At 42.2% G+C, this 115343-nt stretch carries 110 protein-coding genes and 1 tRNA gene (1 of these 111 running past the window's edge); 51 read left to right on the top strand and 60 right to left on the bottom strand.

Annotated features, from left to right (window positions below; all coding sequences use genetic code 11):
• A protein-coding gene (locus tag LEP1GSC192_RS19090; RefSeq protein WP_020771666.1) for a tetratricopeptide repeat protein crosses the window boundary here: on the bottom strand, positions 1 to 1515 show its 5' portion. It extends 501 nt beyond the left edge of the window; 1515 of the gene's 2016 nt are visible here — the first part of the coding sequence; its start codon is at positions 1513 to 1515; the stop codon falls past the left edge of the window.
• Between the two features lie 115 nt (positions 1516 to 1630).
• Between LEP1GSC192_RS19090 and LEP1GSC192_RS19085 the strand changes: the two genes are divergently transcribed.
• Both LEP1GSC192_RS19085 and LEP1GSC192_RS19080 read left to right on the top strand, forming a co-directional pair.
• Positions 1631 to 3079: a hypothetical protein gene (locus LEP1GSC192_RS19085; protein WP_020771609.1), complete on the top strand. Its 1449-nt coding sequence runs from the start codon at positions 1631 to 1633 to the stop codon at positions 3077 to 3079.
• Positions 3066 to 4178 (top strand): cysteine desulfurase family protein, encoded by a 1113-nt coding sequence (locus LEP1GSC192_RS19080; RefSeq protein WP_020771610.1) that lies wholly within the window; start codon positions 3066 to 3068, stop codon positions 4176 to 4178. The genes LEP1GSC192_RS19085 and LEP1GSC192_RS19080 overlap by 14 nt, the downstream gene beginning before the upstream one ends.
• A 157-nt stretch (positions 4179 to 4335) precedes the next feature.
• On the opposite strand, the gene LEP1GSC192_RS19075 is transcribed toward LEP1GSC192_RS19080, so the two are convergent.
• On the bottom strand, positions 4336 to 5484 hold the full coding sequence (locus LEP1GSC192_RS19075; protein WP_020771619.1) for a deoxyguanosinetriphosphate triphosphohydrolase: 1149 nt from the start codon (positions 5482 to 5484) through the stop codon (positions 4336 to 4338).
• 122 nt (positions 5485 to 5606) lie between these two features.
• Here LEP1GSC192_RS19075 and LEP1GSC192_RS19070 point away from each other — a divergent pair, with 122 nt between their 5' ends.
• The 3 genes from LEP1GSC192_RS19070 to LEP1GSC192_RS19060 are packed head-to-tail and all read left to right on the top strand — an operon-like array spanning position 5607 to position 7351.
• Entirely contained in the window at positions 5607 to 6236 is a 630-nt protein-coding gene (locus LEP1GSC192_RS19070) for a DedA family protein (RefSeq protein WP_020771566.1), read from the top strand.
• 47 nt (positions 6237 to 6283) lie between these two features.
• Positions 6284 to 6835, top strand: a complete 552-nt coding sequence (locus LEP1GSC192_RS19065) for an HNH endonuclease (protein ID WP_020771602.1) — start codon at positions 6284 to 6286, stop codon at positions 6833 to 6835.
• A complete protein-coding gene (locus tag LEP1GSC192_RS19060; RefSeq protein ID WP_020771574.1) occupies positions 6836 to 7351 on the top strand; it encodes a hypothetical protein in 516 nt (171 codons plus the stop codon). It begins immediately after the preceding gene.
• Here the strand turns inward: LEP1GSC192_RS19060 and LEP1GSC192_RS19055 are convergent.
• From LEP1GSC192_RS19055 to fliS, 3 genes are read right to left on the bottom strand one after another with little or no spacing between them, the layout of a single operon-like run.
• The gene (locus tag LEP1GSC192_RS19055) at positions 7348 to 7830 is read right to left on the bottom strand and encodes a molecular chaperone DnaJ (protein WP_020771640.1); all 483 of its coding nucleotides are present in this window, start codon (positions 7828 to 7830) and stop codon (positions 7348 to 7350) included. The genes LEP1GSC192_RS19060 and LEP1GSC192_RS19055 overlap by 4 nt on opposite strands.
• Positions 7809 to 8243 (bottom strand): hypothetical protein, encoded by a 435-nt coding sequence (locus LEP1GSC192_RS19050; RefSeq protein WP_020771638.1) that lies wholly within the window; start codon positions 8241 to 8243, stop codon positions 7809 to 7811. Before LEP1GSC192_RS19050 ends, LEP1GSC192_RS19055 begins: the two co-directional genes overlap by 22 nt.
• 6 nt (positions 8244 to 8249) lie before the next feature.
• A complete protein-coding gene (fliS, locus tag LEP1GSC192_RS19045) occupies positions 8250 to 8702 on the bottom strand; it encodes a flagellar export chaperone FliS (RefSeq protein WP_036091165.1) in 453 nt (150 codons plus the stop codon).
• An 86-nt stretch (positions 8703 to 8788) separates the two neighbouring features.
• Here fliS and purN point away from each other — a divergent pair, with 86 nt between their 5' ends.
• The 5 genes from purN (at position 8789) to fsa (ending at position 13051) form a co-directional block, all read left to right on the top strand.
• Positions 8789 to 9415, top strand: coding sequence for a phosphoribosylglycinamide formyltransferase (gene purN / locus LEP1GSC192_RS19040; protein ID WP_036091162.1), 627 nt, complete (start codon positions 8789 to 8791; stop codon positions 9413 to 9415).
• Between the two features lies 1 nt (position 9416).
• Positions 9417 to 10958, top strand: coding sequence for a bifunctional phosphoribosylaminoimidazolecarboxamide formyltransferase/IMP cyclohydrolase (purH, locus tag LEP1GSC192_RS19035; protein WP_020771547.1), 1542 nt, complete (start codon positions 9417 to 9419; stop codon positions 10956 to 10958).
• A gap of 1 nt (position 10959) precedes the next feature.
• Positions 10960 to 11592: a hypothetical protein gene (locus LEP1GSC192_RS19030; protein WP_020771565.1), complete on the top strand. Its 633-nt coding sequence runs from the start codon at positions 10960 to 10962 to the stop codon at positions 11590 to 11592.
• 34 nt (positions 11593 to 11626) lie between these two features.
• Positions 11627 to 12337 carry a hypothetical protein gene (locus tag LEP1GSC192_RS19025; protein WP_020771639.1) on the top strand — a complete coding sequence of 237 codons (711 nt, stop codon included), beginning with the start codon at positions 11627 to 11629 and terminating at the stop codon, positions 12335 to 12337.
• A 69-nt stretch (positions 12338 to 12406) separates the two neighbouring features.
• Positions 12407 to 13051 carry a fructose-6-phosphate aldolase gene (gene fsa / locus LEP1GSC192_RS19020; protein WP_020771669.1) on the top strand — a complete coding sequence of 215 codons (645 nt, stop codon included), beginning with the start codon at positions 12407 to 12409 and terminating at the stop codon, positions 13049 to 13051.
• Positions 13052 to 13156: 105 nt separating this feature from the next.
• Here the strand turns inward: fsa and LEP1GSC192_RS19015 are convergent, their stop codons facing one another.
• The 3 genes from LEP1GSC192_RS19015 to LEP1GSC192_RS19005 are packed head-to-tail and all read right to left on the bottom strand — an operon-like array spanning position 13157 to position 16361.
• Entirely contained in the window at positions 13157 to 14191 is a 1035-nt protein-coding gene (locus LEP1GSC192_RS19015) for a DUF1574 domain-containing protein (protein ID WP_020771542.1), read from the bottom strand.
• A gap of 8 nt (positions 14192 to 14199) precedes the next feature.
• Positions 14200 to 15609 carry an MBOAT family protein gene (locus tag LEP1GSC192_RS19010; protein ID WP_020771653.1) on the bottom strand — a complete coding sequence of 470 codons (1410 nt, stop codon included), beginning with the start codon at positions 15607 to 15609 and terminating at the stop codon, positions 14200 to 14202.
• A complete protein-coding gene (locus LEP1GSC192_RS19005) occupies positions 15606 to 16361 on the bottom strand; it encodes a pseudouridine synthase (RefSeq protein WP_020771603.1) in 756 nt (251 codons plus the stop codon). Before LEP1GSC192_RS19005 ends, LEP1GSC192_RS19010 begins: the two co-directional genes overlap by 4 nt.
• Before the next feature lie 104 nt (positions 16362 to 16465).
• Here LEP1GSC192_RS19005 and lipA point away from each other — a divergent pair, with 104 nt between their 5' ends.
• Positions 16466 to 17371: a lipoyl synthase gene (gene lipA / locus LEP1GSC192_RS19000; RefSeq protein WP_020771618.1), complete on the top strand. Its 906-nt coding sequence runs from the start codon at positions 16466 to 16468 to the stop codon at positions 17369 to 17371.
• Positions 17356 to 17691 carry a hypothetical protein gene (locus LEP1GSC192_RS18995; protein ID WP_020771671.1) on the top strand — a complete coding sequence of 112 codons (336 nt, stop codon included), beginning with the start codon at positions 17356 to 17358 and terminating at the stop codon, positions 17689 to 17691. Before lipA ends, LEP1GSC192_RS18995 begins: the two co-directional genes overlap by 16 nt.
• 218 nt (positions 17692 to 17909) lie before the next feature.
• On the opposite strand, the gene LEP1GSC192_RS18990 is transcribed toward LEP1GSC192_RS18995, so the two are convergent.
• A complete protein-coding gene (locus tag LEP1GSC192_RS18990; protein WP_020771585.1) occupies positions 17910 to 19091 on the bottom strand; it encodes a lipoprotein LipL45 in 1182 nt (393 codons plus the stop codon).
• A gap of 99 nt (positions 19092 to 19190) precedes the next feature.
• Complete coding sequence (locus LEP1GSC192_RS18985; protein ID WP_020771644.1) at positions 19191 to 20393, bottom strand: sorbosone dehydrogenase family protein; 1203 nt, start codon at positions 20391 to 20393, stop codon at positions 19191 to 19193.
• Between the two features lie 98 nt (positions 20394 to 20491).
• On the opposite strand from LEP1GSC192_RS18985, the gene LEP1GSC192_RS18980 reads away from it, so the two are divergent.
• Positions 20492 to 21823, top strand: a complete 1332-nt coding sequence (locus tag LEP1GSC192_RS18980) for a radical SAM protein (protein ID WP_020771659.1) — start codon at positions 20492 to 20494, stop codon at positions 21821 to 21823.
• On the opposite strand, the gene LEP1GSC192_RS18975 is transcribed toward LEP1GSC192_RS18980, so the two are convergent.
• From LEP1GSC192_RS18975 to LEP1GSC192_RS18965, 3 genes are read right to left on the bottom strand one after another with little or no spacing between them, the layout of a single operon-like run.
• Entirely contained in the window at positions 21820 to 22512 is a 693-nt protein-coding gene (locus LEP1GSC192_RS18975) for a TIGR00266 family protein (RefSeq protein WP_020771577.1), read from the bottom strand. The genes LEP1GSC192_RS18980 and LEP1GSC192_RS18975 overlap by 4 nt on opposite strands.
• A 3-nt stretch (positions 22513 to 22515) precedes the next feature.
• On the bottom strand, positions 22516 to 23187 hold the full coding sequence (locus LEP1GSC192_RS18970; protein WP_020771588.1) for a TIGR00266 family protein: 672 nt from the start codon (positions 23185 to 23187) through the stop codon (positions 22516 to 22518).
• A gap of 18 nt (positions 23188 to 23205) precedes the next feature.
• The gene (locus tag LEP1GSC192_RS18965) at positions 23206 to 23871 is read right to left on the bottom strand and encodes a TIGR00266 family protein (protein WP_036091155.1); all 666 of its coding nucleotides are present in this window, start codon (positions 23869 to 23871) and stop codon (positions 23206 to 23208) included.
• A gap of 96 nt (positions 23872 to 23967) precedes the next feature.
• On the opposite strand from LEP1GSC192_RS18965, the gene LEP1GSC192_RS18960 reads away from it, so the two are divergent.
• From LEP1GSC192_RS18960 to ptsP, 3 genes are all read left to right on the top strand, one after another.
• The gene (locus tag LEP1GSC192_RS18960; protein ID WP_020771674.1) at positions 23968 to 24627 is read left to right on the top strand and encodes an SDR family oxidoreductase; all 660 of its coding nucleotides are present in this window, start codon (positions 23968 to 23970) and stop codon (positions 24625 to 24627) included.
• A 261-nt stretch (positions 24628 to 24888) separates the two neighbouring features.
• The gene (lpxC, locus tag LEP1GSC192_RS18955) at positions 24889 to 25794 is read left to right on the top strand and encodes a UDP-3-O-acyl-N-acetylglucosamine deacetylase (protein WP_020771657.1); all 906 of its coding nucleotides are present in this window, start codon (positions 24889 to 24891) and stop codon (positions 25792 to 25794) included.
• Between the two features lie 104 nt (positions 25795 to 25898).
• Positions 25899 to 27641: a phosphoenolpyruvate--protein phosphotransferase gene (ptsP, locus tag LEP1GSC192_RS18950; protein ID WP_036091152.1), complete on the top strand. Its 1743-nt coding sequence runs from the start codon at positions 25899 to 25901 to the stop codon at positions 27639 to 27641.
• Positions 27642 to 27797: 156 nt separating this feature from the next.
• On the opposite strand, the gene LEP1GSC192_RS18945 is transcribed toward ptsP, so the two are convergent.
• From LEP1GSC192_RS18945 to LEP1GSC192_RS18935, 3 genes are all read right to left on the bottom strand, one after another.
• The gene (locus tag LEP1GSC192_RS18945; RefSeq protein WP_020771538.1) at positions 27798 to 28469 is read right to left on the bottom strand and encodes a hypothetical protein; all 672 of its coding nucleotides are present in this window, start codon (positions 28467 to 28469) and stop codon (positions 27798 to 27800) included.
• 108 nt (positions 28470 to 28577) lie between these two features.
• Complete coding sequence (locus LEP1GSC192_RS18940; protein ID WP_020771642.1) at positions 28578 to 30617, bottom strand: long-chain fatty acid--CoA ligase; 2040 nt, start codon at positions 30615 to 30617, stop codon at positions 28578 to 28580.
• A gap of 167 nt (positions 30618 to 30784) precedes the next feature.
• A complete protein-coding gene (locus LEP1GSC192_RS18935) occupies positions 30785 to 31291 on the bottom strand; it encodes a TlpA disulfide reductase family protein (RefSeq protein WP_020771581.1) in 507 nt (168 codons plus the stop codon).
• Between the two features lie 102 nt (positions 31292 to 31393).
• Between LEP1GSC192_RS18935 and LEP1GSC192_RS18930 the strand changes: the two genes are divergently transcribed.
• Positions 31394 to 31813 carry a hypothetical protein gene (locus LEP1GSC192_RS18930; protein WP_020771604.1) on the top strand — a complete coding sequence of 140 codons (420 nt, stop codon included), beginning with the start codon at positions 31394 to 31396 and terminating at the stop codon, positions 31811 to 31813.
• Here the strand turns inward: LEP1GSC192_RS18930 and LEP1GSC192_RS18925 are convergent.
• The 8 genes from LEP1GSC192_RS18925 to recN form a co-directional block, all read right to left on the bottom strand.
• Entirely contained in the window at positions 31790 to 32926 is a 1137-nt protein-coding gene (locus LEP1GSC192_RS18925) for a glycosyltransferase family 1 protein (protein ID WP_020771549.1), read from the bottom strand. The genes LEP1GSC192_RS18930 and LEP1GSC192_RS18925 overlap by 24 nt on opposite strands.
• A gap of 29 nt (positions 32927 to 32955) precedes the next feature.
• Positions 32956 to 33807, bottom strand: a complete 852-nt coding sequence (locus LEP1GSC192_RS18920; protein ID WP_020771590.1) for a 3'(2'),5'-bisphosphate nucleotidase CysQ — start codon at positions 33805 to 33807, stop codon at positions 32956 to 32958.
• Between the two features lie 9 nt (positions 33808 to 33816).
• Positions 33817 to 34257 (bottom strand): hypothetical protein, encoded by a 441-nt coding sequence (locus LEP1GSC192_RS18915; protein WP_020771622.1) that lies wholly within the window; start codon positions 34255 to 34257, stop codon positions 33817 to 33819.
• A 59-nt stretch (positions 34258 to 34316) separates the two neighbouring features.
• Positions 34317 to 36527: an ATP-dependent helicase gene (locus LEP1GSC192_RS18910; RefSeq protein ID WP_020771637.1), complete on the bottom strand. Its 2211-nt coding sequence runs from the start codon at positions 36525 to 36527 to the stop codon at positions 34317 to 34319.
• An 11-nt stretch (positions 36528 to 36538) separates the two neighbouring features.
• Positions 36539 to 39436: an outer membrane protein assembly factor gene (locus LEP1GSC192_RS18905; RefSeq protein ID WP_020771665.1), complete on the bottom strand. Its 2898-nt coding sequence runs from the start codon at positions 39434 to 39436 to the stop codon at positions 36539 to 36541.
• 90 nt (positions 39437 to 39526) lie between these two features.
• Positions 39527 to 39994 (bottom strand): biopolymer transporter ExbD, encoded by a 468-nt coding sequence (locus LEP1GSC192_RS18900; protein ID WP_020771597.1) that lies wholly within the window; start codon positions 39992 to 39994, stop codon positions 39527 to 39529.
• A gap of 1 nt (position 39995) precedes the next feature.
• Positions 39996 to 40601, bottom strand: a complete 606-nt coding sequence (locus LEP1GSC192_RS18895) for a MotA/TolQ/ExbB proton channel family protein (RefSeq protein WP_036091203.1) — start codon at positions 40599 to 40601, stop codon at positions 39996 to 39998.
• 134 nt (positions 40602 to 40735) lie between these two features.
• On the bottom strand, positions 40736 to 42442 hold the full coding sequence (recN, locus tag LEP1GSC192_RS18890) for a DNA repair protein RecN (protein ID WP_020771660.1): 1707 nt from the start codon (positions 42440 to 42442) through the stop codon (positions 40736 to 40738).
• Positions 42443 to 43033: 591 nt separating this feature from the next.
• On the opposite strand from recN, the gene LEP1GSC192_RS18885 reads away from it, so the two are divergent.
• The 3 genes from LEP1GSC192_RS18885 to LEP1GSC192_RS18875 all read left to right on the top strand — a co-directional run bounded on the left by LEP1GSC192_RS18885 (position 43034) and on the right by LEP1GSC192_RS18875 (position 45249).
• On the top strand, positions 43034 to 43738 hold the full coding sequence (locus LEP1GSC192_RS18885; protein WP_020771582.1) for a hypothetical protein: 705 nt from the start codon (positions 43034 to 43036) through the stop codon (positions 43736 to 43738).
• A complete protein-coding gene (locus LEP1GSC192_RS18880; protein WP_020771649.1) occupies positions 43722 to 44492 on the top strand; it encodes an SDR family NAD(P)-dependent oxidoreductase in 771 nt (256 codons plus the stop codon). Before LEP1GSC192_RS18885 ends, LEP1GSC192_RS18880 begins: the two co-directional genes overlap by 17 nt.
• A 454-nt stretch (positions 44493 to 44946) precedes the next feature.
• The gene (locus LEP1GSC192_RS18875) at positions 44947 to 45249 is read left to right on the top strand and encodes a helix-turn-helix transcriptional regulator (protein ID WP_020771579.1); all 303 of its coding nucleotides are present in this window, start codon (positions 44947 to 44949) and stop codon (positions 45247 to 45249) included.
• Positions 45250 to 45282: 33 nt separating this feature from the next.
• On the opposite strand, the gene rfaD is transcribed toward LEP1GSC192_RS18875, so the two are convergent.
• From rfaD to LEP1GSC192_RS18855, 4 genes are all read right to left on the bottom strand, one after another.
• Complete coding sequence (gene rfaD, locus LEP1GSC192_RS18870) at positions 45283 to 46251, bottom strand: ADP-glyceromanno-heptose 6-epimerase (RefSeq protein ID WP_198289343.1); 969 nt, start codon at positions 46249 to 46251, stop codon at positions 45283 to 45285.
• A gap of 66 nt (positions 46252 to 46317) precedes the next feature.
• A complete protein-coding gene (locus LEP1GSC192_RS18865) occupies positions 46318 to 48075 on the bottom strand; it encodes a UbiD family decarboxylase (RefSeq protein WP_020771655.1) in 1758 nt (585 codons plus the stop codon).
• A gap of 10 nt (positions 48076 to 48085) precedes the next feature.
• The gene (locus tag LEP1GSC192_RS18860; RefSeq protein ID WP_020771612.1) at positions 48086 to 49228 is read right to left on the bottom strand and encodes an A/G-specific adenine glycosylase; all 1143 of its coding nucleotides are present in this window, start codon (positions 49226 to 49228) and stop codon (positions 48086 to 48088) included.
• A gap of 219 nt (positions 49229 to 49447) precedes the next feature.
• The gene (locus tag LEP1GSC192_RS18855) at positions 49448 to 50200 is read right to left on the bottom strand and encodes an SDR family NAD(P)-dependent oxidoreductase (protein WP_020771575.1); all 753 of its coding nucleotides are present in this window, start codon (positions 50198 to 50200) and stop codon (positions 49448 to 49450) included.
• A 156-nt stretch (positions 50201 to 50356) separates the two neighbouring features.
• On the opposite strand from LEP1GSC192_RS18855, the gene LEP1GSC192_RS18850 reads away from it, so the two are divergent.
• Both LEP1GSC192_RS18850 and LEP1GSC192_RS18845 read left to right on the top strand, forming a co-directional pair.
• Complete coding sequence (locus LEP1GSC192_RS18850) at positions 50357 to 51247, top strand: AraC family transcriptional regulator (protein ID WP_036091147.1); 891 nt, start codon at positions 50357 to 50359, stop codon at positions 51245 to 51247.
• Between the two features lie 50 nt (positions 51248 to 51297).
• A complete protein-coding gene (locus tag LEP1GSC192_RS18845; RefSeq protein ID WP_020771658.1) occupies positions 51298 to 51993 on the top strand; it encodes a Pr6Pr family membrane protein in 696 nt (231 codons plus the stop codon).
• Here LEP1GSC192_RS18845 and queG read toward each other — a convergent pair.
• Positions 51952 to 52896 carry a tRNA epoxyqueuosine(34) reductase QueG gene (gene queG / locus LEP1GSC192_RS18840; protein ID WP_020771564.1) on the bottom strand — a complete coding sequence of 315 codons (945 nt, stop codon included), beginning with the start codon at positions 52894 to 52896 and terminating at the stop codon, positions 51952 to 51954. The genes LEP1GSC192_RS18845 and queG overlap by 42 nt on opposite strands.
• 16 nt (positions 52897 to 52912) lie before the next feature.
• Here queG and LEP1GSC192_RS18835 point away from each other — a divergent pair, with 16 nt between their 5' ends.
• A complete protein-coding gene (locus LEP1GSC192_RS18835) occupies positions 52913 to 53275 on the top strand; it encodes a hypothetical protein (protein WP_020771568.1) in 363 nt (120 codons plus the stop codon).
• Between the two features lie 2 nt (positions 53276 to 53277).
• Here the strand turns inward: LEP1GSC192_RS18835 and LEP1GSC192_RS18830 are convergent, their stop codons facing one another.
• The 4 genes from LEP1GSC192_RS18830 to LEP1GSC192_RS18815 form a co-directional block, all read right to left on the bottom strand.
• Positions 53278 to 54201, bottom strand: a complete 924-nt coding sequence (locus LEP1GSC192_RS18830; protein ID WP_020771617.1) for a DUF350 domain-containing protein — start codon at positions 54199 to 54201, stop codon at positions 53278 to 53280.
• Between the two features lie 13 nt (positions 54202 to 54214).
• The gene (gene map / locus LEP1GSC192_RS18825; protein ID WP_036091144.1) at positions 54215 to 54970 is read right to left on the bottom strand and encodes a type I methionyl aminopeptidase; all 756 of its coding nucleotides are present in this window, start codon (positions 54968 to 54970) and stop codon (positions 54215 to 54217) included.
• 7 nt (positions 54971 to 54977) lie between these two features.
• Entirely contained in the window at positions 54978 to 55211 is a 234-nt protein-coding gene (locus LEP1GSC192_RS18820) for a hypothetical protein (RefSeq protein ID WP_010515511.1), read from the bottom strand.
• Between the two features lie 236 nt (positions 55212 to 55447).
• Complete coding sequence (locus LEP1GSC192_RS18815) at positions 55448 to 59029, bottom strand: hypothetical protein (protein WP_036091142.1); 3582 nt, start codon at positions 59027 to 59029, stop codon at positions 55448 to 55450.
• A 59-nt stretch (positions 59030 to 59088) separates the two neighbouring features.
• On the opposite strand from LEP1GSC192_RS18815, the gene LEP1GSC192_RS18810 reads away from it, so the two are divergent.
• The 7 genes from LEP1GSC192_RS18810 (at position 59089) to lmtA (ending at position 65485) form a co-directional block, all read left to right on the top strand.
• Positions 59089 to 59874: a class I SAM-dependent methyltransferase gene (locus LEP1GSC192_RS18810; RefSeq protein WP_052005260.1), complete on the top strand. Its 786-nt coding sequence runs from the start codon at positions 59089 to 59091 to the stop codon at positions 59872 to 59874.
• A 95-nt stretch (positions 59875 to 59969) separates the two neighbouring features.
• Positions 59970 to 60272: an STAS domain-containing protein gene (locus tag LEP1GSC192_RS18805; RefSeq protein WP_020771596.1), complete on the top strand. Its 303-nt coding sequence runs from the start codon at positions 59970 to 59972 to the stop codon at positions 60270 to 60272.
• Positions 60273 to 60325: 53 nt separating this feature from the next.
• Positions 60326 to 61237: an ABC transporter ATP-binding protein gene (locus tag LEP1GSC192_RS18800; RefSeq protein WP_020771552.1), complete on the top strand. Its 912-nt coding sequence runs from the start codon at positions 60326 to 60328 to the stop codon at positions 61235 to 61237.
• A gap of 3 nt (positions 61238 to 61240) precedes the next feature.
• Positions 61241 to 61987, top strand: coding sequence for an ABC transporter permease subunit (locus tag LEP1GSC192_RS18795; protein ID WP_020771570.1), 747 nt, complete (start codon positions 61241 to 61243; stop codon positions 61985 to 61987).
• Positions 61984 to 63648: a GldG family protein gene (locus tag LEP1GSC192_RS18790; RefSeq protein ID WP_020771600.1), complete on the top strand. Its 1665-nt coding sequence runs from the start codon at positions 61984 to 61986 to the stop codon at positions 63646 to 63648. The genes LEP1GSC192_RS18795 and LEP1GSC192_RS18790 overlap by 4 nt, the downstream gene beginning before the upstream one ends.
• Complete coding sequence (locus LEP1GSC192_RS18785; protein WP_020771667.1) at positions 63648 to 64649, top strand: DUF4340 domain-containing protein; 1002 nt, start codon at positions 63648 to 63650, stop codon at positions 64647 to 64649. Before LEP1GSC192_RS18790 ends, LEP1GSC192_RS18785 begins: the two co-directional genes overlap by 1 nt.
• A gap of 77 nt (positions 64650 to 64726) precedes the next feature.
• Complete coding sequence (gene lmtA, locus LEP1GSC192_RS18780) at positions 64727 to 65485, top strand: lipid A Kdo2 1-phosphate O-methyltransferase (RefSeq protein WP_020771629.1); 759 nt, start codon at positions 64727 to 64729, stop codon at positions 65483 to 65485.
• Between the two features lie 20 nt (positions 65486 to 65505).
• Here lmtA and LEP1GSC192_RS18775 read toward each other — a convergent pair whose 3' ends face one another.
• A complete protein-coding gene (locus LEP1GSC192_RS18775) occupies positions 65506 to 66225 on the bottom strand; it encodes a hypothetical protein (RefSeq protein WP_020771572.1) in 720 nt (239 codons plus the stop codon).
• Between the two features lie 104 nt (positions 66226 to 66329).
• On the opposite strand from LEP1GSC192_RS18775, the gene LEP1GSC192_RS18770 reads away from it, so the two are divergent.
• On the top strand, positions 66330 to 67547 hold the full coding sequence (locus tag LEP1GSC192_RS18770) for a hypothetical protein (protein ID WP_036091138.1): 1218 nt from the start codon (positions 66330 to 66332) through the stop codon (positions 67545 to 67547).
• A complete protein-coding gene (locus LEP1GSC192_RS18765) occupies positions 67547 to 68011 on the top strand; it encodes a chemotaxis protein CheX (protein ID WP_020771594.1) in 465 nt (154 codons plus the stop codon). The genes LEP1GSC192_RS18770 and LEP1GSC192_RS18765 overlap by 1 nt, the downstream gene beginning before the upstream one ends.
• Here LEP1GSC192_RS18765 and LEP1GSC192_RS18760 read toward each other — a convergent pair.
• Both LEP1GSC192_RS18760 and LEP1GSC192_RS18755 read right to left on the bottom strand, forming a co-directional pair.
• The gene (locus tag LEP1GSC192_RS18760; RefSeq protein WP_020771652.1) at positions 68008 to 68985 is read right to left on the bottom strand and encodes a tetratricopeptide repeat protein; all 978 of its coding nucleotides are present in this window, start codon (positions 68983 to 68985) and stop codon (positions 68008 to 68010) included. The genes LEP1GSC192_RS18765 and LEP1GSC192_RS18760 overlap by 4 nt on opposite strands.
• A gap of 1 nt (position 68986) precedes the next feature.
• Positions 68987 to 69592, bottom strand: coding sequence for a hypothetical protein (locus LEP1GSC192_RS18755; protein WP_020771663.1), 606 nt, complete (start codon positions 69590 to 69592; stop codon positions 68987 to 68989).
• A 209-nt stretch (positions 69593 to 69801) separates the two neighbouring features.
• On the opposite strand from LEP1GSC192_RS18755, the gene LEP1GSC192_RS18750 reads away from it, so the two are divergent.
• Complete coding sequence (locus LEP1GSC192_RS18750) at positions 69802 to 71520, top strand: DUF342 domain-containing protein (protein ID WP_020771553.1); 1719 nt, start codon at positions 69802 to 69804, stop codon at positions 71518 to 71520.
• Between the two features lie 61 nt (positions 71521 to 71581).
• Here the strand turns inward: LEP1GSC192_RS18750 and LEP1GSC192_RS18745 are convergent, their stop codons facing one another.
• The 3 genes from LEP1GSC192_RS18745 to xerD all read right to left on the bottom strand — a co-directional run bounded on the left by LEP1GSC192_RS18745 (position 71582) and on the right by xerD (position 73387).
• A complete protein-coding gene (locus LEP1GSC192_RS18745) occupies positions 71582 to 71968 on the bottom strand; it encodes a hypothetical protein (RefSeq protein ID WP_020771607.1) in 387 nt (128 codons plus the stop codon).
• A gap of 79 nt (positions 71969 to 72047) precedes the next feature.
• On the bottom strand, positions 72048 to 72473 hold the full coding sequence (locus LEP1GSC192_RS18740) for an ATP-binding protein (protein WP_020771543.1): 426 nt from the start codon (positions 72471 to 72473) through the stop codon (positions 72048 to 72050).
• A gap of 17 nt (positions 72474 to 72490) precedes the next feature.
• Entirely contained in the window at positions 72491 to 73387 is an 897-nt protein-coding gene (xerD, locus tag LEP1GSC192_RS18735) for a site-specific tyrosine recombinase XerD (protein WP_036091195.1), read from the bottom strand.
• Positions 73388 to 73560: 173 nt separating this feature from the next.
• Here xerD and LEP1GSC192_RS18730 point away from each other — a divergent pair, with 173 nt between their 5' ends.
• Positions 73561 to 74109: a type IV pilus biogenesis/stability protein PilW gene (locus LEP1GSC192_RS18730; RefSeq protein WP_020771627.1), complete on the top strand. Its 549-nt coding sequence runs from the start codon at positions 73561 to 73563 to the stop codon at positions 74107 to 74109.
• Positions 74106 to 75176, top strand: coding sequence for an SGNH/GDSL hydrolase family protein (locus LEP1GSC192_RS18725; RefSeq protein ID WP_020771670.1), 1071 nt, complete (start codon positions 74106 to 74108; stop codon positions 75174 to 75176). Before LEP1GSC192_RS18730 ends, LEP1GSC192_RS18725 begins: the two co-directional genes overlap by 4 nt.
• A 104-nt stretch (positions 75177 to 75280) precedes the next feature.
• Here the strand turns inward: LEP1GSC192_RS18725 and LEP1GSC192_RS18720 are convergent, their stop codons facing one another.
• Together LEP1GSC192_RS18720 and LEP1GSC192_RS18715 are read right to left on the bottom strand one after the other, a co-directional pair.
• Complete coding sequence (locus LEP1GSC192_RS18720) at positions 75281 to 76711, bottom strand: MBOAT family protein (protein WP_020771625.1); 1431 nt, start codon at positions 76709 to 76711, stop codon at positions 75281 to 75283.
• A complete protein-coding gene (locus LEP1GSC192_RS18715) occupies positions 76701 to 78023 on the bottom strand; it encodes a hypothetical protein (RefSeq protein ID WP_020771626.1) in 1323 nt (440 codons plus the stop codon). Before LEP1GSC192_RS18715 ends, LEP1GSC192_RS18720 begins: the two co-directional genes overlap by 11 nt.
• Before the next feature lie 170 nt (positions 78024 to 78193).
• On the opposite strand from LEP1GSC192_RS18715, the gene trxB reads away from it, so the two are divergent.
• On the top strand, positions 78194 to 79141 hold the full coding sequence (gene trxB / locus LEP1GSC192_RS18710; protein WP_020771672.1) for a thioredoxin-disulfide reductase: 948 nt from the start codon (positions 78194 to 78196) through the stop codon (positions 79139 to 79141).
• A gap of 17 nt (positions 79142 to 79158) precedes the next feature.
• Here the strand turns inward: trxB and LEP1GSC192_RS18705 are convergent, their stop codons facing one another.
• Together LEP1GSC192_RS18705 and LEP1GSC192_RS18700 are read right to left on the bottom strand one after the other, a co-directional pair.
• Positions 79159 to 79881, bottom strand: a complete 723-nt coding sequence (locus tag LEP1GSC192_RS18705) for a hypothetical protein (RefSeq protein ID WP_020771620.1) — start codon at positions 79879 to 79881, stop codon at positions 79159 to 79161.
• Positions 79882 to 79911: 30 nt separating this feature from the next.
• Positions 79912 to 80790: a carbohydrate-binding protein gene (locus tag LEP1GSC192_RS18700; RefSeq protein ID WP_036091134.1), complete on the bottom strand. Its 879-nt coding sequence runs from the start codon at positions 80788 to 80790 to the stop codon at positions 79912 to 79914.
• Between the two features lie 122 nt (positions 80791 to 80912).
• Here LEP1GSC192_RS18700 and LEP1GSC192_RS18695 point away from each other — a divergent pair, with 122 nt between their 5' ends.
• Entirely contained in the window at positions 80913 to 84647 is a 3735-nt protein-coding gene (locus LEP1GSC192_RS18695) for a tetratricopeptide repeat protein (protein WP_020771546.1), read from the top strand.
• Positions 84648 to 84772: 125 nt separating this feature from the next.
• Here the strand turns inward: LEP1GSC192_RS18695 and LEP1GSC192_RS18690 are convergent, their stop codons facing one another.
• The 6 genes from LEP1GSC192_RS18690 to guaB all read right to left on the bottom strand — a co-directional run bounded on the left by LEP1GSC192_RS18690 (position 84773) and on the right by guaB (position 90099).
• Entirely contained in the window at positions 84773 to 85603 is an 831-nt protein-coding gene (locus LEP1GSC192_RS18690) for a WecB/TagA/CpsF family glycosyltransferase (RefSeq protein ID WP_020771613.1), read from the bottom strand.
• A 128-nt stretch (positions 85604 to 85731) separates the two neighbouring features.
• Positions 85732 to 86400, bottom strand: coding sequence for a thiamine phosphate synthase (locus tag LEP1GSC192_RS18685; RefSeq protein ID WP_020771559.1), 669 nt, complete (start codon positions 86398 to 86400; stop codon positions 85732 to 85734).
• 7 nt (positions 86401 to 86407) lie between these two features.
• Positions 86408 to 86608, bottom strand: a complete 201-nt coding sequence (gene thiS / locus LEP1GSC192_RS18680; RefSeq protein ID WP_020771611.1) for a sulfur carrier protein ThiS — start codon at positions 86606 to 86608, stop codon at positions 86408 to 86410.
• Positions 86609 to 87049: 441 nt separating this feature from the next.
• Positions 87050 to 87748 (bottom strand): RsmE family RNA methyltransferase, encoded by a 699-nt coding sequence (locus tag LEP1GSC192_RS18670; protein WP_020771591.1) that lies wholly within the window; start codon positions 87746 to 87748, stop codon positions 87050 to 87052.
• Positions 87748 to 88491 carry an outer membrane lipoprotein-sorting protein gene (locus LEP1GSC192_RS18665; protein WP_052005259.1) on the bottom strand — a complete coding sequence of 248 codons (744 nt, stop codon included), beginning with the start codon at positions 88489 to 88491 and terminating at the stop codon, positions 87748 to 87750. Before LEP1GSC192_RS18665 ends, LEP1GSC192_RS18670 begins: the two co-directional genes overlap by 1 nt.
• An 81-nt stretch (positions 88492 to 88572) precedes the next feature.
• Positions 88573 to 90099, bottom strand: a complete 1527-nt coding sequence (gene guaB / locus LEP1GSC192_RS18660) for an IMP dehydrogenase (protein ID WP_020771544.1) — start codon at positions 90097 to 90099, stop codon at positions 88573 to 88575.
• An 88-nt stretch (positions 90100 to 90187) separates the two neighbouring features.
• On the opposite strand from guaB, the gene LEP1GSC192_RS18655 reads away from it, so the two are divergent.
• A complete protein-coding gene (locus LEP1GSC192_RS18655; protein ID WP_020771616.1) occupies positions 90188 to 91348 on the top strand; it encodes a DUF1577 domain-containing protein in 1161 nt (386 codons plus the stop codon).
• Between the two features lie 51 nt (positions 91349 to 91399).
• Here LEP1GSC192_RS18655 and LEP1GSC192_RS18650 read toward each other — a convergent pair whose 3' ends face one another.
• Together LEP1GSC192_RS18650 and LEP1GSC192_RS18645 are read right to left on the bottom strand one after the other, a co-directional pair.
• Positions 91400 to 92683: an EAL domain-containing protein gene (locus LEP1GSC192_RS18650; RefSeq protein ID WP_036091127.1), complete on the bottom strand. Its 1284-nt coding sequence runs from the start codon at positions 92681 to 92683 to the stop codon at positions 91400 to 91402.
• A gap of 95 nt (positions 92684 to 92778) precedes the next feature.
• Positions 92779 to 94425, bottom strand: coding sequence for a hypothetical protein (locus tag LEP1GSC192_RS18645; RefSeq protein WP_232421138.1), 1647 nt, complete (start codon positions 94423 to 94425; stop codon positions 92779 to 92781).
• A 120-nt stretch (positions 94426 to 94545) separates the two neighbouring features.
• Between LEP1GSC192_RS18645 and LEP1GSC192_RS18640 the strand changes: the two genes are divergently transcribed.
• A complete protein-coding gene (locus tag LEP1GSC192_RS18640; protein WP_036091124.1) occupies positions 94546 to 96075 on the top strand; it encodes a hypothetical protein in 1530 nt (509 codons plus the stop codon).
• Positions 96076 to 96289: 214 nt separating this feature from the next.
• Here LEP1GSC192_RS18640 and LEP1GSC192_RS18635 read toward each other — a convergent pair whose 3' ends face one another.
• The 3 genes from LEP1GSC192_RS18635 to LEP1GSC192_RS18625 form a co-directional block, all read right to left on the bottom strand.
• Positions 96290 to 97783 (bottom strand): FAD-binding oxidoreductase, encoded by a 1494-nt coding sequence (locus LEP1GSC192_RS18635; protein ID WP_020771589.1) that lies wholly within the window; start codon positions 97781 to 97783, stop codon positions 96290 to 96292.
• Positions 97784 to 97800: 17 nt separating this feature from the next.
• Complete coding sequence (locus LEP1GSC192_RS18630; RefSeq protein ID WP_020771673.1) at positions 97801 to 98529, bottom strand: SDR family oxidoreductase; 729 nt, start codon at positions 98527 to 98529, stop codon at positions 97801 to 97803.
• A gap of 302 nt (positions 98530 to 98831) precedes the next feature.
• Positions 98832 to 99623, bottom strand: coding sequence for an arginyltransferase (locus tag LEP1GSC192_RS18625; protein ID WP_020771632.1), 792 nt, complete (start codon positions 99621 to 99623; stop codon positions 98832 to 98834).
• A gap of 56 nt (positions 99624 to 99679) precedes the next feature.
• Between LEP1GSC192_RS18625 and LEP1GSC192_RS18620 the strand changes: the two genes are divergently transcribed.
• The 5 genes from LEP1GSC192_RS18620 to LEP1GSC192_RS18600 all read left to right on the top strand — a co-directional run bounded on the left by LEP1GSC192_RS18620 (position 99680) and on the right by LEP1GSC192_RS18600 (position 104138).
• A complete protein-coding gene (locus LEP1GSC192_RS18620; protein ID WP_020771656.1) occupies positions 99680 to 99991 on the top strand; it encodes a hypothetical protein in 312 nt (103 codons plus the stop codon).
• A 4-nt stretch (positions 99992 to 99995) separates the two neighbouring features.
• Positions 99996 to 100391, top strand: coding sequence for a ribonuclease HI family protein (locus LEP1GSC192_RS18615; RefSeq protein WP_020771592.1), 396 nt, complete (start codon positions 99996 to 99998; stop codon positions 100389 to 100391).
• 215 nt (positions 100392 to 100606) lie between these two features.
• Positions 100607 to 100951 carry a hypothetical protein gene (locus LEP1GSC192_RS18610; RefSeq protein WP_020771624.1) on the top strand — a complete coding sequence of 115 codons (345 nt, stop codon included), beginning with the start codon at positions 100607 to 100609 and terminating at the stop codon, positions 100949 to 100951.
• Positions 100948 to 102243 (top strand): tRNA nucleotidyltransferase/poly(A) polymerase, encoded by a 1296-nt coding sequence (locus LEP1GSC192_RS18605; RefSeq protein ID WP_020771662.1) that lies wholly within the window; start codon positions 100948 to 100950, stop codon positions 102241 to 102243. Before LEP1GSC192_RS18610 ends, LEP1GSC192_RS18605 begins: the two co-directional genes overlap by 4 nt.
• A 299-nt stretch (positions 102244 to 102542) precedes the next feature.
• The gene (locus LEP1GSC192_RS18600; protein ID WP_232421133.1) at positions 102543 to 104138 is read left to right on the top strand and encodes an outer membrane beta-barrel protein; all 1596 of its coding nucleotides are present in this window, start codon (positions 102543 to 102545) and stop codon (positions 104136 to 104138) included.
• A gap of 115 nt (positions 104139 to 104253) precedes the next feature.
• On the opposite strand, the gene LEP1GSC192_RS18595 is transcribed toward LEP1GSC192_RS18600, so the two are convergent.
• The 6 genes from LEP1GSC192_RS18595 to LEP1GSC192_RS18575 form a co-directional block, all read right to left on the bottom strand.
• Positions 104254 to 104610, bottom strand: coding sequence for a hypothetical protein (locus tag LEP1GSC192_RS18595; protein ID WP_036091120.1), 357 nt, complete (start codon positions 104608 to 104610; stop codon positions 104254 to 104256).
• Positions 104611 to 104917: 307 nt separating this feature from the next.
• Positions 104918 to 105061: a hypothetical protein gene (locus tag LEP1GSC192_RS20000; RefSeq protein WP_020771630.1), complete on the bottom strand. Its 144-nt coding sequence runs from the start codon at positions 105059 to 105061 to the stop codon at positions 104918 to 104920.
• Positions 105062 to 105263: 202 nt separating this feature from the next.
• Complete coding sequence (locus tag LEP1GSC192_RS18590; protein WP_020771587.1) at positions 105264 to 105665, bottom strand: hypothetical protein; 402 nt, start codon at positions 105663 to 105665, stop codon at positions 105264 to 105266.
• A 208-nt stretch (positions 105666 to 105873) separates the two neighbouring features.
• Positions 105874 to 108591 (bottom strand): preprotein translocase subunit SecA, encoded by a 2718-nt coding sequence (gene secA / locus LEP1GSC192_RS18585; RefSeq protein ID WP_020771558.1) that lies wholly within the window; start codon positions 108589 to 108591, stop codon positions 105874 to 105876.
• A 66-nt stretch (positions 108592 to 108657) separates the two neighbouring features.
• Complete coding sequence (locus LEP1GSC192_RS18580) at positions 108658 to 109353, bottom strand: type 1 glutamine amidotransferase (RefSeq protein WP_020771556.1); 696 nt, start codon at positions 109351 to 109353, stop codon at positions 108658 to 108660.
• Positions 109350 to 109979 (bottom strand): redoxin domain-containing protein, encoded by a 630-nt coding sequence (locus LEP1GSC192_RS18575; protein WP_020771631.1) that lies wholly within the window; start codon positions 109977 to 109979, stop codon positions 109350 to 109352. The genes LEP1GSC192_RS18580 and LEP1GSC192_RS18575 overlap by 4 nt, the downstream gene beginning before the upstream one ends.
• Positions 109980 to 110065: 86 nt before the next feature.
• On the opposite strand from LEP1GSC192_RS18575, the gene LEP1GSC192_RS18570 reads away from it, so the two are divergent.
• From LEP1GSC192_RS18570 to LEP1GSC192_RS18540, 7 genes are all read left to right on the top strand, one after another.
• A complete protein-coding gene (locus LEP1GSC192_RS18570; RefSeq protein ID WP_036091116.1) occupies positions 110066 to 110599 on the top strand; it encodes a hypothetical protein in 534 nt (177 codons plus the stop codon).
• 42 nt (positions 110600 to 110641) lie between these two features.
• Complete coding sequence (locus LEP1GSC192_RS18565) at positions 110642 to 111973, top strand: 6-hydroxymethylpterin diphosphokinase MptE-like protein (RefSeq protein WP_020771633.1); 1332 nt, start codon at positions 110642 to 110644, stop codon at positions 111971 to 111973.
• A 108-nt stretch (positions 111974 to 112081) separates the two neighbouring features.
• Positions 112082 to 112573 (top strand): response regulator, encoded by a 492-nt coding sequence (locus LEP1GSC192_RS18560; RefSeq protein WP_036091112.1) that lies wholly within the window; start codon positions 112082 to 112084, stop codon positions 112571 to 112573.
• Entirely contained in the window at positions 112506 to 113897 is a 1392-nt protein-coding gene (locus LEP1GSC192_RS18555; protein ID WP_198289342.1) for a HEAT repeat domain-containing protein, read from the top strand. Before LEP1GSC192_RS18560 ends, LEP1GSC192_RS18555 begins: the two co-directional genes overlap by 68 nt.
• 1 nt (position 113898) lies before the next feature.
• Positions 113899 to 114390 (top strand): hypothetical protein, encoded by a 492-nt coding sequence (locus LEP1GSC192_RS18550; RefSeq protein WP_020771664.1) that lies wholly within the window; start codon positions 113899 to 113901, stop codon positions 114388 to 114390.
• Positions 114387 to 114887 (top strand): hypothetical protein, encoded by a 501-nt coding sequence (locus LEP1GSC192_RS18545; RefSeq protein ID WP_020771605.1) that lies wholly within the window; start codon positions 114387 to 114389, stop codon positions 114885 to 114887. The genes LEP1GSC192_RS18550 and LEP1GSC192_RS18545 overlap by 4 nt, the downstream gene beginning before the upstream one ends.
• A gap of 44 nt (positions 114888 to 114931) precedes the next feature.
• Positions 114932 to 115005: transfer RNA gene (locus tag LEP1GSC192_RS18540), tRNA-Ile, on the top strand.
• Positions 115006 to 115343: the final 338 nt, after the last annotated feature.

Here is a 115343-nt window from a genome sequence, read left to right as displayed (position 1 = left end):
TTCCAATCGGATCGCTTGTTCGAACGCCCCCCGACTCTCCTCCAATTTATCGGATTGGAATAGTACGATCCCTAAAAGATAGTACGCATAATGATTGTTCGGATCATTTTTGAGAATATTCTGTATGATCTCTTCCGATTCCTGGACCTTTCCGGGAGGATTTCCTCTTAGCAAAAACGCCAAATGTAATTCGTATTTTTTAGAATCCTCCGGTGAGGGAGTATATTGGATCGCTTTACGAACCGAAATGATGGATCTAAATACGGAACCGGATTGTTCGTATACGCCCGCTAAAAAGTCGTATTGTTCCGCAAGAATGCGAGGATCTAGTTTTTCTTCTTCCGTGATCTTGATCGATTCAAGGAGTAAAGTTTCCGCAAGGGTGGTCAATTGGGATTGGAGCGCAATGGAGGCGACTTCTACCAATTCTTTAATATATTCCTTTTTATTAATATTTGGATCTCTTTTTTGGATCTCCAAAACCCCGAGGCGTATGGATAATCGTTTGGGAAATTTTTCTTTTAAAGGAAAGAGAATACGTCTAGCATCCGAATATTTGGAATTTAGTACCGAATAAAGCCCGAAAAGGACCCCGTCCTTATTCAACTTTCCTTTCTTTTTTAGATCCTCGAAATAACCCGCCGCCATGGATCTACTTTCTATAAAGTACATTTCCCCCAACATCAGCTCCACGGAAGAATTTCCTTGGATCTCCTGCAGAATTCTTTGCAGTTGTTTTTTTGCTTGAGAAAACTTGCCTAGCTGGTCCAAAATTTTCGCGAGTAAAAATCGGATTTCCCAGTTTTCAGGTTTCATCTCCAAATAACCGGAAATATAAAAGAGTGCCTTCGTATTTTGGCCTAAAGCGAAATACGTCTTTCCTAGAGATAAATAAACGAATTCGGGATATTTAGGATTGGAATCTTTTTGTTTGATCAGATCTCTGAGAGAACTCAAATACAAAACGGATTTTGCATCATTCTTCAAAGCAAGCTCGGCAGAACTCAATAAATAATAGAAATCAGGATCTTCCGAAAACTTACTCAGATGAGTTTCTAAATAGGTCGCAGCCTTTTCATATTCTCCGCTATTTAAAAGAATGGTACCTTTCAAAATATAGGATTCTCTAAAATATGGGTCTGACTTTTCCGCCAAGTCCAGTTCGGAAACCGCGTCCTTCCACTGTCCTAAATAATAATGCGCCAACGCCTTATTCCAACGAAACACCGCGGAAACAGGAGATCCTACGGATTCGGAACAACGGATATAATCCTGGAAATTTCGGACAGCTTCTATGATCTCTTCTGTTCTTTCTCTTCCTTCCGAATTCCTGGCCTTATTCAAACTCTCTAATCCGAGAGAATAATAATAGGCCGGCCACACGGCTCTTGCCCTTCCGGAAGAATCGGTGTCCCTACATACGAAAACGGTGTTTGTATTACGGGGAGAAGAAAGTAAGGCACCTGCATCCAGAAGGGATACCAGAAGGATCGGAATAATGCTTGCGTGTTTCATAATCCCCGGACTTGTATAGGGTTTGGAATCGAAAAAAGCGAAATCTTCACTCTCTCTACTCTCAAGCGAGGGACTCTATTCGTCTAACGAATTTTCCGGAACTTAAGGAAAGAAATTGTTCAGCATTCTTAAAGAAAAGAAAAAGTTATTCTTAACACTTTTGTTGATTTGGACCCTGGCAGCGATCTATATCTATCCCAGGAGATTTCAAATTTTACGTTCCTTCGCACTTTGGTTGGAACCTACCGTCCTAAATCCTTCCCTTTCCGCAAAATTGCAGTCCAAGGGAGACGATCTATTATCTGAAAAAATTGAATATAGACAAATTGAACATTATCTCCGAACGGACCAACTGTCCAAAGCCTGCGTACGTGCCTATAGAATAGGGAAAGAAGGTACAGGAGATATATTCAGGATCCCAAGTTGGATGGAAGCAAAAAACCAAGGCTGGACCATAGAAAGACTTGCAGATCCTAGTGAGAGCAAATTTTCCACGGGAGAAAAACCTGTGGATCCGTACGATTATTGGCAAAAATTCTACAAAATCCCTCTGGAAGCATTAGACTATTATAAAAGAGCCTTAAATTATAATCCTTTCGATGGTTATAATTCTCCGTCTGCCCAAGCTTCTCTTGAAAAAAACAAACCAGAAATTGCAGGCAAAAGTCTTTTGGAGAAGATCCGAATTTCCTCTTTTGCGTCTTGTCGTCCGGAAGAAGCGATACTTGCACATTTCCAAGCCATCCAAAGGATAGAAGAACTCGTATTCGAAAAATTGAAAGAGGCTAAACCGGTTTCCATTCCTTGGTGGAAACGAATCCTGAATTTTTTCAGTTTCAGTTGTAATAAGGAAGAAGAAGAGAATATAACGGAGGATCTTCCGAAAGAGATCCGTATCTGGAAAAAGATCGGCGAGTCCCAATCGGACCCGATCGTATTTTCCTCCGATTATCCGGATACGACTACATTAACCGCGAATAAATACAAAACTCTATTATTAAGAACATTGGAATTGCTTAGACTTAGAACGGACGAATCCCATCCTTCTCTTTCTCCGGAAGAATCCGTTTCCTTATTTACGAGAGTATTATATTTCTCCTGTTCCAAAAGAAATATACCGGCGGAAGCAAAGTATTGGGGAGTAAGTGCGATCGCAGCGATCCCTTGCGAGCCAACCGATACGGAAGGAGCCAAAGTATTTTATTCCAACTTGAACAGAAATGCTCAGCTATTCTATAGATTGGGCGATAGGGATTCCAATTATAGAAAAAAAGCGAAAGATATGTTCGAGTCGGTATATCGCTCTTCTGCGACGGATTTAGGCGTAAGATTCCAGGCAAAACTTATGAGAGTCCGATGCCTATTGCATGAATCCGATTTCGATACCGCCTTAAAGGAATTGGATGCCTTGGATACCGAAGTTTATACGGTGGATCCGAACTACAGGAACGATAAATCCGGTTACGAAGAACTGATCGAAGATAAAAAGAAACTATTGCAGTACACTCTTCGTCGAAAAGGAAGATACGAAGAAGCAGACGATATTTTCGATGAAAAGAATTAAATACTTCGATTATAATGCGACCCATCCTCCTATTCCAGGTTTATTAACTAAAGTCTTACAGGAATACGAAGAAGACTTTTTCAACCCTTCCGGGCCTACCCGATTTTCCTTAGCCAGACAGGGCAAGATCGAGGAAGCGAGAAAAGTTTTAGCAAAACTCACTGGAAAAGATCCGAAAGGATTCGTATTCGTATCTTCCGGAACGGAAGCGGATTATTCCCTCGTATACTTTGCGAAACAATTTATCAAAACTACCGCCTATCTTTCTCCTTTCGAACATGCCGCCCTGTATTCTTCTTTTCGAAGTTTAGGAATTCCTTATAAAGTATTAAGCGCCGATAAATCCGGACTTGTTTCCCTTTCCGAATTAGAATCTTATCTGAAGGATGAGCCGGGTCCCGTATTTGTACTTCATGCGGGTAATGAAACAGGCGTAATCCAACCGATCGAGGAACTTGCGGAAGTTTCCGCTAAATTTGGAATGCCCTTTTATTCCGATCTTATCCAATCCTTCTCTAAAATCCCAGTACCGTTTTCCGTTTTAAACGGATTTACATTCTCCGGTCATAAAATCGGCGGAGGACTCGGATCTTCCGTTTTATGGTTCGATCCGAAACACCTACCGGAAGGAGGAGTATTCCAAGGAGGGAATCAGGAGAATGGACATAGGGCCGGCACGGAAAATTCTCCTTCTATTCTAGCTCTGGCAGAAGCGGCCCAGATCCAATTCGCAGAAATGGAGAATAAGAATAAAAGACTGGAATATTACAGAAATAAGATAGAGTCCAAACTCAAAAGTATGGGAGCCGAAATTGTAGCTGAGAATTCCCCCAGGCTTTTTTCCACAACGTTTGCCCTACTTCCTCTGGACGATCTGGACTTCTTTATGATGGGAATGGAAGAGAAAGGATTCGCACTTTCCACCGGATCTTCCTGCAAGTCCAGGTCCAGAGAAGCGGCGCCTTCTTTATTGGCAATGGGATATTCGGAGGAAGAAGCTTTGAGAGCGATCCGTATCTCCACCGGTCTATACACAACGGAAGAAGAAGTCGATTCTCTTCTTATCGCTCTGGAAGAAACGATCCTTTCTATTCGATAAGAAAGTAATCTAAATTACATTAAAATAACCTGGAGTGAACTTTTTGCCTGAGAGCGAAGCCAGGATGGCGAAGCGACCCGGAGGTTTGCACAGGATGTGCAAGCGAAGGGGAAGGCAAAGAGTTTACTCCAGGAATTATAACAGTTTTTAGGAACGCTCACTTCCTTAGACTAGATGCCATTTCTTCCGCGTATCTATCCGTCATTCCGGCTACATAGTCGCATACACATCTTTCCAGGCCTTCTTTCTCGATCCTTCTTTTGTACGTTTCCGGAATGGAATCGGGCTGCTTTCTAAAATGAAAGAATAATGTTTCTATAATATCTCTTCCTCGATCGCTTGTAACTATAACGGAAGGATGTCTATAAAGTGTTTTGTATAGAAAAGATTTTAATTCCCGGACCTTCTCTCCATAAGAAGGTTCGTACGTTGCGATCCTTTTTCCTTCTTGGTAGGCAGTATTCAGATCGGAACGATCCTGGATTTTCCAATCGGAGATCCTAGATTCAACGGTTCTGATCATATTAGAAACCATACTATTGGTCAATTCTCGGATCACAGTTCGAACGAATACTTTTCCATCCAGTTTCGGGAATTTACCTTTTACCATATTGGAGGTTTCCGCCCAAAGAGAAAGTGAGTTTAGATCTTCCGCTTTCAAATAGCCCATTTCCAAACCGTCATCTATATCATGACTTGTGTATGCGATCTCGTCCGCGACATCCGCACATTGGGCTTCTAAACTTGGGCCCTCATCCTTTCTTTCCTTTCCTAAATTGGAACCGCCGTATTCCGCTCCATGTTTCATCATACCTTTTAATGTTTCTTTGGAAAGATTTAAACCCGGAAATTCCGGATAACGTGTTTCCAATATGGTGACGATACGAACGGATTGTTTATTATGTTCGAATCCGCCGAATTCTCCCATTAGATCGGAAAGCATATCCTGTCCTGCGTGTCCGAAAGGTGTATGTCCCAGATCGTGAGCGAGTGCTATCGTTTCCGCAAGTAAAGAGTTGAGTCCTAATGCGGAAGCGATCGTTCTGGATACTCCGGCGACTTCCAAAGTATGAGTGAGACGATTACGATAATTTTCCCCTACCGAATAAACGAAAACTTGGGTCTTATATTGTAGTCTTTTGAATGCACTAGAGTGAACGACTCGATCCCTATCTCTTTGAAACGGGATACGGTATGGGTGTTCTTCTTCTTTGTATTCTCTTCCACCGGTTTCGTCGTGTAAAACTGCATAACCCGCTAATAGAGAATTTTCGGCTTGGATGATTTGGTTTCTGTCTTTTTGCACCTGAAACCAATTTGGAACGTAAAAAGACTTAAAAGCAAGCCAAACAAATCTAGTTTTTCGATTCCCATTTGCCCTGGAAAAGTTTCACTGGTGGAATCTACTCGGAATAGATAGAAGCATTCATGGATCTAGTCAATATCCCGGATTTAGTAAATTTTTTTTCCCGCTTTGGGAATGAGTTCGCTTACTTAGCAGTTTTCTCCACTCTGATTCTCTGTGGTTTCGGTCTTCCGGTTCCTGAGGATATCTCCCTGGTTTCCGGTGGAGTTTTAGCAGGTTTAGGATATGCGAACGAACATGTAATGTTCGGTGTTGGAATGGCAGGAGTTCTCGTAGGAGACGGTTCCGTTTTTTTACTCGGAAGGATTTTCGGCGAGAAAGTATTACGAATTCCTTTCATCGCAAAATTTTTGACCCCGGAACGATTTTCCAAAGTACAAGAAAAATTTTCGAAATATGGGAACTGGGTCGTATTCATGGCGAGATTTATGCCCGGTCTTAGGATGCCGATCTATCTAACGGCAGGGACTTCTGATCGTATCTCCTTCTTTAGATTTTTATTTTTGGATATGTTTGCCGCTGCGATTTCCGTCCCGATCTGGGTATATCTTGGACATTACGGCGCAAAAAATTTAGATCAGCTCAAATCTTGGGTCCACCAGGGGCAAATTACCGTTTTTGCTTTATTAGGGATTCTTGTGTTAGTCTTGGTTCTATATTTCACGATCAAAAAGAAACGGTCCGAGAATTAATACTTTTACTCGACATAATTTTATGAATCTATACTGTTTGGTTAGATATGGATGTTCTAACCCAACCTGTGTTGGTGCTGAACGCGACCTATGTCCCGGTTGCGATCCGAACGGTCAAAGACGCCGTTATTCTTCTCATCCTTAAAAAAGCGGAACTCATCAAAGACGAAAAAAGCCACTTTATCAGATCCGAAAAACTGAAACTTTCCACTCCTCGGATCATTCTGCTCACAGACTATTATAAGGTCCCGAAACGTAAGCATAAACTCTCTAGAGAAAACATATTTGTCCGAGACGATCACGAATGTGTGTATTGCCGACGCAAACTTCCTTCTTCTAAACTCACCCTGGATCATGTGATCCCAAAAAGTCGATGGGAAGAGATTCCCAGGGAAAAAAAACCGAAAGACTATCATACTTGGGAAAACCTGGTCACGGCATGTAGGGATTGCAATAGCAAAAAAGGAAACAAACTTCTGCAGGAACTCAAGTGGGATGTACCGGAAAATCGATCGACAAACAAGAGACGTTTTCCACAATTTTCAGTATCCACCCAATTGGTCGAAAAGTTCGGCTGGGCGGACTATATACGCATCTAAATGAATCTTTTTTTATCAGGAAGAATGTTTCGATTCTTTCCTTTCTTACTTCCAATTCTATTCTTATTTTCTTGTTATAATTATTCCTCGAATCGGATCGTAACCACACCGCCTACTTTGGTTGGGATTACTTTGATCGGTACAGGAGTATACGAACTCAGGTTAAGGGCAGGAAACCCGGAAGCTTTTTTTAGCGGATATACTTTGTATTCGGGAAATACTGCGGACGCATCCAGGAATCCTTCCGATTTTTCCTCCGGAAAAGAATGTGAACTTCCCTTGAATATGCTTCCAAATCAGCCAAGAGAATATTCCATAGAAGTAAATCCGACGGATGGGCCTCTTGCGGTCCCAGGCCCTGGAGAAAACACGAACCGCGTTTGTAAGATTATCGCTACACTGAATTCAGGCGATTACGTAACTCTAAGATCTTCCGTGATCTCCTTGGACTTGAACAGTGGCACAAAGGACATTTACGTATTCTCCATGCCTTCGAATACATTACAGGTTCCTTAATCTTTAAACCAGACGTTTATTTTTTTAAGAGTAGTTTCCGTATCTTCTTTCCAGATACTTTTGGGATATTTTTCCAAAAACTTTCCTAATTCTTTTTTAGCCTCTTCCAATTCTTCTCTTAAACGTAGAAGTGCAGGATTGTCTTCTTTTTTTAAGTATACCGGATTACCGTCGGTGAACTGGAAATATTTTTCGATCGCATTTGCGGCCTTTTGTTTGGCTAGTTTATAAAATTGGAATCCTTCCGGATCTTCTTTAGAATTTTCTAAAATTACAGACGATTCGTTCCCGAGAGAAGCAAGAAGAACGTCCCTAAGTTGGACCAACTCCTTAAACAGAAGATCCGTCTCATATTCTCCGGAATCCGGATGATATTTCCGAGAGAGTTCACGGAACCTGCTCCGGACTAAATTTGCGTCGAATTTTTTGGGGAGTCCGTAAAAGTCCAGGGCACGGCTCAGCAGGTCCCCGTCTTCCAATCCAATTTCCTATGAGCTAGGAATTTTTTAAGTTGGATCTTGGATTGTACCAAGTTCAACTCTTTACGATATTCCCGCAGAATAATCTCCATCTTTTCCCCTACTTGGGAATTCAAATCCCTGGACTCTTCCAATTTTTGGAAAATCGTATCGGAGAGTCGAATAATTTCCAGGGTCTGAGGGGAAGATTCTTCTAATTGTTCGATCTTGCGGTCCAGTCGTTTCATCTTTTCGACCAGATCGGAATTTTGCAGCTCGAGTTTCGCCGCACCTTCTCCATCCTCAAAATCTAAAATTTGCAATTGGCGTTTTTGAAGTTCTATCAGTTTGTTCAAAAAGGAGATTTTCTCCCCATAGAGTGAGGAAAGTTTTTCTTCCATGGAGTTTAGACTTTTAGAGACCTTGCCCGCCATTTGTGTTTAACCTTGGAGGGAAAGACCGGTTCCTCTTGAACCGGCGGTTGGCAATGGGACCACGGAAGAAGCTTTTTCCTTCTTTTCAATTTCTTCCCAAGCAAGTTTTAGATCTTCCAGATATTTGATGATTTCGGAAAGGATCTCACTGTCCTTCTTCATATTCGCTTCGAGTAAGCGCTTTTTAATATAAACATAGATCCCAAGCAGATTGTTTGCAACCTCTCCCCCATTTTCCATGTTCAGGGCGAGCATCAGCTCGGTCACGATCTCTTGGGCTTTCAGGATATGATTGTTCACCACGTCGTACTTGCGGGGTGTATTATTCTCGATGGCAACGTTTAGGAAGCGGATCGCTCCTTCATATAACATCACGATAAGCCGGCCCTGACTCACAGTAGAAATTTCATTGGATTTATACTGTTCGACGGAGGCCGTCGATTTTCTAGCAAGTGACATGTGTCTCTCCTGAAATACTTTTCGACAAAATTCCGGACCGCCTTAACGTGGACTGGTAATTCTTAGCGTATTGGATGCGAAAATTCTTGGCAAGTCTGATTCCCAAACCGAGAAAAAAGCTTGTCTTTTTGGCTTCTGGGCGGGGAAGCAACCTGGAAGCTGTCCTTCAGGCAATCCAAAAGGGCAAAATCCCCGCAAATCCCGCATTTTTAGTCACAGATAACCCTGAGGCGCCTTCTATCCAGATTGCCGCCCGCCAAAATATTCCAGCCAAGATCCTGGATTGGAAGTCTTATCCCAAAAAAGAAGAGTATCATCGCGAACTGTTGGAGTTCCTACAAGAGAGCTCTCCGGATCTGATCGTGGCCTGCGGTTATATGAGAATTTTAAAGCCGGAAATTATCCGAGCCTTTCCAAACAGGATCATCAATATTCATCCTTCTCTTCTTCCCTCCTTTCCGGGTCTACATGCTCAGAATCAGGCATTCGAGTATGGAGTGAAGATTGCGGGCTGCACGGCCCATTTTGTGGACGAAGGTGTGGATTCCGGTCCTATCATTTTGCAAGGAGTTGTTAAAATCGAGGAAGGAATGACCGAAAGAGAATTGACTCTTGCCATTCTCAAAGAGGAACATAAAATCCTGCCACTCGCGGTTCAACACTTCTGCGAAGATCGGCTCTCCATCAAAGACAGGAAGGTCTCAATCCTCTAGCATGATCAAAATCACTCGCGCCCTCATTTCAGTTAGCGACAAAACAGGACTTATCGGATTTGCCAAGTACCTGGAATCCAAAGGAGTGGAAATCATTTCCACAGGCGGAACCCTAAAAACACTCACCGAAAACGGAATCAAAGCCATTGCAATAGACGATTATACAGGGTTTCCGGAAATTTTAGACGGAAGAGTAAAAACTCTCCACCCAAAAGTCCACGGCGGACTATTGGGAGTGATCTCCAAACCCGAACACAAACAGAAGATGGAGGAATTAAAAATTCCAAAGATCGATCTGGTGGTTGTGAACTTATATCCGTTCGTGCAGACCGTTTCGAAACCGGGAGTTCATCTGGACGAAGCAATAGAGAATATTGATATCGGCGGACCTTCTATGATCCGCTCCGCGAGTAAAAACTACAGACATACTGTAGTAGTAACGGATCCGAACGATTATAAAACAGTGGAAGAATCCATGAAGGTCAATGACGGCTCCGTGGATGCTGACACTTCCTTCCTTCTTATGAGAAAAGCATTTTCTCATACTGCGATGTACGATACTGCGATCTCTTCTTGGTTCAATAAGCTTGCAGGGGAGAAGTTCCCGGATATCTTAAATCTTTCCTTTACCAAAAAACAAAAACTAAGATACGGAGAAAATCCACACCAGGGCGCCGCTTTCTACGAACCTTTATTTACCAAGAGCGAATTTTCTCCTCTCCAAGGAAAAGAATTATCTTTTAATAATATGTTGGATTTTGATGCGGCATTCCATATTTCCGCACTTCTTCCGGATAATACGGTTTGTATCATCAAACATTTGAATCCTTGCGGGATCGCTTATGCGGACGATACTCTAGAAGCATTCCGTCTAGCAAAAAGAACGGATCCTATTTCCGCTTTCGGCGGGATCATAGGGATCAAGGGAACTGTAACCGGAGAATTGGCGGTTCTCATAGGCGAAACTTTTGTCGAAGGTGTGATCGCTCAAAAGTTCGAACCTGCCGCTCTGGACTATTTCTCTAAAAAACCGAACGTTCGTCTGATCGAGATCCAAAATTTCCAAGAAGCATTGGACGAAATGGATCTAAGACCGATCCATCACGGGATTCTTCTACAAGACAGAGACTATGCGACCATCACCGAAAAAGATCTAAAGATCGTTTCTAAAAAACAACCTACGGAAGAAGATATCCGAGGTCTGATGTTCGCTTGGTCTACCGTTAAATTTATCAAATCCAATGCGATTGTTTATACGGAAGAGAACGCTACGCTCGGGATCGGTGCCGGACAGATGTCCAGAGTGGATTCGGTCCAACTCGGTGCGACTAAGGCTCTAAATGTAGGACTTTCCGTTGTGGGTTCTTATGTGGCGAGCGATGCCTTCTTCCCTTTCAGAGATGGGATAGATGCAATCGCAAAAGTAGGAGCGAAAGCAATCATCCAACCCGGAGGTTCTATCCGGGACGAAGAAGTGATCAAGGCGGCTGACGAGCACGGATTGATCATGGTGTTTACCGGCATGAGGCATTTTAGGCATTAAGATGGAATTTTTTCTCTACCTGATCTATTTAGTGATCACGTTAGTGGTCGTTTCTCTGGGAGATTATTATTTTCGACTCATCTATTTAAGCGGAAAGGATACTTTCGAAAAACAGGAACTTACGGATTGGGCGAGAATTATTCCTTCAAAGATCGTTTCCATTTTTGAATCTGCGGGGAGTCTGCAATATGGACTTCTCGCATTCGGACTCTCCGCTTTTTTCGCGTATGTCTGGACTTTAACCGGAGGGCTAATCGGTTCTCCTCATTATACGGATTCCTTTGGAAATTATTTCTTTCTTTCCTGTATCATGCCCGTGCTTATGCTGGCCTTCTACTCATTTATCTCTTCCGAAATTTTAAGAGCGGCTAGGATCTCTCGGAATAGCGGAACCTTTCTCGCAAGGCTACTTAACCAGGAGGTTCCTTTACTTACCGGGATATTTATCTCAGTAATCGCCTCAAATCTGGCAGTTTACGGCCTTTATCATGAAATTTCCTTTTTATTCGTTCTTCCGAACGTTTTGATCCTTCTCGTTCTTCTTATCTTGAGATGGAACGGAAAGGTGAAATTCGGGGGAATTCGAGTGGACAGAGAGGAAGAAGAGGCAGAGGATTTAGGGGAAGATTCCTAATTCTTGTTCGGTCTTCTGCCGATACTTAAAGAGTATGAAAGGGCAATCCATCTTCCTGTTCTTATTCTCCCTACTCCTTCCTTGGAGTTCTATATTTTCTCAGTTTCCGGGAGATAATTCCAGAAATAACGGCTCCAAACCTACCTTAGACGGATTTGCCGAAGTCTCTTGGGAAGCCTCGTACTCCCAAGTCAGAGACAAATTTTTATCCTTAGCTTCTAATCCTCAGAGTGACGAAAAAATAGAAGTAGTCCATGAAGATAAGGAGAAGTCCCTACTTGTAAGAAGGAACGGGATTTTCTATTTATATCGCTTTTATTCCACTCCTAAATTAGTATTGGATTCCCGTCCTAAAGATAAGAACCAACCTCGTCCGGAAAAGGAAACTTCTCCGGAAGAAGACGAACATCTGGAGCCGGGTAAATTATTCTCCGTTGGGGTTTCCTTCCGTTATCTTCCAGGCAAAGACGTTCAGTCCAAACTGGAAAATAAATATGGAAAACCCAAAAAAGAGACCCTGGATGATAAGAAGATCGGGGGAGCTGTGGTTTGGGAATTGACCGACGAAAGACAGGCTCCTCCCGCAGGCGGATTCATTGTCCAATGGAAGGAAGCTTATAAAAAACAACCGTTTACTAGAAGAGTGGATTATTTCAGCTCCAAGGTAAAGTCTCAGATCGAGAAAGAATACAAAGAGTTCTTCAACGCAGAAGAAATCAAAACTTTAAGAGATCTAATCCCGTAAGAAATCCTTGACCGAAGGCGCTTAAGGCCGCCACTATCCAGAGAGATCCAAAATCTTTCGGAGTAATACGTGGAATTATATTTAGATACAGCCAATGTGGACGAGATCAAGGAGATCGCGTCCTACGGTCTTTTAGACGGAGTTACTACAAACCCTTCCCTAATCGCAAAATCCGGTCGCAATTTTAAAGAGGTGATCAAGGAGATCTGCGCGATCGTACCAGGTCCCGTAAGCGCGGAAGTACTCGCTACAAAACACGAAGACATGCTGAAAGAAGCGGACGAACTGGTAAAGATCGCTCCGAACGTTGTCATCAAAGTCCCTTTGATCCCGGAAGGATTAAAAACCGTGGTAAAACTGACTGAAAAAGGAATTCCGACAAACGTAACTCTTTGTTTTTCCGCGCCTCAGGCACTTCTTGCAGCAAAAGCGGGTGCTACTTATATTTCACCTTTTATAGGCCGTGTGGATGACACATCTTGGGACGGAATGGAACTGATCTCCGAGATCAGAGAGATCTACGATAATTACGGTTATGAAACTAAGATTCTAGCTGCTTCTATCAGAGGACCTATACATTTGAAAGAATCAGCTCTTCGTGGCGCGGATTGTGCGACTATGCCGATTTCCGCTTACCAGCAGTTATTCAAACACCCACTCACCGATATCGGTTTGGAAAAATTCTTAGAAGACGCTAAGAAGTTAAAGTGGTGATCTAAAGATCCTTATAGTTTTTCGCACAGAGAGCACGGAGTACGCAGAGTTGAAATAACCTAGATCAACTCAGTGATCTCTGTGACCTCCGTGCGAACCACTCCTTTAAGGTAGCTTCTTCTTCCCTGTAAAATCGTTCATTAAAATTTCAGATTGTTCTGAAATACAAAATACACTCTGGTGAGAACCGTCGTAATACAGATCGCAGGAACTGAGAGTATTCATATCGGCGGCTGAAGCACCGTATTTGAATGCCAGTTCACGGATGCGTGGCCACCAGGATTTTTCAAGACCTAGTTCGTAATACCCTTCTCTATAACCGGGATATACTTTGGGCCAGATCAAATAGGTCTTGATCCCTTCTTCTTTCGCCAGTTTTAAGAATTCTTCCACAAAGAAAAATTCGGTCTCGCCTAGAGTGAAGCCCGAAAGATAAATACTTTTTAAACGGAGTGCGTCCTTTTCCAATTTTTTAGGATTATTGCTCGCACTTGCATACGCGAGTTGTTCTCCGTTTCCCAGTTCTAAAATCAGATTTTCGTGGTTTTGGTCCGCTCTGTACTGTTTTAATTTTCCACCGGACAATCGGGACCAAAAAAGTTTAAAACCGGGTTTGATCTTTCGAATGCTAAAGATTTTTTCCTTCCAAATTTCCAATTTGTCGGAAAAGGAAAACTTTTCCCAATAGATATTCTTAAATTCTTCGTCTGCGCCCAATCTTAAAAAAGGTTCGCAGAACAAACCCTTCGAATCATCGAACGCCTCCGGGCTAACTACGTAAAAAACGGCCTTGGGTTTGATCCCAGCTCCTAGTATTTTACGGAACCAATAAAAACCATACGCAGGAACCGCTTGTGGTCCTGAAAAATTATACACGGTCCAATCATTTGCAAAAGAAGGAGGAAGTGTTTTAATGGAATACGGATAGGCCCTAGAATCCCCAAACGCCAAAAGAAGATTTTTGTTTTTAAGAGAACTATCTTTCTGGAGTTTTTCGAACAAATGCCTTCTTTGTGCATAATAGACAGGATTCCCTTCTTGGTAAAAAGACGTTTGGAAGAAGTCTAAAAGAAACATTTTATCCGCAAAGAATAAAACGACCAGAAAGAGTACAGGGAGATAGATATACTTCTTTTTCATACTATTTCTCAAAATTGTCCGTAAAAGAAATCCGCATTTCCGCTAGGTAATGCAAGTAAGACCAAGATCCATACGATGGGGAGAAGTACAACTTTCCATTTGAAACGAACCTTAAATTTTTCAGGCCATTCTTCCGCTGAATGAAATAGGATCGCGACCAAAAGTGCAAAAATACAAGGTTCCATATTCGGAAAAGATACCCCGTTCGCCCAAACGAATATTCTTTGGACCGCCGCAACTGCCGATCCGAAATCAGGCGTGAAGAATAAAACCCAAGAAATACTGTAAATATTCAGAACGAATAAATACGTAATAATCCTTTTCACGTACGGTATCTCAGGCAGGATTTTTACATTCCAATCATTCAATACTCTTTCTATGGAAAGATACAATCCGGTTAGAACTCCCCAAAGAAGGTAATTCAAATTGGCTCCGTGCCAAAGTCCACCAAGTCCGAAAGCAACTAGATAATTAAAACAGGTGCGTAACGTACCGCTTCTGGAACCGCCAAGCGGAATGTATAAATAGTCTCGGATCCAAAAGGAGAAGGTTAAATGCCATCTTCTCCAAAAATCCCCGAATCCGTTAAAGAAGAATGGCGCCCTGAAGTTTTGAGGTAGAGTGAATCCTAAAAGTTTTCCCATTCCTCTGGCAAGATCCGTCAATCCCGAAAAATCCAAATATAGATAGATCGCAAAGAAATATACGGTACTTAAAAGTGCCGCTCCCGAAAAAGCGGAGGTCTCCGCAAATACTTGGAAGATAGATCCGGACATTAAGACGGAAACGATCGACTTTTTGAAAAGTCCGATCACCACGAGCCAAAGGCCGTCCACCATATCCTCTTTTTCCATTTTTGGAGAATCGAACTGAGTCGCTACATCGTTAAATCTTAATATAGGTCCGGCGATCATTACGGGAAAAAGGAAAATATAAGAAGTCAGTTTCCAATATCCGATCTTTTCCGTGATCACTCCTTTCTTCTTATCCACTAAAAGGGAAATGAATTGAAATGTGTAATAACTGATGGTTAAAGGAAGGATTACTTCGAATCCGACCCAGTCCAAGGATTTAGAAAGAATTCCATCCAAGCTGATCTTGTTTTGAAATTCCGGAATTCCTAAAAATATTCCAACCAGATCCGCGAAAAAATAGAAATATTTAAAAAACGCTAAATTAAGAACATTAAAACCTATGGAAACCGGCAAAAACCATTTTTTCGCCAGGAAAAATCGTATGAACATCCAGTTGATGCTCACGACGATGATCAGATGAAATAAAAACTTCCAAGAGGAGACCGCGTAAAAGAAGGCGGAACTTAATATAAGAAAATATTTCTTTAAAGCGTCCGGAAGATTCCAATACACCAGAAATACTAGGCAGAAAAAAAATAAAAATTCTAAACTGGTAAAATTCATGGTCTCCAAACTTTGGGATCCAGCAAGATAAACTTACCTTCTCCGATTTTCAATTTTTCCAATGAAAGTTTTCCGATCCGAATTCTCTGTAGATCGATTACTCTTCCGCCGAGAATCGAGAACATTCGACGGATCTGGCGCTTTCTTCCCTGTTTTAAGATCACTCTGAACTTGGAAGATGCTTCTCCTTTTGTTAAGGATAGAACCTTCTCCGCTTTTAAAAATTCTCCCTCGTCCATAAATCCCTTAGTGAATCTATCCTTCACTTCTTTAGGATCTAATTCTTCTTCTAAAATCACTTCGTATTCTTTTTCGGAACCTTCGGAGGGATGAGTGATCTCTTGGACCAAATTTCCTTGGTCGGATAAAAGAAGAAGTCCCCGAGAGTCCAGGTCCAATCTTCCTGCGATAAAAAGTTTACCGTACTTTTTAGGAAGTAATTCGAAAACAGTATTGGAATGAAAACGATCGCTATGGGAACAAAGAAAACCTTTCGGTTTGTTTAAAGCGAGGAACACTGCAGCTGTAGGAGGAACTAATTTTTTATTTCCCAGCTGAACTATATCAGAATCTACCCGGATCTTGGTGCTTAGATTTTTTTCGACGACTCCGTTGACTTTCACTTTGCCGGAGAGGATCAATTCTTCCACCTTTCTGCGAGAACCTAGGCCACAATCTGCCAAGAATCGGTTGATCCGGATCTCTTTGGAGGATTCTTTCCCCGTTTTTTCTTTCGCGCTTTTTTCGCCCAAACTTGCCCCCGGCCTCGACCGATCCCTCCAGATTCGGACACCCGCCGATTTCCGGCTACCCAAAACACTTGACTCTTTGGAGACTCAGACGGAGGCTTTTAAGGGTGAATCCTCTCAAAAAGAAGCCCAGATCCAACGCGTACCAACCCGCACCAGAAAAACCGGATTGGTTAAAAGTAAGGCTTCCTTTCCGCGAAAAGGAGAACCCGGTCGACTTTGTCCGTGGTTCCGTAGAGGGAGGAAAACTCAATACAGTCTGTGAAAGCGCTTCTTGTCCCAACCTGAATCATTGTTGGTCCAGAAAAACCGCCACTTACATGCTTGCCGGAGATATCTGCACAAGACGTTGCTCCTATTGCGATGTGGCCTTCGGAAAGCCGCTCGCATTAGATCCGGAAGAACCCTTACGAGTGGCAGAATCCGCAAAGGCTTTAGGCCTCAAACATATAGTTATCACTTCCGTAAACAGGGATGATTTGCCGGACGGTGGAGCAGCTCATTACAAAAAAACAATAGAGTTGATCCGGGAAAGATTGCCGGAATGTAAAATTGAAATTTTAGTCCCGGACTTCAAAATGAGGGAAGAAAATTTAGAGATCGTTTATTCTTCCAGACCTGATATATTCAATCATAACCTAGAAACTGTGGAGCGATTATTTCCCACTGTGGCTCCCGCCAAAAAATACGAAAGGTCTTTGGACGTTCTCCATCACGCATCAGAAAGAGGATTTTTAACGAAAAGTGGATTGATACTAGGACTTGGAGAAACATTAGAAGAAGTCCATCAGACCCTGAAAGATCTCAGATCCGTGGGAGTACAAATGGTGACCTTAGGACAATATTTGCAGCCGACTCCAACACATCTTCCGGTTAGCGAGTACATTCGTCCGGAAGTGTTCAAAGATCTGAAAGAATTCGGAAAAGCTTTGGGATTTCGAACCGTATTCTCAGGGCCTTTGGTCAGAAGTTCTTATCACGCGGACGAGCAAGTGCCGTGGTTCGAAAACTAAAAAGATTCAAAGATAAATTTCCGGATATTCCGGAATCTTCGGAGATGAAAAAGATCATCTTCCATTCTATACTTTCTTATCTTTCCAAACAAAACGGCCATGTTTCCAAAATGGAGATCAAAGACATCCTATTCGATTCCATTAGTTTGATCCCGGGTTTCCGAGTAGAATGGGGAGAGATCCAAAAATTCGGCAGAAGTAAACTGTTAGTGAATTATAAAGATAAGGTTTTAGTTTTAGATCTAGAAGAAATTTCGAATATGATCCTAAAACTCTGGGATCATTACTTAGATACACATCCACATCATAAAGCAAAATAGTTTCGCACGGAGACCACAGAGGATTTCGCACGCAAAGGTACGTACGAAGACACCAGTTCATTTTTATTTTAGTCCCTTAGCGTTCTTTACGACTTAGCGTGAGACCAAACTCTGTGTTCTCCGTGAGCTCTGTGCGAAATAAACCGCTGCCTCTAAATAGAAAAACCCGAGCTGTCTTTCGACAACCCGGGGTTTTTCCACCTATTTAAGCCTGTGGATTAGTTTTCGGATTTAGTTTGGAAGTCGTAGATAACTTCTTTTACGTCATCCTGGTTGATCTTCTTAATACCGTCTTCGGTATGGACGATCATTGTACTACCTTGCTGGTCTACGATCGCTCCGATGATGGTAGTTTTACCGTCAGCCAGTACGATTTTTTCCAGTTTTTCGTAGTAGTTTACTAAGTCTTTATTCGTTTTCAGGTTTTTAGGAGCAGAAACAAGAACGTTCTTGAATCGTTTCAGCTCGTCAGCCTGACGCTTAGCTAAGTCTTCTTCGATTTTCTTTCTCTCAGCTTCGTTAGCTGCGTTAGTAGCTTCGTCTACTTTTCCGGACTTAGGATCGATATTTAGTTTCACTAATTTATCGGTAGTGTCTTTATCCAGAGTAACGATAGTTCTGATCTCTTCTTCTTCGGTTTTGGAAACTCCAGCACCGGTCAGTTTGGTAACCGCTTTCGGAATATCTTTTTCCAAAGTAGCGTCTAGCTTAGTAAGTTCTTTCTCACCGAATTTTTTATCAGGAGCTTTTACTATGGAAGACTCGTCTTTTTCTAAAATAACTTCTGCTTTGTCCAAGGAAGCTTTGATCTTTTGAAGTTCTGCATTTGCAGAGATCTCTTCAGCAGTTGCACCTTCCAGAGCACGAACTCTTGGAGATACTGCAACGGATCCTTCCAATACTTTTACGACGGATCTGTCGTTTTTAGTACGATCCACAACGAAAGAAGTTCCTCTAACTCCCGCGATTGCGGTCGGAGTTACTACGGAGAACTGATCGTCTTTGCTTGCTTTATTTACTTTAGCGAAAACTTTTCCGGAAACTAAGGACAATCTAGTGTCAGTGTTTCCTTGGGTATTCAAAGCGAGAGCGGAGAATTCCATGCTGGACTTTTCAGCCAAACGAATGGCGGAACCGTCGGAGAATTGGATATCGACTTTCGCTTTTGCCTTAGTTTCAATCTTGTCCCCTTCTTTCAGGACTGTTCCAAGACTAGCTTTGTCTTCAGTTAAATCAGCGTGTTGGATTTTTGCTTCCCCTACGCTAAATACTACGATTGCCGATGGTTGGCTCTGTTTTGCGTTCGCGGAATCCGCGTTCTCCGCAGGCTTTTTACAAGCTCCGGATGTCAACAGACCGACCAGTAGGACGGCTGATGCAACGGAAATGACTTTATTCATACCCCTATCCTTCTTTGATCGAGATTAATCTGAACCGCGGTGGAGGCAGTCCGATCTATATTGGGTTAACACCTATGGATCTGGGATTTTCAATTTATTTCAATTTTTTTTTCCAATTTGGAAGATATTTCCTGAACTAAAATCGCCAAAATACAGCTCACCCGTGGAATCTTGCCCAAATGTGCTGATTAGGAAGTGAGTATCCCCTAATACAGTTAGTTTCCTTTTACCTTCCACTTCAGTGGGGAATCCAAGGATCTTTCCGGAAACAAAGTCAGCGAAAATGTACCATCCATAGTATTTGGAAAGATTTTTCCCTCTGTACACATATCCGCCGGTGATGGAGCGACCCAGTTTATGATCATACTCCAGAATAGGATCGGTCAATCCCTGCTTTTCGCAATTTTCTTTGGGTAAAAAACAGTGAAATCCTTCCATTATATTCCAGCCGTAATTTTTACCTTTTAGAACCAGATCTACTTCTTCCCAATCATCCTGTCCCACATCTGCCAGATAGAGATCTCCTGTCTTAGTATCGAAGGAAAACTTCCATGGATTTCTAAATCCATACGCCCAGATCTCAGGGAGAAAGCCGGGCGAGTTTTTGAAGGGATTGTCTTCCGGGATCTTATAGGGAGGAGCATTTGATTCCAGGTTCGGAGTAATCCGGATCAGTGTTCCTAGGTAAGTAGAAGTATTTTGTCCGTGTTTATATGGGTCTCCTCCGGCACCTCCATCCCCAAAGCCGATGTACAATTTTCCATCCGGACCAAAACTTAACTGACCGGCATTATGATTCGAATAAGGCTGATCCACTCTGAGTAAGATCCTTTTACGATCCTGCCAACGGATGACCTTAGAATCATCATAACGAAATTCTAAGATGAATGTCTGGTCCTTGCCTGCTTCTTTGGAAACTGCATTGATATAAAAGAGTTTATTTTCCGAAAACTTAGGGTGAAATGCGAGACCGAGCAAACCTTCTTCCGATCTTGTCTCTACGTTTCCCGTAAAATCCGCGATAAGTTTGGATTCCTTGCTTGTGAAATTCCAGAGATGGATTTTTCCCTTCTTCTCTAATACTAGCATCTCTCCAGGAAGACTTGGATGAAATTGTATATCGGTGATCTCCTTAAAGCAGGAAGCCACTTGGGTCCAGCCAAAAACGTATGCTGACTTCTTCTCCTCTTGCTTCGGTTTTTGTTTTTTAGTTTTGGAGAGAAGCCGGGTATCCTCTCCTGTAAAAAGGAAGAGTCCCAGAAATAGAGAGAATAGTAAGAACCTATTGCGAAATCGTCTCATTCTGACAGAAAAAAATACAGTTTGAAAGCTCTCAGTCAAGGATGAAAAAGCCAAAAACTAGATGCCAAAACTTACCCACAAACCAGTTTGGAGCTAAGATGAGCACGAGTACCCTTCGCCCCGAATCTTCGATAGCCTTATTGGAGGAGATGGAAAGAAAATATAAACAGATCCCGTTCGAAGCAATTCTGAAGCAGGACATTCTAAGACAGGGCATCCATTTTCTTCCGGAATCTTTCCAAGTGGGTGAAGATTATAAAACCAAGGATTATTTCATCTTCTCCTTCGACCATATTCCACTTGCGGATATGAAAGAAGGTACCGACTCCAAGGCTCCCGAGGAAATCAAGATCACAGGCGGATATTTTAATTTATTACCCACTATAGTATCTACTCGTAATAACCCGAACTCACCTTATAAAGTAAAACGTATCCCTGCCGGAGAAAAAGACGAAGGCAGACCTGGTCTCTATCTTAACGAAACATTTTTAGGAAAACTAGAATATCCACCTAAGCCTGCTTGGTACAGACACAAAACCAAATCAGGAAAAATCCCGGGAGAGATCGCACCCGTTATCGAATGGGGATATCTCATCTACCTAACCGTTTTCCGTAATTGCCAGTATTTCGGTAAGGACGAAGAATGTGCATACTGCGATATCAATCATAACTACAGACAACAGAAGAATGCGGGTAGACCATATACAGGCGTTAAAGATATCGAAGATATTTTAGAAGTACTTTCTTGGATCGATGCGGAAGACGAGATCGCAAAAGTGTACACGATCACCGGCGGTTCCGTAATCACTTCTCTCAAAAAGAAAAACGAAATCGATTTTTATTTAGAATACGCGCAAGCAATCGAGCAAAAATTCCCTGGACGATGGATGGGTAAGATCGTTTCCCAAGCTTGGGAGAATGAGGATTGCAAAAAGTTCAAAGACGCAGGCATCCAAGTCTATCATCCCAACTACGAAGTCTGGGAACCCGAACTATTCAGAAAAATCTGTCCGGGAAAAGAAGCCTATATCGGTAGAGATACTTGGATCAGAAGGATCGTCGACTCTGCGGAAATTTTCGGACCTTCTTATGTGATCCCGAACTTCGTGGGTGGAGTAGAACTTTCTCAGCCTTGGGGATTTGCAACGGTCGCAGAAGCGATCAAATCTACGGGAGAAGGTTTGGACTTCTTCATGTCAAAAGGGATCATGCCTAGATTTACAGCTTGGTGTCCGGAACCTTATACAACTCTTGGGACACAAGCCGGTCCTCCATTGGAATATTTTTGCGAGTTATTAACCGTATGGAAGTCTACATTCGAAAAATATAATCTTCCTACGCCTCCCGGGTATGGAGAACCCGGACCAGGAAAGGCGGTATTCTCCGTTTCCGCCTTTATGGATGTGATCGGTTATTCAGGAAGGGCTTAGTCCCCTCCTCCAACGCTTGAAGACCTTTGGACCCTTCTCCAAGTATTTGCCCAAGAAGCAAAAGAGTTTTGATTCCTAGTTTGGAGATACAGTTTTCCCTTACCGGAAAATTTTGCGACCAGCCCTTCACCGGATAAGAAGAGAGATTTTAATCCTCCTACCTTATCGATATGATATTCTAGACTAGGTTCGAATGCTACGATATGACCTGTGTCCACGATGTACATTCCATCCACATCTACTTCATGTATCGCTCCAAAGCTTGAGAAAAAAAGGTCCCCAGTTCCGGAAACTTTCAGGAAGAATAAACCTTCTCCCGCAAAAAATCCTTTGAAACCTCCCCATTTGCTGTCGATCACAAGTTCCGTGCCGCCTGCAACATAGGCTCCTCTACTCAAGATCAATTCTTCGTTTTTAAGAGCTCTATGTTCCAAATCTCCTTGGGTCGCGGAGGTCAAGAATAACTCGCCATTTCCACCCTCGGCAGTAAACGTATTTTGGAAGAAGGACTCGCCGCTAAACAAGGCTCTTTTAGCGGATGCGAATATTCCACCCTGGGCTTTGGTCTCCATTTTTACCTGAGCGGACATGGCAACCATAGCTCCTGATTCTGCACGGATGGATTCTCCGGAATTTAGATCAATTTTTAATATGGGAAAATCAGGTTTTGCTAATATTTCAAATTTCATAGTTTATTCCTTTCTAGGTGGTAATTCGGATCTGAACCAAGCGCCGAGTGTCGGCACATTTCTGGATTGGAGCCAGAGCCTTCCTCTTCCTTTAAATTTAGCGACTAAACCTTCTCCACCTAAAAAGAAGGACTTCCAACCTCCGAACTTAGTGATCTCGTATTGTAAACCTTCTTCGAAGGCTACGATATGGCCTGTATCTACTATAAATTCACCTTCGACGTCCAATACTTCGATCCCGCCGTAACTGGAGATGAGAACCGGACCGCTTCCGGAAAGTTTTAAGAAGAATAAAGACTCTCCGCTGAAAAAACCTTTTAGACCTTGAAATTTAGTATCTATATCTATCTCGGGTTTTGCCGCGAGAAAGGAACTGGACTGGATAAAAACCGTTCCGTTCAAATCCAGTTTTTCAATATCGCCGGGAAGTGTGGGAGCGAGTAAAACCTCTCCAGGTTGGGATGCGGAGAAGGTATTCATCCAGAAAGATTCACCTCCTAAGAAGGCCGCTTTCAAAGATTTAAATAATCCTCCTTGTTGCGCCTTACTTGTTTGCATTTGGATATGAGAACTCATACTCATAAGAGCTCCCGCTTCCGCCTTGATGGATTCTCCGGAGCTTAAGTTTACTTTCGCTACGGAATAAGATGGTTTGTATAAAACTTGGATATTCATTTTAATTCCTAATGTTTGTTAAACGGGAAGAAGTTTGGTAAGCCAGCTGATAAATCCGGAAGGCACTCTAGATTGGATCCAAAGAGTTCCGTTGCCCGAGAAATTCGCGACTAAACCTTCGCCGCCTAGGAGTGTGGATTTCCAATTCCCTCCCGCCTTTCCTACTTTGAATTGTAGGGAATTTTCGAATGCGACTATATGACCAGTATCAACCGTATAATTTCCTTCTACTCTGATTGGAACAATGGCTCCATAAGAACTTAAGAAAACTTTTCCGGTTCCGGAAATTTCCAATAAGAACAGACCTTCTCCACCGAATAAGGAACGGAGTCCGCCGAATTTGGAAACGACTTGGATACCAGGATCGGAAGCCAGATAAGATCCGGACTGGACAAAGATACTTTTTCCGACGAGGTCCAGATCTATGATATCGCCGGGAAGTTCAGGTGCGAGTCCGATCTCCCCTCCCGTTTCAGGAGCAGTGTAGGTATTGAAGAAGAATGATTCTCCACCGAAAATTTTTCTGGAAAGTGCGGAAAGAAATCCGCTCCCCATTTTGGTCTCCACGCCCATTCGGGAACTCATGTACACCATGGCTCCGGCTTCCGATTTAATCGATTGACCGGGGCCTAATCTAAGTTTCAATAAGGAGAAGGAAGGTTTATGAGAGATCTGGAATTGCATACGCGGGAAAGTTTGGAAAATATTTTCCAAAACGTCAATCGATTCCCGGTTTCAAGTATTTCTTTCTAGACTTCTTCTTTTCCAAATACATTCAGAATGAAACAAGTTTTAATCACAGGAGCCAATCGAGGGATCGGTTTGGAGCTTGCTAATTTATATTCCGAGAAAGGTTATACGGTTTATGCGGCTTGCCGAAAAAGTTCGGAAACCTTACGTAGGCTGGGAGTGAAAATTTTCGAGGGACTGGACCTGACCCAAAGTCAAAGTTTCGAAACTTTATCCAATTTTTTAACCGGGATCAAACTGGACATACTGATCAATAACGCAGGGATCCTGATCCCGGATAATTTAGAAAGTGTCGATTTTACCGAAGTAGAGACCCAAATTCTCGTAAATGCAGTCGGGCCAATACGATTGAGTCGGCTTCTTCTTCCTAAACTCGGCCCACACTCCAAAGTTATATTTATCACGAGCAGAATGGGCTCAATTGCGGACAATACTTCCGGAGCCTATTACGGATACAGAATGTCCAAAGCCGCCTTGAATGCTGGAGCTGTTAGTCTCGCTCGGGATCTTGCACCTAAAAAGATCTCCGTAGGTATATTTCACCCTGGAATGGTAGCTACGGAAATGACCGGCAGACAAGGAATTCCACCAAAGGATGCGGCCCAGGGACTCTTCCATCAAATCGAAAAACTGTCCCCAGAACGATCCGGAAGATTCTTTCATCAAAACGGGGAAGAGTTACCATGGTAAATGGATTCTGTCTCCCTAAAACAACACTGTTGTAAAAAAGAGACAGAAGTACAGAAATTTCTTTCAAATTATGTCTAGTTATCTCTGTACCGAGCTATAATGCCCGTCTAAAATCATCTTTTTGCACTGCACCTGGCATGGATATTGCTTTCATAGTCCTAAAGGGTTAATTTTGATTTGGATCTTGCAAACGTCCAATAGAGTGAAGCCCGGTGCAAAGCGAATGGATTCCGGATACGAAAGTTTCCGGGGTAGGAAATGATGAATTTCACAGAACATAGAAAAACTCTTAAAGAAACAGTTAGAATTAAGGGGATCGGATTACATTCCGGCAAGGAAGTAAATCTGATCGGGCACCCTGCTCCTGCAGGGACGGGCATAGTTTTTGAATATAGAAAGGGAGAAGATAAGGCATCCATCCCTGTAGAACTAAGTAATGTGGTAGATACCAGTAATGCTACCACTTTGGGAGACGGGCTGCATCGTATCCAAACCGTAGAGCACCTGATGGCAGCGGTATTCTCCGTAGGAATTACGGATATGATCCTAGAAATCGACTCCGTAGAAGTTCCGATCATGGACGGATCTTCCCTTCCATTCCTAGAAGCATTCGAAAGCACAGGTTATACCGAATTCGAAGAAAGAATAGAACCTATTTATGTAAAAAATCCTATGTGGGTGGTAGATGGGGACAAATACCTGGTCATTCTACCAAGCGAAACCTGGAAAGTGACCTACACAATCGACTTCCCCCATCCGCTCTTAAAAGGCCAGAATATCACAATCGATCTGGACCGTGACATTCTCAAAAACGAAATTTTACCTGCCAGAACCTTCGGGTTCCTAAAAGACGTAGAAGCTCTCCAAGCGAGAGGACTTGCTATGGGAGGATCCTTAGATAACGCGATCGTCCTCACCCAAGACGGATATTTAAACGAATCCCTTCGTTACGAAAACGAATGTGTCCGACATAAAATTTTGGACCTGGTAGGAGATCTTTCCATCGCAGGCAGACCGATTATCGGACATTATCTAGCTTCCAAGGCGGGACATGCATTGGACGTTTCCATGGCTAAATTAGTCATGAGTTCAGTAACAGGAAACGAACTGGGTAAATACAAAAGCCGTCGGATCCCACTTTTCAACAGAAAAGCTGCGATGGTCTAAATATTCCGGATTTCCCGCCTCTAATCCGGGCGGGACCACATCGGTTTATAAAAGACTTGTCGATTCACTAAACTACTGTATTTCTACCAGCGGATATTCATTCAATGAATGGCGGTGGGAAGAGAACTACATACATGGGGATAGTCGCTTTTCCCGGCAGATTTTACGGTCGATGCGTAAAAGTCGGGACGAAGAGAAGACATCTCGCCCACGGAGCCTATATCCATGAGAGCCAAAAACAAGAAGAGCTGAAAAAACTTTCTAATGCTCTCGATTCTTCCAAAATAGAATTAAAATCGATCATTTCCGGACTCAAAACAAGAGAACAAGATAAAGAACTAAAAGAAATTTTAGAGACTCAGGTCACGATCACGGAAGATCCGAGCTTACAAGATTCATTCAGAAATCGTATTAAGGAATATAACGAAAACGCATTTTTAGCGGTCCAGAATACGATCAACGAACTCACCGACAAGTTCACTCGTATGGATAATCCGTTCTTCAGAGAAAGATCGGACCATTTTCAGGACATCTCCAACCGTATTTTAGAAAACCTTTTAGACAAAAAAGAAGAAGTCTCCTTCTTAGCCGACCAATCCGAGGACGTGATCTTGGTCGCTAGACAATTGACTCCTTCTCAGATGATACTCATGGACAAGAGTAGGATCAGAGGAATTGCCACCGATTTGGGAGGAAAAACCGGTCATATGGCAATCCTTGCCCGAAATTATGGTATCCCAACAATCGTAGGCTTAAAGGAATTTTATAGAAATATTAACGATTTTGAATATGTTTTTTTGGATGCTGACACAGGCCAGATCGTAAGAAACCCAACCATCGAAGAAGTAAAATATTACGGAGCTTCTTCTCCTTTAAGTTTTGAGACAAAGGTAATAAAACCGAAAAAGGCGGTTACAAAAGACGGAGTCAAGATACGGTTAAAATGTAATTTAGAATCGGATACCGACTGTGAAATTGCAAGGAAAGCGGATGTGGACGGTGTGGGGCTTTTCCGCTCGGAGTCGTTATTCTTAAAATACCAGGACAAAAACGTTTCCGGAGAAGAACAATTTTTAGCCTATAAAAGGATCGCGGAAGGAATGGATCCGAACCCGGTTTACATACGGACTTTCGATATAGGCGCGGATAAATTTTCCACGGGAGAATTCGAAGAGAATCCATTCTTAGGAAATAGAGGGATTCGATACAGCCTTCAAAATCCAGATTGGTTCAAGGAACAATTGATCGCAATACTTAGAGCTTCTGCTTATGGAAATTTAAGCATCATGCTTCCTATGGTTACCAATCTGGGAGAGATCAAAAAAACAAAAGAAATATTAGAAGAATGTAAAAAAGAACTTACTGCTAGCAAGGAAAAGTTCAATAAAAAGATCAAACTTGGAGTGATGGTGGAAACTCCTTCCGCTGTATCTTCTATGGATGTACTTGCAAGAGAAGTGGATTTTTTCTCCGTCGGAACAAACGATCTATTGCAGTATCTGATGGCTGTGGATCGAAATAACGTGAATGTTTCCTCCTTATATAATCCATTCCATATTTCATTTTTAAGAACTCTTATACAGATAGTAGAAACAGCTTGGAAATACGAAAGACCGCTGAGTATTTGTGGAGAGATCGCTTCCGATACGAATTTTACGATCCTACTTTTGGGTATGGGATTTAGGGAACTTTCGATCTCCATTCCGTTCGTAGGGCCGATCCGTAAAATTTTAGGATCCGTAAGTTTAAAACAGGCGAATTTTCTTTTGAAAAAAATTTTGGAACTTTCCGAAAATGAGGACTACGAAGCGATCGAGGCGTTTTTATTCAGTAAACACTTGGAGTAAATGAAAGAAAATCTTATTTAAACTCGTACTTTAAAAACGTTTTTATCCAGTACCTTTTCTCGGAACTAAATATAAATCGCAATTTTCAAACAAAGTCGCAAATATCGAGAAGGAACTCAAATGTAAGAGCTCCTACATTTCCAACTACTGTAATTCCTACTTAATAATATCCGAATATTCCAAACTTAAAAATAAGAACGGATCTTGGTCTATTTTCTTTTCTTGTAAAAATAAAGGACCCAAAGATTCTTTCGGCTTCAGAAAATTCAAATAAGATTGTTTTTCCGTTCTGAGGAAAAAATTCCCTTCTGATTTTTGTTCGGTATGGAAATGAGAGATCTTTTTGATCACGGAAGGTAAATTTCTTTCTTCCGAATGTATCTTTGAAAATAAGATTAAATAATTTTTTTCCTTCCAATTCCCGTTGAAAACAAATCCTTCCGAGGAGAAAAATTCCCGAAACTGGATTTTTTCCGAAAGATTTTCCAATCTGGAATATTGAAAAGTCGCTTCGGTGCCGAATACTTTCGGCAAAAAGGAATCAATTTTAAGTCCGGGAGCTTCTTCCCAGCCTTCACTTAAGCAGATCCCCTTTTTAAAACTTGGGTTTAAATTTTTGATTTCCAATTCTGCGTGTAACTTATTCCAAGCAAGTTCCGCTCTGGCAAAAATGAACCCTAAATTTAAGGCGGAAAATTCCCTTACTCTGGAAAAGTCCCAGACTTCTCTTTCTCTTAGCGGAGAAAAATATAAATTATCCAAAGCATATAGGTCCGAATGACCGTAAGGTTCGAAAATACTGGGTTTGGAGAGGATCGTTTTCGCCATATAGAATACATATCGGCGGCTTAGAAAATTCCCATCAGGGTAAAAAAAAAGCCTCAGGTTTGCAACCGAGGCTTCTTTTTACCTTTTTGATATGTTAAAGAGGATTATTTAATTACCTGAATAGACTTTTTTAATCTTATCCGCGTATTTTTCAGCAATTACGTGACGTTTCATCTTCAACATATTGTTCAACTCGTCCCCTACCTCGAAAGGTTTGGAAACTATGAAGAATGGAGTAACTTGTTCGAAAGACTTGAACCCGTTTTTCGCGTTGTTGAGCGCTTTGATTTCCTTTCTATAAAGATCCAATACTTTAGCGTTCTCGATCAAAGTTTCTTTGTTAGACGCGTCCACTCCGTTCTCTTTTGCCCATTCTTCCAATTTTTCGAAGTCAGGAACGATAATGGCTCCCAAGTTTTTCTGGTCTTGCCCGATTACCATACATTGGCTGATATACGGAGATTCTTGGAGTTTATTCTCTATCGGGACCGGCTCAACGTTCTCACCGCCCAACAATACCACAGTGTCTTTTGCTCTACCGGTCAATGTTAAGGTATGTTTGAAGTTGATCATTCCCATATCGCCGGTATTCATCCATCCGTCGACAAGAGCTTTGGAAGTCGCTTCTTCATTTTTGAAGTAACCTTTCATGACCTGAGGACCTTTTACGAATACAACACCTTTCTTACCTAATCTTCCTTTGATTACTTTTCCGTTCTCGTCTATTTCGGTAAGAACTTCGTTATTATCGTTTCTGATCTGCAGATTGGTTTTAGGAACGATCGAACCTACGGAACCGATGATTAACTTTTGGAACGTTCTCACGGAAAGAACCGGAGAAGTTTCGGTCATACCGTATCCTTCCAGCACGTTGATACCGATATTGTTGAAAAATTCGTCTACGTGACGAGGAAGAGCTCCTCCTCCGGAGATGGAAGCCTTCAATTTTCCACCGGTGGCAGTTCTGATCTTAGAAAGAACGATCTTATCCAAAGTTGCGCTGTTCAAAAACGCAGCAAGAGCAGCCACTATATATAAGGGAAGACTTAAGAAGGAAAATTCTGTGGAAGAAAGCAGATAAGCCGCAACCGAAGAGATTACCGTCAAAGTGAAAGGTCCCGTCAGGATCAACTGGATGAACATTAAGATCCCGTAAAATAAGGAGAGAATCGGATTTCTTCCGTGATAATCCACTTCCTTGCCCGTAATAAAACGAACTGCGGCGTTTTTCTTATCGGAGAAGAAATAAGCGAGTTTGAATAAACCGCGGCGGATTGCAGGAGTTTGGCTTGGATCATTGATCCTTGTATAAATACCGTTGTAGATATTTTCCCAAAGACGAGGAGCAGAGCCCATGAATGTCGGTTTTACGGTCGCTAAGTCTTGGCGAAGGTCCCTAACATTTGTGTAATATGTAGCTGCACCTATGCTGATACAAACATATTCCACAACCCGTTCGAATACGTGCCATACGGGAAGAATGGAGAGTAATCTTGCTTCCGCACTTATTTTCAACATTGGAGTGACTTCCAATACCTGATGCATCATATTGGAATGTCTTAGTTGAACACCTTTAGGAAGACCGGTAGTCCCGGAAGTATAAATCAATGTGAAAAGGTCTTCCGGTTTGATAGCTGCTACTCTATCTTCTACCTTACGGGATCCGGAAGCTCTTAAACTTTTTCCTTTTTCGATCAGGTCGTACATTTTCAGAACGCCTGGAGCTTCGGATTCTTTGTCCATTAAAATGACTGTTTTTACTTTTCCGAGCTGGGATTTGTTTCTGTTGAATTTTTCCAACATTTTATCGTTTTCTATGAATACCACTTCTGATTCGGAATGGCTAACGATATAAACGATTTCGGAATCGGTGATGTCCGTTCCTCTCGGAACGTCAGCCGCACCGGTCATAATGATACCGTAATCCGCGATGATCCATTCTACACGGTTATCGGCGAGTAACGCTACATGGTCTCTAGATTGGATGCCTAGATCGATCAAAGCCTCGGCAAGATTCAGACCTGCCTCGTATAACTCTGAATAGGTGATCGGCAAATAATTCTTTTGCGCATCTTTGTATAAGAAAGCCGGTTTATTTTTAAATTTTTCTGCCGACTCACGGAATAATTGGGCGAGATTCTCAGCCATGAATGGAAATTCTCCTGAAATGAAATGGAAAGATGGATGATGTCCGGCAGCACCTACCGGGGATCTGATTCCAGATTCCAAGGAAATGCTGAAAGATAAATCCTTTTTTTTAAAACGAGTCCGAGTTTGGATTATTATTGCACGATTGTTATGGATAGAAGCGAATTTTACGGAGATTCGAGCCAGTTTTTTAGTCTTCCGGTCAATACCGGCAGGTCTTTCTCTGAAATTCCGTATTGGGAATGAAGTTTCTTTCCAGATTTGCTAAACACGAATAAAGCGGGCTGACCTTCTATTTTCAGAGGGGTCACAAGTTTCCATTCCGGATCTAAAAGACTCGGATACAACATCCCGAAATCGGAAGCGGCTTTTTTGATTTCTTCCAAACTGAGATCATCTTCGGTATTCACGCCTAACACAACGGCGGGAGAATCTTTCAACTTTTCTCTCAGTTTTTCCACCACAGGCACCGCTTTTTTGCAAGGCTCACACCAGCTCGCCCAAAAATCCAAGACTACTAACTTTCCCTTATCCTCTGAAAATTTATGGGAATTCCCATCCCAATCCTGGAGAGTAATTTGGTAGAGCAAAGGTTGCTCATCCGATCTGCAATTATTTAAGAATAAAACGGATAAAAGAAGTAAAAAGAAAGGCGAGGCTTTTCTAAAAACCATACTTCCAGAATACAAATTAGAATATAAGCTACAAGTCATTTCCTTCCAATTCCACCTTGCTTTAAAGAGAGGAGATCAAAAACTTGTACAAGGTTTTTAGCCTTGGAAGAAACCAGGATCTATAATTATTTTTTCCAATTTTCGGAATTCCAATCCTATTTGGAAGGAAAAAGGTTCCAAGGGCAAGGGATCCATTTTGATTCCGGATCCTCGGAAAGATCTGTCAAACCTCCGATTCTCTCCGCTTTTTTAGATCCTAAAAAAGGATTTATTCTACAATTAAAAGCCGGCAAAACTTTAGAGAGGATATGTACCGATTGGACGGACAATTTTTGGACCAGGAAAGAAGATCTATTCGTTTGGAACGTAAGTCCAACGGAGCAAATTTATTTCCAGGCACTGGACAGAAACCGCATCCATATCCATTGGAAATCTTCCAATGATATTCTTTTTTCAGGAACGATAGAAGTAGGAACAAAATCTCTTTTCCAAAAGATTTTAAGTCCGTTTATAAGAAACTAGGTCTCTAAAAATTTTTTTTACGAGTGCGGCAGACTTCAGTCGTTCGAATCGTTTCAGATCCGGCTTCGGGAACTTGAACTTCTTCTTTTGGAAATCCAAAATCGCATTTTTCCAATCTTCCTCCGATTCCGGAGAAATATACACACAGGATCTTTTTCCTATTTCTCTAAAAACTTCAAGATCCGAAACGATACAAGGTAGAGAATAAGCAAGAGCCTCTAAAAGTGGTATCCCGAATCCTTCGTAGATGGACGGAAAAACAAATAAGCTCGCTTGAGAATAGAGATATTTTAGTTCTTCCTCATTTACAAAATCGAACCAGTATAACTCTCCCGCTGCGGACGAATGTTTGAATTTTGAGAGGAGCTCGGGAGATTCCCAACCTTCTTTCCCTGCATGCACCCAAACTAGGTCCGATCCTTCTTTTTTTGCATTTCGATAGGCTTTTAGAAGAGTTCCGAAATTTTTTCGGGGTTCTAAAGTGGAAACGGTCAAGAAAAACTTTTTAGGCAATTTGCCGATTCGTTTTGTAGGCGGAGTTTTAATCTTTCGAATCTCTTGAGGAGAGTAACCGGGATAAATAATACCTATTTTATCTTTCGGGAAAGAGGAATACTTTAAGATCTCTGAACGAGTGAATTCCGAGTTAGCAAGAATATAATCCGCTCTTTGGATACTTCTTCTTAAATAAAAAAGCTGCTGAAATCTTGCAATCGGTCTCATAGTCTCCGGAAAACGATAGGCTACAAAATCATGATATGTTAAAACCCCGGGAATATTTTTAGAAAGGAAAAGTGGAAATACCTGTTGAGTTCCCCAAAATAAATCGATCTCATATTTCCTTAGTTGAAAAGGAAGATAGAAAGCGAAGTAAATCCCTCCTTTTTTAGAAAATAGACCCTGTCCTATTACAGGCTTTATATTCGGGTTTTTGAATAGATCCGAATAACCTTCGTGGATCGGCTTATGCGAAAAAAGATAAAATTCGAAATCGGGATCTTGATCGAAACCTTTTAGTACCGATTCGATGAGCCGTCCCACACCTGAAACAGGAGTGGACAATGGCCTTGCATCCAAGGCGATCTTGTATTTTTTTCTATCGATATTGGACAAAGTAAGAACTTGCCTTTTAAAAGATTGATTTACCAACGATCCCTAATGGAACCTTGGAGAGAAGTTTTAAACTTTTCCCAAAATTGGGTAACTAATTCTGATTCACCGGCAAGCAATCCTATTCCAAGTTTGGAAGTTAAAAATGGATACTCTTTTCCGGATCGTATCTCCAAGTCTTTGCCTTGAGAAGCTCTCAGGATCGCAATCCCTCCAGCCACGTCCCAATCGTTTTTAGGCCGAAGAGAAAGTGTTAAAGGATATTTCCCCACCGCGACTAAGGCGAGTTTATAAGCGATGGAACCTTTCGGCGCCAAAACATAATCATTTCCATAATTAAAATTTTTAAAAAGTCCGGCTTTCGTTTCCGAAATGGAAACAAGTATCTTAGGAAGTTCGGGAGACTCACCCTTTTGCAGATAAAAAGTATTCTCCCAATCGATCTTATTTTCAACATAAGGGGACTTTAGAATATTATAATATGCCCCCTTACCTTCCGCACCCCAAAAGAATTCACCCGTTGCAGGATTCATTACGATCCCAAAAACAGGTTTACCATCTTCCAAAAGTCCCAAACTGATCGCAAACTCAGGATTTTTAGCCACAAATTCCCTGGTCCCATCGATAGGATCTAAGATCCAAACTCTTTCCCCTTGTAGAGAAGAATGTGAAAAATCGGAATCCTCTTCGGAGTATACTTTGTCGTTTAGGATTTTGCGGATGCCGCCGGCGATGATCTCGTTTGCCTGCAGGTCGGCTTCCGTAAGAGGGTCACCTTTGGATTTTTCAATCACCTGGAAATTTGTTCCATAGATGGAAAAGATCCGGTCTGCGGCTTCCAGAACAAGTTTTGAAACTAATTCCGCTTCTTCCGGAAATCGCATGAAAAGGGATTATTTACCGGAAGTCGGCTGAGTCGGTTGTTTATCTTCCTTATGAGGCTCCTCTTCCAAATTATCGGGACGAACATAGAACACTTCGTTGATAGGAGTTTGGAGATAGATTTCCGGATCCATTAGATAACTGTAAAATACGATATATGTTTTGTATTTAACATACACCCCGAAAGTCCCTTTTTGGGGCTCATACGAAATAGAATCGGCTTTTAAGTCCTTTGTGTATTCCTTATAATCCAGGTATTTACGATGAAGGCTGTATTTTAAAGCGGATAGAAGATTTTTTTCTAAGGTAGCTTTTTTAGCCGCTTCAGAAACTTTTCGATTCTTATTAAATTCTTCTACTTTATTAAATTCTTCTACTAAACCGCTGACTTTTCCAGCAAACAATGGGGTCCCAAGGCAGATAGCCAAGGCGAGTATCACGATCCGTTTCATTGTTTCTCCTATGTCCTATGAATAATATCGGTATTTCAGGGGGTGAACTTTCCCCCTTGTTATAATTTCTCTAAGGGAGTATAGGCAAGGAAAAAGTTCTTCTCTAGGCTTCCGAACTTGATTTTTACCTTACGATTTTTGCCCGTGCCCTGGATGGAAATCACATGTCCGAGGCCAAATTGGGCATGTTTTACCCTGTCCCCTTCCCGAATAGCCGCTTCTTCGCCCAATGGTTTGGAAGAATTTTCGCTTTCCCGAGTTTCTCTCGAAGTTTCCGGGATTTTGTAAGCCCCAGAAGAAGCAACCGGAGGCCCTTGCGGTCTTCGGACCCCCTTTTGGGCCAGAATACCTTCTTCTCCAAAACATTCCGAGGGTATTTCCGGAAGGAAGCGAGACGGAATTCGGTCTTCTACTTTTCCGAATTTTCGGGAGGTCCTGGAATAACTCAGGTATAATTTCTGCCTAGCCCGGGTTAAAGCCACGTAAAAAAGCCTTCTTTCCTCTTCCTGACCGTTCGGCTCTTCCAAACTCATGAAATGGGGAAAAGTTCCCTCTTCCAATCCGGTTATAAATACCGTCGGGAATTCCAATCCTTTTGCATTATGGACGGTCATGAGATGAACATAATCCGTGAGCTGGGCGGAATCCTCCTCGGAAGTGAGAAGGCTGATCTGATTCAGATATTCTTCCAAGTTGGGAGAATCTTCCCTGGATTCGTATTCCTCGATGGAGTTCACAAACTCACGAACGTTCTCTACCCTAGAAACGGCTTCTTCATCGTGTAAATTTCGTTCCATATAATCCACCCAACCGGATCTTTCCACGATCTCTAAGGCGATCTTAGAAGGTAATTCCCCTTTTTCTTTGCGATCGATCAGGTCCTCGAATAGATGATAAAGTTCTTTTGCTTTTCCTAAACTTGCTTTTTTTAAGGGAAGATCCGGATGTCCAATCGCTTCTAAAAAAGAGATCCCTTTATCCAGAGAAAAAGTCCTGATCTTTTCTATACTGGCTTCTCCGATCCCTCGGGGAGGTGTATTCACAATTCTTAATAAAGAAGTGGAATCCATTGGATTTGCGATCACGTTCAAATATGCGATCATATCTTTGATTTCGGCCCTATCAAAAAATCGGAAACCCCCGAAAATTTTGTAAGGTATCCCGGAAGACCTGAGTCCTTCTTCAAAATATCTGGATTGTGCGTTTGTTCTGTAGAAGATCGCGAAATCTTTGTAATCCGCACCTCGGGCCGACCCTGCCCGGATCTTCTTAACTATATCATAGGCCTCTTCCGTTTCATTTTCGAATTGGGAAACGGAGATAGGTTCTCCTAATTCGTTATTTGTGAATAATTCTTTTTCTTTTCTGCCGCTATTATTTGCGATCACCTTAGAAGCGGCACGAATAATCCTGGAAGTGGAGCGGTAATTTTCCTCCAATTTCACTACATACGCGTTCGGAAAATCACTTTCGAAATTTAAAATATTCGAAATATCCGCTCCTCTCCAGGAATAGATGGACTGATCGTCGTCGCCCACCACGCAAAGATTTCCCCGCTCCCCTGAAAGTAAACGTACTAATGTATATTGAGCCTTGTTCGTATCCTGATACTCGTCCACCATGATATAATTCCATCTATCTTGGTAGGACTTTAGGACACCGGGATTTTCTTTGAACAACTCCACGGTTTTTTGTATCAGGTCTCCGAAATCCAGGGCTTGGTTTTTTTTCTTACGTTTTTCGTATTCCTCATAGATGTTTGAGATCATCTGAGAACGATGAGAAAAATTTTCTTTCCGAATATAAGAATCCGAATCGGAGAGTCCGTCCTTCCAAGAGGAAAAGATACCTGTCAAAGAAGAAGGTTTGTATTGTTTCGGATCCTCATGTAGATCCTTGATCACTTGTTTGATTAAGGATTCCTGTAATACGGAATCGTAAACCGTAAATCCGGAAGGCATTCCAAGGTAAGAAGTTTCCCTTCGTAAAATATACAAACAGAGTGAGTGAAATGTTTTGATCTGTACATTCCAAGGAATGGATGGAACTAACTTCGCTACCCTTTCCAACATTTCCGCAGCGGCCTTATTGGTAAAAGTAAGAGCGCATATCGAATCCGTTCTTTTATTCAGGATCAGGTTAGCGATTCTATGGGTGATTACCCTGGTTTTTCCGGAACCTGCGCCCGCTAATATTAAAACAGGACCTTCCAATCTTTCGACTGCGGCTTTCTGCGGATCGTTCAAGCCTTGCACTAGATCAACTGACAAAACAAAATCCCCTAGAATCGGTAGTCGCCGATACCGAAAACGAACTGGAATGCGTTATCCGATTCATATCTTTCGAAAGGTGCCCAGAAATTTCCGGTAGGTTTTAACTTTTGGGCAAAGTAAATACGAAGTGGAAGAACAGGGATCTGGACCCTAAGACCTATACCCCAAGAATATCTCATTCTATCCATTGCAACGTTATCCGAGGATAGGATCAATCTTCCCGGATTGTTCAATTCGTCATAGGTTACGTCGGCCTTACGTCCATTCTGCAAATTGAAATTGTTTTGAATGTACCAGCCAAGCGGGTTCGCAGCAATCTGATCCGCTTTATTCTTATCGTAAGATTCGAAATAATCTTTTTTTGTACCTACTGCACGGTTCACCTGTTCGTACAGTGCTCCTCCGTCCAAGAATACGACGAGCCATAGTAAGCTCGGTTCTATCGGAATACGGAGTTCCGTATCGAAGAGGAGACGATGTTGGGCACCGTCTCTCCATTCCACTGGATACTTCTGGTCGTTATAAAACCAACCTCTTAAGGATTCGTAACCGCCGATAATAAGTAAATCCTGGGGACGAATATAAGGGTCCTGGATCGGGTCCTGATTTTGAGACCCGCCCGCCGGAGATCTTTGGAAAATGAAAGTATCGGAAGTCCTAAACTCCTGGACCACTCTCCATCTACGAAGGGCATTATTTCGGATCAAACCTCCGAAAGTAAAGTCGAACCAAGTATGATAATATTCCGCTAAGATCCTATATTGATCGAAGTGGGAAGTTCCACCCAAATGCTGCCCTACATTATCCACTTGGAAAAGCAGATCGTATCCGCGAGTGGGAGCAAATACGTTATCTCGTACATCGTAAGCTATACCGTTTGTGATTTGGGAACGGAACTGCCATCCTCTTCTTACGTTAGCCAAAACCGCATCGGACACAAGGGCTGTCGGATTGGAATAAGAATAAAAAGCGGGTGTATATCGGTGGAAGTGAGTCCAGTTGGTTCCTAACCTGTGGGCTACTCCCATCGTAACCCCTAAACCGTTATTATCATAGGTGGCGTTCTCCACCGTAGGAGCAGTTGTACTATCCGAAATGGAGATCGTAGAAGTGGATCCCAGGAATATCGACCGAGAAAAATAGAACATGGAAAGTGAAAGAGACCAAGGGGTATCGTACATCCAAGGTTCCGTCCAAGAGATCTGGAAGGATCTACGATAAGGTCCGAACTCCAAACGTCCCGACACTTTTTGCCCTGTACCGTTTAAGTTGTTTTCTCCAATCTCAGTAAAGATCGTAAATCCTGTGATGGTTCCGTAACCCCCGCCCATGGAAACCGTTCCGGTAGGTTGCTCCAATACTTCGATGACAAGGTTCATCTTTGTATCGTCCGAACCGGGTCTCATGTTGAAGTTTACTTCTTTAAAATATCCTAGGTTAAAGATCCTCTCTCTAGAACGGTTTACTAATCCGGAATCGAATAAATCTCCCGGTTTGAATAGTAACTCCCTACGGATCACTTTGTCCTGGGTCTTCTTGTTTCCTTTAATGATTACGTTCTCTATCTGCGCCAGATTGTTTTCGCGAATGGTAAAATCCACGTGAACGAATTTACGTCCTCTCAGTTCCGGACTATCTCTATAAATTTCTCGTAATTTACGGATATTTAATTGTTTATATTCTTCCTCGCATGTCTTTCTCTCCAATTCGGTCCTTCTGGTGGCGCAATTTTCATAATATTCTAAACTTTCCGAATCCAAAGAAACGATCTTTCTTCGGGGAATCACCTGGGCGAAAATATGACCCTTGGAACCGTAGAGCTCGTTTACTGTTGCCCTATCCCTGGAAAATACGGACTCATCGAAAACTTCTCCTGCATCCTTTGAACTGTAATCCAAGGACTTTTCTATCTCCGAGACTGTGAATAATGGTTTTAATTTGTCCTTAGGAGTTTCAGGAGGATTATTCTCTTTATTTAGGAAGATAGGTCTACCTTCCCCGTCCGTACTCATATCATGAGCGACCGTGTATCCGTTAAAATAATACACCTGACCTTCATAAAGTTTGATATTGACTATGATGACTCTTCTGTTTTTCTTTTCCGCGTTTTCCCAGTGGATCTCCCAATTGGTACCTTCTCGGATCAACTCTGAATCCAAGTAACCTTTACTTCTTAAGTAAGCTTGGATAACTTCCTTATCTTTTTCAAAGGAACTCTCTTTAAAATTACCGCCTTCGAATAGACCTTCTTCCTTTAACTCCATGAGCCCCAGTAGTTCCGAAGTTTCAATGGTCTCGTTTCCGTAGATATTTATCTTTGCAACCGGGATCTCTTCTCCCTCGTCTATGATAAAACGGACCTTTACTAAGTTCGTCTTAGCATCCGGTTTCCCGAGTTCCACTTTTACATAAGCGAGGAAAAATCCTTCATCTTTATATTTTTGTAATATAACATCCCTGGACTTGGTAACTTTCTGCGGAGTGATTACCTCATTGTCTTTAAGGGGCATCTTATCCCTGAGGTCGGCAGGAAAAACCTCGTCCGCTCCGATAAATTCAATCTCTTTAACCCGAGGTCTTTCCCTAAGGTCGAAAATGACACGGACGCCTCCTTCCACATCTTCCGCCTTTATATCAATATAGTAGAAGAACCCGGATGCAAATAAGGCCTTTAAATCTCGGTCTATGACCCCTTTGGTGAGAAGTTTCCCTGTTCTCAATTCCAAAAGAGAACTGATATCCGAATCGGATGTGTTCTTGTTTCCGTTAAATTTTATTTCTTTTACGATCTTTCCGAAATAATCGCTCTTTTTGGAGAAAAGTTGAGAGATCTCGCCGGAGTAAAAAAAGAATCCGCTTACAAAAATAACGGCAAAGGATTTATATATAGATACTTTTCGTTTCAAGGGTCTTTTTGGAATCGCCTTAAGGCTTTATTTAAAATCAAGAAAGCAAAGAACCTTCTCGAAATAAGTCTTTAGATCCACCGAAGAGGATCACTGACCTCCCGGTTGCCGAACCATTGCAAGATTGAATCTTGTTACTCCGGCTTCGTTCACTTTATCGATCACTTTGACGATGGTTTGGTAACTTGCCCCGCCATCCCCTCTGATAATCACCCGATTTTTACTTGGCTCTTTTTTATCTTTGTCGTCGCCCTGGTTCTGGCCATTGAACAATTTGATCTTTTCAGTCAGTTTTTCCAAAGGTACAGGTTCCGTATCTTTATCTAAGAAAATTTTTCCATCCTTATTGACGGTGATTACAAGTTCATCCTTTTTCTTTTCCTGGGCGGTACTGGAAGATCTAGGAAGTTCAATTTTTACGACTGTGGATTTTTCCAAAGTAGCGTTCATCAAAAAATAAATTACAATGAAGCAGATAACGTCGATCATAGGTGCGAGCTCAATCTGCCCTGCCTTAAAACCTCCGCTTTCGCCCCGATTCCATTTTTTGAATTTCATTTTATTTTAAAAACCTAAGCGCCTGCTCGGAAAGACTTTCCATTTCGGAAATCGCATCTTCTTTTTTCTTTTGGAAGAAATTGTGGAAAATATAAGCTGGGATCGCAACCGCAAGCCCCATAGCCGTGGTGATCAATGCCTCACTGATCCCCACTTCCGCTCCCCTGGTTCCGGAACCTTCTGCAAAGGAACGAATGATCCCCAGAACCGTTCCTAAAACCCCTAAAAGGGGGGAAATGGTAGCAATCGTAGCTAACGGAGAAAGGAATTTTTCCATTCTTTGGATCTGATTTAATCCTTGGGTCAGGATCTCATCGTCAACGGAAGACGAATTTTTTTTAAACTGTGTGATACCTGCCTGTAACACCTGAGATACAGGTCCTTGGCTGAGGCTTCTTATTAAATCGGAAGCAGAGTCGTAGTTTTTCTCTCTGAGTAGATCTTTTACCCTTCTCCAATCGTCCGGGGTAATAGATTTCCAACGAGAGAAGAAGATCAGCCTTTCTATGATGATTGTAAACCCTACTATGGAAACGAGAAGGATCAGAATAGGTACAGTTTCCGGCGGAATAATGGAAACCAAAGAATCTGTTTTGGCAAGGATCATATCGGCTTGAGGTTCTCCAAGGAGTAGGGTTTCCAACTCGGCTATCCCTGCCAAACGATTTTTAAAAGGAAGTATTCCTTTTTACCGGAAGCAAATTCTGCCCCGGTAAAAAAATGGGAACCCAAGAAGGAGGATTATACCGCCTTCTTTTTGAGCAATTCCTTCGCGTGATGGAGAGCGCCTTTGGAGATATTTTGACCCGCAATCATTCTTGCAAGTTCCATGGTTCTCTCCTCCATCCCTAGAAATTCAGTTTCCGAGACTGTCCTTCCCTCTTTTAATCGTTTACTCACAAGAAGATGATGGTCTGCCGCAGCTGCAATCTGCTGCAAATGTGTGACCAAAATGATCTGGTGAGTTTTAGAAAGAGTTCTTAGTTTTTTTGCTACATCCGAAGCGATCTCTCCACCCAGACCGGAGTCAATCTCGTCGAAAACTAAAACTTTTCCATCAAAATTGGAACCTAGTACACTTTTGATCGCCAGCATCACTCTGGAAATTTCTCCTCCGGAAGCGATTTTACGAAGAGGTCTTGGCTTCTCTCCAGGATTCGGACTAAAATAGAATTCCGCCTGATCCAATCCGAATTCATTTACCAAATAGGATTTTCCCTGGGCCTCCACCTCTCCCTCCGGACTTGTTTCCCAGCGAAGTACTACCTGTAAACCTGCTCCTTTCATTCCTAATACTTCCAACTCGGATTTGAGTTTGGACTCGAATTTGTTCAATACTTCTCGTCTAGATTTGGAAAGCTGTAAGCAGGCTTGGGTCAATTTATCGGCAGCCTTTTTCTTTTCTTTTTCCAAAGAGGTTTTAGAATCTAAATTTTGTTCCAAGGCGGCAAGTTCGTCTTCCGCCTTCTTCTTTGTTTCTAAAATTTCAGAAATAGAATTTCCGTATTTTTTCTTAAGCTTTTGGATCAGATCCAATCTGGATTGCACATGGGATAATCTTTCCGGAGAAAAGAATACCTCTTCCTTTTGGTCCTGGGCGGCAGTATTGATCTCACGGATCGTAACGTACGCCTCTCTGAGGGCGACATCCATTTCGTTTAATGATTCGTTTAAAACTTTGATCTTGTCGGATGCGGCAAGCACCTTGGGAAAAATCCCTAAAACGGAAGATTCGCTTTCATGTAGGTAACCGGTGATAATATCCAGATTCTCGGCGAGTTTTTCTCCATGGACGAGCAAGTTCTCTTCCTTACTCAGCTCTTCCTCTTCTCCCTGTTTTAGATTGGCGGAATGGATCTCTTCTATCTGGTATTGGAGGATTTCTTTTTTCCGATTCCGATCTGCATGGGATAGTTCCATCTCTTCTAATCTTCTTTTAAGACTTTTATAGGTTAAAAACCCTTCCTTCACTTCTCCTCGTAGAGTATGTAAACCGGCAAAGCTGTCTAGGATATCCAACTGTTGCGCCTTGTCCAAAAGCAAGATCTGGTCGTTCTGATTATGGACTTCGGATAAAATCTCTCCTAGACCGCGAAGCACCTGAGCGGAAGAAAGTGAATGATTGATCTGGATCTTAGTTTTTCCGTCCCGAGTGAACTCTTTTCGGATCACGACCACGGACCCATCGAGTCGGAATCCATGTTCCTGCATCCAAGTTTTGGCAGCAGGATTTTGGGAAATATCGAATTCCGCTTCTAAACAATATTTATCCGAGCCTGTTCGGATATCCATAGTGCTACTCTTGCCTCCAAGTAAGGAAGAAAGAGCATCTAGTAAGAGAGATTTTCCGGAACCGGTCTCTCCCGTAATCGCAGTCAGCCCTTTACTTAAGTCGATTTGAGCAGATTCAATTAATGCGAAGTCTCGAATTGTAATTGTTTGAAGCATGATTTTGTCCTCCCGGCAACAATATACTATTCGTGCGTTTATATACTTTTGTAAACTATTTTTTTGTATAGTATTTTAAAAATTTTAAAAGTCACACGAAAAAGAGAATTTGGAGATTTTTAGAGAATATATGGAAGAATTGTCTATTGAGATCCAATTTCAGGACATATAAGAATTTAGTAATATTTCGAAAATGAAACCGATAGAAGTTTACTAATCACGGATCCTTTTAGCGTCTACAGGTCTTTGCGTGAACAAATCATATTATAATAATTATCACTCGAAGCCGCAAAGAATAGAAGATCTCTTTTTTAGAAACCCGCGTGCTCGTTTGGCGCACCTTGTGCTTCGCTTGCATTGCGGCTATCTTCGCTCCCTATAGGTCGCTCGATAGGTCAAAAATTCGTGCCGCAATTTCTTAGCAGGAGGTGAGAGCCTGGTCCGAGCCGGATGTAGTCCGGATCGGACGCGGCCTGCCCGAACCGTTTGTATCCTTTTTGAGATCTGGAATGCGCCGATTTTTGATTGCATGAATCGTCCTAGCGGAAACACTGGGTATCGATTTTTCTCTCTGCTGAGGATTGAACGAGCATGGCAAAAAGTTTCAAAGATCTAGACGCCCAGCTCTCCGAATACATCCTCAGCCGCTCCCGCATCTCCGTTCAATCTTCCAGAATGAACTCTAAATTGGAAAAATATGTTCTGCGTATCCTAACAGAGGTTCTGGAAAAATTAGGACAATCAAGATACATTGAGATGTTGTATACGATCACCAAGGAAATGGCGATCAATGGAGTAAAGGCCAACCAAAAGCGGGTTTTTTTCGAAGATCTGGGTTTGGATATCCGGAATCTCGAACATTACGACCAGGGTTTAGCTCAATTTAAACAGAACTTCTCCGAAAAAATGGCCGACGAATACGGGAAACGTTGTCTTGCCAGAGGCGTTTTTGTCAAAATTACGGTCACCTACACTTCCGAGGGTTTGGTGGTTGAAGTCGTGAACAATACTCCTGTGATCGATATCGAAGAAACCCGGATGAGAGAGAAGATGAGAAAGGCGATGGAATATAACGATATCGCCGAGTTCTATATGGACAATATGGACAATACAGAGGGAGCAGGTCTTGGGATTGCCCTAATTATGATCCTTCTCAAAAGTGAAAATATAGATCCGAACTTATTCAGGATCCACACGGATTCCTCCGAAACGATCGCCAGAGTAGAGATCCCTTTCACCGACGATTACGTAACCATTAGAAGTAAGGAAATCAACCAAGTTGGAAATAACAAATAAGACTGCCGTGATCACCGGTTCCGCCGGAGGTTTAGGCAAAGAGATGGCCATTCATTTTGCGAAATTGGGAGCCAATATCGTTCTATCGGATATCTCCGCCGATAAACTTGCAGTAGCCAAAACAGAGATCGAAGCAATTGGCGCTAAGGTCATCGCAGTTCCGACGGACGTTTCCAAGGAAAAAGACGCAATTGAACTCATGGAAAAAGCGGTTTCGGCGTTCGGATCCGTGGATATTGCGGTTTTAAATGCCGGGATCTTAAGAGACGGTCTTTTGATCAAGGCGGACAAACAAACAGGTAAGGTTGCCTCCAAGATGTCTTTGGCGGAATGGCAGGCGGTAATCGACGTAAATCTAACCGGAGTATTTTTAACCGGTAGAGAGGCGGCAGTCCAAATGGTAAATAACGGTACCAAAGGAGTGATCATACCTATCGCCTCCGTTTCTATGCATGGAAACCCTGGCCAGACCAATTATTCTGCGGCTAAGGCAGGCGTAGCTGCCATGACAAGGCTTTGGGCGAAAGAACTCAGCCGCTACGGTATCCGTGTCGCGGGAATTGCACCCGGATTTATCGCTACCGAAATGGTAATGAAAGATATGAATCCGGAAGCCCTTAAAAAATGGGAGTCCCAAATCCCGATCGGTAGATTGGGGAGACCGGATGAAATCGCTAACACTGCGGTATTTATCGCTCAAAACGATCTGGTAGATGGAGTCGTTTTGGAAATTTCAGGAGGGGTCAAAATTTGACCCCTTTGTTTCTTTTCACCCTATCTTTAATCCATTAGTTTTCCTTAATTCTTCCACACTTTTGCCCTCAATACTCCCATTTCGCCTATCTTAGTTAGGCTGAAAGCTTGTTCATCTAATAAACGTTTTCCTGAATTAGAATTCCGGCAAATTCGAAGATTATAATAGTACATTTTTCGTTTATTGTTAAATTGGAATATTGAGTTTTTGGGATCTTCTAAACGTAAGAGGCTTCTAATATTCGAAGGATTGAAATTTATAATATTCAATATACGTAAGTTTTAGAGGTTAATAATCCTACATTTGGTAATAAATTATTTTCCATTTTATTTACATAATTATATCATAATTTACACGATTTATAATTTTACAAAAAATAGAGATAGTTTTCGTAAATCCTTGTAAATTTCAAAGGTTATGTTAGAGTGGATTCAAATACAACAGAAGGCAGATTATGGCAGCCCAAAAGTTAGACATTAAAAAAACTCATCTGGATTCTACTATCCGCGGACTTAAAGCAGTAGCGCATCCTGATAGATTAAAAATCCTTCTCCACCTTTCTAAAAAGGAACACAGCGTAGGAGAACTTGTAGACGCACTTGGTATCAGCCAATCAGCTGCTTCCCAGCACTTAAGCAAAATGAAAGAAGCAGGATACTTAGGAAGCAAAAAAGTTTCCAATCAAGTATTCTACTCCATCAAAGACGCAAAGTTTAAAGCATTTGCGAAATCTTTACTTCAGATCTTTTCTAGGTAATTAATAATTGGGGGTTCTCTTAAAGGACCCCCATTATTCTTCTTCTTTTCGGATCAGATCCACGTAATCCGCAATCGCAGTTTCCAAATCAGTAAATCCTTCTTTAAAACCGCTGGAGATCAATTTTTGGGTCTCAGCCTTTGTGTAATACTGGTATTTTGCCTTTAAACTCTCCGGCATTTCCATATATTCTATATTTTCCGGTTTTCCCATGGCCTTGAATAATGCGGAAGCGAGCGATTTCCAGGTTTCCGCTTGTCCTCTTCCTACATTATATAAACCGAATTTACGATTTTCTAAAAGATAGAGGCTGATCTTGGCGGCATCTTTAACGTATAAGAAGTCCCTTTTTTGTTCCCCGTCCTTGTAATCCGGACGGTAAGACTTGAATAATTTTAATTTTCCTTCGGTAGAGATCTGCTCGTATCCTTTTAACACTACGGATCTCATATCTCCCTTATGAGCCTCTCCGAATCCGAATATATTGAAATATTTCACTCCGGTGATCTTATCTAAGAATCCTTTTTTTAAGGCATATAGATCGAACATTTGTTTGGAGTATCCGTACATATTAAGGGGTTTTAAAGAATGGATCGGCGCCTTATCGTCGTATCCAAATTGCCCGTCTCCATAAGTGGCTGCAGAGGAGGCGTATAAAAATTGGATCTTTCTACGCAACGATTCTTCCGCTAGGATCTTAGTGTATTCATAATTGTTTCGGATCAGATAAGAAGCATCCGTTTCCGTTGTGGAGGAACAAGCGCCCAAATGAAAGATATGAGAATATTCTTTTAAGATATCGGTGGTTTGTATTTTTTCTAGGAATTCCTCTTTTTCGGAATAGTCAGAATATTGTAAACCTCTTAGGTTTTTCCATTTATTAGTCTTGCCCAAATGGTCGACGATGAGGATATCAGAGATCCCCTGCTCGTTTAGAAGTCTGACTATATTACTTCCGATCAATCCGGCTCCGCCGGTAACGATTACTCGTTTCATTCCGATTCATCCATTTAGTTATAGTTCGCTCGGCAAGTTATCAAGAGCCTAGAGACATTTGGAGACAGGTTCCTATAGTGAATCCAAAAGTCTACCAAATCTATTCTCCACTTGTTTGGAGATTTTAGGATCTTCTTCCAGAACGGGAGGATACCAAGTTTTTAATCTTGCATCCACAAGGATGGGACCTTGGAAAGAAATATGATTTCGGATGACTTTAGAGTCGCCGAAAATATCCGCAGCAGGTTCGAATCGAGTAAATACATTCCAAATGAAATCATGATCGGATTTTGTAGCTTCCCCCGAATCATCTACTAAGAATACGAATAAAAATCCCTGGGTGATCGCTTCTTTACGAAGTAACTCCAGAGATCCGTCCCCTTTTTTGTATTTTGGTCCGGAAACCACTAAGACCCCAGGACAATATACTTTAGGATCTTTGAATTTAGAATTTTTCAAAGTAGAAGTGATCTTAGGTTTTAATTTTTGGATTTTGGGTCCAACTCCTAGTAATATCGCCTTACTTCCTTCGTTAACTTTCGGTCCTGTATAGTCCAATGTATCTTGAGAAATATTGGAGAAGATATGTAAGTCCGTCTCCGGTTGGAACCTTTCTAGTGCTGCAAGAAAAGTAGTTTTAAAATCCATCAGAGGAACGTCTTGGTCGGTCACGATCAAGAACTTAGTGAGAGATAATTGTCCTTCTCCCAAAATCCTAAGAGCGCCCATAAATGCCTCTTTTTTGTATCTTTCTTTTACGATCGCAGCCGCTAAAGAATGTACTCCGGATTCTTCGTAAGCCCAAATTCCTTTTACCTGAGGCATTACGATCGGGAACATTGGAGATAATAAATGCTGCAGATACTCTGCGATCCAATGATCTTCTTGTGGAGGACGTCCAACCACTGTGGCAGGCCAAATCGCATCCTTACGAGCGTAAATTTTATCCACTTCGAATACCGGATAATCGTGCTTTAATGCGTAATATCCGTAATGATCTCCAAAAGGTCCTTCCGGTCTCCTGATCTTCGGAGGGATTTTTCCGATGAGAGCAAAGTCTGCATCCGCAACGATAGGAAGCGGACTGATCTTTTTATTTTTGACAACCTTTAGCCTTTCGCCTAATAAAAGTGATGCGAGCAAAAATTCACTGATCTCTTCGGGCAGAGGCGCCACTGCGGAAATGGTAAGCGCAGGAGGACCTCCTACATAGATATGAGCCGGTAATACATTTCCTTCCTCTTCCGCCTCCGAATAATGAAACCCCCCTCCTCTATGGATCTGTATATGCATCCCGGTAAGTTTAGGTCCATGGAATTGAATACGATACATTCCCAAATTTCCTTTTCCGGTTTTGGGACTTTCCGTATATACCAAAGGTAATGTGATAAATCTTCCTGCGTCTTTAGGCCAGGATTTTAATGCGGGCAACTCATCCAAACTTTGCAATTCGGAATCCAGAATAGGAGCCTTGTTTACTTTTCTAAGTCCAACCTTTAGAGCGGTCCAGGCAAGGGACCTTGCTTCCCATACTTTTTTTGGAGAAGGGGGCATCAGATGTTTCGCTGTATATGCGATTTTTTGAATAAACTTTTCGGGTTCTTCACCGAATGCGATCCTGATCCTTCTTTCCGATCCGTATAGGTTGGTGGCTACGGAAAATTTTGATCCTTTTACATTTGAGAACAGAAGGGCGGGTCCTCTTTTAGCGACTACCCTTCTCTGGATCTCTGCGATCTCCAGAATAGGATCCACTTCTTCCTTTATTTCTAGAAGTTCTCCTTGTTTAGAAAGTTCTTTTACGAATTCTGAAGTAGATCGAATGCTCATAGTTTTCCTTTTAAATATTCGTTTCATTTTCCAAACCCGGAAGAACAGCGCCGTCTTTGGCCAGGGTTTGTTTGATCTTCTTTGCGATGGAGGATGGAAACTCCGTTTCCAAATTTTTCCAGTTACAGTATTTGATCTCTATAGAAGGACGAATTTTGCGGAAATTCTCCAGGATCTTCTTCTCCGACTTTGAATCCAAATCGGTTTCGGAAACAAAACCTTGGATCTTATGGTGAGTGATCGTATGTTTAAATTTGATCCCTAGATCCGATGGTTTTAAATTCCAATCCAATATAGGATCTGCTTCGTATGGATGTTTGCCTTCGAAAGAAAAAGGCAAAGAATAGATCGTTTTAAAAAATCTTCTCTCCGGGTAACGGACCAGAAGTATACCTTGTTTGGTCTTTAGGATATAAAAACGGATGTTTAAAGGAATTTCCTTTTTTTTCTTTTCCATTTCCGGAATAGATTCTTGTACACCATGTCGGTAGGCCAAGCAGTCATCTTGAAGAGGGCATTCCTTACATAAAGGTTTTGGAATACAGATACGGGCACCCAATTCCATTACAGCTTCATTGTGATCTCCCGGAAATTCCAAATTCAAAAAGGAATCCGCGATTTTTTGTAGGATTGGATCGGCTTTCGGTCCCGACTCTCTGAACATTACTAAACGAGAGAGGACTCTTTTTGCATTTCCGTCCAAAACGGCAAAGGGTAAATTATAGGAAATAGAAAGAATGGCTCGAGCAGTGTAAGGTCCGATACCGGGAAGAGAAAGAGCCTCCTCCAAACTTTTAGGAAATTTCCCACCGAACTCGCTCACGAGCTTTCGGACTCCAGCCAAAAGATTTTTAGCTCTGGAATAATAACCCAGTCCCTGCCAGTAACGAAGTACTTCCTCTTCCTCCGCGATCGCAAGAGCTTCCGGTTTTGGAAATCTCTCTATAAACTTTTCGTAAAGAGGAAGCATTGCTGCCACCCTTGTCTGCTGCAGCATGATCTCGCTTACCCAAGTAGAATAAGGAGTTCTATTTTTTCGAAATGCCAAGTCTCGTTTTTCTTTAAGGAACCAATGTCTCAGCTTTAAATTTGTCTTAGGATCGAATTCATAGCCTGGAGAATCGATTTCTTTTTCTTTCAGACCGGCTCGCATGTATCTGACTATCCAAGCCTTTTACTCCAGGGAGAAAAGGAGTTTTCAAAGTGGATTTGTTGGAATTCCTACAAAAATGTTCGGCCCCCGCCCTTTCTGGGCGGGGGCCGGGTCGGTGGTACACATTTCCTCTTATTCAACCTGCCGTATCACAAAAAACTCAAAACAACAAGTAATATTCTAAACCGCAAACTCTGTAGGAGCTCCTACACAAACTCCCTACAGTAAAAATCCTCCGGAAACTTCCAAGTCCTGAGCCGTTACCCAAGAAAATTCGTCGGACAATAGATTCACAATCACCTTGGCGATATCGTCCGGGCTTCCGATCCTTCCTAGTGCGGTCTGATCCGCTAAGGGTTGGATATATTCGGGATGTTTATCGAATACTCCGCCTCCCAGATTTGTGTGAACAGGACCTGGCGATACTGCATTCACTCTGATCTTTCTGGGAGAAAGTTCTTTTGCCAAATACTTTGTCCAGGAAGTCAATGCTGCTTTTGAGGCTCCGTATGCGGAATATCCGACAAAAGATCCATGACTGGAAGAACTGGACGTATTCACGATCCTTCCATTGTCCTCCATAAATTTTACAAGTTGTTGCGTGATGAAGAACGGTCCCTTAAAATTTGTGTTTAATATCTGATCGAAATATTCTTCCGTGATCTCCGTAAAGGGCATACCTCCTCCGATACCTCCGTTATTCACCAAGTAATCAAACGTTTTTCTTTTCCAAATCTCTTCCAGGTACTTCTTTGTAAGTTCCGCAAAAGTTTCGAAAGAGGACTTTTGGCTCAGATCTAACTTTAGACAGACCGCCTTCGATCCGTTCTTTTCCACTTCTTTTACGACTTCTTCCGCGCCTTTCTTATCCGAATGATACGTAAGAATGACTCCTATACCCCGTTTCCCTAATTCGATCGCGGTATTTTTTCCGATCCCGTTACTTGCTCCCGTGACAATTGCGACTTTCATAATGTCCTCCAATACTTTGATCGTAAGAGGTTTTTAAAAAATCGTAAAGATCGGATCATACCTTTTCATTGCCTAATCCTACCTTATCATAAGAAAATCGAAATATTATCGGGAATTTGCTTTTGAAAATACGGTTCTATTTTATTATGCTGAAGAATGAAGGAAATCCTTAAAGAGATTGCCGAGCTAACGATCCAGGCGACAACAAAACCGACTAAAACGGCTCTGCCGAGAGTATTACTCATAAAAGGAGAGGTAGCCGAGCACCAACTCGCGGCAATTTACGAGCCGATGATCGGATTAGTAGTGCAAGGTGGCAAAACGATCTCTATAGGAGAGCAGACTATCCACTTAAATGCGGCTTCTTATTTTGTTATATCTTCAGATATCCCGGCGACCGGAAAAGTGCAACAAGGCAAAAACGGCCCTTATATTTCCTTGGGTCTCGAACTGGACCAAGAATCGATCCTGGATTTATTAAACGACCTTCCGAAAGATCCCTCGGAAGAATATGCGAATAACGAATTTATGGCATGCGAAGCTTCCACTGAATTATTAGAAGCTTGGGTCCGAATGTTACGACTTTTGAAAACGCCCGAACATATACCCGCACTTGCACCGATCTATGAAAAGGAAATATTATATAGAGTCCTTCTTAGTCCGCAAGGATGGCGTTTGAGAAAATTCTGCCAAGCCCAAGGTAAAGGTCCAAACGTATACCCTGCCATTCGATGGATCCGAGAAAATTACACAGCCTCCATGGAAATAAAACGGCTGGCTGCAAAATCTCGATTAGGCGTTACTACCTTTCATAGACAATTCAAGCAGATCACGGGTCTTAGCCCAATCCAATTCCAAAAACAACTTAGACTTCTGGAAGCAAGAAAACTTTTGGTATATAGTTCCTACTCCGCATCACGAGCCGCCTTTGAAGTCGGATACGAAAGTGTAACACAATTTAATCGGGAATATTCCAGATTTTTCGGAGATTCTCCCGCTAGAGACGCTTCTCATGTAAGAAAAAAAATTGCATTGACGAGTTCCTAAAACTCATAAGAATCCGGCGGATCCATTTTGATGAAGAGAAAGATAAACAAATGCAAACTTCTAAACTCAATCTTATCCTGGCCCGCTTGGTATTCCTTTCCACAGCTCTTGTTTGTTTTATAGGCGTTCTATTAGAACTATGGTATGCCTATCATCATACCTCTTCCCTTCCGCCAAACGCAGGCTTTACCCGAACATTTGGACCTGGCATTGACGGCTTACTGAATCAATTTTCTTTTTTTACGACTCAGTCTAATTTAATCTTAGGGATCACTACTTTGCTTCTAGCGATAGATTTGGATCGGACATCTTCTTCTTTTCATATTTGGCGTTTGATCGGGATCATTGATATAACGATCACTGGGATCGTTTTTAACTTCGTACTAAAGACTGTGCCTAAAAACGATATCATTGCAGATACTGCCAGTTACTTAGAACATGATTTTGCTCCAATACTTGCTGTATCCGGTTGGATCATCTTCGGACCTGCAAAAACGGTAACCATTCCTAGGATCTTTTTAGCAGGGCTTCTTCCGATCACGTACGCGATATTCACGTTAACCAGGGGTGCGATTCAGGAATGGTATCCTTATGATATCATGGATGTTCCTCGTTTAGGGTATCCGGGAGTAGCTATCAATATCATAGGGATTTTCGTTTTATTTCTGTTGATCGCGGGTTTTTTGGCCTTAGTGGATAGACTTCTATCTTCCAAATTTGGAAGAATCTCTTTCCCAAACAGTTAAATTTCTTCTCATCTGTTTGTAGGAGATCCTATTTACTGCGGAGTCCTGAAAATAGTTTTTGAATTCTTTCTCATCCAGATCCGAGAGATTTTCTTTTTTGAATAGATCTCGGATCTTAAATTCATCTATCTCTGTTTTCCAACCCTTTTTACGGGCCTTGACCTGATTCCAAGGACAGATCTCTTGGCAGATATCGCAGCCGTACACCCATCCGTACAAAGAGTTCACAGTCTCGGACCTATCTTCTATCGTTTTATAAGAAATACATTTTCGAGCATCGATTTTATACGGCTCCAATGCTTTGGTTGGACAAGAATCGATACAGGCCCTGCAAGTACCACATCTGTCCTTTGCTTGGACAGAAACAAAGTTAATAGGAAGATCCGTAAAAATTAAACTAATAAAAAAGAAGGAACCGTATTCTTCATGGATCAGGTTAGTATTTTTTCCGATCCAACCTAGGCCAGCTTCTCTTGCTAGGATCTTTTCAGGAACGGGAAGGGAATCCACTCCTTGTCGGAACTTTTGATTCGGATACTTCTTCCTTAAAAACTCCAATAAGCCGGAAGCTTTTTTTCGAAGAACGGAATGATAATCTTCTCCCATTGCATATCTGGAAAAACGGTAAGGTAGATCCAAATTCTCATATTCGGGATCATTGTATAAAGCGCCTAACGCGATCACTGATTCAGGTTTGAACCCGAGTCCTTCCAGCTCTAGTCGAAGGTTCATGTTTTTAGGATACCAATCCATATTTCCATGACGGCCTTCCCGAACCCAATGAAGAATATTTTCTTTGTCCTCCGACGGAACAAAAGCTGGCGCTACGCCGAATAATTGGAACCCACTCTCCTCGGCGATATCCCTTAGCTCATCCAGAAGTTCTTTACTTTCGAGAAGCATATCGTATTCTTTCTTTATGCAGGAAGGAGAAGAAATATCCTTAAATTCTATATCCGGGGGAATTCCCCTCCAGGAACTTTTAAGCGCGGCAAAAGAAGCTGGCTTAGATCTTCCGAAAGAAAGAGCAAGACCACTAGGTAGGATCTTACTCGCAGGACTTTTAGGAGCCCTACGAGGATTTGCGGAGAGAGGACTTTCTCCATTCTTACCTACTCATACATATATTTTTGCCGAGATCGTTTCGGATCTAACGGACGCTTATTCTATCCTATCCCAAGAATCGGATGAAAAAATGATTTTACAAGCCGCTTGCGACTTCGGGATCAAAAAAGTATATCATCTAGAATGGAAATTATACTCTTCCAAAGATTTATTCTAAAATCAAACCGCAAAAAATATAATCGCGGAGAAGGACACGAGCACCACAGCTTCCAAAAGACCTGCCCCGAAATTTTGATCCCTTTCGATTTCTTCCTTCAATGTGGAACCAGGCAGAACGACCCAGTCCGCAAAAAAATGCAAGATAGGAATAATAAGGAATGCAAGTCCCAGATCTAATAGTAACAAAATTCCGGTTTGGTACAAGGATTCGAATTCCCTAAACAATGCTCTGGTAAGTAAGATCCCGATCGCAAGTAATGCCCCGGCAAACGCAGTTCCTGCCGCCAGGTTTTGTTTTTCTTCCAACTCACTCTTAAGTTTATAAGGGACCCAAAGTTTATAATATACGGAGAATAATACCATTCCGATCTGTCCGACCGAAAAGAAGATCACAGAAATAATGGATCCAATAATCGTTTTTTCCACTATCGGAGAAACTGCAATTCCCAACCCTTGTGGAAATACCTTCTCTCCTATATCTCCATTCAATGCTGCTGCGATAAAAAAGGAACTAGCGATCGTTCCTCCGAATAATACGCAAGCTACCGCTATATTTCTTTTTTCGTAGATCTCTTCGATCGCGTCGATCCCGCCAAGGATCAATCCATCATTGATCTTTTGGGAAATTAGTAGCAGCACTACTCCTAAAATAGAGAAGGAAGAAACTTGAAAAAGATCTCCGATTAGGTCCCCTTTTTCTCCGGGGTGAGAAACTATGGTGATAAATAGTATAATGACCCCGATATAATAACCGGATAAACTGAGTGCAAGAGCACTATTATCGGATTTTACTAATTCCTCGTCAAGTTTACGAGGTTCCGTCCAGTCTTTGAGTTTTTTGCCGATGTAAAAGACAAGAAAGCCTAAAACGAAAAAGGCAAAATCCTTACCTAGTAAAGAAATATATTTCCAAACGAAATCCATGCACGACAGATTACTATGCTTGGGTTAAAATTTCATAGCCTTTTTCGGTGACTAGAATGGTGTGTTCGAACTGAGCGGACCATTTTCCGTCTTTTGTGGTCACAGTCCATCCATCCTTTTTAGAAAAAATTACTTCCCAGGTCCCTAAATTCACCATCGGTTCTATAGTGAATGTCATTCCTGGTTCCAGTTTCGCCAGTTTACGGCCGGATCGGTAATGAGGGATTTGAGGTTCTTCATGAAAACCTCTTCCGATTCCGTGACCCATTAGATCTTTGACGATCCCGTATCCTTTTGGGGTCAGATAATCATCGATCGCATTTGCGATATCACTTACACGATTTCCAGGTTTTACCTGTTCTATCCCCACCCACATGGCACGTTCCGCATCTTTGACTAGACGCTCCACTTCGGGAGAAGTTTTACCGCCCACAATAAAAGTACGAGAGCTATCCCCGTGATAGCCGTCCACGATAGGAGTCACATCTACGTTGACGATATCCCCTTCTTTCAGAACATCGATCGCTTTCGGGATGCCGTGGCAAACCACTTCGTTGACGGAAGTACACACAGATTTCGGAAAACCTTTATAACCTAAAGGTGCCGATTTTCCTCCATGCTTCTTCGTGAACTCTTCGCAGAGATCGTTGATCGCAAGCGTACTTATACCAGGCTGGATGAACCCGGAGATATAGTCCAGAAGCGCGGCGGCTAATTTGCCCGCCGCCCTCATTTTCTCGATTTCAGTCTTGTTCTTGATGTAGATCAAGAATGGATTAGAAGTCGGTTGGTCTAACCGTAGTGCGTTTGTTCGCCTCGGTACGTTTTAAAGCATCGTCGATCAGTCCGTATAACTTTTCATTCAAGCCATCGACCGCGTCTCCGGAAGTCATAAAGCCTTTAGATTTGATGTAAGCTTTTACCTTGCTTGCGACGATGAGGGTATCCTTTTCAGCGCTTTGAGCCATGGAATTCTTCCTCTTAACAGTAGTTTTCTTTTTTTGTACCATACGAACGAGCTTTGGGAGCTTCTCCTTTTTCCATCCCGAGACTTATCCGGAACGTGTCAAATTTACTTTGATACGTTTCCAGACGCCCCGAAAAAAGGAATCATTTTCGGAATGCCACCCTACAATTTCAGTTTTTTATTAAAAACGAAAGGTCTCCCTATGAAATTTTTTGCATGTCGTATAATACAAGTGGGAACGAGACATATTGGGGAAAAACATTCGGGTCAAGAAAAAAATCATCCCTTTTTCACCGTCTCGTTTTGAATGATCGTCTGGACTAAAGAAGTTTCGAGCCCTAATTTTTCAGCGATCGTCTCTGGTTGCCAATGGAAATTGTGAAATAAATTCAACACTGTCGCTTTCTTTCGAGCAACTAGGGGATCTTGACCTTGCATCTTACCGGATTTTCCCCCTCCGGTCTTAGACATATTGGTTTGGACCACATCCATGAATGTAGAAAGTTTTTCGAAGGTATCTTCCGCTTCGGAAAGTAGACCTTCTAAGTCGTCCTTAACGGAAAGAGCACCTTCTTTCATATCATCCAATCTTTGTTGGAGAGTGCTGATCTGTTTATGGCGCTCTCCTAGCTCGGACATCAGGTCTTCTATCTTATCGAACTTAGCTTCGACGGAGAGTATTTCTTCTTTTCTGCCCGCAAGAGTTTCCAGCCTGTCGTCTGTCTTCCGAAGAGTTTCGGCGACTTCTCTTTCTCTCGCTTCGATAACGGAGATCTCTTTTTCCATCTCGCGTATCTTTTGGGCGAGCTTGAAGGAGTTTTCCTTATGGCCTTGGCTATCTTGGTCAAGCTGTTTGATCTCTTCTCTAACGGAAACGACCCTGCCCAATCGATCTTCCAGATCTAAGAAGCGGGACTCCATTTCGAATGCCCTCTCTCCTGCTTCGACCAACTTGCGATGAGTATCGTTCCAATGAGAGGATTCTTCCATGATCCTTTCGAATTCTTCTTTTAAAACTTCCGCTTTCTCTTCTATGGAAAGAATTTCTGCACTTCTCTCCTCTGCTTGAGAAATACGGTTCTCCAAATCTTCTTGGACTTTTTTGATCCGAACTAAGTTTTGATCCAGATCCTCGTACGTTTTTTCCGTTTGGTTTGCATCTTCCAAAGCTTCTTTCATTTCGGAAACGAACTCTTCGGAACGTTCTATAATTTCTTTTACATCTAAGAAGAGTGCGGAACGTTTTTCCGCGTCCAGGATCCTCTCAGAGATCTCGTCTACGGAAGAACGTAGTTTTTCCGCTTCTTCTTCCAATTCGGAGAAGAGAGAACGTTTTGCATCTTGGATCTCTTCTAAGTCTTTGCGAAGATCGATTTGAAGCACACGATATTCTTTCTGTGCCTTCTGGAATTCTTCTCTTCCGGTTTTTAGGAATTCTTCCGAAGATTCTTCGGTTTCTTTAAGCAGGAATTTTACCTGATTTTGGAATTCCTTCATCTGGTTTTCGCTTTCTTTGATACCGGAATCTAAAGCTTCTTCTAGATGTCGTTTTACATCCGCTAGATGTTTTGCGATCCTTTCTTCCAGCTGGCTCAGTTGGACTTGGCCTTTATCTAGAAGAGCGGATAATTGTCTATTGATCTTGGAATCGATCGTATCGTTTAGACGATCGATTTTTTCTTCCTGTCTTTCGAAGAAATCTTGGCCGGATTCTTTCAATTTGTCCAGAACGACTCTTGCCTGTTCTCCGGCTTTTTCCAGCTGAGATTCGGTGGAAGTGCGGATCTTCTCCGCTTGCATTTCTAAAAGTTTTTCGTTTTTGCGCAGAAGATTTTCGAATCTTTCTCCCGCAGCGGAATATTCCACTTTTACGTTTTCGACACTTGTGATCGCTTCCGCTTTTAAGTCTTTGAAACGAGAAACAAGTTCGTCTCTAACTTCATCTCCCTCTTTTTGGAAGTTCGTCTTGTATTTGGATACGAATTCTTCGATCTTATCCTTTTGTTCCGCATAAGATTTGGAAAATTCTTCCAGATATTCCGCACCTTTAAAATGGATCTGGCCCAATCTTTCTTCCAATCCACGGATCGCGTCCATGGTATGGTTTTTCTGGGACTGGACTTCTTCTTCCCAAGAACGGGAGAAGTGTTCGAATCTTCTGTCCATTTTGCGGAATTCGTCTTCGATTGAGAGACCGATCTCGCTTACCTTGGATTCTGCTTCGGCTAAAATATCTCCTGCGGTTCCTTCGAGAGCTTCCCGGATATCTTTTACATACGAATCCATTTCTTTCATTCGAGAAGAAACCTGGACGTCGAAAATTTTTACATTTTCTCTAATGGAATCCCATTCCGAACGGAAACGTTCCGAATGAGAAGCGTGTAATGCGCTTACTTCTTCCTCTAAAGAACCTTTTAATTCTTTTACGGAAACTTCTATCTCTTTCATTCGATTAGAGATTTGTGAGGAATATTCCTTAACGTTTTCCTTAATTGTTTCCCAATCCGCACGGAATTTTTCCGCCTGAGAGGCTTGCAGCACTTTTAGTTCTTCTTCCAAAGATTCTCTAACTTGGTCCAGTTTAAGTTTGGACTTTCTTTCCTCTTCGGAACGAGAAGATTCTAACGCGGAATGAAATTCTTTCAGTCCGGAAAGGATCTCTTTTCTTAGATCTTCCGCTTCTATTCGGAGACTGCTGGAAATACGATTGAATTCGTCCTCGAAAGAATCGATCTGACGCATCAAATCCGCTTTGCGAGAATCGGCCTGCTTGAGTAGTTTGTTTTCCGCTTCCAGATATTTTTCTTGGAAAATATTGATGGAGTCGTTGATCCCTTCCGCTTGTCGTCTTGTCTCGTTTAAGATCTCGTCGCGACGTGTCAGAGTTTCCAGGCTCATTCCTTCTATTTCTTTACGAATGGCCTCGATCTCAATACGGACTCCGTTTAAGAATGCTTCTTTAGAGTGAACTACTTGTTCTAATACTTGATCGTATTTTTGGCGAATGACTGATTCGTTACGAGAGAAGGTTTCCTCTAACTTACGATCCGCAAGCTCGGCCTTCTCATCCACTCTGGTCTCTAATCGATCTATTTTTTCGGAAACGGATAAAAATGCGGTCTGCATACGATCCGTTCTGGCATCCAAGTCTTCTTCTTTTACTTTTACTGATTCCAGAAGAGACTGCACTTCTTCGCGGGCGTTATCCACCTTGCCTACGGTTTCATGGTATAATGATTTGGTTTGGGCCTCTAATCTTTGGCGGAACGCTTCTCCCAATTCTTCCAAACCCGATTCGATACGATCCGCTTTTACTTCTAAAAGACCTTCCAGCTCCACAATTTTGGAAGCGAGTGACTGCAAAATATCGTCCGAACGGAAATTTAATTTTTCTTGGAATGCTTCGAGTAAAACTTCTGCCTCGGAACGAAGTTCTTGGATCCGATTTCCGATCCCGTACACTTCTTTTTTGCCCATTTCCAGTCTTTGTAATCCGTCTTGGATGGACTGGGATTCTTGGCGAATATCGGAAGAAAGATGGACCACTTCTTTCAGATCTAAAGTGACTGCGTTTAAAAAATCCCGATTGGAACGGATAGTTTCCAATAATTGTTTGGATTCTTCGTTGAGGCCTTTTACTTCTTCCGCTAGTTTTCTGGTCTGCTTTAAACTGATCTCCAGTTCTATTCCGGAATCCTTTACGGATTGGATTTTTTCCAGGGCAATCTCTTGTAATTCTTCCTGGAGTTTGCCAGTGTATCTTTTGATCTGGCTGAGCTTATAATTCGACTTGTCCATCCTACGAAGGAGGATAGTAATGCCTACACTGGCTAAAAAGGGTAAAAGTAGTTCTAGGCCCATACTTAGAGTTTCACGAAGATTCTGTGAAGAAAACCCTTCAAAGAATTATGTCGCATCAAATGGATAGGAATACTCGTATGCAGGGGAATAAAGCAAGAATTATTTCTCCAATCCCCAAAAAAAGGCCTTATACCGCATTTGCAGGCATTTACGACGGGGTCATGAAACGGGCACCGTATCGAGACTGGGCTGGGATGATTTTGGAATCTTACCAGATCGGGACCCAAAAAATCCATCCCAAAGTCGCCTTGGATTTAGGCTGCGGCACCTGCAAAATCTGGAAATTCTTACCTCCTTCCACCGAGCTTTGGGGGATCGATAATTCTCCTGAAATGCTTCAAATCGCCGATTCCGAGCAAATTAGAGGAGTTCGGAAATTAGGGAATCTTCTCTCCTTCCCCCCTCTTAACAAATCTTTTGATCTCGTTTTTTCCGTTCACGACACTTTGAATTATTTCCAAAGAGAAAACGAACTCTCCCAGGTATTTACCCAAGTTTCAGCGGTCTTGGAGAAGAACGGGGTCTTCTTTTTCGATGTAAGCACTGCCGAAAATTTTCGGAAAAATTTTCAGAATAAGGTCCTACAGGAGACCCACGGGAAGACAAAACTCCTCTGGAGGAACGATTTCGACCCGGAAACTTCCGTGCTAAAAACCAGTTTGGAATTTTCAGGACCGGGAATTACAGAGTTAGAGGAACATTTTCATAGGGCCTATCCGCTTGAAACTTGGTCGAAGTTACTACAAAATTCCGGCCTGGAAATTCTTGGGATCGGCTCCGATTACGAGTCCTGGGAAATTTTACCGAAAGCGAATTACTGGAATTTTATGTGCCGAAAAATGTAAACCGCTTGTTTGTTTAGTAAGACCGGCACTCCTCCCTCTTTTATTTGTTGGGATGACTTAGTTTTAGGAGTCTATTTCACTAAACAAACTGCGCTATGGCCAAATTAACGATACAAAATAAACACGGAATCGTTCGTTTCGAAAATCAACTTCTGGACGGATACGAAAAAGTTTTCGATGAAATTTCGGAACAGGCTTCTAGGGCCCATATCCAAAACCTGACCTTGGACATGACCCCGACCAAAAAAATCACTTCCAGCGGAGTCGCAAAATTACTCACTCTTAGAAACCTTTTGGATCATTTCGGAGTAAAATTAGAGGTTGTGAATTTACAACCTGCTCTAATGGATGTTCTTCGTAAATTTAAAGTGGATACAATGCTCAGAATTAGAGCATAATTTCTCCGGGAAAAGAAGTTGCATAGGCCTTAAGGCCCGAAAGAATAACTTTCGTGGTCTCTCTACAGGTATCCGAACTTTCCAAATCCTATTTCGGGAAGATCGCGATTTCCAATCTGAATTTTTCCATACCTAAAAATAGGATCACAGGTTTACTTGGACCAAATGGAGCGGGTAAAACGACTGCGCTCAGAATACTCACCGGTTTTGTTCGACCTGATTCCGGTTCCGTTCTCCTAGACGGAGTTTCTTTAAAAAAAGATCCCCGAGCCGTAAAACAAAGATTAGGTTATCTACCCGAGTCTTCCGCCATTTATCCCGACATGACAGCCGGGGAATATTTGGATTTTATCGGGAATGCAAGAGGGATGGAATCCTCCTTTTTAAAAAAAAGAAAAAAAGAAGTATTAGAAATTTGTGATCTGAAATCCCAAACTTTTTCTTTAGCCGGGATTTTATCAAAAGGTACAAGACAAAGACTAGCTTTGGCAGGAGCATTACTTCATGATCCGGATTGGATCGTTTTAGATGAACCGAGTTCCGGATTAGATCCCATCCAAATCTCTCATTTCAGGGAAATAATTCGCAATTTAGGAAAAGATAAAATAGTTATATTATCCACTCATATACTTTCGGAAGTAGAGGAGACCTGTGATCATGCTTTGGTTTTACATAAAGGGAACCTAGTCGCAGATCTTCCTGTTTCGGAATTCAAAAGATCCGATTCGGTACTTCTAACCGCAAAAACCGAAAAGGAAACCTTAGAAAAAGTTTTAGAAGGTAAGAATGTCCGAATTCTTTCTTCCGAAAAGGAAGGTGGATATACCAAATTCAGATTGGAGTCTTCTTCCTTAAAACCGGAAGAAATTTTTGAACTCATCCGAAAGGAATCTTTTTCGATCTTAGAATATAAGATTTCTCAAAAATCTTTAGAATCCGTTTTTCAGGACCTGGTTTCCGGATAAGATATGAAATTCACCGACCTGCCTCCGGGATTAGTTGCCGTTTTCCAAAAAGAATGGACCAGCTATTTTAACACACCGATCGGCTATGTATTCTCGATCCTCTACTTATTCTTATCTTCCTTCTTGTTCTTTTACGGTTTGGGCGAAGGGTCTTTCTGGGACAGAAAAGTTGCAGGTATGGAAGAATATTTCGTATGGACGCCTCTCCTATTCGTCGTGTTTATTCCAGCAATCACCATGAGGCTTTGGTCCGAAGAAAAAAGATCAGGAAGTTTAGAGATCTTATTCACTTTGCCGCTTTCTAAATGGGAAATCGTCGGAGGGAAATTTCTAGCAGCTTGGGCATTTTTAGGATTCACTATTTGTTTAAGCTTGAGTATCCCATTCTTTATTTGGGCTTTCGGAGATCTGGATCTTGGGATCGTATTTGCCGGTTATTTAGGCTGTCTATTACTTGGAGGGACCTACATCAGTATCGGGATCTTTCTTTCTTCTTTCGGGAAAGACCAGATCAGTTCTTATATCCTAACCGTTCTTGTCTGCCTTTTCTTTTTTCTATTAGGCACACAACCTGTTCTGAAATTTTTCGGAGGCGGACCTTCCACATTTGCGTATTTATTCGCATTGTCCTCTCATTTTGAATCCTTTCGTTTAGGAGTCTTAGATCTTTCTGATACGCTATACTTTATTAGTTTTATCACGGCGAATCTTGCGGGGAACGTCTTCTTTCTCAGGAGAAATTATCCATGAGAGAGTTATTTCGTCCTCTATTAGAAATTTCTAAATCCCCTTGGTTTGGATTTGCGAACGGTATTTTACTCTTCATTTTATTGAACGGGATCTTCTCTACAATTCCTTGTAAGGCGGATCTTTCCAGGTCGGGAAGATTTCAGATCACCACTAGTACGATAAAAGTCCTGAAAGAATTGGATGATCCTCTGTACATAGACGCATTTTATTCTTCCGAAATTCCGGGAGAATACAAGGCAAGAGTGGAACTCAGTAAGGAACTTTTAAAAGAGATCTCTAAGATCGGAAAGGAGAATGTTTCCTTACGATTTTATGATCCATCTTCCTCGGAGGAAGATGCAAGAAAGGCCATGGAATTAGGATTGGAACCTCAGATCCTACAACAAACTTCCAGGGACTCCGCTTCGGTTAAACAAGCGTTTCTGGGAATCATTCTTACCTTAGGCCATAAGACGGAAGTTTTATCATTCGCATTCTTTACGGAAGATCTAGAATACCAGATCCTAAATTCAGTCCGCAAAATGCAGAGACAGGATAAAGATTCCGGCATCGTTCTTCTGAAATCAGAGGAAAATTTTTCCCCCCAAGAACAAGGCTCCCCCAAAGATCGGATCGAAATTTTTACAAAACGGGTTCTTAGAGGAGAATACGGTCCAATCTTGGAATTGGATCTGGAAACGGAAAATCTTCCCGAAGAAACGGAGATCGTTCTCTGGATAGGTGGCGGCACTCTTTCTAAAAATACCGAAAGAAAGTTAGACAAGTTCATTTCAGAAGGAGGAAGTCTACTTGTTCTCGCCAAAACAATGGAGTTCAAAACGGAAACCGAAAGAGGTAGTTTCGGACTTCTCTCAGGGGATTTGGGAGCGGGTTTAGCGCATAAAAATCCGAACTCGGAAGAAATGGTCCGTTTTTTAGAACATTATGGTATTCGAATGAACTATGATATCATTTTAGAACCGGATCATTCTTTGCCGATGGGTTCCGTGATAGAAATTGAACCTGGAGTCCTAGGAAAATATCCTTATCCTCCTTGGATCGTTCCGGACCAAAAATCAGGAAGTTTAGATCGAAATAGCCCGTTTACCAAAAATCAGGAAAGTCTTTTGATCCCTTGGACTTCTAGTCTGAATATTCTTCCCGAAAAACAAAAGGAAGTGCAGTTTACAATCCTTGCAAAAAGTGGAGCAGAGGCGGAATCTAGGACGGAACCGGTCTCTTTAGGAGAAAAACAGCTCCTTTCCACTCCGATCCAAGCAAATGGCGGACCTTTTCTTTTAGGCGTGTATGCAGAGGGAAAATTTACTTCTTATTTCTCGGATACAAAACCGCGAGGGCAAGATCTGCAATCTCAAAGCAAGCCTCCAAAAACGGGAAGGATCCTGGTATTCGGTTCTCCCTATTTGGTTTCCGATCTTTTGGCATTTCCCGAATTCTCAGAAATACTCAAAAATTCGAATATTCCGTTTTTATTAAATACGATCGATATTCTCAAGGGAGAAACCGATCTTTTAGAAGCTCGCTCGAAACAATCAGCGGTCTTAAAATTAAAACCTTTACCCTTCTTCTTAGAAACTGCGATCAGCGTATTTCATTTATTATTAGTGCCTGGGCTTCTTGCGCTTTATGCTTTCCGAAGATTAAAAAGAAGGAACGGATAATGGTTCTCTCGAAATATTCCCGACTTCTCCGTAGCATTTATAAAGAAAATCCACAAGTCTTATTATTTTTTGGGAATATACTTTTAGCTATTCTATTATTGATCGCAAAAGATCCTTGGGACTGGTTCAAAAAGACCTACCAAAATTCTGAAAGCTTCTTTAAGATTCGATCGGAAGAGATCCAAACGATTATCAGCGGTCGTAAAGGACAAGAAAGTATCCTAAACAGAAATCTGGACGGTTGGACCGTGCAATTACCTTCTCAGCTTGTGTTGCCTGGAGATTCTGCCAGGATCGAAGAATTGATCCAAACCTGCTTGCATCTACGTAAATTCACTCTGTTATCGGAATCCAATTCGGTCTCGAAGGAAGAATTCGGATTAGGAGGAGATGAACCGATCTTAGAGCTCAAAGATGTTTCCGGACATTCACTTGGAAAAATTTTGATTGGTGCTCCTGTCCGAAAAGGTTCCGGGACCTATATACTGGACGAAAAAAACCAGATCTGGTTAGTAAAAGAAAATCTAAAATCGGTCACTGGCGGAGGCAAACTGGATTTTTTCCTGAGTAGATCCCTTGTTCCTCCTTTCCCTTCCAGGGAAAAAGTTTCAGAGATCAAGATCTTAGGATTTTTTTCTAGGGATTTTACTTTAAAAAAACAAGGAGAGAATTGGATCTTAGAAACTTCCGGCGGGCAGATCCAGGCCTTTACCGAAGAAGTGGAAAATTATTTGGAAGAGATTAAAAAACTAAGTGCAGACGAAGTATTTTTGGAGAAGTCGGAAGAACTTTCCGCAGTCCCGAAAGATCGGAATTTTAAAATTGAGATCATCACTACTACGGATCGTTATCAAGTTTCTCCGATCGGAATGACCAAGTTAGGAAGTTATGTTTTCCAAAGAGAAGGTTTAAGTTATAGATTAGTCTTGGATCCCTGGAATCTGGAAAGGATTCTAGAAAAGGATCTTGCCGACTTTTCAAGCAGGTTTCCTTCCCCCTGAACGACTCTGAATCAATGGTTGACACTCCAAGGGGATAAAAGTTTCCTTCCTTAAATACCACACCATAAGGAATTCGTATGGCATTAATCGAAGAATTGGATCAGCAGGGGAATTTTCTATTTCGCTGGAGATCTTATATACCGGGATTTATTCTTCTTCTTTGTCTATACTCCTTAAGCAGTTTCGAATTTTTAGAAGATTCTTACGAGATCAATTTATACTATGCAGGTGCCTGTTTTATAGTTAGCTTACTCGGCTTAGCGGTCCGTTGTTTTGTGATCGGTTATGCTCCTGCCCGCACCTCCGGTAGAAATACCAAAGAACAAGTAGCGGATGTAGTCAACCAAGAGGGAATTTATTCTTTAGTTCGCCATCCTCTTTACCTTGGAAATTTCCTAATGTATTTGGGACCTGTCCTGTATTTCAGGGATATCCCTTTACTTCTGGTATTTGCATTATTTTTCGGATTCTATTATGAAAGAATAATGTTTGCGGAAGAAAAATTCTTAAGAGACAAGTTCGGACAGGACTACCTAAATTGGGCGGATAAGATCCCTGCATTTATTCCTAAATTTTCCGGTTATGTAAAACCGAAACTAGCCTTCTCTTTCCGAAATATTTTAAAGAGAGAATATCCAAGCCTGTTCGGGATCTTAATGATCTTCGTAATATTCGATTATGCGGCCAGTTTCAAGATAGGATTCGGAGATTGGAAAGAGCCTTGGGCAGTGATCACCGAACCTCAAATCTGGGCGTTCGGAATAGGCGCTGGATTCTATACGATCGTTCGAGTGATAGTTAAGACCACTAAGTGGTTAGTGGTAGAAGGCAGATAATTTCCCGCCTTCTCTCCTTCTCAGGAGCTTGCAGTATATTCTAAATAAGATTTGAATTTCTCCCCGTCTTTGGTTAAAAAAATCGGGGTTGGGTATTCTCTTTTTAAAGGAAGTAATGCGAAACCTTGGTCGTAAAAAACGATCTTCTCCACTTCGTTCAATTTATAACTAAATTCCGAGTTTCTGGCCTGAAAAGTAAATCCGCCAGGGATCTCTCGAATACTTCCCTTTCCCATTCTTCTAAAACCTTTTAGAGTCTCAGGCCGGATCTTTTCTTGCAGAGCTTCGTAAGGCAATCTTCCGGAAAGATCTAAAAATAGTATTCCTTCCATAGACCATTCTTCTTCTTTAGGGATTTTAGGTTGGGTCCTTTCCGGTTCCGTTACCATTTCCAAAACTTCTCCCCTTTTTGTTTCGTCCCAAATTTCAACTCCGAATTCTTCTTGGTCGGAAACTTCCGCTTCAGTCCTTTGTGTTTCCATTCTTTGTCTTTCGGAAAGAGGACGGATCTTTCTTTCTTCCGCAAATGCCGAATCCATTTGGGAATAGGATTCCGAACGTCCCTGTTTTTTTAGAGAAGCTAAAGTGTCCGGGGAAATTTTTTTCTCTCTCGCTGCAGGCAGATTTCCTTTCTGAAATTGACTAGAGCCAAATTCCTTTTTAGAATTCGGCTGAAAGGAAACATAAATAAAGCAGAGGATCCCTACTAAAATAAGTGCTAAGGCAATATAGAGCATCATTATATGTATCTATCCAATTCGGCCGTTTCTGAAGCACTTTTCGGGCGGTTTTTCTCCTTTACAGATTCCAGGCGCGGGCGAGTCTTCCTTGTGAACGTAGTTTTATGACAAATCCAGACGGAATTTCACTTAAAGATATTTTATTCAAAGTCGGATCGGCTATATTTCTAGGAATTTTAGTCCTAATGCTGATCATCATGCTATTAAAGCCGGATGTGGAACAAGTAGGTATTGATATGCTTGCCGGAAAAGCAAGCATTACCATGGGAAGTATCGACGACCAAAGTGTCCCAATAGATTCATTCAATGCAGCTAAAAGATTTTGTATCCAGATGTACCAAGGACAAGGATCCGAAGCGCTTTGGGCGGACTGTGCCTTCCAAACTTTAAAAGGACAATATATTTTCCGTAAGATCGGAAATGCGGTAGGTTTCACTATCACGGAAGAATCGGAACGCTCTGCTCTATGGGAAGAGGCTAAAAAGGTCTCTAAAAATTCTCTCCAAGGAGCCGGATATTCCGAAGAAGATCTGAAAAAACCGGAAGAAATTTATCGTCAGTTCCTCCAGCAGGCTCCCTTACGCTTCAGGATCGATTATAAAGTGTCCCAGTCTCTTTTCCAAAACTTCCTTCCGACAGAGATCCGACGCACGGATGGAGAACTAAACGTACTCTCCGAGGCTTCCGGAGCCAGAGTGGATCTTGACGCAGTACTGTATACGGAAGAAGATCTAGTCAAAGCCTCCGAAAGAAATTTGGAACCTACGGACGCACAATTAAAAGAACTCTACGAGAAAGAATCTTTAGATCCGAATACCTTAAAAGGAAAAGACGGCAAACCGATCCCATTCGAGGAAAGAAAGACCGTTCTCAGAAGTAAGTTCTTATTGGAAGCACGCAAAAACTCCCTGGAATCTTTAAAGGCAAAATTAGTCGCTCTACAAAACGAGCCGGACGGTTTACAAAAAATCGCCACACTTTTAGGAAGACAGACCGTTTCTCTCAAAAACAAATCTCTTTCCGACCTGAAAAAGATCAGTGTGGGTAAAGATGTATTCTCCTTAAGCTCCGACAAAAAATTCTTACAAGATTTAAGCCTACCAGGTTTGACCCAAAAGAAAAACATCGGGCCTTATAGAGAAGGAGAAAAATATGCGATCGTTTCCTTCTCCGGAGTCAAATTAGGAACTCCTGATCCGTCATTCTTGAGAACCAGGGACAGCGGCTCCTTACTCACTGCAATACTCATGGAAATTCCACAATCCCTAGAGGAAAGTATTAAAGTCGAACGAGCATCCGCTAGATCCGTTTCGGAGGAATAATGCAAATCCGCGCCGAGTTAGTAAACCCTTTCCTGGAAGCCGCCACAATCGTTTTCCGGGATATATTACAGACCGACCTGATCCGTGGAAAGATCGGGATCAAAGATACTCCGGAAACCAATCTAGAACTTGCGATCATCATCGGTGTTTTAGGAACGTTTAACGGAGAGGTCATCTACGGTCTGAACTACGACGCGGCTTTTAAAATTTCCAAAAAGCTGATGCCAGGCATGAGCGACGACGATATCAAGAACGAATACAAGGATATCTTGGGTGAGATCGCAAACATGACCACAGGTAACGCGATGAATATTTTCGCAACTGCAGGTCAGTCGATCGAGATCACGGCTCCGAATATCGTGGATGCAAAAAATGAAACGATCAAGATCCCTAAAAAACAAGCTTTAGGGATCAGCTTATTTTCCAAATTCGGAAAATTAGAAGTAAACGTAGCCTTAACTTAAAGATCGCTTCTCGCGAAAGATTCCATCTCCGTTCTCAAGGGGGAATATACTCCCTGGGATTCGGAAACGGACTTATCCAAATATTTTTTCAAAAACCGTTTTGCCCATTCCCCTTCTCCGGCTCTATAGCTGGACTTAAAGAGTAAATAAGCCCCTAATTCTTTTTCTTCCCTTTGTCTTTTAAATTCTCTGGAATTCGTATCTTCCGCATTCGGAAAAGATTTACCGAAACGATTCCAAAAATCCATAAGATAACTGCGAGCGTCTGAATATCTACCCATTTTAAAAAGCATATCACCTAATTGTAATAAAGCTCTGGATTTATACTCCCCTTCACCTTCCGTTGCGGTCCTAAGTAGAATGGATTCGGCTTCCGAATTTTTCCCTTGGGCTCTGAGCGATCTTGCGGTTTCTAAGGAAGTTTTCCATCTGGAATCGTCTTCCGCGGGAGATTCAGTAGTGGAATCCGGAGCCTTCGTATTTTCTAATTTAGATAATTCTAATTTTGCTTGGGAACTTGCGGTTCCTTCCGTAGCCGCTGCTTTACCGAATTCTTCTTTGGCTGCGTCTTTTTGTCCGTTTCGAAGTCGTAAAAGTCCTCTTTCGTAAGCGGCCCGACTCGGATCAGAGGCTTCCTTCTTCTTGCCGTTCTTTTTTTCTTTTTTGTCCGCTAGATTCGGAAGTTTTGTTTTTTTCTCTTTTAGAGGTTCTGTCACCGTTTGTTTTGATTCCGAGATCTTCGCTTCCTCGCCGGCGACAGAGGACATATTTTCAGAAACAACTTCGGATCCCGATTGTTCGGACTTTTGTTCCGTAACCACCGAGCTTGCGTCAATCGGAGGAAGTGGTCGATCCGGAGATACACCTTGGGAGGAAAAACTTTCTTCTAACGGTTCCGGAATCGGCAGAGGAAAATCCGCCGCTAACTGATTTGTACAAAGAAGAATACTTAAAGAAAACAGTATGTATTTCATTTCATTCTCCCCTATGCCTTTGTTCTTTTCTAGGAGGACGGCTTAAGCGGGATTCTTCCTTATCCGCAGGAAGTTCTTTATTCGGCTGTTTTGTGCTCGGTTCCAAACGGGGAGAATCGGAACCTTTATCGCTCGGAGTTAGGTCCTCGCGAGCAGGCCTTTCGTTTTCGGTAGGAAAGAACACTCTCGGATCCCCATTCTTCATTTTAGAATTACGGATCGTATCCGACTCTTCCAATTCGGTTTTAGGGGCAGAAGGTTCCATCTTCGGTTTTTCCCATCCGTATCTTTCTATTTCCAAAGACGAACTTCCGGAATCCGAATAAGAAGGATCGCTCCATCGAACATCCTTTCTTTTACGGTTATACTCCCTTTCTATATCCTCTAAAAATAATGCCTTTCGATCCAGTTCCTTGGCTTGGTCCTCTTCTCCTGCCAAAGCTAGACCTTTTTGGAAACTGAACCAACCTAGAACGACAGCTACCAGAACCGCCAATGCCAAAGCCGCGTTGCCGATCGTTTTTACCACGTTAGGAGGTAGATTTCCTAGAACCTGGTCTATCGAAACCCTGAGATTACTTAAAATGGAGAACGGGTTGAATGCCATAGTATTACCCTAGGATCATCGGTTGATTTGCCCGGTTTTTCAAGGACATAATTTTGGAAAAAAGGAAGGGTTGTAGTAACTTCGACAAACTGACGGTCTGAAAACTGGGAATTTTTGAAGTTTTTCCTTTATTGGGCATTAAGTCTTTTTATAGGTTTTCGATTGTAAAAAATAGGATGGAACTTACTCTCCAACAACGGCCCCCCAGGATGAGCGACTCAATCCGCAATTATACGGAATCACTATTAAAAGATCTGGAAGAGAACGAAAACGGTTTTTTCAAAGTTGAAAATCTGGATGGGCTCGCCTACCTCACCATCTTCCCCGCCGGAAAAAAAGGAAAGGAAGTAGAATATCGCGAAATCCTAAAACGATTGGACGTATTCAAAATTTCAGGAGTTAATGAAGAAGAAGTTAAGCGTGTTTTAAAATCCAAAGACTCGGAACCGCATCTAATCGGAAAATGGCCGGGCAAACCGGAAGCCTCCAGCTTGGACCTGAAAATCTCGGAAGATAAAATGGCGGTCTACGGGATCTTGCATCCGCCAAAATTCGGCGGAAAATTATTAACAAGGGACGAGATCCTTTCCCAATTGCAAGCAAGCGGGGTCGTTTTCGGGATTATTGAAGAATCCATCCTCAAACTTTCCCAAGCGGAGGATTACGGAAAAAGAACCTTAGTCGCCCAAGGTGAATCTCCTATCCCGGGAAAAGACGGAGACATTCGGATCTTATTCCAACACCCGGGCACTCCTACTCTAGAAGAAGACGAATTCGGAAGAGTGGATTTCAAAAACATACAGATCATCCAAAGTGTTAAAAAAAATCAAAAACTCGCGGAAAAAATTTCTCCTTCTCCCGGCAAACCTGGCAAAAACGTAAAGGGAGAAGTTCTTCCATTCGAAGAAGGTAAATTAGCGGAATGGAAATTAGGTCCGAACGTTAAAATTTCGGAAGATGGAAATATAGTCCAGTCTCTCATAGACGGCCGACCGCTCATCGATCGTTTCGGTGTCATTCGTGTGGACGAGGTATGTTTACTGGAGAACGTAGACTTCTCCACAGGAAATATCAATTTTCCTGGCACGATCATAGTGGAAGAATCCATAGCAGACGGTTTTACTCTGGAAACGGACGGTTCTATCATAGTCAAAAAATCCGTGGGAAAAGTATTCCTGAAAGCAAAAGGAGATATCGTTCTTTCCGGAGGATTTATGGGAAGAAACGGAGGAATGATCGAATCAGGCACCGACATCTACGCAAAGTTTATAGAACAAGGAAAGATGATCGCTAAAAATTCCATCTTCATAGAGGAAGCGGCAATGCACTCCGAACTGATCGCGGGAGAATCCGTAGTAGTCAGGGGTGGCAGAGGAGAAATTATCGGAGGCCAATGTGTAGCAGGTCAAATGATCACCTGTACGAAGTTAGGTGCAATTGTGGAAACAAGAACAATACTCAGTTGTGGAATGCCTCCCGAACTTCTATCCGAATTGGAAGGTTTAAAGACCGAGATCCGTAAAAACCAAGATATATTAAAAAAAGTGGATACTAGTATTCAAAAATTAAACGACGATTCCCAAAGAAGAAGCCTTAGTCCCGAAGAAAAAGACAGTCTCCCGAAACTACAGGCGATCCGTCAGAAGTATAATTCTATCATGGAAAACCTATTTGCTCAGGAACAATCCGCCATCCTATCCTTCGATCCCGATAAAAATTCTTTCGTGGAAGTAGAGAGAGAAATTTTCCCGGGAGTGGAAGTAAATCTTGGCAGAAATAAAAAGTTCAGCGTGAAATTAAAAGAAATTCCCGGACCTTCTTTCCTATATTTGGGAGGAGACGGACAGATCGCTCATTCTAAGGTAAAACCGAAACGATTAGGCCTTTTGCAGGAAGAATTTTTAGATTCGGAATCTTCTACCGATTAAGAAAATTTGAATAGTTCCTTCTGCCTTCCGACAAACTCACTTGCTTACGTTTGAGTGGATTTCAGTTACCGTCGGGAAATAATTCTCGGCAAGACGGAATCCCTCCGGCTTGTTCCATTTCCGAACAAGGAGTCCTCAGAAGATCATCCATACAACGTTTCACTTTTCCAACCTGCTCGTCCGTGACCTTTTCATAGTCGTCGGGAAGAATGGACTGGTTACTTTGTTCCGCCATACATTGGTCCAGGGAAGAAAATCCGGACTTGGCGGCATTCTGCTCTCCGGAAGGAAGAGACTCCAGGTATTGTGCAGAACATTCCAAATTTTTTTTACATAACTCTTTAATATAGTTTTGGCTAAGTTCCTTCACTTCCTCTTTGGATAAGGAAGGACCTTTTCTGCAGGAAAGAATAAAAATTGAAACTATCAGAATGGAAATAAATTTCATTTGGACCACCGAAACGATATGCTCGGATTATACAGAATAGACGGACAATTCTACCTTTCTGCAAGCCGTTCTTTTTGAATTATTTCATTTTTGTGAGAATCAAACGATTCCCTTTTCCGGATTGGTCTATATAAAAATGGTCCGTCAATTTTCGGACCAGGTAGAGCCCGATCCCTTCTTCCCTGTAATCCCCGGGATCATATCCTCGAATTTCTGAAATATTTTTCTGAACTCCGAAATCCCGGATACGGACTTCTATTCGGTTCTCGAGCACAGTAACTTCTAAAAAGATCGGGTAATTCGTCTTTCCTAAATACGCATGTTTGATCACATTCAAAAGACATTCCCCCACTGCCAACTTCAGATCGGCAGCGTCGTAGAGGGAAAATCCGGATTCTCTAGCTAGGTTGTAAACGAAGTTCCGCGCCACTGTCACGTAACGCGGATGGGAAGGAATTTGTATCCGAAACTGATTCGAATAGTCGATTTTTTTGATCTCGGCCAAAATTCGGTCCGGGGAAATTATCCTCTAGGATGGAATTTCTTATGAACTTCCTTCAGAGTTTTATTCGCCATATGAGTATAGATCTGGGTAGTTGAAATATCGATATGTCCCAAAAGTTCCTGAACCGATTTCAGATCCGCGTGGTTTTCCAATAAGTGGGTCGCAAAAGAGTGTCGCAAAGTGTGAGGAGTCACTTTTTTCTTAATGCCTGTTCTTTTGATATAATGGTTCAGAAGTCTCCAAACTGATTTTCGATTAATGAAAGACCCTTTTTTGGAAACGAAAAGATAATCGCAATTTCTGTTTTTCAGAATATAAGGTCGGCTTTGTTTTAAGTAACGGTTCAGAATATCCAATGACTTTTCACCGAAAGGAACTAGTCTTTGGCGTCCGCCCTTACCTTCCACGGTCAAGGTCATTCCGGACATATCCATGTCGGTCAGTCTAAGATTACAAGCTTCGGAGATCCTAAGTCCGGAAGAATACAGAAGTTCGAATATACATTTGTCTCTGAGTTCGTAAAGGTTGTCCTCTTTGATTACAGTGAACAATTCTTCGATCTCTTCCTGAGTCAAATAATCAGGGATGGATCTCATCACTTCGGGAGTTTCGATCTTCTCCGTCGGATTCGAATCCAGCTTCTTTTCATCTTTTAGAAATTTATAAAATTGGCGAATGGCAACTACTTCGCGAGCGATTGTCTTTGCGGAAATTTTACGATTCCTTTCTTCGTTCAAGAAACGAACTATGTCGTTCGCTTGGACTTCTAAGAAGTCGATATGTTCTTTTTCGAGGAAGTTCTTAAACTTGTTCAGATCGTATCCGTACGAGTAAATGGAATTGTCGCTCAGACCCTTCTCAACCGAGAGGTATTCTTGAAAATTTTGGAGTAGATTCTTATGAGAAGATGTCACTTTCTTAGTCCCGCTTCCGATTATTACAGTACTAAATCCTTCGGACAAATTCTCCCTCGAGATTGAAACTTTTTTAAGATTGCGGCACGAGGTGGCCCGTAAATTGTACAAATTCGACGGGCCGACATAACAAAAAACCGCCCTTTTTCTTATCCCCTAAGGGAAAAAAAACTATGGAAATGAGACAGAAGTTCCGATACGCCATAATTTTGCTTATGTCCCAAATTGCTTTAAATTGCGATTCCTCGGGTGAGCTAGCGAGTAAGGCGAGAGAAAAGGAAGCGCAAGGTAACACTGCCGAGGCTTTATATTATTACGATTTAGCGCTTCGAGAAAATCCTGAAAATTTTACTGCGAATAAAAATTTAGGAATTCTTTTGGCGGAAAGCGGAGAAGCACCCGGATCCGCAGCACTCTACCTAGAAAAAGCTCTCAAAAAGGATCCTAAAAATCCGGAGATACTTCTGTATCTTTTGGAAATTTATTTATTAGCTGGGTCGAGAGACGAAACGGAAACCGTTTTAAGAGGATTTTCGGAAAGCTGGGACAAGGATAGAGAGAGCCTCGCAAAGTTTTTAACCTCTTGTATCTTAGATTCTAAGAAGAATGTTTCGGAAAGAAAACGTTTTTTGGAGAATCGGATCCCTGAATCCAACCCTGCTTCCAAAAGACTCTTTACCCTTTGTGGAAAAAAACTCTATGAGGAAACTTCAGGCAAATGAGAGAAGGTCCTTATTACAGAAAATTCCGTTTTCATTTTTTATTATATTCCATTTTTCTTTTTTTACTTTTAGAAATTCTACTTAGACTTCCCTATTTCCCTTCCGTTCAATTCAGACTGGAAGATAAAAAACTACATTGTTTAGTAGAGACTTCCGGAAATCTTTTCTCGATTCCTTGGATGAGACTTTGTCCGAACCAAAATTTGGATTTGTTTCATCCCGAAAAGAATATTCGTTATCATGTATCTACGGATATTAGAGGAGAAAGGCTGACCTCTGCGGTTAGTATAGATGATGCGCGGAGCAATGCCGAAAGTACCGGTAGGAGCTCCTACAAGACGGATGCACCGGAAATTTGGATCTTAGGAGATTCAGTCGCCTTAGGATATTTGGTTTCCGACCAGGAAAGCCTTCCTTGGGCTCTACAAAATGAACTGATAAACGATAAAAAAACGGAGATTGTTCGAAATCTGGGAGTGGACGCACTTGGAAGTTTCGGCATCCAGGAGAGATTAGAAGAAGTTTTGAAAACTTCTCCCCCGCCTAAGGTTGCGTATTGGATCTATCATATCTCAGATTTTACGGATTCTTATCGAGAATTAGCATTACAAAATTCCGGGACAAAAAAGACACTTGTTCGAATTTCCTATTTTCTTTCTAAATACAGCGCAATATTCAACGCATGTAAAATTGTTTATGAAAAATACAAACCGGAGTCCGGGGAAAATTTAGTCATTCCCTCTAGCGGTTCCGTCTTAGGCCCGGATCACCCTCATAGAAAAGCGGCCATTTCTTTTTTTGAATTTACCAAAGAGAAAAAGATCCCTCTGGTTCTGGTGTTTCTTCCGGAACCGAACGAAAAATACGAACCTGTTGTTGACTCGGCACTAGTGAAAGAGGTTCGACAGATCGCAATCGATTCTAAAATCCCGGTGTTGGACCTCCAACAATCGATTTACGATTATTGGAAGAAGAACAATCAGGAGATTTTTCTTCCGAAAGACGGACATCCGAATCCCGCTTTATATCGTTTTATAGCTTCCGAGATAAAGAAAGATATTCACTAAAATATTTTCGCCCGGGAGCCCACGGAGAAGAAATGACTCGCGAGGAAGTTTCTACCCGGATTAACTCCTCTGTGCTCTTCGTGATCTCTGTGCGAACCCAAGTCTTAGAACTGAAAATACAAGAACGGTGCGCTTACAGTCACACTATATAAGATAAAACAAATAGAGATCAGGATCGCGGAGATCCCATAGACCCAGATCCGATTTTCGAAAAGTTTTTTGGCCCAAGGAGTTTCTTTTTCCATCAGATAATCCCCGAACATGAGAATAAATACTGTGGCAAGAACGGATAACGGCACAGGCAAAAAGTCTCCCTGGACCCCGGAGAACATTCTGCTAACCATTGCCCAGCCTACTTGGACGCTATTACCGATCCCTTCGACAGGTCTTGCTCGGAAGAAATACATAGAGATCCCGAAGATGGTAAACGGATACGCTACTTTGATCGTGCTTGGGATCTTGTCCCAATAATTTTTGATCCTTTCGAAAGAGAATGCAAATCTTTCGACGACCATTAAACTTGCATGCACGAATCCCCAAACGATAAAATTCCAATCCGCCCCATGCCAAATCCCGCTCACGAATGTGGTGAGAAATAAGTTTACGTAAGTCCTGGAGACTCCTTTTTTGTTCCCACCCAAGAAGATGTATACATACTCCTTCAACCAAGAGCTGAATGAAATATGCCAACGCCTCCAGAATTCCGAAACCGTTTCGGAAAGGAACGGTTGCCTGAAGTTAATCGGGATATGGAATCCCATGATCCTTCCGGTTCCGATGGCTACGTCCGAATATCCGGAAAAATCGCAATACATCTGGATGATGTATAAGGAACCTGTGACGGCTAAAGAAAACCAACCGTAATGAAGAGGATCCGCAAATACGGGATCGATAACTGCGGCAATCGGATCCGCTACGAATGTTTTTTTGAAAAGTCCCCAGGCAAGTTGTCTGATCCCCGGTAGTAGATTTTCTTTTTTGAACGTATATGTGTCCAAAAATTGGTGAAGCATGTCCTGGGCTCGAATAATCGGTCCCGCTACCAACTGAGGAAAGAAGCTTAAAAATAATCCGAACTGGAATAAGTTCTCCGCTCGTTTTACTTTTTTATGATATACATCCACCGCATAAGCGATCGCTTGCAACGTAAAAAAAGAAATTCCCATCGGCAACAGGATGCCGGACGGATACGCGTAATAAGGCTCACAAGGCACAAGTCCCAGGACCGTATTCCAAACCGCAAAAGAGAAATCCAGATACTTGAAAAAATAGAGTAGAGCCAGATTCCCCCAAATCGCAATATTCAGGAAAAATAATTTACCAAATCGGGATTGGGATTTATCCATCCAAAGCGTGCAAAAATACGTAATCGCAATGGAATAGATTAATAATAAGATGAATGGAACTCTAAAAACCGCATAAAAATACAAACTTGCGACTAATAACCAGAGTTTTTGGAATCTGGATGGCACCAGAAAGTAAATTAGAATGACTATGGGTGCAAAAATTAAATAATGAAGGGAATTAAAGAGCAAGATCCGTCTCCTTCAATTTGGCCTTAAGAGAATCCGCCGCCCAGATATTTCCTCTTTTCGTAAAATGTCCGTCTTCCGGAATATAATGATCCAAGATCCCGAATTTTTTCCCGTTCCGATCGAAACCGCACATGGAGGCGGTTTCCTTTTTGAAACGTAAAACATTCACTCCGCGTTTTTCGAAGAATGTAGAGGCTCGAGTCGCGTAATTTTCCAAAGGATGATATTTTCCGTTATTATAACAATAGATCTCTTCGATTTGGATCGGAAGAATGACAGGAACTAGTTTAAATCCTCTTTTTTTGGCAAGATCTATCATCTTTTGGTAATATTCTTGCGTGAGTTCCGGCAAAGCGGGAAGAGTTTCGATAGAAGGAGCCGAATCCACACAGGTCACATGAGCCGGCACAGGTTCGGGACACATTGCTCCGAATACTGCTGAGGTAGGTGTGATATCCGAATCGCAATTCGGTTTTTTTACGGTTCTAAAAAAGGAAGATTCTAAATAGGAAACTAAATTTCCGGAAGGACGATTGGAACCGGATTGCAAATCTGCATCTGCATCCGCAGATACTAATAATCCACATTTGTAGATCCCAGCAGAATCCAACTCCTTACAAACGGAAAGTTTAGTGACTGCGAATGTGACTTGGATCTGCTCGTAGGCTAGCTTGAGAGCCTGGAGTGTATAAGAAATTCTTGTTAAAATAAATTGTAATTTAAAATTCCGAGCGTAGTTCGGGTCTTTTTCCCGAATCGCATCCGTTTGGTCGTCGGGCAATATTCCTTTTTTTGCAAGTGCTTCCGGCATATCGAAATCGTTGGGAGAAATAAAGAATAAGACTTCTTTTACATTGTCCAATTTCGCGGAGATATCTTTGAGTCTATAATACGAACCTCTGGATCCGTAGGCGTCTACTCCCAGGTTCAGAGCCTGCCTTGCTTCTCCCTTTAATTCGATCCCATCCAAAAGTTGGCAAAATGTATCCGAGTCTCCTACTCCGAATCCCATTACCAAACTATCCCCTAAGCAGAGAAGTTTCGGTTTTCCAGGGATAGGTTCTTCTTTACCGCGGAGCCCAAGTGAGTTGATGCTGAACTGGCCTTCCCATTTTCCTGCGAAATGGCTGACATATTTGGACTCGCCAGGTTCCAAGGACACGTAATAGTCCGGATGAAAACTATGAATGAGTTTGAGATCCCTATAGTATTGGAGAGAGGGACTGCGTAATAGAACCAAACCGGCTTCGGTTCCAAGAAAGATGAATATCAAAAAAACTAGGCCGAAAAACGATTTTTTGGCGAAATCCATGAATACTGGATAGCATTTGGATTCCTACCCGGATGACAAGACAATTCATCTAGGAAAGGGACTGTTGGAATTCCGACTCTTTTGTCTCGAAAAAAAAGATCTACTTTACAATTTCCCAGTCTAAAAATAAAATCAATTTAGAATCATTCTAAATCATTAGAGGAAATGAGATGCCCCATAAAGTAGTCATCATCGGATCCGGTCCTGCGGGTCATACGGCAGCAATCTATGCAGCCAGAGCGAATTTGAATCCTGTCATGTATGAGGGATTTATGGCGGGGGGAATCGCCGCAGGTGGACAGCTCACCACCACAACTGAGGTGGAAAATTTCCCGGGCTTTCCGGAAGGGATCGATGGAACCCAACTCACAAATCTGTTCCGCGCTCAGTCCGAAAAATACGGTACAAAAATTATTACCCAAACCATAACCAAAGTGGACTTCTCCAAAAGACCTTTCCGTCTTTGGTCGGACGATGAATTGATAGAAGCGGAAACCGTGATCATCGCGACAGGCGCCACTGCAAAAAGAATGTTCATCCCTGGTGAAGATTCATATTGGCAAAAAGGAATTTCCGCCTGTGCGGTTTGCGACGGAGCGCTTCCAATTTACAGAAACAAAGAATTGGCAGTTGTGGGCGGAGGAGATTCTGCCGTAGAAGAAGCGGCTCACCTAACTAAGTTCGCATCCAAAGTATATCTGATCCACAGAAGAGATTCTTTAAGAGCCTCTAAGATCATGCAGAAAAGAGCCACAACCCATCCTAAAATAGAAATTATCTGGAATACGACCGTAGAAGGAGCGCAAGGAAACGGAAACCAACTCACTTCCCTTTCTGTGAAAGAATTGACTACCGGAAAAACGAAAGAACTTCCTGTGGGCGGTCTATTCTACGCAATTGGTCATAAGCCGAACACTGAAATTTTCGAAGGTCAATTGGATCTGGACGAAACAGGTTATATCAAAACCGTTCCCGGCACGACACGCACCAGTGTGGAAGGTGTGTTTGCTGCCGGAGATGTTCAGGACAAAACTTACAGACAAGCGATCACTGCTGCGGGTTCCGGATGTATGGCGGCTCTCGAAGCGGAAAGATGGCTGGAAGCTCAGGAAGAGTAATGAAGCAGTGATGGCGCCTACGGGCGCTCTATCAACTGACCTCTTTTTTGAAGAGTATCATAAATATATAATGTAGGAAGGTTCGGCTTTTTTTTGTTAGGGCTGGACTCTTCTTCCCTTTTAACGATCATTACTAGTTTGTTTTCCGGAGTGTCCGGTAAGATCTTTTCTAGATAGAATTTTTTGGGAAGTATAGGAAGTAACTCGTCGGAGTTCGGATCGTATACGAATACTTTTTTGGAATCCTTTTGATTTAGATACCCGTCTTTATTCGTATCCTCGGGCATCCCAACGATCACGAATTTTTTTCCCGTTTTTAACCCGAGGAAAACATCCTCGGAAACCTCTTGTGTTTCGGAATTGGAACTCGGCTTTTCGGGTTCCGCGCCGTAAAAATAATCCCAGATATATACGCTCTTATTGAATACTTTGCGATTCCTTCCCGTTTGCAGGTCTACGAACACTAGATTTTGGGCGTGGTTTAAAGTTTTACGGGGACCGAAGTTTTCTCGGTCCCTGTTTAGACCCAAGGGGTAGTACAAAAATTTTCCCCAAACTACGGATGAATGTTCCACCAGATCGTCGTCAGGTTCCACATATACCGTTTGAATGCTGTTAGACGGATGTTTTGCGAGCTCGATCCCTCGATCGTATACAAACCAACTTTTCAATAAGGTAAAGACGATCAGGATGATGATGATCCCGATCACCAAATATACGGAGAGACGCAACTTTTCCATAGAACGGATCTAAACAATCCGTTCTATACCTTAGGGGTCAATCTTCTTTCTTTCCAAAACTCCGGTTCTGGTAGGAACAACTAGTGCGGAAGAGATCTCTCCTGTATCTTCTCTTAACACCGTAAGAGGATTATAAGTATCCACTACGATCTTTCCATCTACTAGGAAGTTGTATTGGTATTCACCCGGTTTTAATTTTTTGACCACTCTAAAGGTTCCGTTTCTTTCTTTGATTAAAAAATCGGACTCCGGATCCCAATGGTTAAAATCTCCGATCAGACTCACCGATTCCGCTTGGGGTTGATAGATCCTGAATTCCACGGTCCTAAATTCTTTTTCTTCATAAGGAGAATCCTCTAAAACGCGGGTGCTTGTCTGTTTATTCGGACCACCTTCTCGGAATACAATCCTGGAAACGAGGGAACCTTCTCCATCTTCCACAGTGTCAGGGTTTTCCGGATCATGAGTGAAAATACCGTCCACCTTAAACTTGTATTCGTAGGCAGGTTTCGTTTCGTAAAGTTGGTCTCCGTGAATATCCACGACCCCGTAAAAAATTCCCTTATCGTTCTTCTGTAAGGAAACACATTGCCAATGACTGAATTCTCCACAAACACTTACCTCGTCGTTTGCAAGACCTTCATAACTGAATAAAACTCCGCGGTTCAATAATCTCCCGGTCTTTAAAGCGGCGAAAGTATCCACAAATCGGATGAACCTAGGCGGGACCGCTTTTCTCAAATTCTCCAATTGCCAGAAATAATAAATTTTTTCCTCGGGAAGGGCTTCTTCTCCTTCCTCATAATCCACGGACCGGAAGGCTCCAATCCAATCTTCCGCCTCCTCCGCAGCAAGAGCGAAGGTCAATATCAAGGTAAGTAAGGCAACCGCCTTGGCTTTATGCACCATAAACCGATTGTCGTAGGTTTTCCCGGAAACCCTAAGCGTATTTCCGGGGCCTGTCCTAGATCCGACATAAGGAAAAAATCTTTGCTCTTTCACGGACCAGCCGATACTATTGGAAGGACTTTATGGCTGATTATTCAGAACAGGAACTGGAGCAGATCCGCTCCATCTTGGATCCTTTGAACAAGAATCCGGAATCTTCCGAAGATTTGAATCCTATGCTTTCCACCTTCCGTGAAAAGATGGGATACGGTGTTCCTATATCTATCGGGGACGACGACGAGGAGCAACCGGAAGAAGGTTCCGAAGAAAGTTTCGATCTAGGCGACGAGGACGAAGCTCCTACACCTCTCCAAAAGCCAAAGCCATTATCCTTTTCCGAAGACGACGATATCGATCTGGACGAATTATTAACTGAACCTTCGCAAACGGGCGAGCCGAGTGCGGATGCCGGAGAAGATCCATTTGGTGGATTTGACGAAGCTCCTACAGCCACCGATGATTTCGGTGATTTTGCAACTCCCGAACCTGATTCGGACCCATTTGCGGATTCCGGTTTGGACGATTTCGGGGCTCCCGAAGCGGAGGAACCTTCCGCAGGTCTGGAAGATTTCGGAGCTCCTACATCGGAAGATCCATTCGGTGGATTCGATTCTGCTCCTGAACTAGATACTCCTTTTGAAACGTCTCCTAACGAAGACTTGGGCTCTACTCCAAGTTCCGACCCATTTGCGGATTCCGATCTCGGAATGGATGACTTCGGTGCGACACCTTCCTCGGATTCCGAAGATCCATTCGCAGGTTTAGGCGGAGAAGAACCCGGAGGTTCAGGTCTTGAAGACTTCGAAGCTCCTACAACCTCAGGCAGTGAAGATCCGTTTGCTGCTTTCGATGCTTCCGGAATGGAAGATACCCCAGGGGACGAATTCGGTTTAGAAGAAGGAGATCCGTTCGGAGCCTCCCCCACTTCCGGTGACTCCGATTTCGGAGATCTGGGTGGTTTTGATTCAGGACCTTCCGATTCCGGAGACTTTGGAGGCGGCGATAGTTTTGCCGAAGCTCCTACAGACTCAGATCCATTTGCAGATTTTGCACCGGTTTCCGGTGGAGACCACGATCCATTCTCAGATCTTTCCGGAGCTACATCCGTTCCGGAGTCGGATCCATTCGCCGATTTCGCAGCAGAACCGGCTTCGGCGATGGAAATGGAATCGGTTCCGGAATCTTCCGATTTTACGAGTTTCTCCCCTGATCTGGATTCCGACTCCGGGGATGAGGACATCGGAGCCGCGGCATTCGAAGAAGATTTACGATCTTTGAGCGGAGAAGATAAGGACGATATAGATAAGTCCCTGACGGATGAAGAACTTGCGATCATACAAAGAGAAATACTTCGTTATCCGCCGCTTCTTCGCAGAACCCTCATAGAATCCATAGTCCAAGATCGTCTTTCTAAAAAGGCACAAAGAGATCTATTAGAACTTATTAAAATAGAAAGTACCCCCGAGGATATCGCGGCCTTCCTATCTTCCGCGTTAGGAGTCACCGTTGCTCTTACGGATAGAACCGGCGCTTATTCGGCGGACGGTGTTCCTATTATTTCTTCCGATCCGATCTATATAAGAGAAGGTCTTTTAGAAAGACGGAAGAAGATCCGTAGGACATTTTTCGCTGCGGCTGCAGCGATCCTGATCGGATTCGGAAGTTATTTCACTTACAAACATATCATTCTTCCTAGACAAGCAGCCCAAAATTACGAAGCAGGTCTAGAACAGATCCGTGAAATGGGTGCCAAAAAATTCGCCGGGACATTAAGTAAAAATGAAACTGTCGAATATATTAGTCGTATAGAAGATTTTTATGATAAAGGATTCGATATAGATCCTTATAATCTGAAATATATGAACCTGTACGGAGTGGAATACAGCCGAGCAGGAGAATATGAACTTTCCTTCCAAAAATTATTCGGTAAAATAGAGCCGGATCTTGGAATGGGAACATTAGATTCTTGGAATAAAAGAGAACAATCTCCTATGGTCCGATTGGCCCAAGGAGAATCTTGGAATGATAAAAAACTAAAAACCAACGCGAGCGTAAACCAAGGAAAAGAAGGAATTAAATTCCTTTTAGACCAGGAAAAAACGCCTAGAAGAGTACTCGTCGCCGGCGCATTTCTCGCAATGAGACTGAAAGAAAGGACCCATGATAATAATACCTACAGAAACCTAGGTTGGTTCCATTCTCAGATCATGCCCGATTTTGCGGAACCGGCAGAAGGCAAAAAAGGAAAATATAAAAACGACGCATTGGCTGTTGATTATTATTCCAAGGTATTTACGGACGGAGAAAGCCCGTATGATGAGGATTCCACCGCAGGTATCGCTAAAATATATTATAATAGAAGAGAATTCGGAAAAGCAGCTTCTTTCTACAACCGAATTGTAGAAGCGAACCCTAAAAGTATTCCCGGTCAATCGGGACTTGTTTCCACGTATTTGGAAATGTGGAAAGAAAGTGGGGATCCTCAATTTGTTTTAAATCATCATCGTCTGCTTAGGAACAATCTGGACATGGAGTCCGAACTCCCCTTCTACACTCTGGCAAAACTTGCATCCTTTTACGCTGCAATCGATCCGGAAGAACTTCGGATCAAATACAATATCAACCCTGTCGACCAAGTCTCCGGAATAGAGATAGAAGAAAGTGCGATCAGGCTATTAGATACGATTTACAGAAAGTCCATGGAAGATGAAAGGACCGGAGTGGAGATCGAAGGAAAAGATTACGCGGAAGGATATTACCAAAGAGGCCAATATTTTCTTTCTCAAAAGGAAAATAGCCAGGCAAGAAGGTTCTTTGAAAAAGCGGCAACTCTCGATCCAAAACATTGGCTTGCAGTTCTGGAACTCGCAGAACATTCCATTCGTGTAGGAAATTTTGAAGAAGCAAAAGATCTTTTGAAAGAAGCGGAAGCTCGTTATCAAATGAGCGAACGTTGGTTCGGCTCCAAAGACGAGGACGAAACCTTATTTGAAGGAAATCCCGCGCGTATCCATTTCGACCTTGGAAAGATCAGATATTTATTATCCGCTGGACTTTCCGACAAAGATTCGCTGAAAGAATTCCCCGGTCGAAAAATTTATCCGTTTCGTGCCCGCTCCGAATCGGATGGAAAAAGTCTCTCCGTCTTAAAGGAAGAGGAAGAGAAAAGAAATCGTAGGAACGAACTGAGAAATTCTCTCCAAGAATTCGCAAAAGTCGATTCGGAAGAACCCAAATTCGAACTCGTCCGCAAATGGAGAAGAGAACTTCCTGGGTCCATGCTAAGAGAAATGAAATTTTTCAAAGGCTGGGTGGAATATATGGACGCAGATTTCGACAAGTCTTTGGTGGATTGGACCGGTTTCGAAGACAAGGACGAATATTATAATCCAACCCTTCTCATGGCAAAAGGAAATGCCTTCTTCTATACCGGTCAGACCAAAACCGCTCTTGGATATTTCCTAAGAGTTAAAGATGATATGGAAGAAAAACTTCCTCAAATGAGTTCTCCTAAAACGGAAGATCCATACCACCAAGAAGTGTATCAAACTCTGACTGCTGCTTATAATAATATTGGTGCTTGTTACGAGACTCTTTCTAAAAAAGCGAACGCGCAAGAATCGGAAAATTATACTGCCCAGGCTCTCCAAAATTATTGGAAGGCGATCGAAACCGCACGTAAGATCAATGAAGCGAGTGAAATTGCACTTTCTAATAAAGACCTTCTCTTCAAAAAGGAAGCTCTCAAAAGAGAACCTCTTTTAGAAGACTGGGTTTCGCCTACTTTAGATTCGATTAAGGATCTAGTTCGTAAATAATTCGTTTCGCACAGAGCTCACGAAGAACACGGAGTTTTTTAAGATCGCGGTGTAGGACTTCCTACAAACTAATAAACTTCTCTGTGAGCTTTGTGTTCTCTGCGGGAAATAAAAACCTAAAAAATCTACTTCTTCTTTTTAACAAAAAGAGATTTAATCGCTACTACGATAAAGAATCCGAACATTCTGCTTAGGCGGATCAGTCTCCAAGGACGGACCATAATTCTCCAAAGCCAGGTAAGTCCTTTCAGTTTGAAAACATTCGGTGCCTTTTTTACCTTTCCGGAAAGAATGTCCATTGCCGGACCGACTCCGATTACCACTGCATGACCGAAAAAAGCGGTATTATTTTCCACCCAGATCTCTTGGTCAGGAAAATCCATTGCAAGAAATATAATATTCGGACTTGTCTTACGGATGGATTCTTTTACGAGCAACTCGCGTTGTGTGTTCAAATAGCCGGCATGACGCCCTACGATCCGAACTCCGGGAAAATGTCTGGAAAGATTGAAATACACTTTTTCGACGATCTCTTCCTTTCCGCCTAAAAGGAAAATGGAATAATTTCTAAGCTCGCAAAGACGGACTAAGTCCATCATAAGCGCGATTGTGGGAATCCTTTCTTTTAATTCCCCACCTAATTTTTTAGCGGCCCATTGTAGACCGGCACCTTCCGCTAAGATCAGGCTGGCTTTTTGAGCGATCCGATGTAACTTCTTTCCTTTACGAAGCGCCATTGTCTTGATCGGATCCAAAAGAAGAACATGGTGGAATTTATCCTTCTCTTCCATGAGATGATAAATTTTTGCTACTGCCTCATCCAGGCTGGCGTTGTCAAAAGGTACTCCTAGAATGGGAGCCTTTTCCAAATCGTCCACATTCAGGGTCTGGTAATCTAGTAAGTAGTCGCGATCATCCTTTGCGGATAAATGGCGTATTTCCCCTGGCTGTTTCATAGGGATCATCTTATTGGACATAATTTGTGAGTCAATTGAAACTTATAGTCCTTCCCAAAACTTAAGTTCCTGTAAACAAACGGCCCTGGACGTTCCGAAGAAGGTCCAAAATTCCGGTGTCCATTCCTTTATGAATTCTTTATCTCCTTAAGGATACGAATACAATCGTAAAAACAGTCTTCTTCGGAAGCGGAGGCAATCATTGCATAGGACAAAGGGCCTAACTCGGATAATTCGGCAATCTGTTTCGGACCGATCCCTCCGATAGGAGTGACAGGTATTTTAGCAATTTGTAAGGCTTCTTGAACGCCGGAAAGACCCACCGGAATATCTTCCGTATCTTTGGAACTAGTTGAGTATACGGGTCCAAGACCGGTATAGTCCCAACAACCGGGCTCTAATCCTATAATATCCTCTGAATTATGACAAGAAGTGCCAAGATATAATCCGCTGGAGCGGACCTTCTTTCTATCCTCTAAAGAAAGAGAACTATAATCCTCTTTTCCTATATGAAGTCCGAAACATTTCCATTCCAAAGCTTCTTCCCAATAATCGTTCAATATGACCGGGAAATCGGGAAATATGTCTATCAGACTTTTATAAACCTTCTTTAAAGTTTCGGGAGTCTCCTTTTTAGCGCGTATCTGATAGAATGGGATCCATTCTCTTTGGTAACTCCAAAGTTCCACTAGACGGACCGGGTCCTTGGAAAATTTGGAACAATATTCCAGATCCAGAATAGGATAAATCCCAGGAGCCTTCCAGATACTGTGTCTGGGTCTAAGCGGGAATTCCAAAAAAGTCTCAACCCCCTCCTACAAATTTCAGGATCTCTATTTTATCCCCTTCTTCTAAGGAAGAATTTTTCCAATGCTCTCTTTTTAAGATCTCCCCGTTTTTCTGGATCGCTACCGTTTCCGGTTTTAATTTTAAGGATTCCAAAAGGGAAAATAAATCCGGAGAAGAAAGTTCCCGAAGGGATAATTCCTTACCGTTTACGATCATTCCATGCACCTCGGTCTAGATACTTCATTCCTTCGTATTCTCCACTAACGTCGAATGTTTTTTAGTTTACCGTTCCATCCCGACCGAAAACGATTTACTTATATGACCCGATTTCTCCCGATTTTTCTAATAATCGTACTCCTAGGCATTTTATCCTGTAATAGCGGTGAGAGAGATATTAAAGGGAACGCCCTCGCAACTTTTTATGCAAACTGTACGGGTGGTAGTTATCCGGCCTGTAAAAATGCCTGCGAAAATCAATATGGAACATCGGTTACCACTGAAAATTTGGCCGCTTTAAATACCTGCCTTTCCAATTGTAATACGACCTGTAATGTTTCTACTCTTTGTTTCCAATTGTCTCAAAGTTGTAAAAGCGATTGCGATTCCTATATGACCAACTGTGTATTGATCTTAAGCGCGACCGGGTTCGGCCAATAATCAATTTAGATTCCCTAACCTAAACATAGAGGCCGCAAAAATCCCGGCGGTCTCAATTCTCAAAATAGAATCACCCACATTCACGGATAAAATCCCGAATTGAGAGATCAGTTCTAATTCTTCTTTTCTAAATCCGCCTTCCGGTCCGATCAAAACGATTTTGTTTTGTATGTTTTCGGGACTGATCCGTATCTCGGATCTTGGGTCAAAAAGAAGAAGTTCCTCTTTTTTTGATTTGGACTCTTCCAAAAATTTAGAAAGTGCGATCGGTCCTTTGATCTCGGGCAAAAAATCCCGACCGGATTGAGAAGAAGCTTCCGCTGCCACTTTCAATAATCTTTCCGGATTTAAATCTTTTCGATCCGAATGAGAAAAAACTAAAAAGTTAAACTCAGTAATCCCGAGTTCCGTTCCTTTTTGGATAAGCCACTCAAGCCGATTCCCTTTCGGAATAGCTGTCGCGATCTTTGCAGAAGTTTTCGGTCTTTCTTTTTTTTCGGAACGGACTAGGCTCCCTATCTTAGAAGAAGAAGGTACGTTATAAACGAAACCTGCTCCTGCGCCGTCTTTGATGATGACGATTTTTTCTTCCGAAAATATTCTAAACGCTTTTAAATGAGAGATCTCTTCTCCTTCTAACTTTAATTCGGGAGAAGACAGAAATCCAGGTCGAAAAAAAACGATCTCTTCCGAGGACATTAGAGTCTATTTAGATTATCCAATTCGAATAAGGAAGGATCCGGTTTTACGTCACGATCCACTTCCGTATATTCCAATACGCTGATCGCACCCGTATTCAGATCCAGCATTTCCAATCTACTGACTATATCTTCTTTTGAGACCTTCTGTTTTGCTTTTACCTTAACAGGACCGTACTTTATGTTCATAGTTTTATAAAGTACCCCGTCTTTATCGTGAAAATCCAAACGAACAGGCCTTAATGTATCCGGTTCCAAAAGTAAAATAAGTTTGGAATAAAAATACGGAACGATCGGCCGAAGCGCCACTCGTTTCATTTTTTTACCAGCAATATCCAGATCACTTTGTACGATCGGATTATAATTCGCTTGGTAGGAAGTTCCCGCTAGATCCACGAAGCTGAATCCGGTATTCAGATGGTTCTCGTATTTTTCTTCGTCGTTCTTTTTGAAAATTTTTCTGGAAAGCGCATTGAAGGCGAAGATCAATTCCCCGTCTTCTTTAAATAAGATCTTATATTCTAGACCACGCCCTTTACTTTCGAATAGGGAGAGAGAATCTTCTCCCTTTCTGAAAATACTCATGTCCCATGTCCACGAATCTCCTGTCTTTTTGATCAGGATCAGGCTCGCTTTAACTAAACCGTCCGCTTTTAAAAGGGCCTGATCTAATCTTGCGACTAGTTCCTGGGCAACCCTAGCTTTATCCGGAGGAACCTGAGCATGGGAAATTTCCCCAGTCATCAGGATCGGGAATAATAGGATGATCGAAATAAGATGAAACTTTTTCAAAACCTTTCCTTCCCGACAAATCTAAGGGTTCTATTATTCTGCTCTTAAACTAGGTGCACTATAAGAGTAAAGACTATGAACGGAACCTTGGGCTTGAGCGGATTCACTCCTTCTTTCGAATCTGAGTTTCCCGTCTCGGAGCCCTTGATGTAAGTCTTGGACGGAACGGAATCCCATATCCTGAAAAGAAAGTCTAAGTCCAAGGCTTAAATACGGAATAAAGTTCAATATCGAACCTCTATCCACTACGGATCCGCTGACTCCTTGGGCCACTTTTACTTTTTGGCCCTCGTTAAAATAACGTTTATCTCCGCCGGCTTTCATTGCCTCGATACTTGCCATTCCCCGATACTTCTTGAGACGTATTCCATTCTCGTAAAAATACTCTCCGGGTGCTTCTGTCGTTCCGGCAAACATAAATCCCATCATACACGCAGAAGCTCCGATTGCCAAAGCATTTGCGATGTCTCCGATATTGGAAATTCCACCATCTGCGATAACAGGAACGTCATATTTTGCTGCATGGGCTGCGGTCTGATAGACCGCAGTGGCTTGGGCTCTTCCTACAGCCATGGTGTCCTGTGTGATACAAATGGAACCAGGTCCCATTCCGATCCTAAGTCCATCTGCTCCTGCACCGATCAGATTTTCGGCCTGACCACGAGTGACCACATTTCCACCAATCACTTCTAGATTTTTGAAATTAGATTTAATGAATTTGAGCATCTCAATCTGGTAGATCGAGTTTCCTTGGGCAGAATCGATGATGATCACATCTACTCCAGCCTCATACAATGCAGCAACCCTGTCCCTGGACTCAGGTAAGGTAGAAACCGCAGCTCCACATCGGAGTCTTTTGTTCTCGTCCTTGGAAGAATCGGGGAATTCTTTATTCTTTTTCAGGTCGGAACGACTCACTAAAGAGACAAGTTTTCCGTCTGTATCGATAATCGGAAGTTTTCCGATCTTTTCCTTTTTGATGATATCGTTTGCTTCTTTTAAAGTGATCCCAGCTCTGCCGGTAATCACGTCAGTTGTCATTACTTTTTCCACAGGAATAGAACGATCCCGTTCGAAATCGATATCTCTATTGGTTACGATCCCAACCAATTTGGAATTTCTGGTCCCGTCCGCCGTGATCGGGATCCCGGTGAATCCCAAAGTTTCTTTAATCCTGTCCAGATCATGGATCGTATTCTTTGGTCCGAGGACCACAGGGTCGGAAATGAATCCGTTTTCAAAACGTTTGACTTTGCTAACTTCGGCAACCTGTTCTTCTACGGAATTATTATAATGGATAATTCCGATCCCTCCCATAAGGGCCTGTGCGATAGCCATGGAGGACTCGGTCACAGTGTCCATTGGGGAACTTACGAACGGCTTCTTAAGTTTGATCTTTTTTGTTAATCTAGTCTCTAGTTCTACTTCGGAAGGATTGAAATCGATAAAACCGGGCAGGACTAAAAAGTCCCGATAGGTAAGCCCGATTTGCATGCTGAAAAGTTCTTCGCCGGCTAGGCCGTCTAAAAATTGGGAGTCTCGGTAAGATTGGTTTGACATTAGTGTACCTTACCTATTACATCAAAACGAAGCCAAAGGCTGGAATCAAGATAATTTTCCGCCGGAATCCGATCGACCTAGGAATTTAATGGAAAAGGTTCAAAGGAAACAAAGAGACAAAGAGTTCATCACAGATCCTGGTAAAAAACTCCATATCATTGGAAAATTTCTACTCAAAACAGATCTACTCGTAAGGGATACGGAAACTCACGATACCGTTCAGCTGCTCTCCGTCAATAAAGACGCCACAAAAATTTTAGTACAAGGTCGGATGGCCGAACAATTTAAGCTGAATGCTCATATTGTTTTGTACAAACTGCTCGCAAGATACGTCGAACTAGAATGCGAGGTGCTGGAAGAAAAACCCAATAACCAATTCATCATGCAAGTGGAACACGTTTCCATTGCAAGCAGAGAAAGAAAATTCACACGGATCAAACCTCCCGATGGAAGTGTGTGGATCACTAACCTACGTACTAGTAGGACTACAATTGATGCGAACTTATTCAATATTCCCACTTCCGTCAAAGTGAATTTTGCCGATACGGAAAGGACTCTCAAACCTAAATTCGATATAGTCAAAATAGACGTTTTCAACTCTATCGGTGACAAGTTCGATCTAGTCAAAAAGACGGGAAAAATATTATATATTCCGAATACACAAAAACCTGATTCTTATAAATCTTCCGATCCGAGCGGATTTATAGATTATGAACACGAACTAGGCGACGAGGAAGATGTTCGTAAAAAGATCATAGAATACGCCAACCAAAAGATCAGATCGGAACTGATCGTTCCGGTTATATATATCAATCATGATGAGCAGGCAATTCCTATAGGATATGTGCATGCCCAAAATAAGAATAGAGAAATTGATATCGCCGAAGTAATGGAGATAAAAACACTCACATTCGATATGGTAGACCGGATCAGAGAATCCAATACCATTTTAGTCAAAGAAAGATTCGCGGTTATAGATCTTTCCACAGGCGGTTTGCGGGTAAAGATCAACCATCCGGATCTGAACGGCGAGCTTCCTAGAAGGAAAGGATTCACATTCGATATATTTTTCAAAATGCAATCTCCGATCACTGCATACGGTGTCGTTCGCTCCATAGCAAGGGATACGGACGGAAATTTGTATGTTGGACTTTCTTTGGAAGGAAACTCTGCAAGACCCGGGGAGAAAAAACGTTTTATAGACAACGTTAACCGTATGCTTTCCGACTCCGGCGCAAAAGTCGGATAGTTACTGTATACCGGCTAGTTCAAAACTGCAATTTAGAACGACAAAGTAAAATTACGGGAAATCCCACATTCGTACATCTACGAATAGAACATTATCTTCTTCCATTCTTTTGGAATAAGTCACGAGAAGTAAATTACTTTCCAGGTCGTAGTATGGGTTACTTGCGATCCAACCGCCGGAAGAGTCTTTTGCATTTTTATAAAATTGTTCTAAGAAGTACGGTCTCCAACTCCAATTCCGTCCCACAAAAGAATCGTCTTCCAACATTCCGGAATCGGAGATCCCCGAATAATTGGGAGAAAGTTGTCTTCCTTCATGATTGGTCACATACATTCTAAAGACCGACTTTTCCAAAAGGTAGGAATTTCTTAATTTAATCGTTACAATACCTTCGGAGGATACGACTTCGATCCCGGAAGACTCCAAACGATCTTCCAACTCCCTTTCCTTTTTGATCCTTCGTAATAACTGGTATTTTTTATAATTAAAGAATAATTCATGGAGTTGGGAGAATCGGATACTCAATCCGTTGATATCCATCAAATCAGGGCTCGGCTCGGCAAAATAGAAACCTTGTAAAAACCTGGCTCCGTAAGTAAGAGCATTGTACAGCTCCGTCTCCGTTTCTATACCTTCGAATAAAAGGGAACAACCCAAACTTTCCGCAAGCCTGGACAAAGTGAATAAGATCTCCTGAAAGTTCCTGGAAGCTACGGAACTGCGGATGAGTCCAAGATCCACTTTGATTATATCCGGATGTAACGCACCGATCCGATCCAAATTGGAGGATTTAGATCCTAAATCGTCTATCGCAACCAAAAACCCCGATCTTTTATACAGATTGATCAGAGGTTTAAGCTGGTCTATTTCTCCTGAAAAATGCTCTTCTACAATTTCGATTACGATCCTTTTAGGATCCAGACCGGAATTTTTTGCGATCTGTAGAGTATAAGGCTCCTCATCCGTTTTGGAGGAAAGGTAATCCTGCATGAATGAAGGGGAAATATTGAGAAAAAGTTTCGCTTTGGGATCGAGCCCGGGAGTTTTGCCGATCTTTTCCATCGCTTTTTTGCGAATGGTTCTATCAATTTCTAATTTAAGGTTTTTGAATTCTTCTCTTTCAGGAACGGAGAAAAAATGAGGAATATCGGCTAAGAAGAACGGCCCGAGACTGTGAACATTACCTTCTTTATCTATACATCGAGCGAGGGCCTCGTACCCGAAGATAGAGTCTTTTTCCACCGACAAAATGGGTTGGAAGTACGGAACAATTTCACCTTCGGAAAACCATTCCCGCCATTTGGATGCGCTCCAAGAAGTTCTTCCTTCGCTCATTCTTAACAATAAAATGAAAACCCTGTAGGAAGGATCAAGGATTTAAAATCAAAAGTTCTTATCCAAATGTAAAAGGAGAGTGAAGGCTACTAAAACTAATAGCCGACCCCTAGTCCACAGCCGAAACCTTCCGGAATACCGACCCATGGGCTTCTCGGCCCAGAATTTCGGATTAAATTTCTATTCCCGCCTAAGTTTTCTCGGAGAATTTCCATAAATCTCTCTTTTGTGAAAAGATCTTCGGATTCGGTTAACAATTTTAATCGATCATAGTATACTTTTAGATCCGGATCATGGATCAGATTTTGTCCGGAAGAAACGGATTCCAAGTATCCGAGAGGAATATTGCGAGTAAAATGCCCCACTCTCCAGTTAGAGACTGATTTCAATTTACTTAATAAAGGGTCCGTTAAGGCATTAGAATCTACGATCTTGCGATTTGCTCCCGCAAAATAGCCATAAAAGCCCACATTGATGGTTGCACAGGCTTTGTCTTGGTCCTTAGGGGTCTTTTTAAACTTTCTACCTGCTTCCGCCCAGCCGTGAGTCGGGAATTCTTTGGACCTTAAGGAGCGTAAAAAATTCGTGCTTCTAAAATAAGCACCTTTTTCGTCTTGGATCTCTCCGTCGTTTCTAAGCCTAATATAATCTTTTGTAATATACAAATAAGAGTTTTGATTTAACAAGAATAAGGCGACAAAGAATAGAACGCTCACCTTAGGAAGATAGGGAGGAGAAATCTCCGAAAACAAGAATACGCAGGCCACAAACGGAAGTGCAAAAAATCTTCCCGCCATAAAATCCCCGCCGATGGAGCAGACATACAGAATATAAAGTCCCACACCTGCGGATAAAGCCGCCTCCAAAAATTTCCTTTTCCAGATAAAATAAGGTAACAGTAGGATCGTAAACAAAATCGAAAGAGAAGTGAAAATGTCCCAACGAAAACTATTCTCCAGATAGTCCAAACCATAAGGCCAGAGATGGAAAACAGTCAGATCCGTGTTTAATTTTGCATAGGCGGTATTCGGGAACAGATATCCGTAATATACCAATGAAAATGCTGACCAAAGAAAAATCGGCATAAGGCCCAAAACCGCAGCGCCGATCCACTTACCTTGGATTTTTTTCTCTTTTATAGGTTTATACAAATAGAGAAGAAATGGAAGTCCTATGAGAACCGTGTCTTGTCGGTTCAGATAGGATAGTGAAAGATACAAAAAGAAAAGAAAAACGTCCGCCGAACCGCATTTTTTCTCCAGACCGAATGCCTTATCTAAAAACAGAACGATAAGTAGAAATGAAAGAGGATTTTCCAAACCGGAACTGGAATAATCCACAAACGCTCTGGAAATTAATAATACCAAAAGTATCCAAGAAGCACGGAACAAACTTTCTCCTTTTTTCCCAGAACGAGAAAGTAGAAGATAAGCCGTCGTCCCGACACAAATCCAGGAAAGAATTAAAGAAGAATAATATACTGGTATCGTCCAGAAGGAAAGGAAGATCAGACCAAATAACCAAAGGGGATGCGTATAAGCTTGGACACGTTCGTAGGTATTCCATCGCAAACCGTGTCCGTTTAAAAAATTCTCCACGGTTCTAAAACTGATATAAGCATCTTCCGTAACCCAGGAATTCACGATCACCACATAGGCGAATAAAATACAGGAGATCGGAAAAATGAAATTAGGAAGAGGTTTTTGGAAGAAGGACCGGATCTTTTCTAAGACGGAATACACTTCTTCCAAAGAAACATTCCGAATCCAAGTGTCATTCAGAATTCGGATACCAAAAATGGTCCAAAACTTTCGTTCGGGATTTCTTCTTGACCCAGGATTTTCTTAAGGCTTCTTAGCAGAATGTTCCAGCGTCTTATTTCCAGGATTTCTTCCTTTACGGACAAACCATCTGGCTTCCTGATTTTCGGTACCGTTTTCTTGTCCTTATTTTTGGCATGGCAGTACCAAACAGGAATTCGGGTCGGAGACGGTGCAATCAAACAACAACAACTTGCGGACCTTCTACAAAACGGTTTTCCGGATTTTTCCTGCAGATACGCCGGCAAAGCAATAGATCCTGAGTTTAGATTTTTACCTTTGGATCTGAAAAAAGGGTCCACCATGACCCATGTTTATAATGGAAAATGTTATTATGTTTTCCCTTTTTATTATACCGCCATTCAGTATCCTTTCGCTCTCCTAATGGGAAGATTCGGAAGTTTTTTCCTATCTTTACTCTTTGGAATTTTAACACTCAAAGCATTATTCCGGATTTCAGGAATATTAGGCTTACAGGAAAAATCCAAATTTTTCTATTTGATCTTATTACTTCTAGGTTCCGCATTCAGTTTATTCTCCACGGACCTATCCGAAACGGTGTTGGCGATCTATGGAGTGACCCAAGGGATCTATTTTCTACTCAAAGAAGAAGGATCTTCTCAATCGTCCGATTTTGTATTTGCAGGCGGATTTTTCGGATTCGCGGCATTCTTTAGGCAGGAAACCATTCTGTTAGCGGCAAGTCTTTCCATAGTGTATGCTTTTCGAATATTCAGAAATCCAAAAACGGCATTGCTCCCTTTTACTTTCGGGACTTTTTTAATCGCCCAAGCTTTCATCAATTATTCCGTAGTTGGACATCCATTAGGTTCCCGGGGTTATCTGCAAGAATCCTCTTCTTACGATTTCGTTTCTCAGATCTATTACCTAGGACAATTGGTGTTTTTAGGCAACGGTTCCTTGGGATTATTCGGGGCCTATCCCGCATTGGCATTTATCGTTTTATGGAGGCCGAAATCGGATCCGATCACTCGTGTCCTATACGGACTCGGGATCTTTGTACTTCTATCCGGGCTTTTGACCTCTACCAAATTTTGGCAAGGTGTACTGTTTGGACCCAGGTTCTTAATGACCATTCTCCCCTTTTTACTTTTGTTCCTATTTTTTGTATTAGAAAAAAATTGGGAGAAACTTAGTAAACCGTTCAGAATCACAGCCATTCTTCTTCTTTCCTACTCGATTGTAGGAGGGATCGTATTCGATAGGCTATATTATAAATTCACAAAATCGGTTGTGAACGAACAAAAAGAACTCAGCGATCATACTTCCAAAATAGTGATCTACAGAAAAGGTTCCGTGTTCTTACCTTCCAATTCGTTCCGAGAAGAAAGAGAAGTATATGAGATCGATTCCACTGAGTCTTTTGAGGCTCTTGTAGAAAAATTGTATGGGATCGGAAAAACTCAAGTAACGGTAGTCGGATTTAAGGATTCGTATCCAAAAGATGTTCTGGTCCCCAAATCGGAACATTTCGAATTTAAGAATAGGACCTTCTACCAAAGCCCCTCGATCAATATGGAAACTTTAGAATTTAGTAAAATATCTAAGTGATATTAGTTTCGCACAGAGTCCACGGAGCACACAGAGATAAAAAATATTGGAATTAACCTCCGCGATCTCAGTGCCCTCCGTGCGAACGAAAATGCACAAACTCGGATTTACACGCAGAGACACGGAGTCTCTTTTGTAGGAGTTCCGACATGGTGAAAAACGAATCACCTTAGCGCGATGTGGGAGTTCCAACACTGCGGCTTCGCAGTGAGATCTATTTCCCCCAGACCCTTCTAAACAGATCCGATTCTAATAGATTTTTCGGATCTAGTTTCTTCTTCATAGCTCTGAATTTTTCCAAGTTCTGCTTCGGCATAGATCTTCTGTAAACCTCAGGACGAAGGGTACTATCTTTTGCAAAATAGAATCTTCCTCCGTTCTTTACGACAATCTCATCCATTTCTTTGGCAAGTTCCCAAAGTTTAGCCTTATTTCTTTTGGTAACGGGAAAGTCCATGGCCATGGAATAACCGTCTACCGCATGAGTGAGCAAAAACTTATCCGGTCTATGCTTCTTAAATACCGCAAGCCAGTTAATGATCCCTCTTTTTTGACAAAGACTTAGGATCTCTTCGAATCCTTTGACTGCATTCTCTTTTGGAATAAAACTTTGGTATTGGATCATAGCGCCAGGTTTGTACATAAATTTCCAATTCGGCACATAGTCCAAAAGAAAAGCATACTCCGCATGCCCCTGCTGATACGGTTTATTATTATTTAAAAATCCGGAGATCCATTTTCCGAAGTTCACGAATCTCATTCCAAAATTATTGCTGAATGGATACATGAATAACCACATCCAAGACTTAGGAATGATCCCGAGGAATGTGCTTGGAAGGATTTGGTTTTCCAATTTGCAATTTTCCGGGAAATCAGGATCTTCTCCCGCTTTTAAGTGAACTGCTTTGTGAATCTGACCGCGGCCTAAACTTTTTCCGGAAGCGAATGAATCCACCCAACCTACGAGATAATCGGATTGTTTGTATTCTTTTTCGAAATAATCGTACATCTCTTGTAGGTTTGCGGTATTCACCGGCCAAACCTTCATCTTACCTGAATAGATCTTTTTAAGTTTGATAGTGACTGTTAGAAATGCTCCGAGCATTCCGAAACCGGAGATCGCGGAATAAAACAGATCCGAATTCTTTTTAGGAGAACAAACGGATTCTTTTCCGTCGGGACTTAAAAAAGTAAATTCTTGGATATGATCTCCGATCGGTCCGACAGCAAAATTATTCTTTCCATGAATATTCATGGAAAGGGCTCCACCTAATGTAGGGAACATTGTTCCACTTACGACAGGCGGCCAAAATCCTCTTTCGATACCGAATTCCCAAAGTTGTTTGATAGTAACTCCGGACTCCGCCACCAAAATGCCGGTTTTAGGATCGAAGGATAAGATCTTATTAAAGTTACGGATATCTACTACGATCCCTTTTTCGTTCGTCGCGGCGTCTCCGTAACTACAACCACCACCCCTAAACGCGACTTTTGTATTCGTATCTCTTGCATAAGAGAATAGATCCTTGAAGTCTTGTATGGAACTAGGTAAAAATACCTTACTACTGGAGAAATGATTCATTCCCCAAGCTTCCACCTTTTGGACAGGACTTAAACGGGATTCGAATTCTTTCGGATCGAAACCCGCTTTTTTCGTTTTAGGGGACGCACTTTTTTTAACGGTCTTTTTTTTGGAGGCGGTTGCCATTGTAGATCACCTTTTCCTTAAACGGAAAGTCTTCTGAAAATAAAAGAAGGGATGAGTCGAATGATCAAAGAGACCAAGGCCCAACGAGCTGGAACATAAAAATTCTCTTTACCTGCATTTACTTTTTCTAATATAACTTGAGCGGCTTCCTTGGCTGTGATGAGCCACATAAGCCCGGACAAACCTTCCGTCATCGGAGTTTGGATCATGCCCGGTTTTACGGTAACTACTTGGATCCCTTTTACCGCTAAACGATTTCGTAAAGCCTCTAAGTAAGTGGACATTCCGGCTTTGGATGCGTTGTAAACAGGATTTCCCCTACGGCCTCTATCACCTGCGATGGAAGAGATACCTATAATTTTGCCCGCCTTCTTCTCTTGGAAATAAGTAGCGGCAGAGTCCAACCAAGCCACACAACCTAGAAGATTCACTTCCAACATTTCCAGGTCTTTTTCGACAGGAAATTCGTCCGCGCCAACTCTATGCATCACACCGGATGCGTAATAAATTTCGTCCAAGCCGCCTAAAACTTTTACGGCCTTTGCAAATTCTACCGGGACCTTGGAATATTCCGTAACGTCATGTTTAACGAATAAATTCTTAGCTTTGGAGGAGGAAGGGAGTTTTTTCAGCTCCTTTTCTCTTCTTGCAAATGCCGCGACTTGATGTCCTTGTTCGATCAATTGAGATGCAATTTCTTTTCCGATACCGCTAGATGCGCCTACTACGATGATCTTTTTAGCCATACCAACCTTTCTGGGACGTACGGCCGTTATGACAAGTCTGATTTGGGGGGTTTGGAGAGAATCCCGGGGTGGAAATCCCGATCTAAAAATTAGTCTTTTTTTCAACTGGTTTAACGTTCGAAAAAGTATTTCTCCGAGCCCTTTCCAATTTTGTCGGATTTCTAAAATTTCACGCAGAGGCGCAAAGACGCTAAGGGATGTATAGGAGTTCCTACAAACATAAATTCTCTGAGGCTCCGCGACTCTGTGCGAAAATACTTCGTGTCTCTTTCCATCTCCTTGCGAAAGTTGCTCTCACATTTTCATCGGACCAGATCTCCGTTGGGACCATTCTCCGAAATATAATCCGATAGAAAGGCTCCGCTCTCTTTCCAGACTCCGGAACTACGATCTAAAATTTCGGAAGGTTTCCAATTCTTTTTATAATCCATCTTAGGATGTCCCGGAAGGAAAAGACCCAATTGAAATTCTTTAAAACTATTTTCCTTGGCCCAAAGAATGGAAGAAAGGATGAGGAAATTTCCCAAACTCCTTTTCCTTTCTTCCGGATCAAAAACGGAATACACTGCGGACACGGTTTCAAGTCCCAGATCCAATAATATCCAGCCTAAAAGTACATCGTTTTTATAAAGTAGAAGTTCCCTAGAATGCAGAGAACCCTCATACATCTGAAATCTCATGTTCTCCAAAATTTCAGATTCGGATTCGCCATAACTTCCCTCGTGACGTGACCTTTGATACTTCACATATAAATTCTTTTTTTCATCATTGATAAGAGGAAGAGAAATTTGTAAGGTCAGATCCTGATTCTTTTTGATGATCCTTTTATGATTTGAAGAAGGAAAAAAATCGGATAACATGACCCGATAGCTCAGGCAATGAGAACATACGGAACAATTCGTCCGATAAAAGAAATTACCGGACCTTCGGAAACCGAAACGAAAAAGATCGTCTAAAATTTCAGGAGGTATTTTTTCCTTATAAAGGAAACCTTTCACCTTGGAATTTCGATCCGGGTAATAAGCACATTCCGACTCGGGAGTTTCCGGAAGAGAATTTAGGAAGGTAAAATAATCCAGCCTCATCTTTGCCATGGTAGGTATCCATTTTTACATTGCCAAACCAAAGCCTTCGAAGGATAGGACTATTGATGGTATTTGGTTTAATGATGGATCATCCGGCACGTTGGAACGCATATAGATTGGCTTTCGGATTCACGATCCTTAGCTATCTTTTTTATTTTTTATCCCTTCCTTTCGTTCTGTTCGCCTTATTAGCAGCCGGACTTTTCTGTCTGATCGGAGGGCTTTTTTTCCCTCACACGTTCGATCATTTGTTTCGAACTTGCCAATCATTGATTTTAGGAACACTTTCCCTTTTTCTTTCCATACTCATCCTGATCGGATATCTAATTTTCTGGAGACCATTCCTATTCGTTTTCGGATCTAAAGACCAAGAATAAACCAGTGAAAAAGTTTAAAATATACTGTGACGGCGCTTCTAAAGGAAATCCGGGGCCTTCTTCCATTGGGGTTGCCGTTTACGTAGGAGAGGACGAGGTCCATTCTATTTCCAGCAGGATCTCCGACGGAACCAATAATATGGCGGAATGGGCGGCTTTAGAAGCAGGAATAGAATATTGTCTCTCCCAAAAAGCAAGCGAAGTTACCGCTTATCTGGATTCCGAGCTGGTAGTAAAACAATTCAAGGGAGAATACAAGGTCAAATCCCCTCACCTCCAAGTTGCAAAGGAAAAGGTCAAAGGTCTCACTTCCAAATTAAAACTTTTTTCCATCCATCATGTTCCCAGAGAGAAAAACAAGCGGGCAGATAAACTGGCCAACCTAGCTTTTGAAGCTTAAATTTTCGGGCGGCTCTTCGCTCCGCTCAGACCGGGCTACTGCGGGCTCCGCTATCGCTCCGGTCCTTCGGACTTCCCCTTCGTATCCCTGCCGCGGTTTACTTACACTGAGGCGCAAAGACGCGGAGAATTATGAAATGAAAATACTTGGCGGTCTTTGCGACTTAGCTTGAAAAAAGCTTTTCCCGTTGGAATTCCTCCCGAAAAATTTGATGCATGGGCCGTAAAAAAATCCTAATCCTGATCCTTCTTCTTTTTATCCAAACCTGCAAGGGCGGTATCCTAGACAAAATGAAAGATCTGAAAAAAGAAGGAAAGTATTTGGATCTTGCGATCCTTTGCAATGAACATAAGGACGAAGAATATAAAGAGATCTGCAATTCTGCCTGGGATGAAACGGGAAAAAGGATCGACCAGATCCTTTCCCAACAAGCGGATCTTCCTTTTTTACGAGTTTCCGTGGACGAAAAAACCAAAAAGCAAATAGAAGAAATTTTTTCCAAAAACCCCGCACTGAAAGACCGTTACCTACCGATTTGGAAAAAGATCGTCCAGGAATGATGAGCCCCGATCCGAGCCAACTCATCTCGCAAATCCCTTCTCCTTTTTTAGAGGACTTATTAGAGATCAGCTCTTCCATCCGAAATTACGGAGGGGAAGCATATCTAGTCGGAGGAAGTGTCCGAGATCTGGTTTTAAATAAAATCCCTCATGAGTACGATCTTGCGGTTTCCATTCATCCGGAAGAAATTCTAAAGATCTTCAAAAGAACCGTTCCTACCGGGATCAAACACGGTACCATAACGATATTATTCCATGACAGATCCTATGAATTGACCACATTCAGAAAAGACGAAGACTATATAGACGGAAGAAGACCGGAAACAGTACAATTCGGGGTCAGTCTAAGCGAAGATCTAAATAGAAGGGATTTTACAATGAACGCACTTGCCCTGGACCTTCGGCAAAAGATCTTAGTAGACGAACATTCGGGAATAGAAGACATTCAAAATTCTTTAATTCGGACCATAGGAAACCCTGTCTCCAGATTTACGGAAGATGGGCTTAGACCTGTTCGAGCCATTCGATTTGTTTCCACACTCGGATTTAAGATCCATCCGGATACCGAAGAAGCGATCGAAACATGTAGATCCGTCACGGCAAAAGTTTCTCCGGAACGAATTCATGACGAATTTTTAAAAATACTTAGAAGTAAAAATCCGATCGAAGGTTTTGATTTATTAAAAAAACATAAAACTCTGGAATTATTTACCAAAACAAAATTGTATTCCGGAGATTGGGAAGAACGTAAAATCGGATTTTCCAAACTTCTCCAAACCTCTGAACGATCCAAATTGGCCTATTTTTTGCTTTCCTGTTTTTCCGAACAAAGCTGGCTTCTTGACTCGAGTGTTTTCTTTAAAGAACTGAAATTCTCCAACCAACGAACCAAGGATTCTCAGTTTCTCTTAAAAACTCTATACTCTCTCTTCCAACTAAAAGAAAAATTACGATCTCCTTCAGGGCTTCGTAGCCATCTACTACATCCGGTCGCACAATATGCGGGAAAAAAAGAACTTTTGAACTGGTGCTCTGAACTTTCTCTTCTTTGGTCCGCCGCTCTAAATGAAGACGCATTCTGGTTCGAAAGTGCGGAAGAAGAATCCAAAAAGAACCCTCCGCTTCTTCTCTCCGACCTGGTCATTGACGGTCACCTGATCCGGGAAAAATTTCCCGAACTACCGGCTCCGAAATTGGGGGAAGCTTTACGTTCTTCCTTACTGTCCGTGCTCCAAGATCCAAATCTAAATTCAGCGGACTATCTTCTGGATCAGATCCGGAAATCTTTATAAACTAGAGTGATCACCGAAAGGAAAACCGTCGAAGTTACTACAAATTCTTTCTTCATTTCCAGCTCTGGTCTCCAGTTTCGCCAAAACATCCATTCCTCTGTTTATTCCCCCAGCAAATTCGATTTTGCTCATTTTTTAAGCATATTGCGCGTCTATGAAATTTAGCCCGAAAAGATTATAAATTATAAGCATCAAATATCCGATTTAGAATCGTTTTTAAGCCAGATTTAGTCTCTTTGCCTATTTTTATCGTGTTGGCACGCTAGTTGCATAAATGGAGGCATAGGAGATTTAGGAGAATGATGAGAAAAAAAACAATTAGTCTCATTGCTTCCTTGGTTTTACTATCTTCTTCGTCCATTTTTGCCCAAGCGAAGAAAGATGAAAAACCAGCCGCCGCACCAGCTTCACCGCCGGTCGAGGAAAGCAAAGCATGGTACGACAAGATCAACCTTTCCGGATTTGTCGATGTTTACTATCAATATGTAAACAACAACAAACAAGGCTCGGATGTGGACGTCAGCCGTACCTTCGAAACTTATAACAAGCAGTTCGCAGTGAACTCTGTCGAGTTGGATGTTGAAAAGGTTGCCGAGAAATCAAGTCCCTGGGGATTCAGGATCGACTTTATGAACGGTCAAAACGCGATGTTCCAAGAACGTCCTTTCTATACGACAAACGGAATTTATAATATGAACCTGTTGCAACAGGCATATGTATCTTTCTTTTTTCCAGTATTAAAAGGTCTGACCGTAGACGTCGGTAAGATGGCTACACATATCGGCTACGAAGTATTGGAATCGAAAGATAACATGAACTATACCATCGGGTATATCTTCTTCAATACCGTTCCGTTTATCCATACCGGTGCAAGAGCTAGCTTAGCGATCAACGATCGTTTGAATGCAGGGTTCTATTTGTACAACAGTGCGCAAGGAACAGGATTCACTGCTAATGGTGACCAATTCGGTTACAGCGGGATCACTCCTTATGGAGATCCGGCAACCGGTTCAAGCTTAACGAATACCGCTGTTCACCCTTACTCCGACGGAAGAAGGGAACAAAAGGCAGTAGGTACTCAATTAAAAGCTACCGTTATTGAAGATAAGTTCAATATCGTGTGGAACACATTGTATGGAAACGACAACACTGTAGGAAGACCGACAAACGGTCAGTTGTACTCCTGTAATCTTGCCGGGGTGACTACTTGCAGCGTTCCTTCCGACGGAAAAATTGACTACTGGTTCGTAAACAACTTAATCCTTTCTGCTACTCCGACTGATAAACTGACGATCAATTTCGACTGGACTTACGGAGAAAGAGGCGGTCAATCGAATACAGCTGCTTTCGGATGGGATTTGACAGGAACAGATGTTTCCGGATATCCTTACGGAAGACCAGACAAAATTAAGCAGGTATACAACACCTTCGGTCTTTGGATTAAATATGCTTTCACCGAAACCTTCGCATTGGCATTCCGTGCGGAAAGAATCGATGACAGTAAATACGGCGGACCTCTCGTCGTAAACGCACCGAACACTTTCGTATCCCCTTACGTAAATTACGGTGCATCGGATTGGAAAGCTCCGATCGTTCAGGATATCCTGACTAACGGTTTCAATCCGGCTAGCGCTGAGCATGTTGCCGCAGTAGCAAGCCTTACCCGTGCTGACCTCCTATATGCCGATATCAGCGGACAAAGAGCATCCGCGGCGGGATATGGTATGTTAAGAACATACACTATCACTCCAACCTACACTTGGTCTGAAAACGTAATTGTTAAATTGGACTTAAGAAGGGACGAGGGTCCAGGAAAACAATTTATCGATCGTAACGGAAATCCAACAGAAGGCCAATTTGGTGCGACTCTTGGTATCGTAGCGAAATTCGATTAATAGAATTCTTGCGACTAACTTACTTACGACCTAAGTTAGTCGAAGTTGAAAGGTCTGTTAGAAAATTTCTAACAGACCTTTTTTTATTTGTATATGATCCTGAATTTTGATTACTTTAATTGGTAGGTTTATTAGGGGCTTTATGATTGACTTTTTGGACGATCCCCTTTTGGAATCTGATCCGGATCTCTTTGTCAGGAGCGTAACCTAACTCGTAAACTGAAACTGGTCTCCGATAAATCCAATCCTCATGAACGTTATTCACATATTGGATCTCATCCGGCTCTCCGATTAGATGTTTTACGAATAGTTTATTCTTAAATTGTATCCTATCCTTCAAATCCTGTCGGATCTGTAATTTACTCCTTTCTTCTTCACTCAATTCGGGGTATTGACTTTCAGACGCCTTAGCTTTAACTGCATCTTTAGAAACGAACTCTTTACATTTTACTTCGTCGGAAAAGGTAGTCATACAATCCGAGTATAGCTGCTCGGGCGTTTTCACATCCCACCCGTATTTCATCTGCATACATGCGGAAAAAAGAGTGAGGGGAAGGAGATATAAAATGGCGGTTTTATGGGGCTTCATACTTTTTATGACCTTATTACTTTCTGGTATGTTCCTTTTTATAAATTTCAGCCAGAAATTCAACCGGATCTTATATTTCAGGAAATGTTTATTGTTAAACGGAATATTTTGCGGAAATCCAGTCTAGGACGATTACAACGATAAAATTTTACTCTTCGGATAACCCATCATCAAAAATAATACAAGTATCTTAGAAATCCAGATCGGATTGTCCCGACATGGCAACCAATTGCCTTCTCAAAGAATGAGGAAGGACATTCCAGCAAGATCTGAAAGTCTTTTTCCAAAAGCCGCCGTCTGCTTTTTTCAGTTTTGCCTTTAAGTGCTCGCTCATCTTCAAACCCTCTTTAAGATTTTTAGAGCGAAAAAAATGTAAAAAAACTTCTAGCTACAGGTCAATTCTCGGTTCGGAATTCCAAAAATCTATCCTTGAAATTGTAGTTCCCTAAGATAGATTTTTCCGATTTATACGTCGAATATTAGATCACTTTTGATACCGGCAACCGCCCAAACATCTTGGTCTTTCTCCGCGTGCGCTAAGCAGCCAAAACCCCATACACGACAATTGCTATCCCAACCAGATTTGCAGATACTCCGATTCCACCTAGGATCTTTCCAAGTGGAGGATTTTCCTTAAATTCGTCTTTGATACCTTGGAGCCAGTCCACAGTATCTTTTAAGGCAATAAAACCGGAAGAAACACTAAATGAGATTGCCCCTACTAAAGCTGTCGTCTCGGAAAGTGCAGCAAATTGAAATGCGAATACCAGACCGAGTATCATAGCTCCTTGCATCAATGGCCCGATATGTGCGGCTTGCAAATACCTAGAAGGAAATTCAGCCTTCATTCTAGCGAAAGCATACGCAAATCCGGTTAAACTTCCATACGCTAAATTTAAGACCCCGGTTAAGATCAAAATTTTTTCAGGTACATTCATAGTCATCACCTATCTATATTTGAGCTTAGTGCATACTTTTGATATGATCGGAGTCAATTCTGTTTTCATTCTATATAAAAGGAAAATAAAAAAGGCTGCGAAATATTTCGCAGCCTTTACAAAGGTATTTGAATTCAATTTTTAACCAAAAATCCTTACCGGTCAAACCTTCTTTGGATTTGAAAGAATTTATTCTTTAACCATAGAATCATTTTCGTTTTCTCCGACTGGTTTTTCTTTCGGAACCACCGCCTCCGGAAGCGACAGGCATCGCCTCTGCCATAGGATTTTTAGGTTTAGCTCCCTGTAATTCCTGGAAGCCTCCAGTCAGTTCCTGTCCAACTTTTTTATATTCTTTTTTCTCTTCAGGCAACTGGGTTTTTTCGGTAACTTCTACACGGAGTAAGAAACTAACGATCTCATATTTCATGTTCTCGATTGCTTGATCGAATAATCGGAAACCTTGGAGTTTATATTCTACAAGCGGGTTTTTTTCTCCGTAACCTACCGTCCAAATCCCTTCTCTCAAATGATCCATGGAGTAAAGATGTTCTTTCCAGCGATGGTCCAGAATATCTAGGAAGATATTTCTTTCCAAAAGTTTCCAAACGTCTGAACCTATACGGTCCGCTTTTTCTTGGTAGAAAGTTTGTGCGGCATTATTCAAAGAATCGAATACGGCTAATTGAGGATTTTTGGATTTTTTGATCGCTTCTTGGTCCACCTTCCAAGGAAGTCCGAGACTTTCGAACCATTCTTTTAAAACATCCCATTCCCAACCGTTTGGATTTCCTCCCTCGCAGGTGGCGACAACTTGGGCTTCTATCATTTCTTCTAAGAAACTTTTTGCCTGCCCGGTTACGTCTCCGCCTTCCAGGACCTCGTTTCTCATCTTGTAGATTACGATACGTTGGCGGTTCATTACATCATCGTATTCCAAAAGATGTTTCCGAATATCGAAGTTATGACCTTCTACCCTTTTTTGGGCTCGGGCAATGGCGTTAGATACCATCGGATGTTCTATCTCTTGTCCTTCCGGCATCTTGAGCCTTTCCATGATGCCTGCGATCCGATCCGATCCGAAAATCCTCATCAGATCGTCTTGTAAGGAAAGATAAAATCTACTGGAACCCGGATCTCCCTGACGACCCGAACGACCCCTAAGCTGGTTATCGATCCTTCTCGCCTCGTGTCTTTCCGTTCCTAAAATATGAAGGCCGCCCGCTTCCAGGACTTCTTCGTGATTTTTTCTCCATATTTTGGCGCTAGTTAATATTTCGTTTGCTTTGGATTTTTTGGCCTGAGAATCCAATCTTTGCGAAATGGACTCAGCTCTTTCCAAATCAGCACGAACGACCGCTTCCTTAAATTCGGTGATCACAGGATCGGATTCTTTCCAAGATTCCAGACTTTCCTTAAATAATTGAGCTCCGCCTAGAACGATATCGGTTCCCCTTCCCGCCATATTGGTGGCAATGGTAACCGCTGCGGGTTTTCCTGCGTTTGCTATGATCTCCGCTTCTTTTTCGTGGAACTTAGCGTTTAACACGTTATGCGCAATTCCCGCCTGGCTCAAAAGTTTTGCGAGAACTTCCGATTTTTCAATTGAAATGGTACCGACAAGCACAGGTTGCTTTTTGTCTCTACATTCTTTGATCTCATTTAAGATAGCGGTGAACTTTTCTTTTTCGGTTCTATACACTCTATCCGCTGCGTCTTTTCTTTGGACCGGGACATTCGGAGGGATTACGATCACATCTAGATTATAGATCTTATGGAATTCTTCCGCCTCTGTGTCTGCGGTTCCGGTCATACCGGACAGTTTTTCATACAATCTGAAATAGTTCTGGAAAGTGATACTTGCGAGAGTCTGGGATTCTCTTGCGATCGGAACTCCCTCTTTCGCTTCCAATGCCTGGTGGAGTCCGTCCGAATATCTACGACCGGACATCAAACGACCGGTGAACTCGTCGACGATGATCACTTCTCCGTTTTGGACCACATAGTCCACGTCTCTCTGGAATATTTTATGAGCCTTTAATGCTTGGTGAACGTGATGTACTAAATCCACGTTTTGAGGAGCGTATAAGTTCTCGATTCCTAGGATCTCTTCCACATGGGCAACACCCTTTTCCGTCATAAGAGTGTTCTTTGCCTTCTCATCCTTCTCGTAATCCTCACCTTCGACGAGTCTAGGAATGATCTTATCTATACGAGTATATTTGTCCGTGGATTCGTCGGATGGACCGGAAATGATGAGTGGGGTTCTTGCTTCATCGATGAGAATCGAGTCCACCTCGTCTACGATCGCAAAAAAATGAGATCTTTGCACTTTGTGATCGATATGAGAAACCATATTGTCTCTCAGATAATCGAAACCGTACTCGTTATTCGTTCCGTATGTGATATCCGCAGAATACGCTTTCTTACGATCGTCATGCTCCATATCGTGCTGGATGATACCGACGGATAATTCCAAGAAATCGTAAATCGGTTTCATCCAATTCGCGTCCCTTCTTGCCAGGTAATCGTTCACCGTAACCACATGAACTCCCTTACCCGCAAGCGCATTCAGATAGACGGCCAAGGTAGAAGTTAAAGTTTTACCTTCCCCTGTTTTCATCTCGGAGATATTCCCCCAATGAAGGGCGATCCCTCCCATCATCTGCACGTCGAAATGGCGCATCCCTAATTTTCGGAGGGCGGCTTCTCTTACCGTAGCGAACGCTTCCGGAAGAATATCATCCAAGGTTTCTCCCTTCGCGAGTCTTTCTTTGAACTTTCTAGTTTGAGAAGAAAGTTCGGAATCGCTAAGAGAGCGCATGGACTCTTCCAAAGAATTGATCTGAACTACAATCGGAGTGAGTCTTTTGAGGTCTCTTTCGTATTTACTTCCGAATAAAACCCTGAGTAATTTCTGAATCATGTATGCACCATCAACCGTTTCGTCTTATGATAATAGTCCCGGAATTTCGGGACATTGGGTAGAATATTATAAATCCAAAATTCCTTCGAAGAGCGCCCTACCCGCTCTTTCCATCTGAGACCTCAGATCTTCCGTTTCGGGTCCGGGAATCCATCCTGCTTTTTTGATAAACTCAGAATGTACTTTCTTCCAAACGTCTAACATTATCTGTGTCACTTCCAGATGACATTGGATACCGAATACACGATTCTCATATCCGAACATCTGGTTAGAATAAAAACTTCCTTGTAATAAATGATCCGCTCCCTTTGGGATCTCGAATACGTCTTCATGTAAATGAAATGCAGGAAAGGTAGATATTCCGTTCAATTTAGAAAATGCGGGATGAGAAGGATTTACTACTTTCACGTCAGAGAAACCGACTTCCGGACCCTTCTCCCCCTCATAAACTTTCGCTCCCAAAACGGTCGCTAAAATTTGAGAACCAAGACAGATCCCGATCACCTTCTTATCTTTCATAGATACCAAGTGAGACGCAAGTTCCAGCCAAGGTTTAAAAAATCTATGCTGTTCGGGATCGTGAACCGTTTGAGGACCACCCAAGAATACAACAAGATCGAACATCTGATGAGCGGCCGGGACTATGTGCACTCTTTCATCGTACGCATTATGATAGGTAATCCTATAATTCCTAGCTTGCAAAGAATCTAATAGAGTTCCGGGACCTTCACAGTCCTTGAACCGAACGATGAGGCATCTCATGATTGGCCGGCCATTCTTTTGAAGAAGATCACTTTCATATTTTTAGGGATTTTATTCGGATCGGACTCTTCGCTGATCGGCCCGATAAAATTATAATATAAGATCAAAGGTTTTGTTTTGAATAGAAGTGTTTCCGGAGTTCCGGTAACTAGTCCTTCCGTGCGATCCACTTTAAACGGGGGCTTCATGATGAGGACAGGGAGTTGTATTCCGAATTTTTTAACTTCTTCTTTCATAAGAACCGCGGCTTCTTTCATTTTTTGTTCCGTAGAAAGAGCTTCCGGATTATCGAAAAATATATCCGGATCCACGATCATATATAACTTGATATGCGGAGTTTTTTTCAATTCTGCATTCAGATAATTTAAAACAGGAATTTCCTTTATACAAGGAAGGCAATTTGGTCCGTACACATTCAGAGCAATTCTATCGGCGGCAATATCGCTGATACGGATCTTCTCTCCATCCAAACTGATACCTTCAAAATCTTGGACACCTAGATTGGATTGTTCTGATGGAGCACATACGGTAAGTAGGCTCGAAATGAATAAAAGGATTAGGCGGAAGAAAATCCCCTTGGAAAAGGGAAAACTAAGCCTGGAATCGGAGTTGGCCTGAGAATCCATGGGCGTTTACCAAAATCGAAGATTCTCCCCAGAATTCAAGGAATAAACGAAAGATATAAGGGATTGACAGAGAAGAGAAATTGAGAATGATGGTAGTTTCAAAGGCCTCTATCCCCTCTCAGGAATACAAAATGACCCAGAACCAGAACTCAGAATTCGATATTGTAACTTTGATTGAACTGGCCAAAAAAAACAAGTACGAAAGAGCCGTAGCCGGCTTCCAAATCCTGGATAGAATCGACAGACTCGAATTACCTAAAAAAATCAAAGGACGCAAACTTGCCGTCCAAGCGATGTTTGCACTCGCAAACGAAGAAGTTCAATATAAATACGTAACCAAAGAAGAAAGAGCCACAATCGAGGCGGAAGCACAAGGCAACGGAGCCACTTATTCCCAATTCAACGGACTTTTCGAAGCACCTCAAGCTCCGATCGCTGAAGAAGATATGGAAGAAGATTTCATTCCGGAAGAAGCTGCGAAACCTCTTATGGACATGGAAGATGGCGAAGAAGGAGAATCCTACGACGAAGAGGAAGACGATTCCGATGACGACGAGGATGAAGAAGAGGAAGATGACGATGATTCCGACGACGATGAGGAAGAAGAAGACGAGGATTAAACAATCTTTCAGCTTGTCCGGCAATCCGACGGTTCTCTGAATTTGAAGGAGGAACATTCCTCCTTCCACCTACATTCCACACAAAATCCGATCAAAGAGGGAGAAAGAATCTCCCTTTCCATTCCTTCCCCACTTGAAAAAGACGAATTCCTGGTGATCATCGGGATCGGTTGCGGGTATCATGTGATTTCGTATTTGAAATCTGTCGAAGAACCTACAAAAATCCTACTCCTCGAACCATTCTCCGAACTAGAATCCTTGGTTGGGTCCGAATTGAGAGAAAAATTAGGCGAAGTTCCAATCTATTACGGTTGGGAAAAATTTGAAACCTTAGACAGATCCGACTGGATGCCGGCTGGGACCAAAAATCTTCGAATTTTCATTCATCCGAATTATTCAAGACGGTATCCGGACCTAAGTGAAAAGATTTCTTCCTTCTTCCGGAAAAAGGAATCTATCTCTCAAAACAGACTCGCGAAGAAGGAATTCGGCAGACTCTGGGTCAGAAACTTCTTCAAACATCTGCAAAAGTCTTCCGAAAGTCCGGATTCCTATCGTATCTTGGGAAAATCCCTTGCTCCTAAACCTGGAAGGATCGGATGTTTTGTAGGAGCTTCGCCAAATTTAGAATCAGAGATCGATTGGATCCGGCAAAATAAGGAAAAATTATTCCTACTGAGTTCGGATACCGCACTTGGATATTTATTAGAGAATGGTATCCAACCTCATGCGGTGCTTTCCATAGACAGTGGACTGGGGACATTCTACCATTTTCCTGAGCGAATTCCCGAGAATATTCCGATCTTCACTTGGTTCGGCGGAGCGTGTCGGATCTTCGACCTGAAAAATCCGAAAGTAATCTATCTTTCCACTCATCCATTGGACCAGATCCTGGGCGCTAAATTTTATCCAAAGGCACCGATCCTAGAAAATCCAACTTTGAATGTGGCAGGCCTCGCAGTTTCCTTATTCCAATCCTTAGGAGCAGAATCCGTTCTACTGAAAGGATTTGGATTCGAGAGAGAAGGAGGAAAAACTCACTGTAGGTCCACAGGTTATGAAAGATACGACAGATTTTTCATCGATCGCAAAACGAGCCTATATAATTCGAGATACATACCTGAGTCCAGATGGAGAACTAGAACGAGTGTCCTAGAAACATTACAAAAGTGGAGTCCTATCCCGATTCTATCCGAAATCGACTCGAATATTGAATCATTTCCCGATTGGGAAAATTCACTCGAAGACTACCCTTCTTCTTTTCCAGGTTCCGGACAGAATTGGAGAAAACTCTGTTCCGGAATTTCGGAACTTCCTCATGAGATCCGGATCCTTCTCCCCAGAGAAACCAATCTCTTAGATCAAAGATCCTAATTTTAAGTCGAAGATACGACAGTAAGAAGATTCTACTACTTGACATTCCGGGAGAATTCTCCAAAACTCTCTAGTTCCGGGAAACCGGCCACCTTTCGGTCTAGGATTATGAATAAAGGTTATATTATTTGTGTCGATGATGAAGTGTCGGTATTGGAGACTCTCCAGGAACAGCTTCATAACGAGTTCGGAAAAACTCATGAGATCGAAACCGCAAGAAGCGCCGAGGAAGCACTTGCCCTACTGGATGAGATCCAAGGTTCCGGTTATGTGATCGAAGTGATCATTACGGATCAGGTGATGCCCGGTATGAAAGGAGCCGATTTTCTGGAATCGGTCCACAAACGGTCTCCGGATTCGATCAAAATTCTGCTCACTGGTCAGGCCGGTTTGGATTCCGCCATCCACGCGATAAATTTCGGGGGATTGAGCAGATACGTGGAAAAACCCTGGAATATAGAGGATCTAACCAAGGACATCCGATCTTTGATAGAAAAGTTCCGGCAGAACCTGGAGAATCAACATTTAGTCAATGAGCTTAACAGAAGAATTAAGGAACTCGAAGAAGAAAACCGAAAACTGCAGCAAACAGGTGAATAAACAGCTGCAGCATTCCCGCTTTTCCAAAAACAAAAAAGGATTTATTTCGCTTGGAAGCATCTATGCCGTTTTCTTGGTATTTTGCTTTATTACCTTCAGCGAAATTTCTTCCAAAGAAGCCCCACCAAAACCAAAATATACGGAAGAGCAGATCCGTAAAAAGAAGGAAGTTCTACATAAGATCCTAAAATACGGGACCACAAAAGAAAGAGCAAGCGCTCTCAGAGAACTAGAAGATTTTCCAAAAGAAGAAGCAGGAGAACTGTATGACCAAGTCGGAGTGATCCTTTCCAAGGATCCGGATTGGTCCATGAAGATCTATGCACTTCGGATTTCCGGAATCCTAAAACTCACACAATTCGAAGATAAAATAATCGCATTATTAAAACATGACCAACAAGACGTGCAGAAAGAAGCAGTCTATGTAGTAAAAAAACTCAAATTCGATTCCGGAATTCCTGTTTTGACGGAACTACTCAAAGGCCAGGACTTCACCAAAAATTCGAATTTCCTGATCGCACTCATCGAAACACTGGGAGAATTTCCTCAAGCAAGCGATGCATTCTCCGTATTAGAAGCAAGATTCCAGGAGAAGTTTAACGATCCTGAAGTAAGAGCGCAAATCGCACTCTATTTCGGAAAAATCAAAAAATCATCGATCGAGAGCGTACTGATCGCAACTGTAAAAGACGAAAAAGAACCGATCACACTTCGCGCCTACTCGGTAAACGCACTCGGAAAGATCAAATCGGAAGCTGCGATCATTCCACTCAGAGAACTATTGGAAAAGATCCGGGCCTTAAAATCCAAGAATGATATCCAGGATTACCAGGCTCTCAAAATACACACGATCACGGCTCTTGTTTCCTTAGGAGATAAGGAAATTATAGAAGAATTATATTCATTTGCAAGAGACGACGATGCAATGGTCCGACTTAGAGCCATCAAACATTTAGCGGAAACGGAAGACCCTGCAGTGATCGAGATCTTAGAATACAAGGCACAAAGAGATCCGAGCGAAAAAGTAAAACGTGCCGCCCAAACCGCTTTAGACCAACTACGCAAAAAATTAGATCCGAATTTTGTTCCTTCCAGCTCTGAGACCAAACCTGCGAAAGATACTAGCACAAGAAAAGTCGGTGGATCCGGTTCTTCCACTAGGAGATCTAGACCGAGTAGCGAAGGCGGAGAAGGTTCCAATCCGGTTCCATTGAGTGGAGAAGGAAGCGGATCTTCTTCCGGGGGTGGATCTTCCGGGTCAGGAGGTTCTTCTGGTGGAGGCAAACCATCCGGTGGAGAATCAGAGGATCTGGAAAACGATTAGTATGAAACGATTCCTTCTCCTATCCGCGATCCTTTGTTTGGTACCAGCATCGGATGGGAGAAGATTGGTTGCGGAACCCGCGGGAAATACCTATCGCGGCACCATCACTCTACAAGAACCAAGAGCGGTTGATATCAAAGAAACCTTAACGGATTCTTCTCCCAATTATCCCGAAACAATCAAACTATATTACCAAGGTTTAAAGGAAAATTACGTAGTCTTCTATGATTGGAACGGACATACATTTTATTATAAATATAGAGATAATAAATTCGATAGAAGATTAAAAAAATATGTTTCTAGGCTGGCGGCCGGAGCCCCCTACGAGGTCACGGGAGAATACCAAGGGGTATTCGTATTCGAGAATAAAACCATCCGAAAATTCAAAAAAAAAGGAGAAGATACTCTGGCCGATAAAAAGGAAAAACAATCTATTCCTGTTTTCCAACTAGTCAAATACAGAGAACTGATCTTAGAGGAAATCATCTTTTGAATTGGCTTCCCTTCTCCAAAATCCTTCCGTTCTTATTTATATTCGCAAGCATCTCCGTTGAATCTGTTCCATTAGATCCGGACCAAAAAGTCTATCAACCAGGAGAAACATTCACCGAAGATTTTATCCGGATCGATTTTCCGGAAAAAACGCTGCTGCGAACAGAATCCAGAAAACGTTGGAGAGCTGTCCCGCTCAAAGACAGACCCTGGCTGGTCATCTGGAGAAAACTGGACCGAGTCGGAGAAGAAACCCTTGGCACCAAAGCATTGGAAGCGGTATTTCCGAATACAACCCCAGAAAAGTTCAGCATATACAGGACGGAGATCCTACGCTGGTCCAAAGAGGACAATTCAGGTGGAAACCCACTCCAACTCTATTTTTTTCTGCTCCGAAAAGAAGACAAGGCTTACACATTCTATATCGCTTTTTACAAAGAACGCCAAGACCTGAAAGAATGGTTTTCCAATCCAAACCGATATCTAAACCCACAGTAAAATCGACTTGCTAGGAGGCGTGGTCCTCAAAAAATGGAGCCTCCGGGCCTATAGCTCAGTTGGTTAGAGCAGCAGACTCATAATCTGCGGGTCGAAGGTTCAAGTCCTTCTGGGCCCAAAGTTTTCCTATCAATCGTTTATACATCAGATTCAGAATCTCCGGGTTACAGGTTCAAGTCCTTCTGGGCCCAAGAAATAATTCCTTACATTCTAAGATAAAGTTCTAGAAGGACTTGAAGCTTTTGAGCGAGAGCGTTTATAGCGACCCATAGGGAGCGTAAATAAACGCGTGCCGAGTCCATGGATGGACGAAGGCGCGAGAAAGACGCCGTGGAGCTTAGTCGAGCAGGATGCGAGACTGCGTAACGGCAAGTCCTTCTGGGCCCAAGAAATAATTCCTTACATTCTAAGATAAAGTTCTAGAAGGACTTGAAGCTTTTGAGCGAGAGCGTTTAT

It is taken from the genome of Leptospira sp. B5-022 (assembly GCF_000347035.1).
Classification (GTDB): Bacteria; Spirochaetota; Leptospiria; order Leptospirales; family Leptospiraceae; genus Leptospira_B; species Leptospira_B cinconiae.
This window is presented reverse-complemented; position numbering and strand designations above follow the sequence as displayed.

Coding starts and splice junctions, on each gene's coding strand:
- LEP1GSC192_RS18980 (WP_020771659.1), top strand. CDS start 20,492: ATGAGCACGAGTACCCTTCGCCCCGAATCTTCGATAGCCTTATTGGAG.
- LEP1GSC192_RS18945 (WP_020771538.1), bottom strand. CDS start 28,469: ATGGCGAAAACGATCCTCTCCAAACCCAGTATTTTCGAACCTTACGGT.
- LEP1GSC192_RS18935 (WP_020771581.1), bottom strand. CDS start 31,291: ATGGTTTTTAGAAAAGCCTCGCCTTTCTTTTTACTTCTTTTATCCGTT.
- LEP1GSC192_RS18965 (WP_036091155.1), bottom strand. CDS start 23,871: ATGCAATTCCAGATCTCTCATAAACCTTCCTTCTCCTTATTGAAACTT.
- LEP1GSC192_RS18805 (WP_020771596.1), top strand. CDS start 59,970: ATGGCCAAATTAACGATACAAAATAAACACGGAATCGTTCGTTTCGAA.
- LEP1GSC192_RS18670 (WP_020771591.1), bottom strand. CDS start 87,748: ATGTCCTCGGAAGAGATCGTTTTTTTTCGACCTGGATTTCTGTCTTCT.
- guaB (WP_020771544.1), bottom strand. CDS start 90,099: ATGTCAAACCAATCTTACCGAGACTCCCAATTTTTAGACGGCCTAGCC.
- LEP1GSC192_RS18605 (WP_020771662.1), top strand. CDS start 100,948: ATGATGAGCCCCGATCCGAGCCAACTCATCTCGCAAATCCCTTCTCCT.
- LEP1GSC192_RS18560 (WP_036091112.1), top strand. CDS start 112,082: ATGAATAAAGGTTATATTATTTGTGTCGATGATGAAGTGTCGGTATTG.
- fliS (WP_036091165.1), bottom strand. CDS start 8,702: ATGTCACTTGCTAGAAAATCGACGGCCTCCGTCGAACAGTATAAATCC.
- LEP1GSC192_RS18610 (WP_020771624.1), top strand. CDS start 100,607: ATGGGCCGTAAAAAAATCCTAATCCTGATCCTTCTTCTTTTTATCCAA.
- LEP1GSC192_RS19060 (WP_020771574.1), top strand. CDS start 6,836: ATGAATCTTTTTTTATCAGGAAGAATGTTTCGATTCTTTCCTTTCTTA.
- LEP1GSC192_RS18785 (WP_020771667.1), top strand. CDS start 63,648: ATGGTTCTCTCGAAATATTCCCGACTTCTCCGTAGCATTTATAAAGAA.
- LEP1GSC192_RS19070 (WP_020771566.1), top strand. CDS start 5,607: ATGGATCTAGTCAATATCCCGGATTTAGTAAATTTTTTTTCCCGCTTT.
- lmtA (WP_020771629.1), top strand. CDS start 64,727: ATGGCATTAATCGAAGAATTGGATCAGCAGGGGAATTTTCTATTTCGC.
- LEP1GSC192_RS19030 (WP_020771565.1), top strand. CDS start 10,960: ATGGAATTTTTTCTCTACCTGATCTATTTAGTGATCACGTTAGTGGTC.
- LEP1GSC192_RS18845 (WP_020771658.1), top strand. CDS start 51,298: ATGCAAACTTCTAAACTCAATCTTATCCTGGCCCGCTTGGTATTCCTT.
- LEP1GSC192_RS18940 (WP_020771642.1), bottom strand. CDS start 30,617: ATGGCTGAGAATCTCGCCCAATTATTCCGTGAGTCGGCAGAAAAATTT.
- LEP1GSC192_RS18690 (WP_020771613.1), bottom strand. CDS start 85,603: ATGAAACAGCCAGGGGAAATACGCCATTTATCCGCAAAGGATGATCGC.
- LEP1GSC192_RS19065 (WP_020771602.1), top strand. CDS start 6,284: ATGGATGTTCTAACCCAACCTGTGTTGGTGCTGAACGCGACCTATGTC.
- LEP1GSC192_RS18595 (WP_036091120.1), bottom strand. CDS start 104,610: ATGACTACCTTTTCCGACGAAGTAAAATGTAAAGAGTTCGTTTCTAAA.
- LEP1GSC192_RS18760 (WP_020771652.1), bottom strand. CDS start 68,985: ATGAAATACATACTGTTTTCTTTAAGTATTCTTCTTTGTACAAATCAG.
- LEP1GSC192_RS18815 (WP_036091142.1), bottom strand. CDS start 59,029: ATGGGCCTAGAACTACTTTTACCCTTTTTAGCCAGTGTAGGCATTACT.
- LEP1GSC192_RS18820 (WP_010515511.1), bottom strand. CDS start 55,211: ATGGTACAAAAAAAGAAAACTACTGTTAAGAGGAAGAATTCCATGGCT.
- LEP1GSC192_RS19050 (WP_020771638.1), bottom strand. CDS start 8,243: ATGGCGGGCAAGGTCTCTAAAAGTCTAAACTCCATGGAAGAAAAACTT.
- LEP1GSC192_RS18875 (WP_020771579.1), top strand. CDS start 44,947: ATGGCAGCCCAAAAGTTAGACATTAAAAAAACTCATCTGGATTCTACT.
- LEP1GSC192_RS18745 (WP_020771607.1), bottom strand. CDS start 71,968: ATGAAATTTATTTCCATTCTGATAGTTTCAATTTTTATTCTTTCCTGC.
- lpxC (WP_020771657.1), top strand. CDS start 24,889: ATGAATTTCACAGAACATAGAAAAACTCTTAAAGAAACAGTTAGAATT.
- LEP1GSC192_RS18770 (WP_036091138.1), top strand. CDS start 66,330: ATGACAAATCCAGACGGAATTTCACTTAAAGATATTTTATTCAAAGTC.
- LEP1GSC192_RS18580 (WP_020771556.1), bottom strand. CDS start 109,353: ATGAGATGCCTCATCGTTCGGTTCAAGGACTGTGAAGGTCCCGGAACT.
- thiS (WP_020771611.1), bottom strand. CDS start 86,608: ATGATCGTAAACGGTAAGGAATTATCCCTTCGGGAACTTTCTTCTCCG.
- LEP1GSC192_RS18915 (WP_020771622.1), bottom strand. CDS start 34,257: ATGAAACGGATCGTGATACTCGCCTTGGCTATCTGCCTTGGGACCCCA.
- purH (WP_020771547.1), top strand. CDS start 9,417: ATGATCAAAATCACTCGCGCCCTCATTTCAGTTAGCGACAAAACAGGA.
- LEP1GSC192_RS18835 (WP_020771568.1), top strand. CDS start 52,913: ATGCAGGAAGGAGAAGAAATATCCTTAAATTCTATATCCGGGGGAATT.
- LEP1GSC192_RS18590 (WP_020771587.1), bottom strand. CDS start 105,665: ATGAATGTACCTGAAAAAATTTTGATCTTAACCGGGGTCTTAAATTTA.
- LEP1GSC192_RS18830 (WP_020771617.1), bottom strand. CDS start 54,201: ATGGATTTCGTTTGGAAATATATTTCTTTACTAGGTAAGGATTTTGCC.
- LEP1GSC192_RS18640 (WP_036091124.1), top strand. CDS start 94,546: ATGTTCCAGCGTCTTATTTCCAGGATTTCTTCCTTTACGGACAAACCA.
- LEP1GSC192_RS18715 (WP_020771626.1), bottom strand. CDS start 78,023: ATGGATTTCGCCAAAAAATCGTTTTTCGGCCTAGTTTTTTTGATATTC.
- LEP1GSC192_RS20000 (WP_020771630.1), bottom strand. CDS start 105,061: ATGAGCGAGCACTTAAAGGCAAAACTGAAAAAAGCAGACGGCGGCTTT.
- recN (WP_020771660.1), bottom strand. CDS start 42,442: ATGCTTCAAACAATTACAATTCGAGACTTCGCATTAATTGAATCTGCT.
- LEP1GSC192_RS18765 (WP_020771594.1), top strand. CDS start 67,547: ATGCAAATCCGCGCCGAGTTAGTAAACCCTTTCCTGGAAGCCGCCACA.
- LEP1GSC192_RS18695 (WP_020771546.1), top strand. CDS start 80,913: ATGGCTGATTATTCAGAACAGGAACTGGAGCAGATCCGCTCCATCTTG.
- LEP1GSC192_RS18865 (WP_020771655.1), bottom strand. CDS start 48,075: ATGAGCATTCGATCTACTTCAGAATTCGTAAAAGAACTTTCTAAACAA.
- LEP1GSC192_RS18750 (WP_020771553.1), top strand. CDS start 69,802: ATGAGCGACTCAATCCGCAATTATACGGAATCACTATTAAAAGATCTG.
- LEP1GSC192_RS18550 (WP_020771664.1), top strand. CDS start 113,899: ATGAAACGATTCCTTCTCCTATCCGCGATCCTTTGTTTGGTACCAGCA.
- LEP1GSC192_RS18655 (WP_020771616.1), top strand. CDS start 90,188: ATGGAAAAGGTTCAAAGGAAACAAAGAGACAAAGAGTTCATCACAGAT.
- LEP1GSC192_RS18700 (WP_036091134.1), bottom strand. CDS start 80,790: ATGGTGCATAAAGCCAAGGCGGTTGCCTTACTTACCTTGATATTGACC.
- LEP1GSC192_RS18985 (WP_020771644.1), bottom strand. CDS start 20,393: ATGAGACGATTTCGCAATAGGTTCTTACTATTCTCTCTATTTCTGGGA.
- LEP1GSC192_RS18810 (WP_052005260.1), top strand. CDS start 59,089: ATGGATAGGAATACTCGTATGCAGGGGAATAAAGCAAGAATTATTTCT.
- LEP1GSC192_RS18555 (WP_198289342.1), top strand. CDS start 112,506: ATGAGCTTAACAGAAGAATTAAGGAACTCGAAGAAGAAAACCGAAAAC.
- LEP1GSC192_RS18775 (WP_020771572.1), bottom strand. CDS start 66,225: ATGATGCTCTATATTGCCTTAGCACTTATTTTAGTAGGGATCCTCTGC.
- LEP1GSC192_RS18600 (WP_232421133.1), top strand. CDS start 102,543: ATGATGAGAAAAAAAACAATTAGTCTCATTGCTTCCTTGGTTTTACTA.
- LEP1GSC192_RS19010 (WP_020771653.1), bottom strand. CDS start 15,609: ATGAATTTTACCAGTTTAGAATTTTTATTTTTTTTCTGCCTAGTATTT.
- LEP1GSC192_RS18665 (WP_052005259.1), bottom strand. CDS start 88,491: ATGACTGGGGAAATTTCCCATGCTCAGGTTCCTCCGGATAAAGCTAGG.
- LEP1GSC192_RS18885 (WP_020771582.1), top strand. CDS start 43,034: ATGGCAAAAAGTTTCAAAGATCTAGACGCCCAGCTCTCCGAATACATC.
- LEP1GSC192_RS18795 (WP_020771570.1), top strand. CDS start 61,241: ATGAAATTCACCGACCTGCCTCCGGGATTAGTTGCCGTTTTCCAAAAA.
- LEP1GSC192_RS18895 (WP_036091203.1), bottom strand. CDS start 40,601: ATGATCCTTGCCAAAACAGATTCTTTGGTTTCCATTATTCCGCCGGAA.
- LEP1GSC192_RS18900 (WP_020771597.1), bottom strand. CDS start 39,994: ATGAAATTCAAAAAATGGAATCGGGGCGAAAGCGGAGGTTTTAAGGCA.
- LEP1GSC192_RS18575 (WP_020771631.1), bottom strand. CDS start 109,979: ATGGATTCTCAGGCCAACTCCGATTCCAGGCTTAGTTTTCCCTTTTCC.
- LEP1GSC192_RS18855 (WP_020771575.1), bottom strand. CDS start 50,200: ATGAAAGTCGCAATTGTCACGGGAGCAAGTAACGGGATCGGAAAAAAT.
- LEP1GSC192_RS18960 (WP_020771674.1), top strand. CDS start 23,968: ATGAAACAAGTTTTAATCACAGGAGCCAATCGAGGGATCGGTTTGGAG.
- LEP1GSC192_RS18975 (WP_020771577.1), bottom strand. CDS start 22,512: ATGAAATTTGAAATATTAGCAAAACCTGATTTTCCCATATTAAAAATT.
- LEP1GSC192_RS18730 (WP_020771627.1), top strand. CDS start 73,561: ATGGAAATGAGACAGAAGTTCCGATACGCCATAATTTTGCTTATGTCC.
- trxB (WP_020771672.1), top strand. CDS start 78,194: ATGCCCCATAAAGTAGTCATCATCGGATCCGGTCCTGCGGGTCATACG.
- LEP1GSC192_RS18635 (WP_020771589.1), bottom strand. CDS start 97,783: ATGGCAACCGCCTCCAAAAAAAAGACCGTTAAAAAAAGTGCGTCCCCT.
- secA (WP_020771558.1), bottom strand. CDS start 108,591: ATGATTCAGAAATTACTCAGGGTTTTATTCGGAAGTAAATACGAAAGA.
- LEP1GSC192_RS18850 (WP_036091147.1), top strand. CDS start 50,357: ATGAAGGAAATCCTTAAAGAGATTGCCGAGCTAACGATCCAGGCGACA.
- LEP1GSC192_RS18725 (WP_020771670.1), top strand. CDS start 74,106: ATGAGAGAAGGTCCTTATTACAGAAAATTCCGTTTTCATTTTTTATTA.
- LEP1GSC192_RS18570 (WP_036091116.1), top strand. CDS start 110,066: ATGATGGTAGTTTCAAAGGCCTCTATCCCCTCTCAGGAATACAAAATG.
- LEP1GSC192_RS18625 (WP_020771632.1), bottom strand. CDS start 99,623: ATGGCAAAGATGAGGCTGGATTATTTTACCTTCCTAAATTCTCTTCCG.
- LEP1GSC192_RS18705 (WP_020771620.1), bottom strand. CDS start 79,881: ATGGAAAAGTTGCGTCTCTCCGTATATTTGGTGATCGGGATCATCATC.
- LEP1GSC192_RS18650 (WP_036091127.1), bottom strand. CDS start 92,683: ATGAGCGAAGGAAGAACTTCTTGGAGCGCATCCAAATGGCGGGAATGG.
- LEP1GSC192_RS19025 (WP_020771639.1), top strand. CDS start 11,627: ATGAAAGGGCAATCCATCTTCCTGTTCTTATTCTCCCTACTCCTTCCT.
- LEP1GSC192_RS18620 (WP_020771656.1), top strand. CDS start 99,680: ATGGTATTTGGTTTAATGATGGATCATCCGGCACGTTGGAACGCATAT.
- LEP1GSC192_RS19080 (WP_020771610.1), top strand. CDS start 3,066: ATGAAAAGAATTAAATACTTCGATTATAATGCGACCCATCCTCCTATT.
- LEP1GSC192_RS18860 (WP_020771612.1), bottom strand. CDS start 49,228: ATGCGAGCCGGTCTGAAAGAAAAAGAAATCGATTCTCCAGGCTATGAA.
- LEP1GSC192_RS18630 (WP_020771673.1), bottom strand. CDS start 98,529: ATGGCTAAAAAGATCATCGTAGTAGGCGCATCTAGCGGTATCGGAAAA.
- ptsP (WP_036091152.1), top strand. CDS start 25,899: ATGAATGGCGGTGGGAAGAGAACTACATACATGGGGATAGTCGCTTTT.
- LEP1GSC192_RS18920 (WP_020771590.1), bottom strand. CDS start 33,807: ATGCGATTTCCGGAAGAAGCGGAATTAGTTTCAAAACTTGTTCTGGAA.
- LEP1GSC192_RS18990 (WP_020771585.1), bottom strand. CDS start 19,091: ATGAATAAAGTCATTTCCGTTGCATCAGCCGTCCTACTGGTCGGTCTG.
- LEP1GSC192_RS18970 (WP_020771588.1), bottom strand. CDS start 23,187: ATGAATATCCAAGTTTTATACAAACCATCTTATTCCGTAGCGAAAGTA.
- LEP1GSC192_RS19015 (WP_020771542.1), bottom strand. CDS start 14,191: ATGAAAAAGAAGTATATCTATCTCCCTGTACTCTTTCTGGTCGTTTTA.
- queG (WP_020771564.1), bottom strand. CDS start 52,896: ATGCTTCTCGAAAGTAAAGAACTTCTGGATGAGCTAAGGGATATCGCC.
- LEP1GSC192_RS18755 (WP_020771663.1), bottom strand. CDS start 69,592: ATGGCATTCAACCCGTTCTCCATTTTAAGTAATCTCAGGGTTTCGATA.
- LEP1GSC192_RS18790 (WP_020771600.1), top strand. CDS start 61,984: ATGAGAGAGTTATTTCGTCCTCTATTAGAAATTTCTAAATCCCCTTGG.